Raw genomic sequence first — 115,343 nt, 5'->3', positions numbered from 1 at the left:
CAACGCGGCCGACGGATTGAAGCCGCGGCCCGGAATGATGGTTGCCGCTCCGAAGCTCAGGGCATTCACATTGCCGATTACCATGCCGAAGCAGTGATAGAACGGCACCGGAATCACCACGCGATCGCGCTCGGTGTACTTCAGGAGCCTGCCGATCGAGTTCCCGTTGTTCAGGATGTTGTGGTGGGTCAGGGTTGCACCCTTGGGGAAACCTGTGGTTCCGGACGTGTACTGCAGGTTGATGGGATCGTGCGGGTCCAGTTCCGCCATGCGGTCACGGACTGCGGATGGCCCGACGCCGTCAGCCCGGGTCAGGAGCTCTCCATAGCTCAGTTCGTGGCCGGCTTCCGGAACCCCTGCCGTGAGTCCAATGACCGGTTCGCCGGGGAGGAAGACCAATTCCCTGAGCTCGGGACACGTGCCCGCAGCTTCCCTGGCCATGCCAACGTAGTCGCTGTTCTTGTCAGACGGCGCGGTGACCAGCATCCGCATCCCGTTCTGTTTGACCACGAACTCCAGCTCGTGGCTGCGGTACGCCGGGTTCACGTTGACCAGCACCGCCCCGATCTTGGCTGTGGCGTATTGCAGGATGGTCCATTCGGCGCAGTTGGGGCTCCAGATGCCGATCCGCTCACCCTTGGCCACCCCTTGTGCCAGCAATGCGCGGGCCAGGCGATTGACGTCGTCGTTCAGTTTTTCGTAGCTCCAGCGGCGGGCGTCTCCGCCAGGAACGGCAGCCGCTTCAATCAGTGCGTCCCGCAAGGGAAACCGGGCGGCGATGCGCTCGAAATGAGCGCCGATGGTCTCTTCGAGCAGCGGGACGTCAGTGTCTCCGGCAGTGTAGGACAACATGACGGAACGCTACCAAGGGACTGCCCGCAACAGAACCGTAACCACCTCCAGCAGCTCCGTGTCCTGCCGGTAGGGTTGAAGCCATGAGTGCACCCATTGACCTGCAGGCCACGTTCATCCCCAACGAAGGCGAGTTCTTCCGCGTGAAGCTCGCTTTGGAAATCGCCATCGATGAGGTTGTGAACGAGCCCGGCTGCATCCGCTACGAACTGACCGAAGCCACGGAGGAGAAGCTCGTCCTCACGGAGCGCTGGGAATCCGAGGAACTCCTTGAGAAACACTCCAAAGGCATCGCCGTCCAGGACCTGAACGAGTCCCTCAGCGCATTGCTCGCCGAGCCTGTGAAGCTCGAGCGCCTCTAAGCGCCGCAACGGGGCGCCGCCAGAACGGGACGCCGCAACACCGCCAGAACGCCTTAAAGCAGCGAGGTCGCCGGAAATTTCCGACGACCTCGCTGCTTTCCGGCGAATTCGCCGGGTTGGTCTAGTTTTCCTGCGCCTCGGCACGGGCCTTGGCAACGTGGGCGTGGACCTCTTCCATGTCCAAACCCTTCACGGCCTCGATGACTTGCTCAAGCTGCGGGCCGTTGAGGGCGCCAGGCTGCGAGAAGACGAGGACCTTTTCGCGGAAGGCCATGAGCGTGGGGATGGACGTGATCCCGGCTTCGGCAGCGAGCTGCTGCTCGGCCTCGGTGTCCACCTTCGCGAACACCACGTCAGTGTGCTTCTCCGAAGCGGCCCCATAGGTGGGCGCGAACTGGCGGCACGGGCTGCACCAGGCAGCCCAGAAATCCACCAGGACAATATCGTTGTCCTCGATGGTCGATGCGAACTGTTCTCCAGTGATGTCAACTGTAGCCATGCTTCCACGGTACGCGACCCCGCCTGCTAAGTCCCGTGGAGGGTTAGCCTGTTCGCTCCCCGCGTTACCGGGAATAAACGGGATGGCTGGCTACTTGCCCAGCACGTACCGCAGCGCGGACGCATAGAGCGGCGCAACCTTGTTGTGGCCGGTCTGATTCATGTGGGCTCCATCGAGGTAATCCCCGGCCGCACCTGCGATGGTTGCGGTGCCGGACATCGAGATGCGCGGCCAGCCTCGGAGCGCAGCTTCGCGGGTCACCAGCCCGTCCACCCAGCGGCGTTGGGCATGGCTGGCGTCGTAGCGGGACAGGACTCCGTTGACCAGGATGGTGCTGCGGGGATACTTACGGCGCAGTTCGTCCCAGAGGCGGTTTGCTTGCGAGAGGATGGCTGCATCAGTAGCACCGATCCGGGCGTCGTTGCCGCCCAAGGTCACCACCACAAGGCCGGGATTTCCCTGCGGCAGGAGGATGCGGTCCTGCAAGACGGCATCAGTTGCGGAGCCTCCGCCTACGGCCGGGCTGCCGGAGACATAGCCGATTCCGCCGATGCTGCGGACAACCTGGCGAGGGTAGCCGGCTGCTCTGGCCCCCTGCTCGCCCCACGAGTCCATGTCCAGCTGCGAGTCGCCAAGGAAGACCACTGTGGATGCGTCCACAGCCTCCGCCGAATAGAGCTCCTGCGTGACGTCATTCCAGATGGTTTCCACCTTCTGGAACGCCACATGGTCTCCCCTGCCGTCTGACCAGGTGTCACGCACGGGCCAGCCGAACTCCCCGGGATTGACTGACCACACCTTGTAGGTTGGGTGTCCCACAATCCGTGCTCCCGTGGCCGGACCCCATACCAGCCAGCCGTTGGCGAACTGCTGCACCAGTCCGCCCGCGCGTGGAAGTTTATCCGTGAGCGGCAGCCCCAGTGACCCTGCCGCTCCGCCCAGTGAAACATAGCGGTTATGGACGTCACCATGGGTGGTTGAGTGCGCACCCGTTGCCGCGGACCAGTAGACCGTGCCGCCTTGGAAGAGTTGGTAGACGAAGGAGCTTTGCCGGACTTCCTCACTGACTGGATACCCCAGAGCGCCGTTTTGGCCTCCCGTGGAAGACCAGTAGCTGCGGATGGCGCCCGTGATGGCGCGTGCTCCGGTGGCCGGTGACCAGATAATGGTGCCCCGTTGGTACTGCTGTGACGAGCCGCCGTTCCGCAGTCCCGTGGTTTCGTCCGTGGATGGGTAACCAAATTCGCCTTCCTCCAACCCGGATTCACGCCAGCGTTCACGGATGGCGCCCATGGAGGGGTGCGCTCCAGTGGCCGGCGACCACACCACAAAGCCGCGCTCGAAGGCCTGCCAGGCACCGCCGTCGCGCAGTCCGGTGCTTTCCCCGGTGACCGGGTATCCAAGGAACCCGCTTTCGAATCCGGCACGACCCCAGGCCAGATGGATGGATCCGCTGGTTCGTTGCGCGCCAGTGGCCGGTGAGTAGGCAATGACCCCGCGTTCAAACGACTGCTTGGTACCTCCGTTCCGGAGCCCGCTCACCGTGTCGCTGGTGGGATATCCGTGGAAACCGGCAGGCCCATCGTTCTGCCACCAGGACGTGCGGACAGGTCCGTTGACAACCACACGGGCCCCGGTGCGCGCGGACCATGCGATGTCGCCGCCGGCGAACCGCTGCACGCAGCCATTGCCGCTGCCACTGCTGGTGCATTCTTCTGCGCTTGTTGGCAGCTGCAACACGCTGCGCGCCCACGGACTGGTGTTGTACAGCTGGCCGATGGCGCCCGTGACGGGCGGGGGCGTTTCAAGGGTCATGCGTGCCGCCGGAGGAGCCGCCTGGACCGCCGTCGCCAGGGATCCTGGAACCAGCAGCACCGTTGCCACTACGCCCAGGAACCAGCGCGTTACGGCCGACTTTGCACTTCTCACTTCACTAACCCCTCAAGCTACGGGCATGCCCCCACCTGCTCCCCCACATGAAAACAGTGAGGCAAGTATGTTGGACGCCGGCCCTCACCACAGCGGCGACGCAGCGAATGGTGCCACATCGTTATGTGCCGCCCTCTTGATCCCGGCTGAACAGCTGTTTAGTCTTTGAAACATGCGTTCAAACGCAGAGGATTTGACCACCCGGGCCCGCATCCGCGACGCCGCAATCGGACTTTTCGGCCGCGATGGATTTACCCGCGCCACCGTCCGGGCCGTCGCCTCGGCTGCCGGAGTAAGCCCTGGTTTGGTCATCCATCATTTCGGCAGCAAGGCAGGGCTCCGCGAGGCCTGTGACCGCCATGTGCTGGCCCAGACCGCTACCCAGGGCCGAGAGAAAACCGACCCCGGGTCCACGCGTCAGCTGATTCAGGATTATCTGAACCACCCGGACCAATACGCCAACGAGATCTCGTACATACGGCAATCCCTGGGGGATGAATCCGCGGCCGGTGACGCCTTCTTCGATGCCGTCGTGAGGCAGACGCAGGACATCATCCAGGACGGGATCGACGCCGGCACCATCCGGAAGGTTGATGACGTCCGGTCAACCGCCGTGGTGATCGCCTCCAACAGCCTGTCGATCCTCATGCTGGGCAGGCACCTCTCAAGGACACTGGGCGCCGTCACGCCCGAGCCCCACGGAATCGGGCCGGAGTTGCTGCGTCACCTCACACTTCCGGCCCTGGACATCTATACACACGGCTTCTACACGGACTCGCGGTTCCTGGATGCAGCCCGCGACGCACTCCGGCAAGACACACCAACCAAGGAAGGGAGCATGCCCCGTGACCCAGGCAATCGTCGTCGAGGGGTTGCGTAAGAAGTTCGGACACCGGGAGGTGCTGCACGGACTTGATTTCGCCGTGGAGCGCGGGACGGTGTTCGGCGTCATCGGACCGAATGGTGCGGGCAAGACCACCACCATGCGCTGCCTGCTGGACATCATCCGGCCCAGCGCGGGTTCCATTGCCGTGCTTGGGGAGGACCCCCGCAGGGCAGGCACCGGTCTCCGCCGAAGGATCGGTTATCTTCCGGGCGAACTGCACTTGGAGAACCGCACTACGGGCCGCCGCATGCTGGAACACTTCGAAGCGATCAGTGGACCCGTGCAGCCCGGATACATCGATCAGCTTGCCGAGCGGCTGGACCTGGACCTTGACCGGCAGAGCCGCAAGCTTTCCAAGGGCAACAAGCAGAAACTGGGACTCCTGCAGGCCTTCATGCATCAGCCTGAACTCCTGGTTCTTGACGAGCCGACCAGCGGCCTTGATCCCCTGGTCCAGCAGGTCTTCCATGCCATGGTCCGCGAGGCCGTGGACGGCGGCGCCACTGTCTTCCTCAGTTCGCACGTCCTCAGCGAAGTCCAGCAAGCGGCCGACGCCGTGGCTATCCTCCGCGACGGCGAAATCGTCACCGTGTCCACCGTGGAAGCTCTCAGGACGGCCGCAGTCCGGCAGCTTCGCTTCACCAGCACTGGAACAGAAGCGCCCGACGTCGGGGCGTTGCTGGGCAGGGTGCCTGGCGTCGCCAACATAGCGGTGCGGGAGCTTCCCGCTGATGGCCATGCTGCCGGGACCGTTGAAGCCACGGCGACGCTGTCAGGTCACGTCCAGCCCCTTGTCCAGGAACTCGCCCGCCTGAATCTGACGGACCTGGTCCTTGAGGAACCTGATCTGGAAGAAGCCGTGCTGACCCTCTACACCGGAACATCCCCTGCGCCGGGACACGGAGAGGGCCCCGGCTCCAACAACGCGTCCGGTTCCGGCTCCAGACCGGCCGCCCGAAAGGAAGGAGCCCACCGTGCCTAAGATCCTGCCATTGTTCACCAAGGCGCTCACAGATTCGTGGCGGTCCACCCTGGCCTGGGCCCTGGGTCTGACGGCGGCGATCATGCTCTACCTGCCGCTGTATCCCTCCATTGGCGGAAATTCGCAAATGCAGGACCTCATCAATGCCCTTCCCCCTGAAATGACCAAAGCACTGAACTACGACCAAATTGCAACCGGTCCCGGCTATACCCAAGCCACACTTTTCGGGCTGATCGGTTTCCTGTTGATGTCCATGGCGTCCGTTGGCTGGGGGGCCGCAGCGGTAGGCGGAGACGAGGAATCGGGACTGTTGGAACTGACCCTCGCGCACAGCGTTACCCGTGTCCAGGTGGTCCTCGAAAGGGCTTTCGCGTTGATAGTCCGGACCGTGGTTCTCTCCGCACTGGTCTTCCTGTTGGTGCTGGTACTGAACCGGCCCTCGGAACTGGGCATCGACGTCGGGCATCTGTTCGGAGCGGTGGTCCTGTTTGCCGCGCTGGCTTTGCTGAGCGGCACGGCAGCCCTGTGCGCAGGCGCGCTGACGGGCCGGAAGGTCTACGGGATTGCCGCGGGTGCCGCGGTGGCCGTCCTGGGCTACGTGTTCAATGCGGTCGGGAGGCAGAGTCCCGACGTCGATTGGCTGCTGAACCTTTCGCCGTACCACTGGGCGTACGGCAATTCACCCGTAACAAACGGGGCCGATTGGGGTGCCGCCTGGGGCTTGCTCGGAATTTCGGCCGCGCTCATCGCGGTGGGTGCTGCCGCCCTGCAGCGACGTGATGTAGGAGTTTAGGCCCAGACGTGGGGTGCGGGGCGGCTCGCTCCGGGAAGTGCGTTGTTCCCGCGCCACTCGTGAATCCATTCGGGCAGCTCGAGGTCAGCCGGCGGGGCACCGAACTCTGCGATGATTTCTTCCTGCGTGACGGGCTTGCCCTTGTGCACCAAACGGGTGGCGATATGGGCGCGGGCGTAAATTTCGCCGTCCACCACCATGCGCTGCTCAAAGTAGATGGCCTTGGTGTCCAGCCCAATGATGCGGGTTTCGATGGTGTACCGCTGCCACAGCTGCAGGGACTTCCGGAAGGCAATGGTTTCCCCGGCTGCTACCGGGTTCCAACCCCGTTTGCGCATCTTTGTCCAGATTCCGCTGCGAACCATGAGATCGAACCGGCCCAGGTCCATCAGCGAGAAGTACATTCCGTTGTTAACGTGCATGGCGATGTCGATGTCCGTCGGCAACACCCGCAGAGGCAGTGAGGATTCTTCCCAAACGCCCAGTGGCGAGCGCTTGGAGGACGTGAACAGCAACATGAGGGTGCGAAGAAGCAGATGCATGCCTGCAATGTTACTCGTCGGTAACTTTGCTGTGAATATGCGGACCACATGCTGGAACAACACCGGCTGCGAGGCTCCATTTATGTCCAACGATTGCACTAACGTTTACCGCTGGTTCATGAAAGCCGTGCACAATATCTGAAACTCGTATTGACCAGGAAACACCAGGGGGACTCCTCATGAGCACGCTGCAAACCACCAGGCCGCACGGCGAAGTCTGGCCGGAACTCTCCCGCCACCAGGACGTTGTGCTCCAGGATGCCCGTGGCAACCGGATCGAGGGCACCATCGATGGCATGACCAACGACCGCAGCACACTCTGGATCCAACTCAAGGGTGGCCTTGGCCGCCAGTTGATCCACCACCTGGATGGTTACTGGTTGGAGACGCCCGCCGCCTGAACCGGCCCATCCCAGGCAGGGCGCCTGCGGTGACTAGTATTCCCCTATGACGCAAGCTCGATATCGGGACCTCGTGGAATGGCCCCTCATGGCCACCGCATTGATCTTCCTCACCGCCTACGGGTGGCAGGTCATCGGCCGCGTGGACGGCGCTGCTGCCGTGCCCTTCGAGATCGTTCTCTGGATCACGTGGGGAATTTTCGCGGTGGACTACTTCGTGAATTTGTGGCTCGCCGAGGACCGCGGGCGGTGGTTCCTCTGGAACCTGCATGAGCTCCTGATCGTGGTTCTCCCCTTCTTCAGGCCCCTTCGCTTGCTGCGCCTGGTCACCCTCTTGTCCGTCCTCCAACGCACCGTGGGTGAGACCCTGCGCGGACGCGTGGCCACCTACGTTGCCGGCGCGGCTGCGATGCTCATCCTCATCGGCGCGTTGGCCGTGCTCGACGTGGAGCAGAACGCCCCGGACGCAAAGATCCTCACCTTTGGGGACGCGGCTTGGTGGGCTGTCACCACCATCACCACGGTGGGCTACGGAGACCTCTATCCGGTCACTCCGATCGGCAGGATTGTCGCAGCGGCGCTCATGATGAGCGGCATCGCTGTCCTCGGTATTGTGACGGCTTCCATCGCCTCCTGGCTCGTCCAGCGGATCGAAGAGAACGCCGAGGGCGTGGCGGCGGCAGCGGGCCAGAAGGCAGCCGAGGCCGAGGAGCCTGTTCGTGCGGAGATGGCTGACCTGGTGATGGAGATCGCGGCCCTGCGCCGCGAGATCGCGGAGCTCAGGGAGATCGCGGAACCCGGGCAAAAGCCCGGGTCATAGTTTCGGGCTGAGGACACCACCTCCCGGCGGCGCCAGGCGGCGCCCCAAAATGACGCAGCCCCAAAACGAGCAATCCCCAAAAAATGAGGCAACCCGGGATACGAAAAAATCCCCGGAACCAGTGGTTCCGGGGATTTTCCTTGGGTGGCAGATGAGGGATTCGAACCCCCGTAGGCGTTGCCAGCTGATTTACAGTCAGCCCCCTTTGGCCGCTCGGGTAATCTGCCGAACTTCAAAAGAAGATCACTTCCGGAGACCGTTTCTTTTCGATCCGGTAACCGAAGGCAGAGACAACCTTACAGAATTTCCTGCGAAGAATCTAATCGGGGGCAGATACCCCGGAATTCCGCGTATTTCAGGCTTCGCCGAGGATCCGTCCAGCCAGTTTGGCCTCAAACTTCTCGGCTTGCTCGGCGGTGATTTGGTTGAGCTGCACGGCGCGGAGCAAATCCGCGTGCACTCCGTCCATACGTGACGCAGCGTCGGGTACCGGGCTCAGGACGATCGATGCTGCCACAGCCGCTGCCGCCACTGCACTCGCCGCCGCAACGGCAGCCGTTCCGATGGAACCCGCTGCTGCGGACGCGGATTTGGTAATGGACTGGACGGCCTTGCTGCTCATGCTGATCCTCCGACGATGCGTTCTTCCAACTGTTACAACTCTCAACCCGCACGCTCGGTTCCAGCCCTGCATGTGCTGTGAGCGAACTGTGAAAGTCCTCCACCGTCCCAAGCGGCGGCTTCCGTACTAGGCTGGATGCCAGACCAACCCGCCCTCACAGGGCCCCCAACCTAAGGAGAGTCATGGCAGGCGAATCCACATTCGACGTCGTCAGCAAGGTAGACAAGCAAGAGGTCGCCAACGCCCTCAACCAGTCCCAGAAGGAAATCGCGCAGCGATACGACTTCAAGGGTGTGGGCGCAGAGATCGACTTCAGCGGCGAGAAGATCCTCATGAAGGCCAACTCCGAGGACCGCGTCCTCGCTGTCCTGGACGTCTTCCAGTCCAAGCTCATCAAGCGCGGCATCTCCCTGAAGTCCCTGGACCAGGGCGAACCCTTCCCTTCCGGCAAGGAGTTCCGCCTTGAGTGCACCATCAAGGAGGGCATCGCCCAGGACATCGCCAAGAAGATCAACAAGATCATCCGCGATGAAGCTCCCAAGTCCGTCAAGTCCCAGATCCAAGGTGACGAGCTCCGCGTGACGTCCAAGTCCCGTGACGACCTCCAGGAGACGATGAACATCCTGAAGAAGTTCGAAGAGGCCGATCTCCAGTTCGTGAACTTCCGCAGCTAACACCCTCACCAAAAAGCACCGAGGCAACCACCGGCCTCAAAGCCGGGACGCACGCTCATCAGGGCGCCGTGTCCCGGCTTTTTGCTGCCCAAAAACTACACCGACTGTCGTAATGAGCCAGCGCATTAGCACACGATTAGTTTGCGTAATAGTCAAGTCACAGTATCCTTCTTCCTTAGGCGAACCTAAGTACGGTTCCCCTTAGTGAAAGAACTTCCATGACCGCCAATTACCTGATCGGCCTGCGCGAAGGCCTTGAGGCCTCACTCATCGTGGTCCTCCTGATGGCATACCTCATCAAGACCGGCCGGCGGCATCTGATCTCCCGTGTCTGGATGGGCGTAGGCCTCGCAATCGCCATTTCTCTTGGCTTCGGCGCTCTGCTGACCTTCGGCCCACGCGGCCTCACGTTCGAGGCCCAGGAAGCGATCGGCGGAGGCCTGTCCATCGTGGCGGTCGCGCTGGTGACCTGGATGGTCTTCTGGATGGCCCGCACGGCGCGCAGCCTCGGCGGCGAACTCCGATCGCAGGTGGATAAAGCAGCTGACGGCGCCGCGTGGGGCCTCGTGGTGGTTGCGGCACTGGCAGTGGGACGCGAAGGCCTCGAAACTGCCCTCTTCATCTGGGCCGCGGCCCAGGCAACCGGCGAAACCACCCTGCCGCTGCTCGGGGCATTGCTCGGTCTGCTGACAGCTGCCGGCCTGGGTTATCTGCTCCACCGGGGTGTGCTGAAGGTGAACCTCGGCCGCTTCTTCACGTGGACCGGGGTGGGGCTCATCATCATTGCCGGTGGCGTCCTGGCCTACGGAATCCACGATCTCCAGGAGGCGGGCATCCTGCCGGGCCTGAACAACCTGGCCTTCGACGTCTCAGCTGCCATCCCGCCGTCGTCCTGGTACGGAACCCTGCTGAAGGGCACGCTGAACTTCTCCCCCGCCACCACCTGGCTCGAAGCCGCTGCATGGCTGTTGTACGTGATTCCGGTGCTGTTCCTTTACATCCGGGCCAACCGTTCGGCTCCACCCCAGGCTTCCAGCAAGACTTCCACCCCCGCCGTCACGGCCCACCCGTAGTCCCCGCCCTGACGCCCGCCCCCAACACAAAGGACACACCCATGTTCCTGCCCGCCTCCTCTTCCCCGAAACTTCGCAGGACGCTCGCCGTCATCGGGGCAGCCGCAGCCGTACCGCTGGTGCTTTCCGGTTGCACTGACAACACCAAGACCACGGGCGCAACGGATGGTCCCATCCAGGTCAGCAGCACCGCCAACGAGTGCAAGGTCTCCACCAGCACTGCCCCCAGCGGCAACCTGACCTTCAACGTGAAGAACGAAGGTACCGAGGTCACCGAGTTCTACCTGCTGGCCGACGACGGCTTGCGGATCATTGGCGAAGTAGAGAACATCGGCCCCGGAATCACCCGCAACCTGGTGGTTACTGCGCCTGCGGGCAAGTACAACACCGCATGCAAGCCTGGCATGCAGGGCGAAGGCATCCGCGCCTCCTTCGAGGTCACTGAGTCCGGAAACAAGCCCAGCGTGGACGCCGGCTTCCAGGAACTCCTTGACACCGGATCCGCGCAGTACATGGCCTACGTCAAGGACCAGACCGAACAGCTCATTGTGGGCACCAAGGCCTTTGCCGAGGCTTTCGCCGCAGGTGACGCCGCCAAGGCCAAGGACCTCTACGCGTCCACCCGCATGCACTGGGAGCGGATCGAACCCGTGGCCGAGTCATTCGGCGACCTCGATCCCAAGCTCGATGCCCGTGAGGCCGACCTTGAGCCGGGACAGGAATGGACCGGCTGGCACCGCGCTGAGAAGGACCTCTTCCCGCCGGCAGACTACACAGCCATGACTGCCGCGGAGCGTACGGCGATTTCCACACAATTGGTGGCTGACACCGAGGACCTCGTCACCCGCACCCGCACCGTCCAGCTCACCCCGGACAAGCTCGGCAACGGCGCCAAGGAACTTCTTGATGAAGTGGCCACCGGCAAGGTCACCGGCGAAGAGGAGATCTGGTCCCACACCGACCTTTGGGATTTCCAAGCCAACGTGGACGGTGCGCGCATCGCCTTCGAAAGCCTGAAGCCTGCTCTTGAGCAGAAGGATGCGGAGCTGGCAAAGTCCTTGGACGAGAAATTCGCCGCCCTGCAGGCCGAACTCAAGAAGCACGCCAAGGGCGATGGCTTCGCGTACTACAACGAGCTGAGCCAGGACCAGGTCCAGCAGCTCGCCGCCTTGGTCGATTCGCTGGGTGAGCCCCTCTCCAAGCTCACCGCAGCTGTGGTGTTGTGACCGGCTGCCCCTTCGGGCACACTGGCGAAAGCCCCGACGCCAACCGCACCGGTGAGGGATCCGTCGTCGGACACTCCGGCGCGTCAGCCGGCGTCGAGACTTCCGCCGGGCTGACGTCCCAGGAAGCGTCCGACGCCGGTTCAGCAGCTACCGCTGCGGCCAGTACCTCACGTATGTCCCGACGCGGCCTGCTCTCTCTCGCGGGGGTGGGCGGCGCCGGGGCCGTTGCCGGCTTGGCCGCCGGGTTCCTGGGGCACGATGCTTTGACGGCTGCCAACGCTTCAGCCTCGGACACCAAGGCCGGAGAGGCTGTGGTCCCGTTCTTCGGCGACCACCAGGCGGGTATCACCACGCCCGCCCAGGACCGCCTGCACATGGCCGCGTTCGACGTCACCACCGAGGACCGCAAGGACCTCATCAAGCTCCTCAAAGACTGGACTGCCGCGGCCGAGGCCATGACAACCGGTATTCCCACGGGCAAGACGGGCGCCGTCGATGGGCCCTACGATGCACCGCCGGAAGACACCGGCGAAGCACTGGACCTGCCGGCCGCCAAGCTCACCCTGACCTTCGGTTTCGGTGCCGGGCTGTTTGAGGAGGATGGCAAGGCGCGTTTTGGGCTGGACGGACGCCGGCCTGAGGCCTTGATCGATCTCCCCCATTTCCCCGGGGATGACCTTCAGCCGGGCCGCACGGGTGGTGACATTGTGATCCAGGCCTGCGCCGATGACCCCCAGGTTGCCGTCCATGCCATCCGCAACCTCGCCAGGATCGGTTTTGGGAAAGTCCGTGTGCGTTGGTCGCAATTGGGCTTTGGCCGTACTTCCTCCACGTCCAGGGCACAGGTGACACCGCGGAACCTCTTTGGTTTCAAGGACGGCACCAACAACCTCAAGGTCGAAGACAACACGCTGCTGGATGAGCACGTGTGGGTGCCGTCCAGCTCGCGGCCAGGTGAGCAGTGGATGAGCGGGGGCAGCTACCTGGTGGCCCGCCGGATCCAAATGCACATCGAAATCTGGGACCGGACTTCCCTGCGTGAACAGGAAGGGCTGATCGGCCGCACCAAGGGCGTGGGCGCTCCCCTGTCAGGCGGAGATGAGTTCACCGCTCCGGACTTCGGGATCAAGGGACGTGACGACGAGCCCCTCATTCCCCTCGATTCGCATGTCCGCCTTGCACACCCGGACCAGAACGCCGGCGTGAGAATGCTGCGCCGCGGCTACAACTTCACCGACGGTTCGGACGGCCTGGGTCACCTCGACGCCGGACTGTTCTTCATCGCGTTCGTCAAGGATCCCCGGACCCACTACGTGCCTATGCAGCTGGCCTTGGCCAAGGGCGACACCCTGTCCGTGGAGTACCTGAAGCACACAGGCTCCGGTCTATTCGCTGTGCCTCCCGGCGTCAAAGCGGGCGGATATATCGGCGAGGGCCTGTTCTCCTAATCCCGCAGCGGGTTCACAACGCGTTTCTGTCTCTATGAAAGTGGGCGTCCGGCCATTCGTTCCAGCCGGCTGATCCGTTCCTTCATGGGCGGGTGCGTGGAGAACATGCGCCGCATACCGCCGCCTCGGAACGGGTTGGCAATCATCAGATGTGAGGCGTTGACCAGCTTTTGGTCCTGGGGAAGGGGCAACTGGCTGACGCCGGACTCAATCTTGCGCAGGGCTGAGGCGAGTGCCAGAGGATCGCCAGTGAGCTCGGCGCCGTCTTCATCGGCGTCGTACTCACGTGTGCGGGAGATGGCCATTTGGATCAGTGAGGCTGCGAAGGGCGCGAGCAGGGCCATGGCAATGGTAGCCAGCGGGTTGGCGTTGCGCCGGTCGCCGCTGCCAAAAATCAGCAGCATCTGACCCACCGAGGTAATAACACCGGCCACGGCAGCGGCTACGGATGAGGTCAGGATGTCTCGGTTGTACACGTGCATTAATTCATGCCCCAGCACGCCTCTGAGTTCGCGTGCGTCCAGAAGGTGCAGGATACCTTCAGTGCAGCACACAGCGGCGTTCTTGGGATTGCGTCCGGTGGCAAAGGCATTGGGAGTCATGGTGGGCGAAAGGTAGATCCGCGGCATGGGCTTGTTGGCACGGACTGACAGTTCCCTCACGATCTGGTACAGCTGCGGAGCCTGTGCCTCAGTGACTGGGTATGCGGCCATGGAACGAATGGCGATCTTGTCGCTGTTCCAGTATCCGTAGGCAGTGGTACCAACGCCGATAAGAGCCATGATCCAGATGGGCGTCGTGCTGCGCGTCCCTGCCGCGATAATGGCACCCAAACCCAACAACACCGCCCACAGCACACCGAAGAGCGCGGCAGTCTTGAGTCCATTGTTGTGTTTATGCACGGTTTCTCTGGTCACTTTCGTCAGCACTTGCAGGGGTTCTCTCAGGATTAACGCCGACGCCGGTCGCCGTGTTCCGTTGTCAGCCTACGTCGCCCGGGTGGCTGGCGGCAGGGTGACTGGCTGTGGTCATCGTCTGGCCAGCGGAGCTAGGGCACCGGATGCTTGGCGTCGTAAGCGACGAAACCAGGCTGAATGCGCGAGGCCAGCCATGCCAGGACAATGCACAGGAGACCGCCGAGGAGCAGTACACCGCCTTCGCTGAGGAACTGCGTGACACCGCCGGCCAGCATGTCACCCACACGGGGCCCTCCCGCCACCACCACGATGAACACGCCCTGCAGCCTCCCACGCAGGTGATCGGGTGTGGCCGCCTGGAGGATGGTGGTCCGGAAGACGGCGCTGACAGAGTCGGAAATGCCCGCGAGCGCACAGCAGACGGCTGCAGGAATGAGCCAGGCCGTGACGCCATCGCGACCGGCATCGCCGGCCAGCAGCACCACCAGTCCGAACCCGGCGATCGAGGCACCCCAGCCAACGACGGACCACACCACGGCGCTGCCCTGTTTGCGTACGCGCCCCAGCGGTCCAGAGAACAGGCCTGCGAGGAAAGCACCCACGGCCGTGGACGCGAGCAGAACACCCACCGTAGTTTCGCCGCCGCCGATCATGACCGCCCCAATGGCAGGCATGAGCGCACGGGGTTGCGCGCAGATCATGGCGATGAGGTCGATGATGAAGGTCATCCGGACGTTGGGCCGGGTGCCCAGGAACCGGAAACCTTCAACCACGGAACGCAGTCCGGGCCGCACAGCATCCTTGGAAGGTGGCAATGGCGGAAGCCTGAAGAGGCCCCAGAGTGCGAACGTAAAACTGATGACGTCAATGGTGTAGGTCCAGCCAAAGCCAATGGTGGCTACCAGCACACCGGCCAACAGCGGTCCGGCAGTCATGGACAGGCCGAAGGTCAGCATGCTCAGGGCGTTGGCCGCCGGCAGCAGGTCCTTTCGAACAAGAAGCGGGATGATGGCGCTGCGGGCTGGTCCGTTGATGCCTTGGGCGCCGCTCTGGATGGCCACCAGTGCGTACAGGATCCAGATGTTTCCGATCTCCAACCACGCCTGCAGTGCCAGTCCCGCAGTGGTTGCCCAGAGGACCAATGAGGCGATGAGGGCCACTTTGCGGCGGTCGTAAGCATCGGAAATGGAACCACCGTAAAGGCCCGCGATGACCAGCGGAACCAACGCGAAGATCCCCAGAAGACCCACGTAGAAGCTCTCCTGCGTGAGCCTGTAAACCTCCAGGCTCACGGCCACCAGCGTCAGTTGGGTACCTATGGCGGCCACCGATGCCCCCATCCAGAGCCGCCGGAAAGCGGGACTCTCCTTCAGCGGGGTGATGTCTGCCAGTAGTTTCGCCACCGTCCTACCTTAACGACCATTGCAGCAGCCTCCCGCCACACGTGCCGGCTTGGTAGGCTCACCCGGGGGAAGGAGTTGACATGGTACTGTCGCGACGATTGCTGTACCGTTCGGGCTTTTGGGAGATCGCCCGTCCACGCCATCCGCTGACTGCCGGGCACGTCCTGATCAGGCTCTCGGATCCCTCTACAGAGTTCGCACACCCCTCGGCCGCCGACTGGCTTTTCTGTCACAACCTGGTCCGCACTGCCCTCCGTGAGGTTCTGGATGCCACCCGCTGCGCCGTCATGTTCGCCCACCAATGGCACCCGTTGGGCTCGGCCATGGGCGAACCCGTCGCTGAGTCATCAACCCCCACGTTCCACCTGTTTGGACGGTGGGACGGAGAAACCACGACGCCGGGACTCCAGCTGTCGCTTCCGGCCCACCGTCGGACCGGGGTGCCGGACGACGAGCTGGACGGTACCGATGCCGCGCTCCGTGAAGCGCTGCGGGGAGGTGGACACCGCTCCCCGGTGACTTCTGCCGATCAGGTGCGTGCCGTCGTCGGGCCTGTCAGTGGATCCGATCCGCTGGTGCGGACGATCGATGCAGGCCCCCGTCACACCGTCATGGAGCCGGCCCGGCACACTGCGTCCATCGAGGATCTTCAGCCGGCGGAGCTCTTGGCCATGGCATCGGCCTTGGGGGCGCTTCCGCTGTCCGGCGGACTCAGTGGATTCAGCTGTGTTGTGTTGGAATCCGAGTCACTTGGTGTCCCCTTAAAGGTCCATGCGCTGGGACGATCCGTGGCAGAAGAAGTCAATCCGCTGGAGGCACTGCTCCGTTCACCCGAAGTTAGCCTTGCCTTATTGTGAACTCCTCAAAATAAGTGTTTCAATGAATGCATGACAGATCACACAGCCGAGCAAGCAGAATGGGCCGCCGCCCTGCATGCCCACGGCAGGCGTGTGACCAAGCAGCGGCTGGCTGTGCTGGCCGCGGTCCAGCACCATCCGCATTCCCCGGCGGAAGGCATTCTTGCCGCCGCCCGCAAAGAGCTTCCTGAACTGACGGCGCAGTCCGTTTACGTAGTGCTCAGCGACCTCACGGATCTGCAGATGCTGCGCCGCTTTGAACCCCCGCACTCCCCGGCGCTTTACGAAACCCGGGTAGGCGATAACCACCACCACGCCGTCTGTATCAGCTGCGGCAAGGTGGAGGACGTGGATTGCGCCGTGGGCCACGCACCGTGCCTTACTCCGCATTGGGATGAGAATTCAAAGCCCATGACCATCCAGATCGCCGATGTCCTTTACCAGGGCATCTGCCAGGACTGCCAGTCCAAACAACAGCTTCCCGTAACTTCCGTAACTCAGAAATAAGAAAAAGGAGAACAATGACTGCCATTTCAACAACCCAGTCAGGTGCCCCCGTTACGTCCGACGCGCACTCGAAGTCCGTCGGCGCTGACGGTGCCATCATCCTCACCGACCACTACCTGGTGGAAAAGCTTGCGCAGTTCAACCGCGAGCGGGTCCCGGAGCGTGTAGTGCACGCCAAGGGTGGCGGCGCATTCGGTACGTTCAAGACCACCTCGGACGTTTCGGCCTACACCAAGGCTGCTTTCCTCCAGCCGGGTACCGAGACGGACATGCTGATCCGTTTCTCCTCCGTTGCAGGCGAGAACGGCTCTCCCGACACTTGGCGTGACCCCCGCGGTTTCGCCGTGAAGTTCTACACCTCCGAGGGCAACTACGACCTCGTTGGCAACAACACCCCCGTCTTCTTCATCCGCGACGGCATCAAGTTCCCGGACTTCATCCACTCCCAGAAGCGCCTCCCGGGCAGCCACCTGCGTGACGCTGACATGCAGTGGGACTTCTGGACCCTCTCCCCCGAGTCCGCCCACCAGGTCACCTGGCTCATGGGCGACCGTGGCCTCCCGGCTTCCTGGCGTGAAATGCAGGGCTACGGCTCGCACACCTACCAGTGGATCAACGCCGCCGGCGAGCGTTTCTGGGTCAAGTACCACTTCAAGTCCAACCAGGGCGTCAAGACCATCACCGGTGACGAAGCTGCCGAACTGGCTGGCTCGGACGCGGACTTCTACATCCGCGACCTCCAGGAGAACATTGCCGATGGCAACTTCCCCTCCTGGGAACTGCACGTCCAGGTCATGCCGTACGAGGACGCCAAGACGTACCGCTTCAACCCGTTCGACCTCACCAAGGTGTGGCCGCACTCTGACTACCCGCTGATCCACGTGGGCACCATGGAGCTGAACAAGAACCCGGAGAACTACTTCGCGCAGATCGAGCAGGCCACCTTCGCGCCGTCGAACTTCGTACCGGGCATTGCCGCTTCCCCGGACAAGATGCTACAGGCCCGCATCTTCTCCTACGCAGATGCACACCGTTACCGCGTGGGCACCAACCACGCTCAGATCCCGGTGAACCAGCCCAAGAACCAGGTCAACAACTACAGCCAGGACGGCCAGGGTCGTTTCCTGTTCAACTCCCCCTCCACCCCGGTGTACGCACCGAACTCGGTAGGTGGCCCGGCTGCTGTTGAGCCCACCTCACCGGCCGGCGGCTGGGAGAACGACGGCGAGCTCACCCTCTCCGCCCACACCCTTCACGCTGAGGACGACGACTTCGGCCAGGCTGGCACGTTGTACCGCGAGGTCTACGACGACGCCGCAAAGGCCCGCCTCCTTGACACCATCACCGGTGCTGTGGGCGGCGTAAAGCACGCCGACATCAAGGAACGCGCTATCCAGTACTGGACCAACGTTGATGCCGACCTCGGCGCCAAGCTCCGCGCCAACCTCGGCGCCGGCCAGACCGAGTCCGACGCCGAAGCAGCCAACAAGCTCTAAGCGTCATTGCTCCACTGCATTTCCAGGAACACCCCGTTGCGGATCTCCGCGGCGGGGTGTTCTTTTTGTTTTTCCACATAGCGGTCCCGGGCTATGGCTGCGGATGTGCCGCCGTCCATAGGATCCCTTTATGAGCACATTCGAAGGCATCCCTGCTGCCGCATTCCGTTTCTATGCCGAGCTTGAAGAGAACAACAACCGTGAGTGGTGGCTGGAACATAAAACAACCTACGACGCCGAGGTCAGAGAGCCGCTGACCGCTCTCCTTTTAGAGTTGGAGCCGCAGTTCGGGCCAGCCAAGATCTTTCGTCCCAACAGGGACATCCGGTTCTCCCAGGACAAGTCACCGTACAAGACCGCGCAGGGCGCCTTCGCTGCCACTCAAGAGGGTGTGGGCTTCTATCTCCAGATCAGCGCAGATGGGCTGCTGATCGGCGGCGGCTACCACTCGCACACTCCGGCGCAGCTGGCGCGTTTCCGTGCCGCTGTGGATGCTCCTGCCAGTGGGGAGGAACTCCAGAAGATCGTTGACGCGGTGGCGGCGGCGGGCTTCGCCATTGAGGGCGAGAAGCTCAAGACCGTTCCGAGGGGCTACGACAAGGACCATCCGCGCGGGGAATTGCTCAAGCACAAGTCCCTCTCAGCGGGCAGTGAGGTGGGGCAGCCGGAGTGGTTGTCCAATCCCTCGGCCAGGGATGAGATCGCTTCCCGTTGGGAGGTGCTGAGGCCCCTGGTGGAGTGGGTCCGGGGGCATGCGGCACCCTGACTGGACTGGGGCTGGGGCGGGCGGAACATGCAAAAAGCGCCCGGAAACCGATGGTGGTTCCCGGGCGCCTCACATCTATTTAGCCGCAGCTGTCAGACAAGCAGTTGTTGCGGGGGCTAAACCTTGGTGTAGGTGTCTTCGTCCTCGTCACCCTTGGGCTGCTTGCTGTGGGCATCACCGGTGACGGCATTCTTCGCCGCAGCGAACTTCTCGTTGAGCCGTGAATGGCGCTGGCCGTAGGAGACGTAAATGATCATGCCGATGACCAGCCAGATCGCGAAGAAGATCCAGGTCTCCACGGCCAGGTTCGTCATGAGGTAGAGGCAGAGGACCGCGGAGACCCATGGCAGGACCTTGCCGAACGGAACGCGGAAGGCAGGCTTGAGGTCCGGGCGCTTCTTACGCAGCACCAGGATGCCCAGGCTCACCATCACGAACGCGGACAGCGTGCCGATGTTGATCATTTCCTCAAGGAGATCCACGTTGGTCAGGCCGGCCACCAGGGCAACCGCAGCACCACAAATGATCTGGAGCCGGGCAGGCGTGGAGCGCTTTTCGCTGGTCTTGGACAGCGAGCGCGGCAGGAGTCCGTCGCGGCTCATGGCCAGAACCACGCGGGACAAGCCCATAAGCAGCACCATGATCACGGTAGTCAGGCCCACCAGCGAGCCAAAGGCAATGACCTTGGCTGCGTCAGTGTTGCCCACGGCCTCGAAGGCTGTGGTCAGGGTGGGGTTCTTGACCTCGGCCAACTGCGTGTAGGAGACCATACCGGTCAACGCCAGGGAAACCAGGATGTAGAGCAGCGTAACTACTGCAAGGCCACCGAAGATACCGCGGGGAAGTGTCTTCTGCGGGTTCTTCACCTCTTCTGCGGAGGTCGCCACCACGTCAAAGCCGATGAACGCGAAGAACACCAGTGCTGCACCTGCGAAGACACCCAGGGTCCCGTACTGGGCCGGAGCGGCGCCGGTCAGGAAGCCGAAGAAGGACTGCTTCATGACGTCGGCCGCACCGGAGTCTGTGGGCTCGGAAGCAGGAACGAAGGGTGTGTAGTTGGAGAACTTCACGTAGCTGAAGCCAACAACGATCACGAACAGCACCACTGCGATCTTGATCAGCGTGAAGACGTTGCCGACGCGGGCGGACAACTTTGTCCCCAGCACCAGCAGCACGGTAAAGATCGCGACAATGAGGAAGGCGCCCCAGTAAAGGTCAACCCCGCCCACGTTGATGGACGGCGGCATGTCCACGCCCATCAGGCCAAAGACCGTACTGAGGTAGATGCCCCAGTACTTGGCGATCACGGCAGCGGCGGTGAAAAGTTCAAGGATGAGGTTCCAGCCAATGATCCACGCGAGGACCTCGCCCATGGTGGCGTAGGTGAACACGTAGGCGGAGCCTGCGACAGGAATTGCCGTGGCGAATTCTGCGTAACACATGATGGCCAGCGCGCATGTGATGGCGGCGATGGCAAAGGAGATGGTGACGGCGGGGCCGGCAAAGTTTGCAGCAGCCTTGGCGCCCACCGAGAAGATCCCGGCGCCGACAGCAACGGCGACGCCCATGATCATGAGGTCCCAGGTGCTCAGGCTGCGCTTGAGCTTGCGACCGGGTTCGTCGGCATCGGCGATCGACTGCTCGATCGACTTGGTCCTGAAAATGTTCATAAAAATGCCACATTCTGGATGGGGGTGGTATAGGACTCATCAAGAATAGTGTCCGACCAATGGACGGCCATATTTATCCCAGATAGTGAGACGAACCCAAAAACGCCGTGACTGGTGTTGCTGGTGTGACGGGGACAGGTAGCCCCCGTCACACCTCTCAGACGCTGGGAACGTCCCAGTCCATCAGTGTTGAGCGGATCAGGAACCGCTTGCCTTCTGGCGATTCCACCGAGAAGCCACTGCCCCTGCCCGGGACCACGTCCACAGTGAGATGGGTGTGTGACCAGTAGTTGAACTGCTCCTTGGACATCCAGAACTCCAGTGGCTGCGGCCCTGCGCTGGATCCAATATCGAATCGGCCGAGCAACACATCGGAGTCACCTGTCAGGAACTCCCCCGCCGGATAGCACATGGGAGCGGAGCCATCGCAGCAGCCACCTGACTGATGGAACATGAGAGGCCCGTGCTGGTCCCAGAGCTTGCGGAGCAGTTCCACGGACACCGCGGTGAGCGCCACCCGGGAGAAGTCCTCTCCGGGCAGCGTCACTGCGGCTTCCAAGCCGTTGGGATTCATCAGAACTTCAGAACCACTCGGCCGTCGATCTTGGCGTGCTTCATCTCGTCAAACACCGCATTGACCTCCGAGAGCTCCCGGGTAGAGACCGTTGGCTTGATCTTTCCCTGCGCATAGAACTCCAGTGCCTCTTCAAGGTCCTGCCTGGTGCCCACGATCGACCCCCTGACCGTGAGACCTTTGAGCACGATCTCGAAGATGGGCGCCGGGAAGTCTCCCGGAGGCAGCCCGTTGAAGACGATCGTTCCCCCGCGCCGTGCCATGCCGATCGCCTGGCCGAATGCTGAGGGATGCACTGCCGTGACCAGAACACCATGGCAGCCACCCGTTTCGCGCTGGATGACCTCGGCCGGATCCTCGTGCAGGGCGTTCACAGTCAGCTCGGCACCGTGTTCGCGGGCAAGGGCCAACTTGTCATCGGCAATGTCCACCGCAGCCACGCGAAGACCCATGGCCACCGCATACTGCACTGCTATGTGTCCCAGACCGCCGATTCCGGAGATGGTGACCCACTGCCCCGGCCTGGCCTCAGTCATCTTCAGGCCCTTGTAGACGGTGACCCCTGCACACAGCACGGGCGCAACTTCCACCGGGTCCGAGCCTTCCGGGATACGCGCGGCGAAGCGGGTATCCACCAGCATGTACTCGCCGAACGAGCCGTCAACGCTGTAGCCACCGTTTTGTTGGGACTCGCACAGCGTTTCCCAGCCGGTTCGGCAGTACTGGCAATCACCACAGGCCGACCATAGCCAGGCGTTTCCCACGAGGTCGCCCACGGCCACATCCGTGACACCGTCACCAAGGGCCACCACTTCACCGACTCCCTCGTGACCGGGGATGAACGGCGGCGTCGGCTTGACCGGCCAGTCGCCTTCGGCGGCGTGCAGATCGGTATGGCATACCCCCGACGTGATGAGGCGGACCAGCGCCTGGCCGGGACCCGGCGTCGGCCGTTCCACTTCCTGGATCTTGAGGTCGGTTCCGAATTCCGTAACTACTGCTGCTTGCATGGTGGTCATTGACGATCTCCTTTGATCGATGAACAGGACGGGTTTAGAAGAAGCCGAGCTTGTTCTCGTTGTAGCTGACCAGGAGGTTCTTGGTCTGCTGGTAGTGGTCCAGCATCATGGCGTGGTTCTCACGGCCAATACCTGAGGACTTGTAGCCACCGAAGGCGGCACCTGCCGGGTAGGCGTGGTAATTGTTCACCCACACGCGGCCAGCCTGGATCTCCCGGCCTGCGCGGTAGGCGACATTTCCGTTGCGCGACCAGACGCCGGCGCCAAGCCCGTAAAGGGTGTCGTTGGCGATCCCGATTGCGTCGTTGTAGTCGCTGAACTTGGTCACGGACACCACCGGGCCGAAGATCTCCTCCTGGAAGATGCGCATCCGGTTGTGGCCTTCGAAAATGGTGGGTTGGACGTAGTAGCCGCCAGCCAAGTCGCCGGAAAGTTCCGCGCGAGCACCGCCTGTGAGGATTTTGGCACCTTCCTGCTTCCCGATGTCGATGTAGGACAGGATCTTCTCCAGCTGGTCGTTGGATGCTTGGGCACCGATCTGGGTGTCAGTGTCCAGCGGATTGCCCTGGATGATCTTGTTGGTCCTAGCCGTGACGTCGGTCATGAAGGAGTCGTAGATGCCCTCCTGGACCAGGGCACGGGACGGGCAGGTGCAGACCTCGCCTTGGTTGAAGGCAAAGAGCGTGAACCCTTCCTGGGCCTTGTCGTAGAAGGCGTCATTCTGGTCAGCGACGTCATCGAAGAAGATGTTCGGGCTCTTGCCGCCCAGTTCCAGCGTGACGGGAATGAGGTTGTTCGACGCGTACTGGCTGATCAAACGGCCAGTGGTGGTTTCTCCCGTGAAGGCGATCTTGCGGATCCGGGAGCTGGAAGCGAGCGGCTTGCCGGCTTCCACACCAAAGCCGTTGACGACGTTCACCACGCCGGCCGGGAGGAGGTCACCGATGAGTTCCATGAGGACCAGGATGGACGTGGGCGTCTGCTCGGCGGGCTTGAGGACTACGGCGTTGCCTGCTGCGAGCGCCGGGGCAAGCTTCCAGACGGCCATGAGGATGGGGAAGTTCCAAGGAATGATCTGGCCAACAACGCCCAACGGCTCCTTGAAGTGGTAGGCGGTGGTGTCCTCATCCAGCTGCGAGAGGTGGCCTTCCTGTGCGCGGACTGCCGAAGCGAAGTAGCGGAAGTGATCTGCTGCCAGCGGGATGTCTGCGTTGAGCGTTTCGCGGACGGGTTTGCCGTTGTCCCAGGTCTCCGCTACCGCCAGGAGCTCCACATTGTCGTCAATGCGGTCTGCGATCTTGTTCAGGATGGCTGCGCGTTCGGTGGCTGAGGTCTTCCCCCAGGACGGTGCAACCTTGTGGGCGGCGTCGAGGGCAAGCTCAATGTCCTCGGACGTGCCACGGGCAACTTCGCAGAAAGCCTTGCCCGTCACTGGTGTGATGTTCTCAAAGTAGGCGCCCTTCACCGGGGCCACCCACTCGCCGCCGATCCAATTCTCGTAGCGGTCCTTGAACGTGACCTTCGAACCCTCGGCACCCGGCTGTGCGTAAACAGTCATTGCTAGCTCCTTTGCTGCGAATCACGGTGGCTGTCGCCATTGATTCGAGCCTAGGAGCGGGGAGGTTGCAACTACGTTGCACCCTTGTGATTCAGCTCACGCAGTGAGGTCGGTTTCGATCCGTTCAAGATCAGCCACGACGGCGGCCCGCTTCGGTGAGCGCGGCGGCAGCAGCCTCAGAACAGCGAGGCGGAGGTCGACGTCGTACTTCGCCTCGGGCAGCTCAGCGTACTTGAGCAGCGAATCGACGCTGCCGTCAGTGAGCAGCGCCTCGCGCAGCAAGTGCCCGACCCGTTCACGCAACTGCACGACGCCGGGCGCTTCCGAACGTGGAAGAACGGCACCTTTGTAAATTTCCAGGGCGATGCGATGTGCTCCACGCTGCAGGCAATTGAGCACCTGGCCGGAATCCGGGAGCAACTCGACAGGCAAACGGTACGGACGGGATTCGGGAACAGCATCGGGGCTGAGTTCCTGGAGGACCTTACGGAGCCGCACCATTTCCGCGCGGAGAGTCACTGAGGAACCGTCGCCGGGATAGAGCTGGGCGCAGAGGTCATCGGCGCTCAGCCCTTCGGGCTGGCTGCTGAGAATCGCCAGGATTTCGCTGTGCCGTGCGGAAAGCGAGACAGTCCGGCCTTCGATACTGAGCAGAGCTTGGTCCCGGCCCAACAATTGGAGGCTGTTCCGGTACAGGGCCTGCCCGGAGGTGGTGGCGGCGCTCCGGCGTCGAGGTTTCTCCCTGACCGCGGCCGCCATCGTCAGGCGTTCAATACGTAGCTGTGCCTGGGCCGCAGCGACGGTGGCCTCCACCAACGAAAGGGTGTGCGGGGCAACCGCGGTTTCCGTGCCCGTGATGTCTACGACGCCCAGCACGGCACCGGAATCGGGATCGTGGAAGGGAACGGCAGTACAGCTCCACGGGTGAACTGAGCGCTTGAAGTGCTCCGCACCGGAGATCTGGATGCTTCGGTCAAGGGCCAGCGCCGTACCCGGTGCACTGGTGCCCACGGATGCTTCGGACCAATCAGCTCCCGCAACGAACATCATGCCTTCAGCGCGGCGCTGCATCACGGGATCGCCGTCCACCCACAAGAGCCGCCCGACGTCGTCGCCCACGGCCACCAACAGTCCGCTGTCATGGCTGGGCTGAACCAGGAGCTTCTTGATGACCGGCATGATGGCAGCCAACGGGTGTTGCCTGCGATACTCCTCCAGCTCGTCCCGGTCCAAGGCAAGCGGCGCCTCGGCGACGTCTGGGTTTGCGTGCAGATTTGCCGAACGCTGCCAGGACTCACGCACCAGGCGGCGGAGGCCAACAATGCCTTCACCTTCGGGCATCCCCAGCCGCAGAGTCTCCAAACGCTCGTGCCCAGCCAAGGCACGCCTTTGAACCAGTTCCGCGGCATCGCTGCCCGGAACCGGTGGATGGATTGGATTCCTCATCGAACTCCCCTGATGCGCTGCGCGTGCGGTGGGCGGCACAGTACCGTGAAGTCTAGTTCGAGGACGGGAGTTTTTGTACAGGTGAAGCCCTCATGACCCCGTCTAAGGGGCATTACCTGCGCAAAAACCCACCAGTCAGCCGCGGGAGATCTGGATCATTTCTTCACGCGGAACAACCTTAATGCGCTCGCGGACCACGCCGTTCCCTTCGGCGTTGGAACCTTCGCCGGAAGTCCAAGCTGCACCCAGGGCGGCCTCGTGGGCATCGAGCCGGTTCCAGCCCTCCCACGTGGTGTATTCGACGCCCCGTTCCTCCAGGAGATCGATGATGGCCTGCGGATCCGGATTCCGGGCGGGAGGCAGGGTGAGCCGGTCTTCGAGGAGGAATCCGATGGTCTCCAGGGCATCGCCTTTGGTGTGGCCGATCAGGCCAACGGGTCCGCGCTTGATCCAGCCAGTGGCGTAGATACCTGGCACGTGGTTTCCGTCCGCATCCAGGACGCGGCCGCCGTCGTTCGGGATGACGCCGCGGCGGGCATCGAACTCAAGCTCCTCCAACGGCGAACCGTGGTAGCCGATTGCGCGGTACACGGACTGGACGGGGTACTCCACGAATTCCCCGGTGCCTTTGGCGTTGCCTGTTCCGTCCAACTCCATACGCTCGAACTTGATCCCGGAAACTTTCCCGGGCGTCTCCGGCGAGTCGAGGATTTCCACGGGGCTGTGCAGAAAATGCAGGTGCAGGCGCCGCGAGGACGGTTGCTCCGACTCGGCGTGCTCCTCCACCAACCAGTTGGTCATGGTGTTGACCATGGTCTTGATCTGGTTGTTGGTTTTGATGGCCTCATCCGAGGCTTCGTCGAACTCGAAGTCCTCCGGGTAGAGCACGATGTCCACGTCCTTGCAGTGGGACAGTTCGCGCAGTTCCAGCGGGGTGAACTTCACCTGGGCGGGGCCGCGTCGGCCGAAAACGTGGACGTCGGTGACCGGGGACTTCTTGAGCCCGGCATAGACGTTGTCCGGAATCTCGGTGACCAGCAGTTCTTCTGGGTGTTTGACCAGCATGCGGGCGACGTCCAGGGCCACGTTTCCGTTGCCAATGACGGCGATCTCCTTGGCGTCCAAGGGCCATTCGCGGGGAACGTCCGGGTGTCCGTCGTACCAGGACACAAAATCGGCACCGCCGAACGAGCCGGCCAGTTCGATTCCGGGGATGTTCAGGGCGGCGTCTTTGATGGCACCGGTGGAGAAGATCACGGCGTCGTAGAACGCGCGGAAATCGTGGAGCGTCAGGTCGCGGCCATAGGTCACGTTTCCCAGGAAGCGGATGTCGCCGCGGTCCAGCACCTTGTGCAGCGCGTTCACGATGCCCTTGATCCGTGGGTGATCGGGGGCCACTCCATAGCGGATCAGGCCATAAGGCGCCGGGTATGCCTCGAAGAGATCGATGCTGACCTCCACGTCACCGGCCTTGACCTCATTGGATTTGGTCAGGATGTCCGCGGCGTACACGCCTGCAGGACCTGCGCCAATGATCGCAACGCGAAGTGGACGTTTGGGGGTGGTTGCGGCTGAGTTGGACACCGTAAGCCCTTCCGAAGCAGTGAGCCACGCCATTGTTGGGGCGCGCAGATTCCAATTCTAGATGTCGACCCTACGCCAGACCGCTTATATGGCAGGAGTCACAGAAATTCCCAAACATTGCGGAATATTGCGCCCACGGATGGTGTTGCCGACAATGTGTCGACACCGGAACAGATCATCTCAGGCCCCCCTTCAAAGCAACCCACGACGACGGTAGCCGGGGGCGGGAGGAAAGGCACCGGCGGTTCCGCCAAGCCGGTGCGGAGCGAGTCGACCGCGGGGATCCTGTTCGGCATTGGTGCTTACGGCCTGTGGGGCCTGCTTCCGCTGTACTTCTTCGTCCTGATGCCGGCCAGTGCCATCGAGATCGTGGCCAACCGGATCGTGTGGTCCCTGCTGTTCTGCGCGCTGCTGATCACCATCACCAGGGCCTGGAAAACGTTCTGGACCGCAGTGAAGGATCGTTCCGTGTTCGGTCCCCTTGCCCTGGCTGCGGGGCTGATCGCCATCAATTGGCTCACCTACACATTCGGTGTCACTACTGGCCATGCTGTTGAGACGTCCTTGGGTTACTTCATCAACCCTCTGGTTTCTGTTCTCCTGGGCGTTTTTGTTCTCAAGGAAAAGCTGCGCCCCCTGCAGTGGGCCGCTGTGGGTATCGGCTTTGTCGCAGTGGGCGTGCTGACCTTCTCTTACGGCCAACTCCCCTGGATCGCCCTTATCCTGGCCTTCAGCTTTGGCCTGTACGGTTTCGTGAAGAAGCGCGTGGGACCCAAGGTCGATGCCCTCACCAGCCTCAGCGTGGAGACCGTGGTGTTGGCTCCCTTCGCAGCGATCACCATGGTTGTGCTGGGTGTGACCGGCGCGGAGACCCTCACCACGTTGGGAGCCGGGCATTTCTGGCTGCTGGTGGCTTCCGGCGTCATCACGGCTGTTCCCCTGCTGTTCTTCGGAGCCTCGGCACGACGCTTGCCCATGACCACCATCGGCCTGCTCCAGTACTTCGCCCCGGTCCTTCAGTTCATCGTGGCGCTGACAGTGTTCAACGAGACCATGACCACAGCCCGCTGGATCGGCTTCTGCGTAGTGTGGTTGGCTCTGGTGTTGCTCACCATTGACATGCTCCGCACAACCCGGAAGAACTCGGTCCTGAAGAAGAAGGCCCGGCTGGCCGCTGCGTAGGCGCGAGGAAAGCCCGCCAAATCGCGGGAAGCCTGCCAACTCGCCGGAAGTTTCCCGGCGAACTGGCATGGTTCCCGCGAACTCGTCGATAAGCCCTAGTCCAGCACGTCCGGATTGGGTTCCCTTGGGGACGCGACCGCGGTCCGGACACCCGTTGTCACCGCGAAAACGAGCGGCCCGGAGCCCGAGGCAGCTCCAAGATCCACCTCGAACAAGGAGTCGGCCAGCCTCTTGGACGGATACTCACCGGAGGCGAAGCCCAGCAACCGCAGCCCCACGAGTTCCAGTCCCGCGGGCAGTTGCAGCCGGATCCGCCCGGATGCCGGCGCCCGGGTCACAATGGCATGCACCTCGCCGGTGCCAGACCGGGTGAAGTACCCCCACCCCGGGTAGTCCCAGCCTTCAGCGAAGCCACAGCCATGGATCGCTTCCCCGTTGATGGCGAGCCACTCCCCCACCCTGCTGGCAATCTCTACCTCTGCCGGAGCCATGGAGCCGTCGCCCCGGGGTCCGAAGTTCAACAGGAAATTACCGCCAAGGGACGTGCAGTGGGCGATCATATCCACCACATCCCATGGGTGCTTCAGTGTCGACTGCGCCCAGGGCCCCTGATGGTACCCCCAGCTTGCCTGCGGAATGGTCATACACGCTTCCCAGTCGCGGGTAACCACGGCGTGGTCCCATGGCTCAGGCAACCTCCGCTCGTAGCCACTTTCGTAATCACCCATCAGGAAGCCATTCGTATCCACATGCCTGGCTCCCATGTCGTCGGCACGCAATCGGCTGTTAACCACCACGCCGGGAATCCGGTCCTTCAGCATCCGTTCAACTTCCCAGGTCCACCGGCCGTTGGCCTTGACGGATTCGTCCCACGTGCCATCGAACCAGAAGCCCTTGACACTCGGATAACGTTCCGCGAGTTCCTCCAACTGCTTCATCGCGAAGTCCAGGTAGCGGGCAAAAGCCGCGTGGTCGTCGTCGTTCTCCAGCGTGAAGCGCCAGTCAGGGTGCCGCCAGTCGAGCACTGAGTAGTAAAAGTTGACGTCGATGCCCCGGGCTTCGTAGGCCTGAATGAGCTCGGCCAAGACATCCCGGCCCGACGGCGTGTTGCCCATGTGGAAGTCCGTGTGGGCACTCGGCCAGAGGCAAAAGCCATCGTGGTGCTTGGTGGTGATGGTCATGTAGCGCGCACCCAAAGCCACGGCCGTGTCTGCCCATTGCCCGGCGTCGAAATCGGCCAGCGTGAAATCGTTGGCAAGGGCTTCCCACCGCTGCTGCGGAATCTTGGCGACGCGTGGCAGGAACTCCGCCGCGAACTCCACGTCCTTGCCTTCCCACCGGCCCGCCGGGAGCGAGTACAGGCCCCAGTGGATGAACTGCCCCACCCGATGGCCGCGGAAACGCTGCATTGCGGCGTCCTGGCGTGGTTCCAGCCGGGATGCACCGTACTTGAGCTCCATCATTTCCCCACCTGCCCGTCCCACGGCACGAACGTCCGCAGGTCAAAAGTTTGCGAAGTGCCGCTTGCCCACCTGACGGAGACTTCCGTACCGGAGACCACGACGGCGGCAGCTGATTTGAGTTCTGCGGGCGCCGGAGCCGGTCCCCTGGTCAGCGCGTGGAGGGCAACATGCACCGTTTCCTCACCGCGGCGCTGCGCGCTCAGGCTCGGGACCGTCGAGTGCTTGCCCATGGCGTTGGCATCCGTGTATCGGGTGGTCCCTGGTACCTCCCAGCCGTGCACGGCGGTGACGGCAGCGAACACGTCACCATTGTTGACCCACGATGTGTCCCCGGTCAGCCCCGCTTCCCCGGGGTGGTTCCCAGCCACAGCATGGCCACCCTCCCGGACTGAGTACTCCACGGGGCCGCGGACCAAGTGGCAGCGAAGCTCGTAGATCCCATCCACTGCAGAGACGGTGGTCACCGCCGTGCCGGGCAAGGTCTTCCCATATAACTGCGGAATGTGTACCGATCCGCTGACGAGCCCGTCCGTGCGGGTGCCTCGGAGGGCACAGCGGCGGCTGGCCACGCCGTCGGACCCCAACAGCGCCAAGTGACCGTCAATGTTGTCCTCCCACGCAGCTCCCGTACCTGGTGCCGTGTGCGTCGAATAGGAGAACTTGGCGTAATGCGGATCGTCGGGGTCCGTCCCGCCGCCCACGGGCAGGCCGCAGTGATCGCTGCCGTGGTTGGTCAGGCGGACCAGGCCGCCATCGGTGCTCATGGTCCAACCGGCATCGGGTAGTGGCTGCACCACGCCCGGACCATCGGTGGGCTGGGCCTCTTCGGCGTCCTGCCACACCCTGTGCTCCGGCGGCAGCGCCAAACCAAGGAATCCAATGCCCGCCAGATACGGCGAACCAAAACCGCTGTACGCCTGGCAGGAACCCATGTGCTCGTCATACCAGCCAAGGTTCGGCGGCCCCTCCACACCAACGCCCCTGGCTGTGAAGTTCGCCAACACCCCTGACGCCAGCCGCCGCGTGGCACCCGGTGTCAACGGATTCACCCCGGAGATCTCAGCACACCACAGGGCCGCCAAGACCGCAGTGCGGTACGCCAGGGATCGCCCAACGTGCAGCGCTGCGCCATCGCTGGCGAACATCAGGCTCTGCGTGCCCACGAACTCACGCAAGCGCTCCAGATGACGGCGGCCATCAGGGGTGCCCTCCCGGCCGGTCATCTTGTACCAAGCCCACAAATAAGGGTGGATGGCCCACGCATTGTAGTAATCGATGGAATGCTCCGGCCCATCCGTATACCACCCGTCCCCCAGGTACCAGGACTCCACCCGGGCCACGTTCCGCGCACCCGTGCAGCCGGACACGTCCTCGCCCACCGAACGCAGGAAACCCTCTGCCATCGCCGGAAAGAGCTGCCAGTTATTGCCCCACACCTCAAGCCGGGCATGGTGCCGCAACCAGCCTGCAACTTGCTTCTTCTCAGGCGCAGTCAACGGCTCCCACAGCCACTCACGCCCAACGAAAAGCGAGAAAGCAATGTTCGCGGCCTCCACGATCGAGTTGGTTACCCCCAACAGCGGAGACTTGCAGGTGACACCCAACGGCCAGCGCTCCGCGCCTTCAGGATCAGTCCCTGCCAGCAGCGCCTCCCGGTACCAGGCCGCCAGCCCAAGCCGGTCCTCGCCACGCGCCCCGGCAATCCGCGGCGCGGCCATCAGCAGACTCCGGCCAATGGTCTCCATGCCTTCCCGGCGCTCGCCGTCACGCGTCACAGGGCCCGGCAGGCGTGGACTGGCCTTGAGCGGGCTGGAATAGCCGCGGATGTGTTCCAGCCAGTGGTCAGCTGTTGCTTCCCAATGGCCGCGCGTCCATCCGGTGAACGGGGACTGGACGGGATCTGGAGTGGGCAGCCACGGCAGGCGTGGGTAGCTGGGCAGGTTGGGCACGGTCTGTGTCACGGTATTCGGATCCTTGGGTCTCTGCGGACCGGCTACTTGGCCAGCGCTGATTCGTATTCGCCACGAATGGTGTCTCCACCATTCTTCTTCCAGTCCGCCACTGCGCTTTTGAGTGCGTCCATGGTGCCACGGCCTGCGATCACTGCCGTGGCGGCATCGGAGACTGGCTGGCCCAGCTTGGCGCCCTTGCTGGCGTTGGTGGGGCTGAACAGGGTGCCGCATGGATCTTCGACACCCAGCGGAATGAGCTTGGAGTAGGCATTGTGCATGACGTCCACAATGTCCTTGTTGCTGGGGTCGTACACCACTTGCTGCGGAGCGGCGAGGTACTTCCACGGCACAGCGTTGTCCAGCAGCGCACGCTCGGTGACTACCGGGTTCCCGTTGGAATCCAAGGTGTAGTCCGCTCCCTCTGCACCATAGTTCAGCAGCAGGTACTCCTCACTGCCAAACGGGGCAGCCAGGAAGTTTGCCACGGCCAGGACTTCCTTGAGCTTGGCTTCATCTGCCTTCTTAAGCATGACGGTGGCGAAGGTGATGTTGTCCAGCCATGTCTGTGCCTTCCCGCCGTCGTGGCCCACGGGAATGAACGGCACAGCTTTGTTGGCCTTGTTCGCTGCAGGGATGCTGCGGCCGTACCCGGTGGGTCCGATGTACGCGGGAAGCCCGTCGTAAATCATGGCAACCTTGCCGGAGATGAAGGAGTTCACCATCTGCGATTTGGTCCAGCCCTCGGAACCCGGCACATACAGTCCGTCCTTGTAGAGCTTGGCTGCGAACTCGATCGCGGCCATGTATTCGTCCGTCTCGAACGCCCTGGTGAGTTTGCCGCCGTCGTTCTTCCAGACGTTCGGTGTGCGGAACATGTGGTGCAGCATGGTGAGTCCAAACTTGGTGCTGCCCAAGGCCCATTGGTTCTTGGACGGGTTGGTGAGCTCCTTGGCCACCCGGTAAAAATCGTCCTTGTCCTTGATGTCCTCGGTGGATGTGATGCCCACGTTTTCCAGCAAGGTCTGGTTCACAAAACCCGAGCCGCCCGTGAGGTTGCGTGGGATAGGCAGCGAGTAGAGCTTGCCGGCCTGGACTGTCTGCTTCCAGAACACCTCCGGAATGGCCGCCAGGTTGGGGTACTCCTTGATCTTGTCCCCGCCCAGCAACGGCGTGAGGTCAGCACATTTGGCCTGCAGGAATTCCACGATGTTGGGCACCGCCGCGCCGTCGTTGAGCATGAGGTCCGGCAGCTCGCCACCGGCAATGATCGTGTTGAACTTGGTGGCATAGTCATCCGAGGAAACCGAGGTGATCTCCACCTGGCCGCCCAGACGGGCTTCGATGGCTTGCCACGCCGGGTTGTCCGCACGGGCGTTGGGGGCAGTTCCGAACAGGTTGGTGATGGCGGTGACCTTGCCGCCCTTGAGCGGTGCGTTCTCCACACTCCGGAACGGAGCCGGGTACTTGTAGAACGCCGACGGCACACCCTCTGCCGTTCCTGGAATGTCCGCCGCGGCTGCTTTGAGGGGCATGTGCGTTGGGAGCAGTGCTTCGCTGGCATTGGAGGCAACACTGGTGGTGCGCTGGCCGCAGCCAACCAAGGCTCCGCCACTGAACAAAGCCAGGGCGCCGATGCCCGTGACGGAAAGGAAGTTCCGGCGGCTGGGGCCGGTGGTGGGGACTGCTTTCATGGGATTCCCTTTCAAAAGTGGATAGTTGAGTCGACTAGCCTTTGATGGCGCCGGTGAGGACGCCTTTAGTGAAGTACCGCTGAAGGAACGGGAAGACGATCACGATGGGGATCAGTGAAATCACGACGACGGCCATCTGGATCGCTTGTGACGGCACCGCGATCTCGGCTACTGCGGAATCGCCCATGGGCTGGCCGAGCAGAACGTACTGGCGCAGGATCATGGACAGCGGCCACTTGTCGTCATTCAGGTAGAGCATGGCGTTGAAGAACGCGTTCCAGTACCCCACTGCGTAGAAAAGCCCGACGACGGCCAGCACTCCCCGCGACAAAGGGAGCACCATCTGGACCAGGATTCGGAAGTCTCCCGCGCCGTCGATCTTCGCAGCCTCGAACAATTCCTGCGGCAGGTTCATGAAGAAGGACCGCACCACCACCAGGTTGAAGGCGCTCATCAGGGTGGGCAGGACCAAAGCCGCGTAATTGTCCAGCAGCCCGAGCTCCTTGACCATGAGGAAGCTGGGGATGATGCCAGGGCTGAAGAGCATGGTGAACAACGCCGTCATCAGGAAGAACCGTCCGCCCACGAGGTCCCGGCGGGTCAGGCCGTACGCCATCGCCACAGTGACCACCAGGGACAGGGCCGTGCCCACGGTGGTGATGACCAAGGACCGGATCAGCGCATCAGTGACTACACCGCCGGCAAAGATGGTCTGGTACGCGGCGAAGGTTGGTTCTTTGGGGAAGAGCACCAGGCCGTTGTTGTTGGCGATCTCGCTCTGGCTGGAGAGGCTTGTGGCGAGGACCGCCAGCAAGGGGTACAGCGCCAGGAAACAGATGACCACCAAAGCGATGGCTTTGGAAATCTGCATGGCCGGCTTGGGCTTCTCCATCCAGACGGGACGGGAGTCCTTGGCCTTGGGCCGGTTCTTTGGCCCGTTCTTCGGCCCGTTCCTGGGCCCGTTCTTCGGGCGGCGGCCCAAGCCGGCCACCAGCGTGCTACTTGGATTTGCCACTGGAATAGACACCTTCCTGTCCGAAGAAATGCGCGAGCTTGTTGGCGCCAAGTACCAGGAACAGTCCGACGATTCCCTTGACGAGGCCCACGGCGGCCGCGGGTCCCCACTGGCCGTCCTGGATGCCGTGGAAGTAGACGTACGTGTCCAGGACTTCGCCGGCACCGGGTCCCACGTTGTCGCGTTGGAGGACGATTTGTTCGAATCCGACGGACAGGATGCTGCCCAGGTTGAGGATGAGCAACAGGACGATCACCGGCATGATCCCGGGGAGCGTAATGTGCCAGAGCCGATGCCGGGCATTTGCTCCATCCACCGCCGCGGCCTCGTAGAGCTCCTGGTCCACGTTCATGAGCGCTGCCAGGAAGATGATGGTTCCCCAGCCGGCGTCCTTCCAGATGGACTGGATGGTGACCAGGAACGGGAAGAACTCCGGCGTGGTCATGGCATCGAAGCGGGGCAGGCCCAGGTTTTCGAGCAGGTGCGGAACCGCTCCTGTGGCACCGAGGACCTCGGAGAAGACCGCCACGATGATGACCCACCCGATGAAGTGCGGCAGGTAGACAACGCTCTGCACGAACTTCCGGATCTTATTGGACACGATGCTGTTGAGCAGCAGCGCCAGGCAGATGGGAACGGGGAAGAAAAGGGCCAACTGGAGGCCCGTGATCACCAGCGTGTTCCGGAGGGCCTCCCAGAAGGCACCGTCCTGGAACATGGCCGCGAAGTTATCCAGGCCCACCCAGACGCTGTCCATAAAGCCGAGGTACGGCTTGTAGTCCAGGAACGCGATGACGTTTCCTGCAAGGGGGACGTAGTGGAACACCACAAAGTACAGGAAGCCGGGGGCGATCAGCAGCAGCATCACTTTGTCGCGCCGAATCCTTGCCATGAGACCCTTCTTGCGGGCCTGCCCTGCACCATTGGCCGGTGGTCGACCCCGACGGCGACCTTCCGCCACCGTCGCCGGCCCGCCGACGTCGGGCGTCGCTTGGGGCGTGAGTGTCTGACTGTTGCTGCTCATGTATTTCCTCTGTCTGCGCCGTCAGGGCGGATGTGGAGTGGCCCGGCGCCTGGGGAGCGCTCAATGGCTAGAAATAGTAAGCGTTTACTATGGAGAAGAAGCTACCCATGGTCGAGGTGTGATGTCAATAACATGCACAAAACCATACATTCATTGCTTCTGCCGGGATTGACAGGATTTCAACCGGCCACCTAGTGTGGCTGCAAATAGCAAGCGCTTACTATAAATTTCCCTCGACGAACCGAACGGAACCGCAGTGACCACCAACCTCCACCAAGCCGGCGCCATCAAGGCTGCGTTCGCGATGGGCCGCAACAACCTGCGCACCCTGTTCAGCTCCGAGGACCTCGCGCGACTCCACGGAATGGTCACGCTCCTGGACTCCGAGCCCATCGCCGACTTCGCCGCCCGTGGAGCGTTGGAAAAACTCAGGGGCGTCCAGCTCCTCATCACGGGGTGGGGCGCGCCCGCCATCGATGGGTTCGTGCTGGATCAGCTGCCTGAGTTGCGCTGCATCGTCCACGCAGCCGGTACCGTCAAAACCTTCCTGTCCCCGGAGGTCTACGCCCGCGGAATAGAGGTTTCGTCCTCGGCCGCTGCCAATGCGGTGCCGGTGGCGGAGTACACCTTCGCCGCGATTGTCATGGGCCTCAAAAGGGCCCGGCGGTTCAGCGAACAACTGCGCATCACAGGCGCTTCCCGCAACGCGTCCGGCTTCCCCACCATAGGAACCAACGGCGTGACCATCGGACTGGTGGGCGCCTCCCGCGTCGGGCGCCTGGTGATCGGCTTGCTCAAGAACCTCGATGCCCGGGTGCTGGTCTACGATCCCTATCTCACCGCCGTCGAAGCCTCGGCGCTCGGCGTGGAAACCGTGGGCTTGGACCAGCTGTGTGCTTTGTCGGACGTCGTGAGCGTCCACGCACCGGACATCGCAGAAACCAAGGGGATCATCGGTGCGCAGCAACTCGGTCTCATGAAGGACGGAACCCTGGTGATCAACACTGCCCGGGGTGCTTTGATCGATGCCGTGGCCCTGACTGCCGAGCTTGTTTCAGGACGGCTGGACGCGTATCTTGACGTCACAGAACCGGAGCCGCTTCCGATCGGCTCCGTGCTGCACACGCTGCCCAATGTGGTGCTGACGCCCCACATTGCGGGGGCCATGGGCAACGAAATCCACCGATTGGGCAGCCACGCCGTGATGGAAATCCGGCGATTGACCGAGGGCTTGCCCTTGGCTTATCCGGTATTGGCCGCGGATCTTGCGAGAATCGCTTAGTGACTGAGAAAAGCTCCCCTACAGATCCGATCCATGCCCGCGGTGGCAGCGGCGCCACCATTGCTGATGTCGCCCAGGCGGCAGGCGTATCGGTGGCCACTGTTTCTAGGGCCCTGAGCGGCAACTACCCGGTAGCAAAAGCCACGCGCGAGCGAATCTTCCGGTCCGTGACGGACCTCGGCTATGTGGCCAATGCACACGCCCGGGCCCTCGCCGGCGCTACCACCAGGACCGTGGGCATCATCATCAACGATGTGGCCGATCCCTTCTTCGCCTACATCGCCCGCGGAGTCGAACGCCAGGCGAGCGCAGAAGGGCGCATGTGCCTCATCACCGCCACCCATGGGGACAAGGAACGCGAACTCGCGTTGGTGGACCTCATGCGTGAACAACGCACTGATGCCGTAATTCTGGTGGGGGGCGCTTCGGACGACCCGCGATACAGGAAGCAGATGGCGGACCGGGCACGCGCGTTGGACGCGGCCGGCTCCTCACTGGTCCTCTGCGGCAGGCCGTCCTTGGGGGCGGGAGTGCCCACCAAGATGGTCACCTACGACAATGAAGGAGGCGCCTTCGCCATCACCGACTATCTGATCTCGCAGGGGCACCGCAGGATCCTTTATGTCGGAGGGCCTCGGGACTTTTCCACGACGGCGTCCCGGCTGTCCGGTTTTTACCGCGCCTTGGATGCGCGCGGAATTGAGCGGGACCCGGCCCTGGTTCATGAGGGCGCCTTTGGCCGCGGCTTCGGGTATAGCCGCATGCGCGAGCTCCTGGACCAAGAGGTGGATTTCACCGCCGTTTTCGGTGCCAATGACCTGGTAGCCGCCGGCATCCTCGAAGCCTTGGAGGAGCGTGGCATCCGCGTTCCACAGGACGTCTCGGTGGTTGGCTACGACGACGTTCCGGTGGCCAGCGAGCTGCGCCCCCGACTCACCACGGTCCGGGTTCCGCTGGAGGAACTGGGGCGCGAGGCCGTGCGTTTGGCGCTCTCCCAGTCACCTCACGACGCCGGGGCCTCCTCTGACAACACCCTTACCGTCGGCACACACATCGTCATCCGGGACTCGGTTTCGCCACCCAACAAGCCCTGAGCAGTTTTGTTCATTTCTGTTGAGGTGCCCGGGAACCGGACATAAAGTTGCGGAAACTTTCACCGCAATGTCCACCCCCATCACACCTGGAACAGTTTTGAACGGAGCAGTTTTGAACTTCAATGGACCCGCAATGAGCCGCAGGACCCTCTTCCGCGCAGGAGGTGCAGCAGCCCTCGCCGGGGCGCTGCTCTCCCAAACCGGCCCCGCTTTTGCCGCCTCCGATGCCGGAGTGCAGGAACTCATCGAGCGACGCCGGCTGGTCCTGACCGGAGGCCGGAGCGCGGCAGACATCCCCGAGCTCGCGTCGCAGCTTGAAGGAATGGGTGAAACCACCGGGAAATGGTGGACTTCCATGGACAAGGCACCGGTGCGAACCTCGCTGTGGAGTGACATCCCGTTGACGGGCATCGGACAGTCCACTGCTGCTACCGGCAACATGGGCCTGCACTTCAACCGCCTGTACGACATGGCTTTGGGATACGCAGTCCCCGGCAATCCTTACGCTGGAGACCCGGACTTGGCCGCCGACATCGTGGCGGGCCTGCAGCTCCTGAATGACACTGCGTACAAACCGTCCATCAAAGCAGCAGGCAACTGGTGGTTCTGGGAGATCGGGGTCCCCCGGAAGACCGTGGATATCCTGACCCTCCTTCATGCTGAAGTTCCCGCGGCCCTGCGGACGTCGCTGTTGGCAGCCGTCCGATGGTTCGCCCCCAACCCGAATTGGCGCGGCCGTGCTACATCCCTGGCAGAGACGGGCGCCAACCGCGTGGACAAGTCATTGGCCTGCTGCATGCGGGGCATCCTGGACAACAATCCCAGTGAGATCGCCTTGGGCCGCGATGCCCTCAGCGATACTGTCCGCGGTGGAACCAACAGTGTCTTCACATACGTCACCAGCGGCGACGGCTTCTACGCCGACGGGTCCTATGTGCAGCACTCCTATCTGCCCTACGCCGGTACGTACGGGGTGGTGGCTTTGGCCGGCATCGCCGAGATCATCGCGATGCTGGGAGGAAGCACCTGGGCGGTCAACGACCCCAAGAGATCCGTACTCCTCGACGCCGTGGAAGAGACGTACGCCCCGTTCGTCTGGGACGGCCGGATCATGGACACCATCCGTGGACGCGCGGTTTCCCGGCAGCGGGAACCGGACTACGTCAGCGGCTTTGGGCTGATCTCCGCTGTCCTTCTGTTGGCACCGGGTTGTGAGGAGCCGTACCGTTCCCGTTTCCTGGCACTGGCCAAGGGGTGGTTGGAACGCTGCGCGGACCAGAAGCTGGTGGGGCATCCAACGCAGAGCCTGGCGAAGTCCTTGCTCTCCCTGGGCGTGCTCTCCGATTCCAGCGTGGTCGCTGTTCCGGCGCCTGTGTACAGCCGCATGTTTGCCGATCAGGACCGGCTGGTCCATCACCGTCCCGAATGGGGCTGCACCGTGAACCTGTCCTCCAAGAGGATAGGCCGTTACGAGTGGGGCAACAGTGAGAACAACCTCGGCTGGTACCAGGGCGACGGCATGACGTTTCTCTACACCCGTCAGGATCCGTCCCAATTCAGCGCCGACTTCTGGCCCACTGTTGACCCCTATTCCCTTCCTGGCACCACCGTCAATGACCAGGTTCGGGCAAGCGGAGCTGGAGGCGCAGGGACCGGTATCCCCCGCGCATTCCAGGCGTTCGCCGGCGGACTCACCGTGGACGGTCGCTGGGGTGTGATCGGCATGGACCACCTGAACCATAACAAGACCCTGTCCGGCCGGAAGTCATGGTTCTTCCTGGACGACGCCGTGGTCTGCCTCGGCGCAGGCATCACAGGAACCGGCGGCGCCGCGGTCCGGACGACGGTGGAAAACAGGTCCTTCGCCGTGGGTTCAGTGCCTGCTGTGCGCACGGATTCCCGGAATCGTCATATGGCACCAGGTGATGCACCAGTTGCCGTGAAGCGGTCCGTGCACCTTGAAGGTCACGGCGGCTACGTCTTCCTGGACTCACCCGGAGTTTCGGGCACCCCGGAAGTGGCTGTGGTCCGGCGGACCGGCAACTGGTTCGACGTCAACTCAGGGGCGGACACTGGCGGCACTACGGATCCTGTCACGCGGGACTATGTGACCTTTACCCACCGCCACGGCGTGGACCCCGTGGCGTCGGGCTACGCCTACATGATGCTGCCTGCCGCAGCCGCTTCGGACACGTTCTCCCAGTCGGCCAACCCCGCTGTGAAGGTCTTGGCCAACTCGGCGGATGCCCAGATCGTGGAAGTGGGCAAAGACAAGCTGGTCCTGGCCAACTTCTTCGCCGCAGCATCTGCCGGCGGCTACGCAGCGTCCGGGCCCTGCACCGTGGCTGCCCACCAGCCCGGGGACAAGCTCACCCTGTCTGTGGCGGATCCGTCCCGGACGCAGTCCGTTGTCCGGCTAACGCTGGCTGGCTCACAGTGGCGCACGCTGCTGCAGGCCGATCCCGGCGTCATCCTGGTCAGCGCCAATCCCCTGGTCGTCGAGGTCCAACTCGACGGCCATGGGCACCAGAAAAACCTGACGCTGGGCAGCTAGGCGCGTCCCGCCGTCGAGCGCTTTCGCGGGCCCCCGCCGAGTTCGCGGGAGGTGTGCCAGATCGCCGGAGAGTTCCAGCGACCTCGCCGCCTTCCCGCGAACTCGGCGCCCAAACAAAAGGAGGGCCGGGAAATTTCCCGGCCCTCCTCGTTTTGTAGCGTGGAGTGTTACGCGTGAGCCTTGATGGCTGCGGCGAGGACCTCAAGGCCGTCGATCAGCAGTTCGTCGCTGATGACCAGCGGCGGGAGCAGGCGGATCACGTTGCCGTAGGTGCCACAGGTCAGGATGATGACACCTTCCTTGAGGCAAGCGGCAGCAACGGCTTTGGTGAGCTCAGCATTCGGTTCCTTGGAACCGGACTGGACCAGCTCGATGGCCAGCATGGCGCCACGGCCACGGATGTCGCCAACGACGGAAACTTCAGCAGCCAGTTCGCGGAGCTTGCCCAGGGCGAGCTCTTCGATGTGACGGGCACGGCCGTTGAGGTCGTGCTGTTCCATGGTGTCGATGGCTGCGAGAGCTGCAGCACAAGCAACCGGGTTGCCACCGTACGTACCGCCGAGGCCGCCCGGGTGAACGGCGTCGAGGAGGTCGGCGCGGCCGGTGATCGCGGACAGCGGGAGGCCGCCGGCGATGCCCTTGGCCATGGTGATGATGTCCGGGACAACACCCTCGTGGTCAACGGCGAACCATTCGCCCGTGCGGCAGAAGCCGGACTGGACCTCGTCAGCGATGAAGACGATGCCCTTTTCCTTGGCCCACGCGGACAGTGCCGGGAGGAAGCCTTCGGCCGGAACAATGAAGCCGCCCTCGCCCTGGATGGGTTCGATGATGATCGCGGCAACCTGGTCGCCACCGATCTGCTTCTCGATCATGGTGATGGCGCGCTTGGCAGCCTCGGCACCTGTGATCTCCGGGTTCTCTTCACGGAACGGGTAGCTCATGGGCATGCGGTAGACCTCGGGCGCGAACGGGCCGAAGTTGGTCTTGTACGGCATGGCCTTGGCGGTGAGTGCCATGGTCAGGTTGGTGCGGCCGTGGTAAGCGTGGTCGAAAGCAACCACGGCGTCGCGGCCGGTAGCCAGACGTGCAACCTTGACGGCGTTCTCCACGGCTTCAGCGCCGGAGTTGAACAGTACGGTGCGCTTGGCGTGATCGCCCGGGGTAAGGCGGTTCAGCTGCTCAGCAACTGCAACGTAGCCCTCGTACGGGGTGACCATGAAGCAGGTGTGCGTGAAGTGCGCGGCAGCTTCCTGGACAGCGGCGACGACGGCGGGGTCGGACGCGCCGACGCTGGTCACGGCGATGCCGGAGCCGAGGTCGATGAAGGAGTTGCCGTCGACGTCGCGGATGATGCCGCCGTCGGCGTCTTCAACGTAGACGGGGACGCCCGAGGCGACACCGGCAGCAACGACGGCGGAGCGGCGCTCGGCCAGTGCCTGCGACTTGGGGCCGGGGAAGGCGCCGTTGATGTTGCGCTTCTGCTCGATGCGGTACGAGAGTTCGTTCGCGGTGGTGGTCATGAGGTGGTTGCCTTTCTGGGAAATTCGTACGGGTTACGCGACGGCGCTATGCGTCCAGCGCAGACATCACGTGCTTGATGCGCGTGTAGTCCTCGACGCCGTACATGGAGAGGTCCTTGCCGTAGCCGGACTGCTTGAAGCCGCCGTGAGGCATCTCTGCCGTCAGGAGGATGTGGGTGTTGATCCAGACCGCACCGAAGTCCAGGTCGCGGCTCATGCGCATGGCCGTGCCGTGGTCGGTGGTCCAGACGCTGGATGCCAGGGCGTATTCGACGTCGTTGGCCAACTCGAGCGCTTCTTCTTCCGTGCTGAACTTCTGCACGGTGATGACCGGGCCGAAGGTTTCCTTCTGCACGATGTCGTCGCTCTGCTTGGCACCGGTGATGATGGTGGGCTCGAAGAAGAAGCCCTTCTCGCCTGCGCGGTGGCCGCCGGTTTCGATCTTGCAGTTCTCCGGGAGGTGCTCTACCACGGAGGTCACGGCGTTGAAGTGGTTCACGTTGTTGAGCGGGCCGAAGTAATTGTCTTCGTCGTTCTGCGAACCCGTGTGCAGGGTCTTGGTGTGCTCCACCATGGCTGCCACAACGTCATCGTGGACCGAATCCTCGATGAGTACGCGGGTGATGGCCGTGCAGTCCTGGCCGGCGTTGAAGAAGGCGAACTCGGCGATGGCCGCTGCGCTCTTCTTGATGTCGGCATCCTTGAAGACGATTGCCGGAGCCTTGCCGCCAAGTTCCAGGTGGGCACGCTTGAGGCCCTTGGCTGCACCGCTGGCGACGGCAATGCCGGCGCGGACGGAGCCTGTGATGGAGACCAGGCCGGGGACCTTGTGGTCAACCATCATGGCGCCGGTTTCGCCCGTGCCAAGAACAACGTTGAGGACACCGGCCGGGAAGATCTCGCCAGCGAGGCGTGCCAGCACCAGGGTGGATTCCGGGGTAGTGTCCGAGGGCTTCAGGACAATGGTGTTGCCGGCGGCCAGGGCGGGGCCGATCTTCCAGATGGCCATGAGGAACGGGTAGTTCCACGGAGCAACCTGGGCCACGACGCCGATAGGCTCGCGGCGCACGTAGGAGGTGTGGCCTTCGAAGTATTCGCCTGCGGACTTGCCTTCCATGATGCGTGCAGCACCCGCGAAGAAGCGGAGCTGGTCGGCGCCTGCGGCAACTTCCTCGGAAGCAATCAGGGAGCGGACCTGCCCGGTGTTGCGGTGCTGGGCTTCCACGAGTTCATCGCTGTTGGCCTCTACGGCATCGGCGAGCTTGAGCAGCATCAGCTGGCGCTGGCCCGGGGTGGCCTTCTTCCAGGACTTGAACGCCTGGTTGGCAGCGGTCATGGCGGCATCCACATCGGCCTGCACCGAGATGGGCGACTTGGCAACGATCTCCCCGGTGGCCGGGTTAACGATGTCCAAAAGACCCGTACCTGCCGGCGTAACGAATTCGCCGTTGATGAAGTTCTGCAAGGTTTGAACCACGGTGTGCAACCCTCTTTCGGAGTCTGGGCATGGGTTTAGCTGATCAGAGCCTATGCCAGGGAGGGGGTCCAAGGAATAGCCAGCTGCACACACAAGAACCCCCCGCTTAGTGCGCTTGACCAGTACCGGGTTACGCTTTAAAGCATGGCAATGTCCCTCGCTTCGCTCGTCGCTGTCCCCTCCCTGAAACTCCGTCAGGCCGGCCTCGCTGAAACCACGTTGAACCAGGACATCAGCTGGGTTGCTGTCACGGAGTTGGAAGACCCGCAGCGTTTTCTGAGCGGCGGAGAACTGGTCCTCACCACAGGGCTGCGCCTCAAGAGCGCCGCCGATCAGCGCCGGTTTGTCCGCCAAGCACAGCGCGCCGGCGCCGTGGGCATCGGCTTCGGCATCGGCCTCACCCACGAGTCGGTTCCGGATGCCCTCATTGCCGAGGCCAACCGCTGGGGACTGCCCCTCGTGGAAGTGCCGTACGAGATCCCCTTCATCGCCATCGGAAAGCTCGTGGCCGAGTCACACTCCGCGGACCACTACTCAAACCTGGAGCGCTTGCTCGCCGGACATCAGATCCTGGCCCGCTCGCTCCTCACCGGAGGTGGCCTGAACGAGCTCCTCAAGCAATTGGGCAGCATGCTCCGCACCGACGTTGTACTCACCCAGTTCAGCGCGCAGCTCTACAACAGCGTGGCGGGGAAACCGGCCCCGACGGCGGATGGCTGGGCTTCGTACCCGATTCCCACCGGCCGCAGGGATGCTTGCACGCTCTGGTTGCGGCAGCCCTTTGTGGACTCCGGAATCGTGAGTTACGCGCAGAACCTTATCAGCGTGGAACTCAACAACATGGTTAAGCAACGTCAGTCCCAGCGGGCGATGGCCGGCCAAGTGCTGGACGACGTCATCCACGGCACCCTGGAGACCATTGAGGCTGCCAGGCGCTTGGCGGGTGTTGGAGTCAACAGCACACGGAAAAACGTAGTGCTCGTGGCGGAATCAACGGCACACCATAAGCAACTGATCAGCATCTCCCTGCCTCAGTCGCTGGAAGCCGGCGTCAGCGCCGTCGTCGGGAAGGATTTGGTGACGGTCATCAGCGACGACGGCAGCTCAGCTACCGCGTTGGCCAAAAGCCTCAGCGATCACTTGCAGGAGGCTGGAATCCACGCCGTCATTGGCATCGGGGGCGCCTACACGAAGCCGAACGGCTTGCGGTGGAGCTACTTTGAAGCGCGCGACGCCGTGGCACACGGCTTGCCGGTCAACGAGCCTGAGCGGTTGAGCCTGACGTCCCTGCTGCTGGCCAGCGAGGATGTTCCGCTGGCGGACATGGCCAGCGAATCCCTCACCCCGTTGCGGAAGTTTGATGCTGCCCATGGCGCCGAATTGGTGGCCACGTTGGAAAGCTACCTCAACCACAATGGGTCAGTGGCCGCCGTCGCCGAAGCTCTGACCTTGCACAGGAACACTGTTCGCTACCGCTTGGCGCAAATAACGGAACTGACCGGCTACGACCCCTCGCAAACGCAGGATCGTGTGCAGCTGTGGTTGGCATTGGCCGTCCAGCGCCTGGGTTCCCGCAACCCTCGATAGCCGCCTCGTAAACAACCAGCGCGGAGAGGTTCACCACAAAACTCTAGACATTAGACGTCAAACGTCTAACCTTTAGATATGGCCGCGACGACTCCTCTTACCCCCAGCACCGGAAACATCCCTACTGTCAGCCCAGCTCAGGCCGCCCCTGCGCTTTCGGCAACTTCAGCAGTCCCCAAGACGCGCGTCGTCGCCGTCGTCGGCATTATTGCCGTGGTGCTCATCGGCCTGAACCTTCGGGCCGGCATTACCAGTGCCGCGGCCCTGTTCCACGAACTGCAGCAGGTGCTGGGCTATGGCGCCCTGGTGGCGTCGATCCTGCCGTCCATTCCCTTGCTGTGCTTTGCTGTTGCGGGCATGGGAACGTCCTGGTTGACGCGCCGGGTGGGTGTGGAGAAGGCCATCGCCATCGCTCTTGGACTGCTGGCCGGCGGCCTGCTGTTGCGCGGTGTGCCGGTAACTGGCGCTCTCCTGGGCGGTACAGTCCTGGCTATGTCCGGCCTGGCCGTATGCAACGTTGCCATGCCGTCCTTCATCCGCGAACACTACTCCGAGCGCACCTCCATGATGACCGGCCTCTACACGTTCACCATGTCCGGCGGAGCCACGTTCGCGGCAGTTGTCAGCGTTCCCCTGGCACAGGAGCTCGGCTCGCCATCCATGGGACTGGCTGCTTGGGGCTTGCTGGGCGTCGCAGCCCTCATCGGATTCCTTCCGGTGGTTCTGCACACGCACCGGAACGCCACCAAGACTGATCGTCCGCGGGTTTCCATGTGGCCCCTGCTGCGCACCCGTTTGGGCATCCTGATCACCGCAATCTTCACCTTCCAGGCCTTCCTGGCCTACGCCGTGATGAGCTGGTTCGCCTACATCCTGACCTCGCAAGGCCTCAGCGCTTCCGAAAGCGGCCTGCAGTTCGGGGTAATGCAGCTGGTCTCCGTTGCCGCCGGCATGATCCTGCTGGCCTTCGGTTCCCGGCCCGGCATGCTGCGTCCCGCACTGTACCTCGCCAGCAGCTCCACGTTGGTGGCCATCGCCGCCATGATCTGGCTGCCGACGTCGTTGGCTGTTGTCCCCGCCGTGCTCTTCGGGTTCGGTTTGGGCATCTTCCCGCTGGTTCTGGTGATTATCAGCCGCAGCGGACGCTCGACGGCGGAAACCACCGCGCTCTCCACCATCGCCCAATCGCTGGGATACTTGATTGCGGCAATTGGCCCCTTTGGCATGGGACTCCTCCACAGCGCCACCGGCGGCTGGGTGTTGCCCCTGAGCCTGCTGTCGGTTGTTGCGGTGGCGCTCATGGTTACTTGCCACATGCTCACCAGCAAGCGCACTGCCACCAAGACCGGACCGAGGACAGTATGACCCTTACCCCTTCGCATCGCCCGGCTTTGGCCGAGGAGATCACCGCCAAGCTGCGGGACATGATCAAGTCCGGGGAGTGGCCGCTTCAGGAGCGCATCCCAGCCGAGCCGGAACTCATGGCGACACTCGGCGTGTCCAGGGGGACGCTGCGCGAAGCCATTAAGGCGCTGGCACACTCGGGCATGTTGGAGGTCCGCCGGGGTGACGGCACCTATGTGCGGGCCAACAGTGAGATGTCCGGCGCGGCCCAGCGCATGTATTTGGAGCACACGCAGGAACACATCGTGGAGGTCCGCCTCGGTCTGGACACCCAGGCTGCCCGGCTCGCCACCAAGCACGCCACCACCGAGGATCTGGCCGAGATGCGCCGCCTCCTCGCACTCCGGCATGATGCCTGGCAGGCCGAGGACTACCCAACGTGGGCCAGCGCCGACTGGGAATTCCACGAGCGCGTTGCCTTGGCGTCCGGCAATCCGCTGTTGCACCAGCTATACGTCTCCTTCGGCGGTGTCTTCCACAACGACCTCCTCCGCCAGCAGCGCAAGGGCGGCTTCAACGGCATCCCCCGCGAAGGCCACGACGAACTGGTTGATGCCTTGGAAGCCCACGATCCCGATGCCGCCGTCCGCAGCGTCTACCGGAACCTTGACTACTGTTCGGATCAGGCGCCGCGGTAACTACTGCCGGGCTATGACGTCGTCTCAACCCCGGCCCCGGCCGCATCCTTGAACCTGGCGTCGATCAGCACCACGTCGCGTCCGGCCCGGTCCAGCAGGCTGGCCGCGACACTCGCCCTGTATCCCGTGGCGCAGTGAACCCAAATCTTCGCATCCGGCAGTTCCGTGATCTTGCCGGGAAGCTCGTAGACGGGAATGTTGAGGGCTCCCTTGATGTGCGATGCCTCGAACTCCTCCGGGCGACGAACGTCCAGCACCACGTCCCCCGGTTCACGGCCTTTGAGGAGCGCAGACCAGTCCCCGTGCGGATAGCTGGCTTGAGGCGCATCTGAGGCCAGAGCTCCCGGATAAGGCCCGACGGCGGCGTCCGGACTGTCGATGCCGATTCTCGCCAGGTCGCGGATCGCCTTTTCCACCTCTCCCCTGGGCCCCAGGAGCGTGAGTGGTTGATTCCAGGGGATCACCCAGCCGAGGTAGCTGGTGAAGTTATCGCCCTTCCCGTACTCGAAGCTCACGCTGCCCTTGAGGTGGCTGTCCGCGAAAGCCACCCTGTGCCGAAGATCCACCACCCACTCCCCTGCGTCCAGGCGTCGGGTCAACACTTCAGCATTGACGGAGTCCGGGACGGCAAGGGCTGCGGGTCCCACTCCTGCCGCATTGAGCGGGCTCATGTGGGCGTAGTACGCGGGATAAGCGGTGATGTTTGCCAGCAACTCTGACACGAAGTGGTCCTCGTCGGGATCCGTTAGGGCATGGTTGCTCTTGAATTGCTCACCCATCGTGGATGCTTCCTGGTGGCTCGCGGGACCGCTGGAACAAAACGATCCGAAGCCGTGGGTTGGGTAGAGCGAGGCTTCCGGATGCGACGAGCCCACCAAGCGCCGGACCGAGGAGTACTGGTGATGAGCCAACGTCGCAGTGTCATCGGGAGAGACCAGGTCCGTCCGGCCCACCGAACCGTAGAGCAGGCTGCCGCCGGAAAAGACGGCCTCAGCGCCGTCGTCGTGCGTGTCATCCCGGACCACATACGAAAGGTGCGTGTGAGTGTGGCCTGGCGTGGCAACCACTCGCACCACGAGCTGGCCAACGCGGATAACCTGCCCGTCCGTGACGGGCACCCGGGTAAATGCGAGGTGATCCTCGGCATTCACCAGGTACGCAGCACCGTGCTTCTCTGCCAAGACCAACCCACCGGTGACGTAGTCGTTGTGGAGGTGCGTTTCGGCCACGTGGGTGATCCGAACTCCGGCTTCGCGGGCGGCAGCTTCAACCCGGTCAATATCGCGTTGAGGATCAATCACCAGCGCCACATTGCCGTCGTGCACCAAGTAGCTCCGGTCCCCCAACTGGGGCGTTTCAATGACAACGACGTCCATGACTCAGGGTACCGCCGGCGGTTGTCCCATAAGCAGCAGCGGGGCCACTCGAAAGGAGTGACCCCGCTGCCAGGAAACGCGGGAACTAGACCTGTGCGGCTACACCGTCACGGGAGATGTTGACCATGTCCTCGCGGGGAACAACCTTGATGCGCTCACGCTTGACCTCAACACCGTGGGAGGTGCCTGCTTCGGTCGCGGCTGCACCGAGTGCGAGCTCGTGGGCGTCCAGCGCCAGCCAGCCTTCCCAGCTGGTGAACTTCACGCCGCGGGCGTCCAGGAGTTCCACTACGGCGTCGGCTGCGGGAACCTCGGCGAGCGGCAGGTTTTCGCGGTCTTCCAAGAGGTACGTCACGGTCTCCAGGGCGTCACCCTTGGTGTGGCCGATGAGGCCAACCGGACCACGCTTGATCCAGCCCGTTGCGTAGAGGCCCGGCACGTGCTGGCCGTCGGCGTCCAGGACGCGGCCGCCGTCGTTGGTCACCACGCCCTTCTTGTGGTCGAACTCGACGTCCGGCAGGGCCGAACCGAAGTAGCCGATTGCTCGGTATACGGCCTGGACCGGGTAGTCGATGAACTCGCCGGTGCCGCGGGCGTTGCCCGTGCCGTCCAGTTCGGTGCGCTCGAACTTGATGCCGGCAACCTTGCCGGGCGTCTCTGCGGAATCAACAATTTCAACCGGGCTGTGCAGGAAGTGAAGGTGCAGGCGACGGGAAGCCTTGAGTTCGGAAAGGTCCTCGGGCTGCTCGGCGATCCAGTTGGTGAGCGTGCCAACCATGGTCTTGATCTGGTTGTTCGTCTGGACCTGGCGATCGGACTCTTCGTCGAATTCGAAGTCCTCGGCGTAGAGGATGATGTCAACGTCCTTGGAGTGCGAGAGTTCGCGCAGTTCCAGCGGGGTGAACTTCACCTGTGCCGGGCCACGACGACCGAAGACGTGCACGTCCGTGACGGGCGAGGCCTTCAGACCGGCGTACACGTTGTCCGGGATCTCGGTGACCAGCAGGTCATCGGCGTGCTTGGACAGGACACGGGCCACGTCCAAGGCCACGTTGCCGTTGCCGAGAACAGCAATTTCGGTGGCTTCCAGCGGCCATTCGCGGGGAACGTCCGGGTGACCGTCGAACCAGGAAACGAAGTCGGCGCCGCCGAACGAACCCTCAAGCTCGATGCCCGGGATGTTCAGGTCGGCGTCCTTGATGGCGCCAGTGGCGAAGATGATGGCGTCGTAGTGCTTGCGGAGGTCCTCAATGGAGATGTCCGTGCCGTAGTCCACGTTGCCGAAGAAGCGGATATCGCCGCGGTCCAGCACCTTGTGCAGGGCATTGACGATGCCCTTGATGCGGGGGTGGTCCGGGGCTACGCCGTAACGGATGAGGCCATACGGTGCCGGGTAGCGGTCAAAGAGGTCGATGCTGACGGTGAGCTCGCCACTCTTGACGGCCTCGCTCTTGGTCAGGATGTCCGCTGCGTACACGCCGGCCGGGCCGGAGCCGATGACGGCGACGCGAAGCGGACGGTCCGCAGAACCTACGGGGGTGCTAATTGACACGGCTGTGTTCCTTCTTCTTCTCAGTTACTGCGGACGCGGGGACGATTGGGGGTAATAGTGCTGTAATCAGCGGTCTTGAAATGCTGCGGTGCAAAGGGGCTGACACGGACCACATCGCCGATCACGATGACCGCCGGGTTGGCCACGCCGACGGCTTCCGCCTGGTCCGCGATGGTACCCAGAGTGCCGATGGTGACGCGCTGATCCGGCAAATACCCGTTCTCTACGATACCTACTGGCGTGTCCAAAGGCAGACCCGAGCCTGCCAGCGCAGCCGCGGAATCCCGCAATTGCGCTACTCCCATGAGCAACACCACAGTGTGATCGGGGCGTGCGGGGACCTCGGACAGCTCTTCATGGCCGGTCACTACGCTGAAGCCCTTGGCCAGGCCGCGGTGTGTCACGGGAATACCGGCAGCGGCCGGAACCGAGATTGCCGACGTCACGCCGGACACCACTTCAACCTCGACGCCGTTCTGCCGGCAGAATTCTGCTTCCTCGCCGCCGCGCCCCAGGACGTAGGGGTCGCCGCCTTTGAGGCGGACCACGCGGTTGCCCTTCAAGGCTTCGTCCACCAAGATGCGGTTGATCTCCAGCTGAGGAACCGGGTGGTGGCCGGGCGTCTTGCCAACCTCGATCACGCGAACGTCCGGGGCAAGCTCCTTCAGCAGCTCACGCGGACCAAGACGGTCGGCAACCACGACGTCGGCCTGGCCCAGCAGGCGCCGGCCGCGGACGGTGATGAGTCCCGAGTCGCCAGGACCGCCGCCGACGAGTGCCACCGAGCCTGCATTCACGGCGGCATCCGGCTTGCGGTGGCGGCGGAGCGGCAGGTCACCTGTTTCCAGGGCGGTTGCCACTGCGTTGCGAAGGGCCATGGCACGGCGCGGGTCTCCCCCTGCGTTAATGGCGATCTTGACGTCGTCCACCACGGCAACGGCGGGTGTCCAGGCGGCTGATGCTTCGTGATCGGAGGCGTTGACGCACCAGATGCGCTGCGCTTCGGCGTCGGCTGCTACCTGGGTGTCCACGGCGGAAGTGCCCGTGGCGGTCTGAGCGAACCAGACGCCGTCGAGGTCTGCCGTGCGGTACTCGCGCTGCTCCAAGGTGAGCAGCCCGGAAGCGGCGAGTGCGTGAAGGTTTTGGGTGGCAACGGGCGCCACGACAGTGACTTTCGCACCGGCGTCGAGCAGTCCCTTGGCGCGGCGCTCCGCAACGGGTCCGCCGCCCACCACCAGCACCGGGCGGCCGAGCAGCCGCAGCGCGGTGGGGTAAATGTCCTGTATTGCCATGAAAAAACTGTAGGGCGGCTCCGTAACATGCTTCAAAGACTCGGAAACACCCGGTAACGCTGGGTAATCCAGCGTCACATATGGAATGGACTCACGTGGGAAAAACCCTGTCTTTCAGGGTCAGGTAGTAGGCCCGCTGCTCCTTGCCCAGATGCTCGATCGCGTAACGAAGCGTGGTCCTCGGCATGGTGGCTGCGTGTTCGTCGAGGAAAGCCAGCAGGCGTTCGCGGCTGCTCCGCCCGGCGTCACGGACCCACCCACCCACGGCTTTTTGGATGAGGTCCTCCTTGTCGTGGAGCAGGATCTCTGCGATGGCGAAGGTGTCGTCCAGCTGGCCTTCACGGATGAACGCCGAGGTGGCGACGATGGCGGTCCGGCGTTCCCACATGTTCTCCGAGTGGGCGAGTTCGTAGAGTGGGTCCCGCGGTTTGTCCATGAGCCAGCCACCCACCACCCGTCCCGCGCCCAGGTCCACGAGGTCCCAGTTGTTGATCCGGTCGTGCCTTCGCAGGTAGAGCTCGTAAAGTTGGCGACGCCGCTCTTCGGTGGTCTTTTTCTTCTGGGCTTGGAGCGACATGATCTTTACGGCGCCCGCGCGGGCCTCATGGATGTCCTGCTCCAGAAGCTTTTCGATGTCCTCCATTGACATGGCAGCGAACTCTTTGCTGAGCGTGAAAACTTCGCCCATGCGCACGCCCATGAAGAAGTCGCCTTCGGCGTAGTCACCTTTGCCGGTCTTGAAATAGCGCTGGTATTTGGCTTGCTCGATGTCTGACTGACGGATTTTCAAACGCTGCAAAAAGCCGACGGCGGTGGGTTGGGTTCCCGGTGCCGGCGCAGCAGGCTTGCGGACCTTGACTGGTTTCGTGGCCTTTCCGTCCTTGGGGGTCATGACACCATCATGCGCTTAAAAGACCGACCAGCCAGTACGGGTGGTGAATTCGTCCAGTGCGGCAACACCTGCCACGGAATTCCCGGACCTTCCAAGGCCCGGACTCCACACGCTGATGGAGCACTTGTTGGGAACCACGGCCACGATTCCACCGCCTACTCCACTCTTTCCCGGAAGGCCCACGCGGTAGGCGAATTCGCCCGCGGCATCGTATGTTCCGCAGGTGAGCATGACGGCGTTGATTCTCTTGGTCTGGGCTGGAGACAGCAGCAGGGTTCCGTCCGCGCCCAGACCATTCGAGGCAAGGAAACGGGTGGCGAGCGCCAGGTCTTCACAGGTCATGGCGAGCGCGCATTGCTTTGCGTACGAGTCCAGGACATCCTCGACAGGATTCTCCAGATTGCCGCAGCTTGCCAGGAAGTGGGCCAGCGAGGCATTGCGGTGTCCCTTGCCCAGTTCGGATGAGGCCACAACGTGATCGGTGTCGATGCTCTCCTTGCTGGTCTCCTGGCGCATCAGTTCCCGCACGGCCTTGGATGCGTCGCCTGTGAGGCTTAGTAGCCGATCCGTCACCACGATTGCGCCGGCGTTGATGAAGGGGTTACGCGGGATGCCCTCTTCGCTTTCCAACTGAACCAAGGAGTTGAAGGGGTTGCCTGAGGGTTCGCGGAAGACGCGCTTCCAAATGTGGTCGCCGTCCGCAGCCAGAACCAATGCAAGGGCGAAGACCTTGGAGATGCTTTGAATGGAGAACTCCACATGGGCGTCCCCTGCCGAGAACACTTCCCCCTCCCGGGTCACCAGCGATATCCCAAACTGGTGAGGATCCACGGCCCCGAGTTGCGGGATGTAGTCGGCTACTTTTCCCTGACCGACGTGGGGTTGAACTGCTCCAACGATGTCCTCGAGGAGGTTCTGGATGTCCATGGGCAACCTTTGCTCTCTGGGTGATTCCTGTCCTCATTGACGGGACTCACAAGTGCTCGCGCGCTCTTGACGCGAGAGCGCACAGCCAGCAACAATACCTGCCTTTCCTCGGCCGTGGGGTCCGTTACTTGGTCGGGGAGGCACTCCAGCCAAAGGCCGGTGCAATGTGCTTGGCCACGTTCCCAAGCAGCTTGGCGTTGTAGTCCACTCCCAGTTGGTTAGGCACTGTGAGCAGGACAGTGTCGGCTGCTTGCACGGCTGCGTCCATCGCCAGCTCATCCGCTAGTGAATCCGGCTCGCCAATGTAGCTCTTCCCGAAACGGGACAACGCGCCGTCGAGAATTCCCACCTGGTCCTGGCTGTCCGCTTGGGCGCGGAGCCCGAAGTAGTGGTTGTCGACGTCGTCCACGATGGGGATCACGCTGCGGCTCACGGAGATCCGTGGCTCAAAGTCGTGCCCGGCGGCAGCCCAGGCTTCGCGGAACATCCGGATCTGCTCTGCCTGTAGCTCATCGAACGGCACCCCCGTGTCCTCGGTGAGGAGGGTGGAACTCATGAGGTTCATCCCCTGCTCAGCCGCCCACACGGCCGTTTTGCGGGTTCCTGCACCCCACCAGATTCTTTGTGCGAGGCCAGGTGATTGAGGCTGTATGGGCAGCAGACCTGTGGCCCCACCGGCGTAGTGCGGGTCCGCTTCGGCCACCCCGTGCCCGGCGATTGCTTTCCGGAACAGGGCAGTGTGGCGGCGGGCCATGTCGCCGCCGTCCTCGCCGTCTCCGGGAACGTAGCCGAAGTTCGCTGCTCCGTTGCGTGCGGGCTCGGGTGAACCACGGCTCACGCCGAGTTGCAGCCTGCCGTCACTGATGAGGTCCGTGGCTGCTGCTTCCTCAGCCATGTAGAGCGGGTTTTCGTAGCGCATGTCGATGACGCCGGTGCCCATCTCGATACGGCTGGTCCTGGCTGCAATAGCGCTCAGCAGTGGAAAGGGCGATGCTTGCTGCCGGGCGAAGTGATGCACCCGGAAGAAGGCTCCGTCGATTCCCAGTTCCTCAGCGGCTACCGCGAGTTCTATGCCCTGTTTCAAGGCCTCCCCAGCCGTTGGCACAAGGGAACCCGGGACACGGGCCCAGTGACCGAAGGAGAGGAAACCGATCCGTTTGTTGTGCATGTTCGGGACAACTCTTCACGGTCCGGGGAAATTCCACTGGCACCGTGTACGCACCCTCAGGGTCCCGAGACCGTCACTTCCCGTTACCTGTGCAAATAGATCCGCGGGATTAGATAAAGTAGGCCTCGGGGATGCTTTATCTATTCGATGGAGTTCTTATGGAATTCGACGCTCATGCTGCTGATCGCCTGGTCGCCGCATGTCGAGACGCAGCGCGTACGTTGCAGGATCAACGAGGCGAACGGGAATTCGCCTCGACTGCTGCTCTCACGGAATTCCGGGGCGTGTTCGCGGACTGTTTCCGTGAGAATGTTGCCTCTGAACGGGCGGCCCGGTCCGAGCTGGTCCATACGTTGGAAGATGTTGCCCGTCAGGTCCACGAAGCGAAGGGCGCGGCGGAGGTTGAGCAACGTCGCTTGGACGATGTGACGGAGTGGGCGCTTGCCTCCGGTTGGGCCCGTGCTGGCGGAGGTTTTGCAGTGGATGTGGGGCCGCGCCCGTCGATGAAGGAGACTGACCGTCCGGTGGTGAGCGTGAAGACTGCGCGGCAGGGATTCCGCGTCTGGGCGAGCGGAAGCACTGGTGGGGCGAGTTCCGCTGATCCGGACACCTTGGACTCCCGCAGTGTCAACCTTCAGGATCCAGGACGAATCAGACCGAGGCGCGGCCAACAGAGTCAGTGCAGCTGTGTCCGAGTTCGAGGACAAGTGCTCCTGGGTGCACTCTGATCTCGACGCTGTCCGTGGCGGGCTGCGACGGTTCCTGGAAGACAACCATCAGGACGCAGCCCGGCTTTCCGACATCGCGTCGACGTTCCGTGCTGCCGGTGGGAGCGGTGTCCTCGGGCAGATAACGGTATCGAACGGCGTTCTTGTGCTTGCAACGGCGCCGATGACCTTATCGGGCTCGGCGCTGCTGGGCTACTTGTCCACTGCCTCCGAGGCTGACGTGAAGGCATTGGCCACCATACCCGGATGGCAGAAGACCCTGCGAGGCATGGACCCATCGAAAATTGGGGCTTGGTGGGCGGGCATGAACACGGGAGCCCACCTTGCAGCGAACGAGTCCGGGTTCACGCAGGTGCAGGAGCTGCTGCTGGCTGCGGCTCCAGCCATGTTCGGCGCTTTGGACGGGATGCCCGCACTGGCCCGGGTCCGGGCTAACCAGTTGAACGCGCCAAGATTGCTCCGTGCGGCGGAGAACGACCTGGAAACAGCCCGGAAGTTGTCGGGGATCGGGCAAGCCCACCACGACCCGAACCGAACAAAGATGCTGGAAAATGAGGTGGCCTACCTGAAGCAGGTGGAAGCCGGGGACGTGCAGCTTTACCTTTATGACCGGGACCAGTCCCGGATTGTGCAAATGATCGGCACCCCGGGCCCCGACACACGGCATGTGATCACCTACGTCCCGGGAACGTTCACCGGACTGAACATCTTCTACGAAGGCGGCGTACAGCAGGTCTCGTCATACCTCAATAACAACGTGCCGGGGACGGTGGCTTTCGTCTATAAGGATGGGCGGTTCCCCGGGGAGGAGAACACTGCCGGCGGTCCGAACCTAGCGAGAATCGGTGAGGCGAACGATGAAAAACTCGCACGCACGTCAGGGCAGCAACTGGCATCCTTCGAAGCCGGGATGCGCACTGATCCCTACCTGAACGGTGCCGAACAAATCGGCATCGGGCACAGCTGGGGCCTGGCAAACGTCGCCAGCTCCGAAGTCGCCGGGGCCCGATACGACAAGGTGGTCTCTCTCGCTGGGGCAGGCATGCTCCCGGACTGGAAACCACAGCCAACCACGCAATATTCGAACCTGTACTACTATGATCTGCTCATCCATGGCCAGGGAGTTACCAACCCCGTCACGAAAAAAGGGGTGGTGTGGGAGGGAAACAATCCGATTCATCACGAAGAGTTCGAACAGCACTACTACCGCGGCCCTCACGACGACCAACTTAGGGCGATCAACACCGTCGAAGAAGGGAACATCCTCATGGAAAACCACAACCTCATTGCCTCCAACATTAAGGACAACCGGGAGGCGCTTCGGGACATGCAAAGCCTGATTAACCGATGAAAATGTCACGCTACACGGCTATCGCCCTATTTTTGGTGACCATCATAAGTCTTTCCGGCTGTACTGGTACGGATATTTCAAGGGAGGAAAATGACTTGGAAACAAACGTGACATGGCAAAGCGCGAAAGTAGATACGCAGAAGACCGCACTCGAGATCGCCGGTCTAATCCCGAAAGACAAAGTCACTTCCGTCCTTCAGAAGGAGACCGGCGTACTCCTGTCGTGCAACAAGACCGCTCACAACTGGAACGGTTGGACAGATATCACGCTGACGGCCGACGCGAATGTGGAAGAAGTTATTAAAGGCCTTGAACTGCACTACAGAGGTGGCAGCTTCGAGGTGACAACTCGAAGGGGAATTGATGGTGACTATCAAGTGCATTTGCTTGGGCCCGCTCCCGGTGAAGGATATCTTATCGGTAGAGGCCTAACCCCAAATGTGATTCGCATTGATTCCGGTTCGCCGTGCTTCACATTGCCCGAGGGCACCTACCCCGGTGGAGATTTTTAGGTCCACATGAACAACCACAACCTCATCGCCTCAATCAACGAGGACAACCTGCAAGTACTCAGAGTCATGCCTGGAATTCTGCCTTGATGAGGGCGCGACACGGCGCCATGGCGTTGTTGTTGGCGGGTGCGCTGGTTCTGGCCGGTTGCGCCGGAAGCCCCGGAGGGACACACATCGAACCACCAGTGACCACCGCAACAAAGACACAGGGTGAACCGACGAAAGCTGAACTGACGTGGCAGGAAGCGAAGGCCAAAGCCCAAGCCATGGAATTGGAGATCGCCGCCCTGATCCCGAAAGGCACGGTTGTCTCGATCGATCAAAAGAAGAAGGGCGTGCTGCTGTCCTGCAACAAGACACAGCACAAGTGGAAGGGCTCCACGACCATCACGGTAGCCGACGGAACCAAAATCAATTCAATCGTGAAGGACATCGAAGCCCACTACCGGGCGAATGGACTCAAGGTGTCAGCCGATAAGGATATAGACGGAAAGATACTGGTCCAAATCGATCCACCTGCTCCTGGGGAGAATTACCTCGTCGGTGGAGGCGTAAAACCTGATGAGATTTGGATCGATTCGGGTTCTCCATGCTTCACACTGCCCGAGGGCATCTACCCAGGCGGGGATTTCTAGATCCCATGAACAATTACAACCTCATCGCCTCAAACAACGAGGACAACCTGCAAGTACTCAGAGTCATGCCTGGAATTGTGTCTCAATGAGGGCGCGACAAGGAGCCATGGCGTTGTTGCTGTTGGCGGGTTCGATCGGGCTCGCAGGTTGCGCCGGAAACCCAAGCGTGAGTTCGACCGAGTCAACCGTGCCAACTGCCGCTGATACACAAGAGGAACCGATGACCACGGAACTCACTAGGCAGGAAGCTAAAGCAAACACGGAAAAGGAAGCGCTGGAGATAGCGGCTTTGATCCCAAAGGACAAGGTTACTTCCATAGTCCAGAAAGAGACGGGCGTTCTCCTGTCCTGCAGCAAGACAGAACACAACTGGAACGGTTCGACTTCGATCACGCTGGCTGAGGGAAGCGAAGCTGAATCTGTCGTGAAAGAACTTGAGACGGCTGCACGGACACACTTCACGGATCATCGTTTTGAGGTCTCAAGCGACCGGACCATACAAGGCACCTTTCGTGTTGAGATAAGCGATCCGGCCACCTCGGAAATGTATCTCATCAGGGAGGACGATCCCCGCGTCATTCGCATTGCGTCAGGTTCGCCTTGCTTCACAATGCCCGAGGGTACCTATCCTGTTGGGGATTTCTAGATGCTTTTGAGCAACCGTGATGTCGTAGCCTCTAACAGTGAAGACAACGACCATGCGCTCAATGACGTGCCGGGAGTTGTGGCTCGATGAGGGCGCGTCGCGGTGCCATGGCGTCGTTGCTGCTGGTGGGTGCGATGGTTCTGGCAGGCTGTTCCGGAAGCCCCGGAGGGACACATATCGAACCAGCAGCACCCACCGCAGCAGAGACACAGGGTGAACCGATGAATGCTGAACTGACCTGGCAGGAAGCCAAAGCCCACACCCAAGCGATGGAACTGGACCTCGCCGCCCTGATCCCAAAAGATGCTGTTGTCTCAATTGATCAGAAGAAGAAGGGCATGCTTCTGTCGTGCAACAAGACCCAGCACAACTGGAAGGGCTTCACGGCCATCACCGTTGCCGAAGGAACCAAAATCGAGCCCATCGTGAGAGCCATCGAGGCCCACCACCGGGCGAAAGGAACCAAAGTATCCGCCGATTGGAATCCAAGCGGAAACTACCGAATCCAGATCGACCTGCCTGCGCCTGGGGAGAACTACATCGCCGCCGAAGGATTGGCCCCAAACCAGATTGACATCGATTCGGGCTCGCCGTGCTTCACCTTGCCCGACGGCATCTACCCAGGTGGGGATTTCTAAACCAGAGCTCATGAGGATGGTTCGGCGTTTTCACGTTGCCTCCACAATCGTCAAACAGCCCGGCGATAATGCATCGCCACCGCTCCGTTACTGAGCGGCTCGGCCGAGATCAGCTCAAGGCGCCGGGTGCTGGGCAGTCCACCTTGGTACAGGGTGGGTCCGTGCCCTGTGATCATGGGGTGGATGAGGAATTTGTACTCGTCGATCAGACCCAATCGGTCCAGCTCTGTTGCTAATTTCCCGCTGCCGACAAGCACCCCCTTGGGAGTCCTGTCCTTGAGTTCCTGAACCGCCGCACCCAGTTCGCCGACCAGCTGATGACTATTGGTCCAGGGGAAGTCGCTCCGCGTTGTGGAAACGACGTATTTGGGCATGGTTTCCAGTTCAAGGGCAAACTCAAGCAGCGACGGCGGGGCTTCAACCTCACCATTAGCCACCAAAGGCCAGTAGACCTCCATCATTTCGTAGGTAGTCCGGCCCCAGAGCATGGCGCCGCTCTTATCCAGAAGGCGGGTGAAGTGGGCGTGCGTCTCGTCGTCGGCGATGCCCTCCTGGTGGTCCACGCAACCATCGAGCGTGACGTTGATGCTGAACGTTAAGAGGCCCATTCGACGATTCTAGGCCGCGAGGCGCAAAGGCGCAGCGTAAAGCGGAGGATTGCCCAGGATAAGGAGTGCTGCCAGAAAAAGAATCGCTCATGTATACCCTACCGGGGTATGCTGGAGGCCCTGGAAGTGGACGAAGGTGGTGAAGCATCATGAGCAAGCAGCTGTCCCCTCAAGCTCTTGCCGCCGTCGTCGGGCGGGCGTTGCTTCTACTTCTGGTAACGGCCGTCATTGCGGGCATATTCGGAATGCACATCATCAGCGGTCCGCATGGGGCAGGGGGAACGCATGGGTCTCATGCGGCATCACCCCTAGTGAGCACCTCCTCATCCCACCACGCGCACGGCCCTTCTCATGAGGTGAGCGCTGCCTCGGCTGCCGACGATCGCGGCACGGAGTTTGGAAGCTGCTCCTGCACTCAGGCTGCCAGTTGCATTCCATCCCTCACAACAGCTTCCCTGAGCGCTCCCCCGCCCGGCACGACAGGCGAAGTCACCCCTGCATCGTGGGAACTGCCCACCATTTTTCCGTCCTGGTCCTACCAACCCCACGGTCCTACACCCGGGCAACTCTGCATCAGCCGTACGTGAGCACTGGATGGTCCGGTAACAGCCGGGACCGTACATCCATTCACCATCTGCTGACTACCGGGCGGCTGACTATCACCGCCGCCCGAAATGCAAAGGACTTTTACTCATGAACAGAACTCACTTCACTGTGACCGGAGCGGCTCTCGCAGGTCTGCTTGCCCTGGCTGGTTGTGCTTCCAACTCCGGCTCCGGTTCCATGCCGGGCATGAACCATGGAAGTTCCGGCACTTCCATCAGCCCCTCTGCGAACAGCAGCGACGCCGGGCACAACGCCGCAGACACCATGTTCGCCCAATTGATGATCCCCCATCACTCCCAAGCAGTGGAGATGTCCGACGTCATGCTGGCAAAGGCTGACATCCCGCCCGCAATCACTGCCTTGGCAGTGAAGATCAAAAACGCGCAGGCACCCGAAATCGAGAAGATGACCGGTTGGCTGAACAGCTGGAATGTGCCTGTCATGGGATCTTCCGGGCATGGCGGCCACGGCATGGAGGGCATGCTGAGCGAGGCGGACCTGCAGAAGCTCAGGGAAGCCCAAGGCGTGGAAGCGGCCAAGCTCTTCCTGACGCAGATGATCGCGCATCACGAAGGTGCCGTGACCATGGCCAAAGCCGAAGTAGCCCAGGGCAAGAACCTTGAGGCTGTCCAGCTAGGCAAGGACATCGTCACGGCGCAGGAAGCAGAGATTCGGGAAATGCGGGATCTGCTGACGGGACTCTAACCTCACCGTCTGGTGACGCAAAGGCTCGACGGCGGGAGGTCGCCGTCGAGCCCTTGCGCGCCGTCCGGAAGTCGACGTTATGCAACGGTCGACGCTTAGTGCCGAGGGCCTAAATCGTGTCTGGATCAACAACTGTCGTCGGGTATGGCTTGCCCGGATTTTCAGGGGCGATACTGCTGATCTTCCACGCGTCGCCGGTCCTCTCAAGCTCAACGGTTTGGTCGTATACGTACCACTCGCCGGGGCCTTGCACGCCGTTCACCGGACCGTGTTCCAGCTGTGTCTGCTCCGAGATCTCAACCTTGGCGCCGGTTTGGGTGATGGTGAATTTCTTGATGGTGATCTCCGAGCCGGTGTCCGTCAAAAGGACGCCATAGGGAGCAATCGCGTCCCTGCGTTGGTGGAGTTTTCGGTACTCAAGCTCGATACCCTCAATTGCCGCCGGGACGAAATCCATACTGATCTCATCCTTGGTGGAGGAGAACCCTGTGACAACTTGATGATTTCTACGGTCGATGGCCCGCTCGATAAGAGACTGAACAGCGCCCTTCGCTTCCGCGTCGGGCTGCGGTGCCGGCGCTGCACACGACGTGACGGCAAGCAGTGCAGCTACAGCAACCGACACCAGCATTCTTTGCTGCCTGGTCATGACCTGCCACCCTTAACACGATTCCCGGAATCGCCTCCCCCATATGCAAAGGCTGGTCGAAACGTAGCATCTCGTCCGGTGTGAAACCAGATCCGGTTAGCGCGAGCTGCCCGCCAGCAAACCCCGGCGCTGCAGCAGACGCTTCTCGATCGGCCCGAACACCAGCAGCTCAATCAGGATGCCCACCGCAAGGATCAGCAGGATCGCGGCCATCACGATTGCCATGTCGGACAAGACGCGGCCCTGATCAAGAAGCGAACCGAGCCCGAACCCGATGGTGCCGCCCACGGCAATGATTTCGGCGGCCATGAGCGAGCGCCAGGAGAACGCCCAGCCCTGCTTCAGGCCCCCGATGTAGCCGGGAAGCGCCGCTGGGAGGACAATCTGCAACGCCATTTGGAGCCTGTTCGCACCAAGGACGGTGCCCACGCTGCGATACTGCGGCGGGATCTGGTCCACGCCGGAGATGAGCCCGTTGATGATCGACGGAATGGCGCCCATGAACACCACAAAGTAAACGGTGGCATCGGTGAGGCCGAACCAGATGATGGCTGCGGGAACCCATGCCACGGACGGAAGAACCTGCAGCCCGGAAATGAGCGGACCAAACGCACGGCGCAAGGGTGCTACCTGGGCCAGGATCAAGCCAACCGGCGTTGCGATGACCACCGAGATCAGGAAGCCGATCACACCACGCTGCAGCGAGGTCCACACTGATTCCTGGACCTTGCCTTCACTCCAGAGCAGAACCAGCTGGTTCAGCACATCCAACGGCCCCGGTACTTGGTCGCGACGCTTGAGGCCCAGCGAAACATAGAACTGCCACGCAAGGATGAGAATCACCAATGCGGCGATTGGAAGCAGCACACGCTTCCACTCAATACCGTGCTTGCGGCCCGTGTCAGATTGGAGGTTGTCCAGGCCGGCTTCAAGATCGCGGAGTTCGGAGGCGTTGCCCTTCAGCGACGGCGAGGTGATGTGCTCTTTGGATTCGGTCACGGGAAGCGTCCGCTCTTCGGTGGTGATGGGGTTACTTGGCATGGCGGCGGATCTCCTCGCGAAGACGGCGGGTAATGACGCCGGTCAGCTCCCCGGCTCGACCAGCATCGGTACGGTGTTCCTCGGTGACGTTCCATTCAGCCACCACGCGGCCGGGACGCGAGGACAGGAGCAGCACCCGCTGGCCGAGGCGGACAGCTTCGCGGACGTTGTGGGTCACGAACACGATGGTCCGGCCGGTTTCCTTCCAAATCCGTTCAAGCTCATCATGGAGAAGGTCGCGGGTGATCGCATCTAGCGCAGCAAACGGCTCATCCATCAACAGCAGCTGCCGATCCTGAGCCAAAGAACGAGCCAGGGCAACGCGCTGCCGCATGCCGCCCGAGAGTTCATGCGGACGCTTGTCCCCTGCGCCACCGAGGTGGACAAGCTCCAACAGTTCGGTGGCGCGTTCACGCCGGCTCGCCTTGGTGCTGGTCTTGTCCGCCAACTGCAAAGCCAGCTCGATGTTGCCACGCGCGGTCAGCCACGGGAACAGCGATGCGTCCTGGAACATGAAGGCGGCACCGTCGCTGGGGACTTCAAGGGCGCCCGACGTCGGCTTTTCCAGTCCTGCCATGATGTTCAGCAGGGTGGACTTGCCGCAGCCTGACGCACCGAGGAGGGCAACGAACTCGCCCTGCGCGATGGTGGCGTTGACGTCGTCCAGCACCGGGGCGCCGTCGCCGAAGCGCTTGCCCAGGTTCTCGAGTACGACTGGCATGGTCCCGTCCTTCGTGTTGATTTGTAGAGCTGATATGGCTAAAGGCCGGTCCGCTCCCCCGGTCAATAGGAGGGGAAGCGGACCAGCCTGTTACTGCTTAGTCCTGGCCGAGACCGGCAGCGGAGGTCTTCTTGCCCTCCACCTCGTTCAAGGTGCGGAGGTCGAAGATGCCATTGATGTCAGCCTGCTTGGTGGTGCCGGCCTTGACGCCGTCATCCAGCAGCTTCTTGTACGTTCCGGCGAGCGGATCAGTGGTGAACTTGATGTTCTGGAGTGCACGTTCGATCACATTTGCGGGAAGCGGCTTGCCGGCCGTGTCCTTGAGGACAGCGTTGATGGTGGTTGCCTTCTCCTCAGCGGATGCCGAGTTGAGCCAGTTCACGGACTCCACGTGGCCCTTGAGGAGCGCCTTCACGGTCTCCGGGTGTTCGGCAGCGAACTTCTTGTTCACGATCAGGATGGTGGTGGTGAAGTCACCGTTTTCCCACAGGTCCTTCTCATCCACCAGCACCTTCGCTCCGGCTTCGAGCACCAGGCGGGAGGCCCACGGCTCAGGCAACCACGCGCCGTCGAGCTTTCCGTCCTGGAAGAGCTTCAGCGACTGGGCGTTTTCGGTGGGGTTGATGTTGACGTCGCCGCTGCCATCGGTGTTGGTCTTGAAGCCCTGATCGCCCAACCAGGCACGGAGTGCCACGTCCTGCGTGCCACCGAGCTGAGGTGAGCTGAGGACCTTGCCCTTGAGGTCGGCTGCGGAGTTGATCTCCGGCTTGACCACCAGTTGGGCGCCGCCCGAAGCAGCACCGGCGATGATGCTGATGGACTCACCGTTGCTCTTGACGAACGAGTTGATGGCGGGGTTGGGGCCGATGTAGGTGGCGTCGATGGCGCCGGCGTTCAAAGCTTCGATCGCGGCGGGGCCCGCGTTGAAGATCTGCGTGCTGAGCTTGGTCTCGCCCAGTTCCTTGGCGATGATGCCCTTGCTGGTACCTACCAGCGCCGGTCCGTGGGTGACGTTGCTGAAGTAGCCCAGCTTGAGTTCCGCTGCGGGAGTCGTGGCAGGAGCCGGTGCGGCCTGGTTGTTTTGCGAGACAGCGGAGGCCACTGCTGCGCCTGCTCCGATCAGCAGCACGAGGCCGACGGCCAGGCCGATCTCCAGGGTGCGGCGGCGCTTGGGCTTGGGTGCGGTCTCACCGGCGACGATGCGGGTGGTACCGGAATCGGGTTTCTGTGACTCGGGTGTGTTTGCCATGGGGGGGTCCTTATGAAATGTGGGATGCGAGGTGGGGCGAAGATTAGGCCCCGTAACATCGCCCGTGGTGGGCAAGGAAGGACCATTCCGGAGAGGTCATGTGTTCACAGTAGGGACTGTCATATTTCCGCTTCAATCCCGTAGAAACCAAGGTTCATGCAGGGTCACCTGACGTCATATTCGCTGCCAGGCCTTCAATGTCGCGCGGAGTTGTGCGGCAGCACCCACCTATGAGACGGGCTCCAATACCCCGCCAAACACCGGCGTTGCCGGCCAGGGTCCCGCTCCCCTGAACCCCTTCTGCCGGGCTCCACGTCTTGCTCGCAGCATCGTAGATTTCCCCTGAATTCGGGTACGCCACCAGCGGCTTGTTCGAGGACCTCTGCAGGGTGTCCAGCGCTTCGGTGACCAGTTCCAGTGGCACGCAATTAACCCCGACGGCGGCCACTCGCGGTTCCGTGCTGAGCAGCGCAGCCACGTCCGCAATAGGGGTTCCGTCACTGATGTGGCCGCTGTCGCGCAGCGTGAACGTAAACCAGGATTCGACGTCGAACTCCGCCACGAGCGCCAACAGCGCCTCCGCTTCGGCGTACGACGGCAGGGTCTCGCACGCCAGGAAATCCGCACCGGCCTCCACCAGCGCGGCTATGCGTGGCCGGTGGAAATCCCGGAATTCCGCTGCTGAAAGCGTGTAATCACCCCGGTATTCGGAGCCATCGGCGAGGTAGGCGCCGTAGGGACCAACTGATCCGGCCACCAGCAGGGGGCCATTCGCAGTGCCCTCCGCCAAGGCTTCCTGCCGTGCTTCGTCCGCCAACCGGGCGCTCAAAGCCACCAGCTCCAACGACTCATCAACGGACAATCCGCGCTGCGCAAAACCCTGCGGTGTCGCCTGGTAACTGGCCGTGATGGCCACAGAGGCACCGGCGTCGAAGTAGTCGCGGTGGACCTGTTTGATCAGGTGTGGCTGCTCCAGCAGGACCTTGGCCGACCACAACGGATCCTCAAGATCGCAGCCGTGGGCCTCCAGTTCGGTGGCCAAGGCGCCGTCCAGGACCAGGTCCGTGCCGGCGTTGAGGAGCGTGCTGAGGGTGGTGTTCTGTGGCATGCGGCCTTCCAAAAAGAAAACCGCAGCTTGTTCGAATCCCGCCGTACAACGTGAGGAGTCGCGAACAAGCTGCGGTTTTGTGACTACGTGTGACCCTAGATGACGTAACGTTCGTCTTCGTGGTCGCCCGGGTGGTCCTTCACAAGTCCGGCGGCAAGGGTATTGCCGTCGATGGGGTCGATCACCAGGAAGGCACCGGTGCGGCGGTGGTGCAGGTAGTTCTCCAACGGCAACGGAGCGGACAGGCGTAATTGTGCGTGGCCGATGTCGTTGAGTTCCAGGTTGGACGCAGGCTCCACGTTGAACGTGGCCAGGTCCAGCTTGCCGGTGACGTTGCGGACCAGTGCCTGGACCGTGCGCGTGCCGTGCTTCACCAGGACCTTCTGACCTTCACGGAGCGGCTTCGGTGAAAGCCATGCGAGCGACGCATACAGGTCAGCAGTGCTTTCGCGGACCGTTCCGGCGGCGGCGATGGTGTCTCCGCGGGCGATGTCGATCTCATCAGCCAGCCGAACAGCCACCGACTGCGGAGCAGCTGCCTCGTCCAGCGATTGGCCGGCGAAGTCGATGCCGATCACCGTGGTGGTGCGCGGCTCATGGCCCGGGCTGATCACGGAAACTTCGTCGCCAACCTTCACCGAGCCCTCAGTGATTTGGCCTGCGTATGCGCGGTAATCGCGGTACGCCTCCACATCGAGCCCGCCAGCAACAGCATCGGGAGCCAGGGCGCCCTGCGGGCGGATCACCAGCTGCACTGGGAAGCGGAAGCTCTCCAGTTCAGCCTCAAGCTCGTCAGCAGCAGGGAGGGTTTCGAGGACCTCCAGCAGTGCCGGGCCCGTGTACCAAGGGGTGCGCTCAGAGCGGTCCACCACGTTGTCGCCATCAAGGGCCGACACCGGCACCACCAGCAGGTCAGCGACTCCGTCGGATCCCAGGCCAAGCTCGCGGGCAACCTTCTGCACGTCCGCTTCGATGTCGCGGAACACCTGCTCGCTGAAGTCCACCAGGTCGATCTTGTTGACCGCCACAATGACGTGAGCAACGCGAAGCAGTTGCAGCACGGACAGGTGCCGGCGGGTCTGCTCCAGCACACCCTTGCGGGCGTCAATGAGTACGACGACGGCATCCGCAGTGGACGCGCCGGTCACCGTGTTCTTGGTGTACTGAACGTGGCCGGGGCAGTCCGCCAGGATGAAGCTGCGGCGGTCCGTGGCGAAGTAGCGGTAAGCGACATCGATGGTGATGCCCTGTTCACGCTCGGCACGCAGGCCGTCAGTCAGGAGGGCGAGGTCGATGCCGCCCTTTTCTCCACCGAAGCCGCGGTCCGCAGAGGTGCGGGCAACGGCGTCGAGCGTGTCAGCAAGAATCGCCTTGGAGTCGTGAAGGAGACGGCCCACCAAAGTGGACTTGCCGTCGTCCACCGAACCGGCGGTTGCAAAGCGAAAGAGTGTGGTGGGCAGGGCTGTTTCCAGCCCGGCAGCCAAAGTTTCGGTGCTCATTTAGAAGTAGCCGTCCTTCTTGCGGTCTTCCATGGCTGCCTCGGAGATGCGGTCATCTGCTCGGGTGGCGCCACGTTCGGTCAGGGTGGAGGCAGCGACTTCAACAACGACGTCGGCCACAGTGCGTGCGTCGGACTCGACTGCACCGGTGCAGGACATGTCTCCCACCGTGCGGTAACGGACCAGCTTGGTGATGACGTCCTCGTTGGGCAGCGGCTGGGAAACCTCACCCACGGCGCGCCACATACCGTCGCGGGCGAAGACTTCACGCTCGTGGGCGTAGTACAGGCTGGGAAGCTCGATGTTCTCGCGCTCGATGTAGCGCCAGATGTCCAACTCGGTCCAGTTGCTGATGGGGAACGCACGGACGTGCTGGCCCACGGTGTGGCGGCCGTTGTACAGGTTCCACAGCTCGGGGCGCTGGTTGCGCGGGTCCCACTGGCCGAACTCGTCACGGAGGCTAAGGATGCGCTCCTTGGCGCGGGCCTTGTCCTCGTCGCGACGGCCGCCGCCGAACACGGCGTCGAACTTGTTCTTCTGGATCGCGTCCAGCAGCGGAACGGTCTGCAACGGGTTGCGTGTGCCATCGGCGCGCTCAGCCAACTCGCCGCGGTCGATGAATTCCTGGACTGAGCCAACAACCAGCTTCAGCCCCAGGCGCTCAACAGTGCGGTCACGGAAGTCGATGACCTCAGGGAAGTTGTGGCCGGTGTCCACGTGGAGGACCGGAAACGGAACCTTGCCCGGCCAGAACGCCTTGGTGGCCAGGTGCAGCATGACCACGGAATCCTTGCCGCCGGAGAACAGCAGCGCAGGCTTCTCGAACTCAGCAACAACCTCGCGGATGATGTGGATGGCTTCGGACTCGAGGGTGTCCAATGAGCTCAGGCGCTCGACCGAGGGGGCGTCGACTGCCGCTGCAACTTTCACCGTGGACTCCTCTGTTGTGTACGTGCTCATGTGTGTAGTCCGCATTCTGTCTTGTCGGATCCTGCCCAGCGGCCGGCGCGGGGATCTTCACCCGGGGCAACCTTGCGGGTGCAGGGCTGGCAGCCGATGGACGGGTAGCCCTGGCTCAGGAGGGGGTTGACGGGAAGGATGTTGTCCTCGGAATACTCGATCAGCTGATCGAAGGTCCAGTCCACCATGGGGTTGACCTTGACCAAGCCGAAGCCTTCATCCCAGGTGACGATCGGAGTGTTGGTGCGGGTGGGGCCCTCGTCGCGTCGGACGCCGGTGAACCAGACTTCGTAGCCGGTCAGCGAGCGGCGCAGCGGCTGGACCTTACGCAGTGCACAGCACTGGGCGGGGTCGCGGGCGAACAAGTCCTTGCCTAGCAGGCGGTCCTGTTGTTCCACAGTAGTTTCGGGAAGGACGTCCACCACGTTGACGCGGAGGTTCGCGGCGACTTCGTCGCGCGTCTCGTACGTTTCCTTGAAGTGGTAGCCGGTTTCCAGGAACAAGACGTCGACGCCGGGAAGCTGGTCTGCGACCAAAGCCGGCAGTACGGCGTCGGCCATGGAGCAAGCCACGGTTACGGTGGGCAGCTCAAAGTTGCGGGCAACCCAAGCGATAACTTCCCGGGCAGGAGCGTTCCAGCCAAGTTCCGCAGCACCTTGTTCAGCGAGGGCCTTCAGTTCTTCCTTGGACCGCAACGCCGGCCGGGCTGCCGCGCTGGCAAGGTTGGTGATAGTGACGGGATCTGTCATTGGAGATCTCCTTCATCTGCGGAGTGCGCCCACTCGGCGAAGGTCTGGCCCTCGGCGCCTTCGGCGACGAACTTACGGACCACGCGCTCCACGTAATCGGGCAGGTCTTCCACCGTGACCTTGAGGCCGCGGACGGTACGCCCCAAACCGGCCTCCTCGCGCTCGTTGTTGGCCAGCCCGCCACCGAGGTGAACTTGGAAACCCGGGGTGGGGTCGCCGTCGGGCGTTGGCAGCATCATGCCCTTCAGGCCGATATCGGCCGTCTGGATACGTGCGCAGGAGTTCGGGCAACCGTTGATGTGGAGGGACAGTGCCGACGGCAGCTGCTTGGATTCCACGAGGTCGGCCAAGCGGCGCTCCAGCTCAGCGATGGCCGTAGCTGCCGTGACCTTGGTTTCCACGATGGCCAACTTGCAGAACTCGATGCCCGTGCAAGCGATGGTGCCGCGGCGGAACACGGACGGACGGGCGGAAAGGCCCAGGGTGTCCAGTTCGGCGATGAGCGGCTCCACCTGCTCCTTGGCCACGTCCAGGATGACCAGCTTCTGGTGAGGAGTAGTGCGGAGGCGGTAGCTGCCGTGCTTCTCCAACGTGTCAGCCAGCGTCACGAGTGCTTCGCCGGACGTGCGTCCGACAGTGGGGGTGACGCCGATGAAGAACTTGCCGTCCTTCTGCTCGTGAACACCGATGTGGTCGCCGGGAGATGTGGGCTTGGGTGCGGCGGGGCCGTCCGGGAGCTTGAAGCCGAGGTACTCGTCCTCAAGGATCTGGCGGAACTTGGCCGGGCCCCAGTCGTTCATGAGGAACTTCAGGCGGGCCTTGGTGCGCATGCGGCGGTAGCCGTAGTCACGGAAGATGCTGGTAACGCCGAGCCATACTTCAGCTGCCACATCCGCGGAGACGAACACGCCAAGGCGCTCGGCCAGGCGCGGGTTGGTGGACAAGCCGCCGCCAACCCAGAGGTCGTAGCCGGCACCGAGCTCAGGGTGAGCCACGCCCACCAGGGCGAAGTCGTTGATCTCGTGCACCACGTCCTGGGACGGGTGGCCTGTGATGGCCGTCTTGTATTTGCGCGGCAGGTTGGCCAGCTCGGGATCGCCGATGAAACGCTCCGCAAGCTCGTGGATGAGCGGCGTGGGATCGATGATCTCGTCCTTGGCGATGCCCGCAACCGGCGAACCGAGGATGACGCGGGGAACGTCACCGCAAGCTTCTGTGGTGGACAGTCCAATGCCTTCAAGGCGGCGCCAGATCTCCGGCACGTCCTCTACGCGGATCCAGTGCAGCTGGATGTTCTGACGGTCCGTCAGGTCAGCCGAGCCGCGGGCGAAGTCCACGGAAATCTGGCCGATGACCCGGAGTTGCTCTGTGGTCAGTGCCCCGCCGTCGATGCGCACGCGCAGCATGAAGTACTTGTCTTCGAGCTCGTGCGGTTCAAGCGTTGCGGTCTTGCCGCCGTCGATCCCGGGCTTGCGCTGGGTGTAGAGGCCCCACCAACGGAAGCGGCCGTGAAGGTCCGTGCCGTCGATCGAATCAAAGCCTTCTTTGGAGTAGACAGACTCAATGCGCTCACGGACATTCAGCCCGTTGTCTTCCTGCTTCCAGGTTTCGTTGGCATTGAGGGGCTCAGTGCCGTCAACCTTCCACTGGCCGTGGGGCTTGGCGGCAGGGCGCGTGCGTGCCGGACGCTTGGCGGTATCAGCCGACGCACCGGCTACAGCTGTATCTGTCATATCTCGACTGTAGGTCTGGCCAGATTTCGCCAGCAAAGGTCCGGAAATGCTAAGTCACCTAGGGAAACATTTCGTCACGAACACGCCATTGGCCTTGTCCGAAGGGCCTGTTTAATGCAGGCCCCTTTGGGCATTTTTCCGCGTGGATAAAGGTTAGGAGAGCCTTTCCAACACTGCGTCGTACCGTTCCAGCGCGATCTCAGCGAGTACCTTCGACGGCAGCAAGGGCGCCGACACAATGTCCGCCCCCGCTTTGGCCAATTGATCATGGAAGTAGCCGGTTGCCAGGAGGTAGGAGGAAATGAACACCCTGCCTGCCTCGCCCTCAGCGGCGAGTTCCGCCCGCAAGGAGGCGACGCCGTCGGGCACTGTCGGCTGGGCACTGGCGCCATAGGCGACGCGCACCTTGTTCGGCAGCAGCTCGGCGAGGAGTCGCGCCTGCTCTTCCGAGTCCACCGAACCGTCCGGAAGGGACGATCCCGCGGCAGCCAGCAGCACGCCGTCGTTCTCCTGCAACCCAGCCGCACGCAGGTGGGTGGCCAACAGCTCAGCCAGCCGCGCGTCCGGACCCAACGGACGGGCAGCAACTACCTCAGAACGGTTCTTTATCGCCTTGGGCACGTCCACCTTGATGTGGAAGCCCGTGGACAGCAACAGCGGTACGACGACGGCGTCCGTCCCCTCAGGCAGGCCCTCCACCACACCGCCCAACTCGGGTTCCTGCACGTCAACATAGGCCTCAACAACGCGCAAACCCGGGCGCAGGGCTTCAATGTCGGCCATGACCTGTCGGATGGCAGCCTGGCCTTCGGCATTGCGGGTTCCGTGGGCGCAGGCAATCAAAACGGGGCTGTTCATGGGAGCTAGCGTAACGTTGAGCCAGCACCCGTTGTTAAGCACCTTAAGAAAGAACCCGTCCACTTGATTTCCTTTGACATTGTTCTTCTTTGGCTTGACCTCATTGGTGTGTTCTTTTTTGCTGTATCAGGCTCGTTGTTGGCAGCCCGGAAGCAGTTCGACGTCGTGGGCTCCATACTCCTCGCGTCCATCGCGGCGCTGGGCGGTGGCGTAATCCGTGACATCGTGATCAACGCCGGTCCCCCTATCGCTTTCACCAACCCCGCGTACCTGGCCCCGCCGTTGCTGGCTGCGCTGCTGGTTTACTACTTGTTCTCCTCAGTGCAGCGCTTCACTTCCCTTTTGACCCTGTTCGACGCCGGCGGGCTGGCCTTGTTCTGCATCACGGGCACGTTGAAGGCAATCGGCGCGGGCATGAATCCGGTGGCCGCGATCCTGCTGGGAGTCACCACAGCCGTGGGCGGAGGCCTGCTCCGTGACATCACCGCCAACGAAATCCCCACCTTGTTCAACAACCGCGACATCTATGCGCTGCCGGCGTTCGCTGGTGCCGGCTTGACCACGTTGTTGTGGAACCTTGGCCTGTTCAACGGGGTTACCGCTTGTGTCATTGCGGGGGTTGTTTTCGCTTTCCGGGTAACCGCGTGGCGGCGCAGTTGGTATGTGCCGTTGGCTGTGCGCGGATGGCATCGCGCAGGTACCGGTGGAGGCGCAATTTCAGGTCTCCGGGATTAGCTAGGATAAGAGCATGACTGACATGTTCCTCGAGAAGTTCCGCGCGCTGGTCCCAAAGTATCTCGAGGATGAATGGCAGGAAGAAGACGGCCTCACGCCGGACGAGCTGGACGACGCGCTGGCCGATCACTCCTTCACCATCCCGCTGGTTTTGCGCGAGTTTTACCTCGCCATCGGCGGCTGCGAGGACCTCATGGAGGCCTACCACTACTTCTGGGATCCCGAGGAACTCGAAGTCGATGACGATGGCTTCCTCATGTTCCTCGAGGACGAAGAGGAACAGTTCACCTGGGGCTTCCGCACCGCCGATCTCGGCATCCCGGACCCCATCGTCTGGCGCCGCAACAACGCACGCGGCCAATGGAAGAGCGAAGAAGGCACGTTCTCCGAGTTCGTGTTCGACATGTTCGAGTGGGCATTCAACGACGACGAAGATTAAGTTTCACTTTTCCGCAGCCCCTTCCCGGCCTTCTTGGTCTGGGAGGGGCTGTTGTGTTTGTGGCCTGCGTACGGCCACCACCCACATTGATTCCGGAACAACTCTGACACGCCGCACGCGGGGCGTGTCGCCTGACTTTTTCGTTCAAAGTTGGTGGTGGCGGTACCACCGTGAGGGGGCTCACGACGGCGGAACCCACCCTGGCGCGTATCGTGCCGGAGCGTAGCGGCCAACTTCCCTATTGAGCAGGACTGTCAGGACTTCGGCGACCATTCTCTCCGGATGATGCACGACGTCCACGTAGTAATAGCGGAGAGTCAAAAGGCCTCCCCGCATGCCCGCGTTGTTCCTGTACTGGTCCTTCTTGACCTGCTTTCCCTCAAGGTGAGTCCCGCCGTCGAGTTCAACGATCAGGCATTCATTGACCAGACAGTCCACCTCTCCCACACCGGGCACGTCTACGTGCATACGGACTCGAAGACCTGCCCTGGTGAAGTGGGTGTGTGCCAGCACCTCCAAGAGCGAATCGGCACGAGGTAGAACCAAAAGCAAGGTCTCCCGGACCTTACCGTTCCGGTTGCCGGGGAGCTTCGATCTCAGGAAATCTGTTGACAGGAGGGCTTGGCTAACTGCGCTCTGCACCATGACCAGTGCTTCAAGTTCCGGTAGGCATCTGAGGGCGTGGATCACCACATCGGCTACCCCTGCAACTGGTAGATACGGGTGAGCCGGGTGTAGGCAGCCTCCGTGGTGGACTACGCCCCGTCTCCCTAGTCCAGTACTGCAACTGAGATGCAGCGGCTCAGCTGCCTCGAGGGTCCACAGGCTATAGAAGCGCGCAGCCGAGATGCAGGTAAGTAGTCCGTCGGATCGAAAGGCGGCCACGACGTCGGGATCTGAGTCCTTGGACGTATAGACGCCACGATGAAGGCGGGTTACGCGGCCGTCCCTCACCGCATGTGCGAGTATGCGGCGAGTAAAGCCAGCAGTCAGCAGGGTCCGAGTGGTGGCTGCTCCGCTCCGGCCTCGGAGGAAATCTTCGATGTTCATACAGCCATGCTGGCTTCGGCGGGAGCCTGCGGTCGCTGAGAAGTCCCGTATATGGATAACTCCGTGTACCTCCACCGCCCTCTTTGAACAACGGGAAGGCTGCAACACACCCCGAAATCGGTGTGTCCGTCGCTTCCGAAATTCAAAGCTGATGGCGAGGGACGGCGATTGGCTGTAAATCGTGCTGCACCATCACTAAAACCGTTGACCCAGAGAGTTGCATATGTGACAGGATTGTCATAAGCTTTTCACGGATCCACTAAATGCCTCCGGTGGGTCTGATGCGAACGGAGATTGTGGTCCCGGTTCGGTGCAGCGTATGACTCGTAACGTTGCAGCGAGCCGGGGCCATTCCGTTTTTCCCGGAGGTTGTGCGTCGAGCCGCATGCGCCCACCACCCACTTTGATTCCACAAACCGCCCAACACGCCGCATCTACCAGTGTGTCGCCACACTCGGACCCGCAAAGTGGGTGCTGACGGTACCAGGCACAAGACCGCCTGCGCCCAAGTCGCAGCAACAAAAAGCAGGCGCCCGGACTACGAGAGTCCGGACGCCTGCGAAAACAGGGAAAACTTAGCTGCTGCGGTCCACCACTGCGTGGGCGAAGTTGGTCAGGGAGTCTTTTACAACACCTTCGGGCAGCGGCGCCAGTGCGGCGATGGCCTCCGAGGACCACTGGCGGGCAATCTTCCAGGACTCATTGGTGACGGGGTGTTCGCGCAGGCCTGCCACGGCCTCAGCCAGAGCCGAGTCGGAGGACAGGTCGCCGTCGATCAATTCAAGGAGGGCAGCAGCGGAGGTATCCCCCGCAGCGGCGTCGCGACGAAGCAACAGGACGGGCAGCGTGGGAACACCTTCGCGGAGGTCGGTGCCCGGTGACTTGCCGGACTTGACCTTAACGCCGGTGACATCAATGACGTCGTCGGCAAGCTGGAAGGCCACGCCAACCTTCTCGCCGTATTCAACCAGCAAATCCTCAAAAGCTTCGTCGGCACCGGCGAAGATCGCACCCAGCTGGCCGGATGCTGCCACCAGCGAGCCGGTCTTGTCAGCAATCACGGAAAGGTAGTGCTCCACGGGGTCTTCGTCTTCACGCGGTCCCACGGTTTCGTGGAGCTGGCCCAGGCACAGGCGCTCGAAGGTGCGGGCCTGGATGCCAAGGGCGCGGGAGCCCAGTTCCGAGACCAGGATGGAGGCGCGGGCAAAGATGAGGTCGCCGGTAAGGATGGCTACCGAGTTGCCCCACACTTCGTGGGCGGTGGGAGCACCGCGGCGGAAGGGTGCGGAGTCCATCACATCATCGTGGTAGAGCGTGGCAAGGTGCGTAAGCTCCACAACCACGGCAGCCTGGACAACCTCGGGGCGCGAAGCATCGCCGAGGTGCGCACACAGCAACGTGAGGAGGGGACGGATGCGCTTGCCGCCGGCTTCCACCAGGTGACGGGACGTCGCGTCAGCCAGGGGATCCGAGTTGGAGATTGCTTCGCGGAGCTTTTTCTCCACCCGGGCAAGGTTGGTGGTGATGGCAGGACCGAGTTCGGCGTCGCCGGCGATGGCGGCAAAACCGGCGGGCAGCTGAAGCCCCGTAGCGATCGCTGTGGTGTTGGGAGCAGGCTCAACAGTCTGCGGCAAGCCGTGCCCGGCATGCGTCCAGCTGTGTTCGGCAGAGTTCGTCACGGGTTAACCCTAACTAGTTGGTGCGGAAACCGCGGTGTCGGAGGCTGCCGCCGTAAAAGCACGGGCAGAGGAAGTGTTGGACGTGGCCGGAACCAGCATCTCGAGGACCCGGATCACGCGGTCTTCGAAGCCCTTCGCCGACGGGTCGGTGAGGTTGGCCAGCATACGGACCACAAAGCGCATCAGCACCGGAATCGGCATGCCCGTGCGCAGCGCAAGTTTCATCACGGCCGGCTTTCCAATGAGGGCGGCGAAGAGACGTCCCAGTGTGAAGTGTGATCCCCACTGGTCCCTTACATAGTCCGCGTACCGCGCGAGGTGAGCATCGGCGTCGTGCGTGGACCAACCGGCGGAAGCCGAACGCGAAGAAGCGTCAATGAGGAACTCAGCCGCGAACCGGGCCGATTCCATGGCATAAGAGATGCCTTCACCGTTGAACGGGGACACCATTCCACCGGCGTCGCCCAGCAGGAGGAGCCCCGGCGAGTAATGCGGCGTACGGTTAAAGCCCATGGGCAGAGCAGCACCGCGGATCTCCCCCACCTGGTTTTCAGGCGTGAAGCCCCATTCTGGGGGCAGGCCGGCGGTCCATTCGCGGAGGACCTGCTTGTAGTCCAGCTTGCCGAATTCCTTGGAAGAGTTCAGGATGCCGAGGCCCACGTTGGACGTGCCATCGCCGACGCCAAACACCCAGCCGTAGCCCGGAAGTGGCTTCCCGGACTTGCCGGGCAGTTCCAGCCAGCCTTCCATCCAGTCGTCCTCGTGCCGCGGCGACGTAAAGTAGGTGCGCACCGCGACACCCAGCGGCCGGTCGTCACGCTTGTGCATGCCCAGCGACACGGCGGTTCGCGTTGAGTTGCCGTCCGCGGCGAGTACGACGTCGGCATGGAAGTCGCGCGTTTCGCCCGTCTTGCGTCCGGACTCGTCAAGGATGGCGGCGCGGGCGCCGATGACGCGACCGTCGTCTGCAGTCAGTGCGGAGGTGACGCTGTGGCGTTCAAGCACGACAGCGCCCGCGGACTCAGCGTGGCGGGCCAGGTCCTCATCGAAACCGAGTCGGGTCCGGATCAGGCCGTACGTGGGGAAGTCGGCAACCTCGGGCCAGGGCAACTCGATGGTGCGTCCGCTGGCAATGAGGCGCAGCCCCTTGTTCCGGCGCCACCCCTCCTCAACAGCGTGCGGAAGGCCAAGCTTTTGGATTTCGCGGACAGCGCGGGGGGTCAGTCCGTCGCCACACACCTTCTCACGGGGAAAGGAAGTCTTTTCGAGCACCGTGACGTCAATGCCCGCCTGGGCGAGATAATACGCGGCGGTGGACCCGGCTGGGCCCGCGCCAACAATCAGTACTTTCACGTCGTCCTAAATCAGCAGGCAGTACGAGGTCAGCCGGCCTGGTGGCGCGGCTTGATCTGGCGGCGAAGCTTGGCAACGGGAACACTTTCGCGGTGCTCAGCGGGCTTTTGTGCCCGGTGCACGGCTACGATGCCGCCGCTGAGGTTGCGGTAGGTGATGTCGGTCCAGCCAGCGTCGCTGAGCCATTGGGCCAAGTGGTCCTGGTCCGGCCAGGCGCGGATGGACTCGGCGAGGTACACGTAGGCGTCCGGGTTGGAGGAAACCTTGGTGGCGATGGCCGGGAGCGCGCGCATCAGGTATTCGGTATAGAGGTTGCGCCACAGCGGCACCACAGGGTGGGAGAACTCGGCGATGACCAGCCGGCCGCCGGGCTTGGTGACGCGCAGCATCTCTTCAAGGGCCTTGCGCGGCTCCACAACGTTGCGCAGGCCAAAGGAAATGGTGGAGGCGTCAAAGCTGTTGTCCGCGAACGGCAGGTTGGTGGCGTCACCCGCGATGAAGTCGATATCCGGGCGGCGGCGTTTGCCTACCTTGAGCATGCCCAGGGAGAAATCGCAGGCTACGACGTCAACGCCTGCGTCTGCATAGGGTTCGCTGGAGGTTCCCGTTCCGGCGGCGAGGTCCAGGACCTTCTGCCCCACCTTCACATCCATGGCATCAACCACGATCCGGCGCCAACGACGCGTCTGTCCCATGGACAGGACATCATTCACGACGTCGTATTTGGGGGCGACATCATCAAACATCGTCGCAACTTCGTCCGGACGCTTTTCCAAGGATGCTCGGTTCACCCTGTAATTGTCTCAGACATTCACGCGACTTTGCTGCGCTGTAGAAGTCGGCACAGAATCTGGTTGTCCGCGGGAGTACTGTTGTTCCATCATGACGAGCACGCTCCGCACCTTGACAGTCCCCCTCGATGTCGAATCATCCTCCGGGGGGCTGCCGTCGTTTCTGGTGCGGGATGACGTCCTCTGCTGGTCCCGCCGTGAAGCGGGCCTGGTGGGATTCGGCGAGCTGACCCGGTTCAACGCCACGGGCCCTGAGCGTTTCCTCGAGGCCGATATTTGGTGGCGGCACCTCATTCTTGAGGCAGAGATCACTGATTATGTGGAGCTTCCCGGCACAGGACCGGTGGCTTTCGGCTCGTTCGCCTTCTCCAAAACATCACCCCACATCTCTCGCCTGATCCTCCCGGAGTTGGTGGTCGGCATCCGCGATGGCCGCGCCTGGGCCACACAGTTAACGTTCGACGACGCACCCCTCACCGAGGCCGGCGTCCTCGCTGCCGTTGACCACTGGCTGACTGGCGGCGAGCCGAACGGTGAGGATTCAGCGGCAGGAGGGTCCGGCGTCGGGCCGTTACCTGAAACTGTCGCCGCAGACGGAGCCGGTCACCTCAGCCACGGTTCCCTGAGCGAAGCCGCCTGGATGCAGGCTGTTGCCGATGGCGTGGAAGAGATCCGCGCCGGCAAGCTGGAAAAGCTGGTGCTGGCGCGCGACGTCGTTGCCACCCTGCCTGAGGGCGTGAACGCTGCGGAGGTACTTCGCCAGCTGGCAGCACGGTATCGCGAGTGCTGGACGTATGGCGTTGACGGTTTGGTGGGTGCCACGCCGGAAATGCTGATCCAGGTGGAGGGCCGTACGGCGCAGGCCCGGGTTCTCGCCGGAACTTTGGACCGCAGGGATGCAGAGGGCGTTGATGGATCCCCCATGGCGTACGCCGAACGGGTATTGGCCGGATCCGATAAGCAGCGCCATGAGCACGAAATCGCGATTGACTCCCTGACGCGCCAGCTGGCTCCGTTCTCCGAAGCGATGAATTCGCACAGCGAACCGTTCATTCTGGAACTGCCCAATGTGTGGCACCTGGCCTCGGACGTGAAGGCTGAACTGGCTGATATCGAGGGCCACGTGCCCACGTGCCTTGCCCTCATTAATGCACTGCATCCGACTGCGGCAGTGTGCGGGACACCGACGTTGGTGGCCGGCGCTTTGATTCGAAAACTGGAGCATCTGGACCGCGGCCCCTACGCCGGGCCAGTGGGTTGGCTGGACGCCGCGGGCAACGGTGAGTGGGGCATCGCCCTCCGCGGAGCCGTGATTGAGGATGCCAACACTGTGCGCTTGTTCGCTGGATGCGGCATTGTTGAGGGCTCACAGCCTGAAGCCGAACTGGCCGAAACCTGGGCCAAATTCCGCCCGATGCTTGAGGCGCTGGGCATTCGGCGCTGATTCTGGGATTCCAGACAGCACTTCCTTTTCGGTGGTTGATAGGTGCGTAAACTAGTTATCTACTAGTGAAACTTCGTTTCCTGTGATGCACATCTCATGTTCGGCGCTACACTAAAACCGACTCAGTTCAGCATCCACCGCAACAAAAGGTAAACAACATGCAGATCTCCCGTTCGGTTATGTCCGGCACCAAGATTGCCGCCGTGCTCGCCGCCGGCGCACTGGCCCTCACCGCTTGCGGTGGTTCGTCCACTCCGGCCGCCTCGGATGCCTCCGGCCTCAAGCTCATCAACGCAGGCAAGCTCACGGTGTGCTCGGACGTTCCTTACGAACCCTTCGAGTTCCAGAAGGACGGCAAGATTGTCGGCTTCGACATGGACATCGCCGCTGAAGTCGCCAAGGACGTCAAGGCCGAACTCAATGTGGTGGACAGCTCCTTCGAGGCAATCGAGACCGGAACCGCACTGACCGGTTGCGATGTCTCCATCTCCTCCATCTCCATCACGGATGTCCGCAAGAGCGTCATGGACTTCTCCACCCCGTACTTGGACGACGACCTCACCCTCGTGGCCACCTCGTCCTCTGGTATCAGCAACATTGACGGTGCCAAGGGCAAGAAGGTGGGCGTCCAGCAGGCCACCACCGGCGCCCAGTATGCCAAGGACAAGGGCATCGACGCACAGCAGTTCGAAGACTCCGGCCTCCTGGTCCAGGCCCTCAAGGCCGGCACCATCGACGCCGCAATCGGCAACCAGTCCGTCCTGGGCTACGCCATCAAGGACGACTCCAACCTGAAGCGTGTTGAGGACTACGCAACGGGCGAGAAGCTGGGTATCTCCATCAAGAAGGGCAACACCGCCATGGCCGATGCCGTGAACGCCACGCTGAAGCGCATCACCGACGACGGCTCCCTGAAGAAGTTCGAGACCACCTGGTTCGGCGAAGCCACCAAGTAGTCCGAGCCCCGGCTCCCGAGAACCACGCAGGCGGGCCCCGAAACGATACGTTGTTTCGGGGCCCCACCTGCGCAACACGAATGTGAGAACACCATGGCAATGACTGCACGTCAACGAGCCAAAGTCAGTTTGTACGTCCAGGCCGGAATCTTTGTTGTGGTCCTGGCCGCAGTGATCCTTGCTGTGGACTGGAAGACCATCGGCACCAGCGTCTTCAACTTCGCCAAGATCGGCCCGATGTTCCCGGACATCTTCCTGGTGGGCCTCAAGAACACCCTCATCTACACGGCATTGGCCTTCGTGGTGGGCTTGTCCGGCGGCCTCCTGCTTGCCCTGATGAAGCTTTCCTCCTTCCCGCTGTACCGCTGGCTGGCCACGGGCTACATCGAATTCTTCCGCGGTGTCCCCGCCCTGTTGGTCTTCATCGCCTTTGGCTACGGCGTCCCGCTCGCGTTTGGTGTCCAGTGGGACGTCAACATCGTGGTCATGGTTTCGCTGGGTATGGTGGCCTCCGCCTACATCGCTGAAACCCTCCGCGCAGGCCTCCAGGCTGTGCCCAAGGGCCAGATGGAAGCTGCACGTTCGCTGGGCATGCCGCACTGGCGGGCCATGGTTTCGATCGTCATCCCCCAGGCTTTCAAGATCGTGCTGCCGCCGCTGACCAACGAAATCATCCTGCTCACCAAGGACTCCTCGCTGATCTACGTCCTGGGCCTCACCGCGTCCCAGTACGAGCTCACCAAGTTCGGCCGCGACGGAATCTCCAGCCTCGGCGCGGGCCTGACCCCGTTGCTGGTGGCCGGTGCCTTCTACCTGGTCATCACCATCCCCTTGAGCCTCCTGGCACGGAAGTTCGAAAGCCGCTCCGCGCGGACCAAGCGATAGGCAGGACAGTCATGAACGACGTCGTAAACAGCACAGTTCGCGCTGCAGGCGTGGACATCAAGGACCTTCGCAAGTCCTACGGCAGCAATGAGGTCCTCAAGGGCATCTCCTTGACCGTCGAACCGGGCCAGGTAGTTTGCCTGATCGGCCCGTCGGGTTCGGGTAAGTCCACGCTGCTGCGCTGCGTCAACCTGCTGGAGCAGCCCAACGCCGGCACCATCAATGTGGGCAAGTTCGAAGCCACCGATCCCGATGTTGATCTCAACAAGATGCGCCAAAGCGTTGGAATGGTGTTCCAGCACTTCAATCTGTTCCCGCACCTGAGCGTGTTGGACAACTGCACCATTTCACAGATGAAGGTCCTCAAGCGTTCCAAGTCCGAGGCTTCCGGAGTGGCGCGCCACAACCTGGAACGCGTGGGCCTGGGTCACTTGGCCGATCGCTTCCCGGACCAGCTCTCCGGTGGCCAGCAGCAGCGTGTGGCCATCGCCCGCGCGCTGTCCATGGATCCCCAGCTCATGCTTTTTGATGAGCCCACCTCGGCGCTGGACCCCGAAACAGTTGGCGATGTCCTGGCTGTCATGCGCAAGCTGGCCCAGGAGGGCATGACCATGCTGGTTGTTACCCACGAGATGGGCTTCGCCCGTGAAGTGGCCGACCGCGTGGTCTTCATGGACGCCGGTGTTGTGGTGGAAGAAGGCCCGGCGGAGAACGTCATCAGCGCCCCCACCCAGCCGCGTACCAAGGAATTCCTGCGCCGCGTCCTGGACCCGACGCACATCGGTGTCGAGGAAGCCTAAAGCCATGCACCGCCGTTAGCGCTACCGAGACGGGAGGGCTGCACTCACATGTGGGTGCAGCCCTCCCTTTTCTGCGTCACTGGCGACTTTTGCGTCTCCCGCGAGCCAGGTCTTTAGCCGCCGGTGAGAACCTGGCCCACCGCGGCGTTGATGGCCTCTTTGATCCGTGCATGGAGCGCCCGCAAGCCGGTCCGGTCCACGCGCACCTCCACAATGGTGCGCCCCTTCAGCGGTGACTTGAGTGCGTCGGCGAGTTCCGCCGTCGTACTCACCGCCCGGTGCCCGACGCCGTATGCCGCCGCGAGTGCCGCGATGTCCACTGAGTGCGGGGTACCAAAGAGGCGTTCGACGGCGGTGCCGTAGGCGCCTGAGTCGTCCACGGCACCGTGTTCCAGCAGCGCGAAGATGGCTCCGCCTGAGTCGTTGAGCACCACGATGCGGAGATCCGGGACGGGTTCACCATGGCCGAGGAGGAGCCCGCCGGCGTCGTGCAGGAACGTAACGTCGCCCAGGAGGACCGTTGTTTCACGTCCGCTGCCCAGCGCGATACCGGTTGCCGTAGCGATGGTGCCGTCGATCCCCGCCAGGCCGCGGTTGGCATAGACAGTGGCAAGAGGTTCCGTGTGCGGCTGACCTGCGAGGTCGACGTCGCGGATTCCATTGGAGGACCCGAGCACCAGCTGTCCGCGGGAGTGTTCCCAGACCGTTGCCCCCACGGAAGGCCCGTTGGCAAGGTCCTCCGCGTCCAAGGTGCTGTCCAGGGCATGCTGGGCCGCAGCACCTGCCAGAAGCCAGGAGTCCAGCCAATCTGAAGACCCGCGGCCGGCGAATGCTGCCAGTTCGGGAAGGGTCTCGATGGGTTTCTCACGACGTCGACCGGCCTCGTACCAGGCCACGGGCACTGGCTGGTAAATGGCGGATTCGACCGATTCCCGGGCAAGGAGAGCCGAAACGGGACGGGAAAGGGTTGCCCTGCCGAACAGCACCACCCGTTCGACCGGGGCGGGCGATCCGGGCCCAAAGTGTTCCAGCAACACCCGGTACGGGCCCACGGCATTGGGGCCGAAGCGGGCGTTGGACGAAGGTTCTGCGAGCAACGGCAAGCCGTGGGCACGTGCAAAGGCTTCGGCCACGGGACCTGCGTCGTGACCCGCGAGGACCACGGTGCGTCGCACGGGGAGGTCCGTCAAGGCCGCCGGAAGATCCAGAGCCTGGGGACCGGCGTCGTAATGGAACACGCCGTGTCCCGCGGTCTCCGGGAGAGCGTCACCCACCCCCGGAACCAGAGGATCCCGGAACGCGAGATTTACCTGGACGGGGCCGGGCGGAGTGTCTTCCAGGGCGCCCGTGGCAGCGTAAAGGGCCGTGGCAATGGCCTTCTGAGGATGGTCACCCGCAGGAACGTCGACGGCGAAGCGCACATGCTCGCCAAAAAGGTCCAGCTGGACGGTGGTCTGGCTGGCCCCCGTTCCGTGGAGTTCCTCAGGCCGGTCCGCGGAGACAACCACCACTGGAACGGCTGAATGGTTGGCTTCCATGACGGCCGGCAGGAGGTTGCCCACCGCGGTGCCGGATGTTGTCACCACTGCGACGGGAGCCTCGGTGGAGAGGGCCAGGCCCAAAGCAGTGAATCCTGCGTCGCGTTCGTCGATCCGCACGTGGAGGCGAACACGCCCCGACGCCTCGGCTTCAGCCAGCGCATAAGCCAGGGGCGCCGACCGCGAGCCCGGCGCCACCACCGCGTGCCGCACACCGCCGTCCAGCAGTGTTGTCACGGCGATCCGGGCGGCGGCGATGGAAGTCAGAGAGTCCTGGGAAGTCACCGTTCCAGTCTATTGGCGTCCAAGAGGCCCCAACGCTCTCTCACCTACCGGCCCCCAACGGGCATCCCTCTCTCACCTACCGGCGTGCACGGCACGAAAGGTGAGAGAGGGTCCGCCCAAACGGCACGAAAGGTGAGAGAGGGTCCACCCCAACAACACGAAAGGTGTGAGAGCATCCACCCCAACCGCACGAAAGGTGAGAGAGCATCCACCCCAACCGCACGAAAGGTGAGAGAGGGTCCACCCCAACAACACGAAAGGTGAGAGAGCATCCACCCCAACCGCACGAAAGGTGAGAGAGGGTTACTTGCGGAACACCTGCACGATGGACGGGCGCGGGGCCCGCACAGCACCAGCCACGGGGGTGCTTCCGGCCGGAACGTAGTCCGGGAAGAAGGAGTGCTGGTCCGCGAAGGTGCCTTCCTCGCCCGGGTGCTGTACCGCGACGAAGACGGTGCGCTCTTCGTCATGAACGATCGGCCCACAGGTCTCGGCGTCACGGGGCACGGCCAGGAACTGCTCCACCTTGCCGCGTTCCCGGCCCTCAAGGGTCACCTTGAACAGGCCGTCTGCGTAGCCGATGGTGGACGGCGCGCCGTCTGTTGAGATCCAGAGGTTGCCCACGGAGTCGAAGGCAACGTTGTCCGGGCAGGAAATCGGGGAGACCTTGTCCGCCGGGAAGCCGGAGAAGTAGGTGGACGTGTTCTTGGCGGGATCCCCCGCCACCAGCAAGAGCGTCCAGTTGAACTTGGTCCCCGTCTGCTCGCGTCCTTCGGTGATCTCCACGATGTGCCCGTCGCGGTTCAACGCACGCGGGTTGACTTCCGTGGCACCTTCCTTGCCGGGCTTGCCGCGGTCCGAGTTGTTGGTGCAGGCGACGTAGACCTTGCCAGTGAGCGGGTTCGGCTGGACGTCTTCGCAGCGGTCCATCTTGGTGGGGCCAACCTTATCTGCCGCGAGGCGCGTGTAGACCAGCACCTCCGGAACAGACATGCCCGGAACAGCAGACTTGCCGTCCACCACCAGGGGCAGCCACTCGCCGGCGCCATCGAAAGCTCCGTCCGCGGGAACCTTGCCGGAGCCATCGATCTCAGCAACCGGTGAATCGCCGGTGAACTTGGCGACGTACAGGTCACCCTCGGAGAGCAGGCCCATATTGTTCCGGCGGGCAGCGGCGGAGTCGCCGGCTTGGTACTTGCCCTTGGAGACGAACTTGTACAGGTAGTCAAAGCGCTCGTCGTCGCCCATGTAAGCCACTACGCGGCCGGAAGGAGCAACAATGACGTTGGCGCCCTCATGCTTGAAGCGGCCCATTGCGGAGTGCTTCTTGGGGGTGGATGTGGGGTCGAACGGGTCCACTTCCACGATCCACCCGAAGCGGTTGGTTTCATTGGCGTAGCCGGAATTGCGGGTATCGAAGCGCGGCTCATCGAGTTCCCACTGGCGGGTGGTGGCCTTGGCGGAAATGCCATAGCGCCTGTCGCCATCACTGGTGCCAGGGGCGGCGAAGTAGCCGTTGAAGTTTTCTTCGCCGGAGAGGATGGTGCCCCACGGGGTGGTTCCGCCGGAGCAGTTGCCCAGTGTGCCCTTGATCCACCGGCCGGCGGGGTCATCGATGGTCTTGACCAAGTTGGTCCCGGCGGCAGGGCCAGTCAGTTCGTAGACGGTGTCTGTGAGGAAGCGTCGGTTCAGCGGTGCGCCCTGGACGTAGTTCCACGGCTTGTTCGTGTTCTTGCGTTCCAGTTCAACGACGGCCAACCCATGCCCTGCGCGACCGATCGCGCGCGCCTCGGCGGGGTCGAAGCCCTCCGGGAGCATGATGTTCTCGTTGGTGTACTCATGGTTGGTGAACAGCACTGCGCGGCGGTCCTTGGAACCCGGGATGGGCAGGATATCCGTGTAGTCGTTGTTGTAGCCGAATTGGCGTGCCTGCGCCGCAGCGGTCTGCGCGTTGAGGTCAAAGGCCGGTGAGTCGGCGAAGAGGGGGTCGCCCCAGCGGATGACCGGCTTCCAGTCGAACCCTTCAGGCACGGTGAAGGCATCCACCGCAGCGTCAACGGGCTTGATGGCGGTGAACTTCAGCTTGGACTTGTCGTAGCCCTTCTTAGCGGCATCGGAGAGCCCGTTGCCCGAGTCAGCCACTGCAGCGTCACCACCAGTAACAGCACCACCAAGCACGATCGCGAGCGCTCCTGCGGCGCCAAGCCCAAGGGCGGCGCGACGGGACATGGCCGTTGAAGCGATGTCCCGGAAGTAACCGTTGGCGCTGGTATTGCAGACATCGCCCGAGCAGGCGTTGTCGCATTTCAGTGCGCACGTCACGGGACTGCGCTTGCCTTTGGTGTGGCCAAGCATGGGGAGCAGCGCAAACGTGCGTCCGGTGGTTTCAGACATGGGGGTAGACCTTCCAGAGGATGTACGAGGTTCCCGCTGAGCCTGTCAGCGGAATCCAAAGCTGAGAGGTCTCTCTGGTTAATCCCCGGTGAACAAACCATGCTGGTTTCGAGCCAACGCGGAGTGCACGCGGCGGAGCCGGTCCAGCCACCAGTCCCGGCGGTCCCCCGGTGCCGCATACTGCTCCAGCAGGCCAGGGTCGGCAACGGTATCGCGCAACTGGATGGCGCCGTCGTCGGCCACCAGCGGGTCCAGTGTGATGTCCGAAGCGAACAGCGAAACGGTGCCAAGGCCGCAGGCATAAGGGAGTGACGGCAGCGCGGCTGCGAGCGCCAGGCCGGCACGGATGCCCACGGAGGTGTCCAAGGCAGAACTTACGACGGCGGGCAGCCCGGCTTGCTCCACAATGTCCAGTGCACGCGCAACTCCCCCGAGTGGGGCGACCTTAACTACGATCAGGTCAGCCGCACCGGCCCGGGCAACGCGAAGTGGGTCCTCTTCCTTGCGGACACTCTCGTCCGCGGCGATGAGGACAGGCGTACCTGCAGACGTCAGCCGACGCCGGACCTCAGCTAGGCCCTCGATGGTGGGAACGGGTTGTTCGGCATACTCAAGCCCAGCCGCGGAGAGTTTGCTCAGCGCTTCCACGGCTTGGACTACGTCCCATCCTCCGTTGGCATCCACCCGGATGGCAGCGTCAGGAAGGGTCTCGCGTACTGCATTCACCCTGGCGACGTCGTCCGCCAGTTCCTGCCCCCGCTCTGCAACTTTGATCTTGACGGCGTCAACCCTCCCGAAGCGCGCCAGCACCTCAGGCACCCGCTCCGCAGCGACGGCGGGAACTGTGGCGTTGACGGGGATCCTGTCCCGCAATGGTGAGGGGAAACCCAGCCAGCCCGCTTCCAGCGCTGCGGCCAGCCAGCGGGAGGATTCGTCGTCGTCGTATTCGGGGAAAGGACAGAACTCACCCCAGCCGAGCGGTCCACGCAAAAGGAGGGTCTCGCGCTCCATGATGCCGCGGAATTTCACGCGCATGGGCAGCGAGACTACGTGGGCGGAATCGAGGAGGTCTTCGAGAGAGGGAAGTGCAGGCATATTGCCACTGTACCGGCGGCCTCCCACCCAACAAGGAGCCCGTTTCGGCTATGTGGAAAAGCTACTCGCTCCAGTACTTTTGCACCCGGCCCAGGGCGTCAGCCAGCTGCTGTGCGGACAGGACGAGCAAGCTTTCCGGCATTCCCAGGGCATCCCATTTGGCCACCAACGCCGTATCCCCCTCAACCGGCAACGGCCACAACCAGTACCGACCGGTGAACTGGGCAAACTCGGAGTTGTTGCTTCCTCCACCGCCTCCCAAAGTTGTTAGCACGGGGCCAGTGACGTCGTCGGCGTCTTCGAAGGCCGACGGTCCGTGAATGGCCGCCACAGCTTTGCGTCCGTCTGCCAAAGCAACACCGATTTCCAAGCCCGTCCTGGTGTCTATGCTGGACCGCGAATTGTTATAGCTCTCCTCCACGATCTCCCGCCATTCCTGGTCCGATTCGCTGCCCCGCCGCACGGACCAGACCAGGTCCAACAAGCAACCAGTGGAGAAAACCTCCACCAGTTTCAGCACCAGGACCATCCGCTGGCTCTTGAAAACAAACCCACCAACGCGTGCGATGCCAGGCATCTCGTCCGAAGGCGGGCCGAACCACCCGGGCTGGGGAGGCTGCGGTTCACGCGGACGCGATGGCTGTTGAGGGAGGTCATCGAAAAAGCTCATGCTCCATCCATACACCGCCACGTGGCGTCTGGGGAGGGGCTCTTTGCAAGCGAGAGGCCGCAATCGCGATATTCTCAGAACCACGACTTAACGCGGGGGAATAATGACTCAATCAATGCCCGGTTCCACAACACCTCCCGGCTGGTACCCGGACCCTTCGGACTCACGTTTCGTCCGGTGGTGGGACGGACGCGCCTGGACAGCCAACCAAGCGCCCGCCCAATTCCAAGCACCGGGCCAGTTCCAGCCGCCCGTCCAGCCACCACGTCCTCAGCTCAGCCCGGACACGCCGGTGTACAACCCGTTCATCTGGGCAATAACCTTGCTGCCGCTGCTCTCCGTCCTGCTCCTGCTCACCTGGCAGCCGGAGTTCAGGATGATGACCACGCGGCAGGGCGTTACCACCATGGACCCCTTCTCCATGTACACCCCCGGCTATTTCCTGCTGATGGGCGCAAGCTTCCTGTCCTACGGGCTTTCAGTGCTTTTCGCTTTCCTGGACCGTCAACGCCTGCTCAAGTCCGGCGTCGTCCGTCCCTTCCACTGGGCTTGGGCGTTCCTCAGCTCACTGGTGTACGTGATCGGCCGCTCTGTGATCGTCAACAAAGTGGCGCCCAAGCGGGGGCTGTGGCCGGTGTGGGCCAGCATCGCCGTGATTGTTATCAGCCTGGTGGTTACCGGCATTTGGATGTCCAACTTCATGCAGTCGATGTACTCGCAGTTTGGGTACTCGGTCAACGCATGACAGCAGCGCCCGGCTGGTATCCCCCACCGGACACACCACGCCCTTTGCTGGCCACAGATCAGGCAGTTGGCAACCCCTTCATCTGGCTACTCGCATGCCTGCCCTTTGGCGTGGGTACCCTGATGCTCTCCTGGAACCCAGAGGTTCATAAGGTGGCACCACGAAGAGGGCTGTGGCCAATTGCAGTCATCGTTGCCGCGTGGGGCCCCTACATCGTCGCTGGGGTCGCCAAGGCGCTGCCCTTCATGCAGTCAGTGTTCTACGAACTGGGGTACTGAAAGCCCGGTTCCCTCACACGCGTTAGGTAGACTGCTGACAATAAAGGACGAAAGGACTGTCAATGAACCGCAAGGCCACCGCGCTGGATGTCGCCAAGAAGGCGGGTGTCTCCAGGAGTGCGGTCTCGCTGGTTTTGAACGGTCGTGGCGACGGGAACGTGGCCAAGGAGAGCCAGGACCGAATCCGGCAGGCGGCTGAGGAGCTCAATTACTCCCCCAATGCCATCGCCTTGAGCCTCCGAAATCAGCGGTCGCGCGTGATCGGCATCCTGTCCGACGAGGTGGTGGTCAGCCCCTTTGACGGCAACATCATCGGTGGCGCCGACGACGTTGCCCGCGCCCGCGGATTCGTCACCGTGGTCATGGACACTGAACGCGATACCGCCAGGGATGCGAGCGCCATCGAAACCCTCCTGGACCGGCAGGTTGATGGGCTCATGTACGTGACCGTGGGCCTGAAACCGATCGAGGTTCCGCACGGGATGCTGCGCGTCCCCTCGGTCCTGGCCAATTGCTACGACGAGCACCCCCAGCCGCAGTTGCGCCATGTGATTCCGGACGAGATCACCGGCGGCAGGGAGGCCACTGAGCACCTGCTGGAACTTGGCCACCAGGACATCGCGCTGCTTGCCGGGTTAGAGGATTCGCCCGCGGCCCCTCTGCGCGTTCAGGGTTACCGTGACGCGCACGCCGCGGCCGGGCTACCGGTCCTTGAGGACCGGATCTTCATGGCCGGCTGGGACATCGACGCCGGCTTCCGCGGCGCCATGAAAGTGCTCGACGGCGTGTCCCCCGCCGATCGGCCCACAGCCATCATGTGCGCGAACGATCGCCTGGCGGTGGGCGTAATCCTCGCCGCCGCGCGTCTTGGACTGAGAGTTCCTGAGGACCTGTCCATCATGGGCTACGACGACGAAACCCGGATCGCCGACACCATGGTTCCCTCCCTCACCACCATGGCGTTGCCCCTACGGGAAATCGGCCGTGCCGCAATGACCACGCTGCTGGACGCGATCGAGGGCACGGGCGAACCAAGACAAGAGACGCCGATCGAAACCATGGTCCCCTGCCGTCTCGTGGTGCGTGAGTCCACCGGCCCCGTGCCCACCCGCTGACACACGCCTTCGTTGTGAGGCCCGCTCTGCGCCCCAAAACAACCCGGAAAGACGCACAGCAGGCCCCACAACACACCCCACCCACGTTGTGAGGCCCACTCTGCGCCCGAAAACAACCCGGAAACACGCACAGCAGGCCCCGCAACGAAAGCACGACGCCGGCCTGCCGCCTAGGCCGGCAGGGTCAACTCCCACACGTCGGCAGTCGCGCCCGTGGGCAGGGTGAGCTGCCATTCCTCCCCCGGAGCAGGGTAGGCACGGAGCGTCGTGGCCACGGAGCCGGATCGGTACACCTCCACGAGGGATGCATCCAGGAAGATCCTCAGCTCCTCCCCGGCAGCCACTGACCCGGAGTAGACCACTTGAGCGTCGGCCCCCGATCCGAGTACCAGCTCCACGAGGCCTGACGTGGCGGCAGAACCCCGAACCAACACCTCGGCGAACCCCGGAACAATAATCGAACCGGCAACGCCCGAGGCCACAGCGGCACCCCGGTAGGCGTCAATTTCCGGCGCCGGAGAAACAGCGAGCGCCCCCTCAACCACGGTTAGAACGCGCGGATGCGTCAACACGCCCGCCCAGCCGGCCTGGTCGATTTCTTCCTGGGTGCGGCCACGGCGACCGTCCCGGCCGGGGCCCTCGTTTGCCCAACCCCACAGCAACGCCGCGGGCTCAGACCCCATCTCAGAATCGGAAACGAGGGCAGGAAGCTGCACGATCTGCGGGGCGTAAAAGTCACGGCCCAGATCGGACTTCCCGCCGGAGGAAGGCACAAATACCGGCAACCCTGAGACGGGATCCCCGGTCAAAGAACCGATCAGATGCCCCACACCGTTGGCGTGCTCGTGATCGTCACCGGAGAGCCACAGGGAGAACATCATCACCCATTCGCCCGAAGGCACCTGAACCAGCTGCGGGCACTCCCAGATCTCAGCCGGGGTGTGGGAAGCCGCCACAGGGTTGGCCGTGGTCAGCCAGATCCCTTCGTATTTCCAGTCGTTCATGTCCTCCACGGTGTACAGCAGCAGTGCAGCGCGCCCGTCGGCGAGGCCGGCGCCTTGCATGGCGTACCGACCACCGTTGAAGCGGAAGATGAAGGGGTCTCGCACGGCGGTCACCAAGGGGTCGTTAGGCATCGAGGCCGCAACATGCCCGTCTTGCTCCCATGTCACCAAGTCAGAGGAACCCCGGGCAATCACCACCTGCGAATGGCCGCCATGATCCTTGACTCCGGAGTACGCCGCCGTCGGCACCCCGTCATCAGTGGTCACCACTCCCGTCCAGCACCCGGCGGAATCGGGCCCGCCGTGCTGGGGCGAAAGCGCCACAGGGTGCTCTTCCCACCCCACCAGGTCCGGGGAGCTCACGTGGCCCCACATGATCTGCGAGTGCCGCGCGGAGAGGGGGTTGTACTGGAAGAACACGTGGTAGCGGCCGTTGATGAAGCTGACGCCGTTGGGATCGTTGATCCAGCCCTGCGCCGGACGCGGGTGGAAGCGCGGGAACGCGGGATCCGGGTGCGTCGCTGCCATAGCCAGCGAGTCAACAAGTGCAAGGTCCGTCATGGAAGCCCTTTCAGGGAGAAGAGAAGATTACTTACCCGTGCCTGCGGTGAGTCCGTCCTGCAGCGCACGCTGGCCGAACATGAACACCACCAGCGCGGGAATCATGGAGAGGACAACACCGGCCAGGACCACGGAGATACTTCCGGTGCCGAGGTTGCCTTGGAGCGAGACCAAGCCCAGGGGCAGGGTGAAGTTCTGCTCCGAGATGGTCATGATGAGTGGCCGGAAGAACTCGTTCCAGTGGAAGTTGAACGCCAGGATGCCCACGATCGCCAGGCCGGGCATGGCCAGCGGGGCGTACACGGAACGGAAAGTCCGCCACGGCGAGGCTCCGTCGATGGCAGCCGCTTCAGCGAGCTCGCCCGGCAACCCCATGAAGTACTGGCGCATCAGGAAGGTGCCGAACGCCGTCGGGATGGCCGGGATGATCAGTGCCAGCAGGGTGTCGGAGAGTCCCACGCCGCGGATCAACATGAAGACGGGCACAATCGTCACCTGAGCCGGGACCATCATGGTGGCCAGCACAATCGAGAACAGTGCACCGCGCCCCTTGAAGCGAAGATGCGCGAAAGCGTAGCCGGCCAGTGCTGCAGTGAGCATCTGCCCGACGGCGATCAGTCCGGTCACCAACGCACTGTTCACCACCAGGGCCACAATGTTGAGCTGCTTGAAGACCTGCGTGTAGGAGGTCAGGTCCGGGTTCAGCGGCAGGAACGCAGGCGGCAGTTTGAAGGATTCCGACGGCGGCCGCAAGGAGGTGGACAACGTCCACAAAACCGGCCCCAGGACAAAGACGGACGCGATCAGCAGGACGGCGACGCGCACGGCCACTGACCAATCGCGCTTCTTCCGCGTGACGATCGGCGCCGTGGTGGTGACACGTTCTTGAATGGTGGTCATGGCGGGCCTCACTGGTAGAAGACGAATCGTTTGCTGAGCCGGAACTGCGCGGCGGTGATGGCCATGATGATGAGCGTCAGGATCACGCCGATCGCCGAGGCCTGGCCGAACTCGAGGCGTTGGAACGCGGACTCGAAGATCACCATCACCGCTGTGCGCGTTGAGTCGCCGGGTCCGCCACGAGTGAGGACGTAGGGCTGGTCAAACACTTGAAGCGCGTTGATGATCGCCATCACCGAGGCCACCAGGGTGGTGGGGCTCAGGAGCGGCAGCGTGACGTAGAAGTGCTTGCGGAAACCGGTAGCGCCATCAATGGACGCGGCCTCGTAGGTCTCCACTGGGATCGAGGCCAGGCCGCCGATGAACAGCAGGAACGAGAACCCGAAGTTCTGCCACACGTACACAAGGATCACGACGGCGGCAGACCCACCTGGCGTCGTCAGCCACGGCACCGCGGGGATCCCCACCAGGGAGAGCATCCAATTCACGACGCCGAACTGCTCGTTGAAGAGGTAGCGCATGAAGATCGATACCGATGCTGCGGAGAGGATCAGCGGAAAGAAGAAGGCCGAGCGGAAGAACACCCGCAGCCAGGCGGGGAGCTTTTCCTGCACCATGATCGCCAAGCCCAGGGCCAAGCCCAGTTGCAGTGCCACGGCCACCACCACGAACACGATGGTGTTCAGGAACGAGACCCGCACCGTGGGGTCCTGGACTACCTCAGCAAAGTTGTCGAAGCCCACGAACGTCGGCGCGGAGATGATGTCCCACCGGAAGAACGCGAGCGCGATTGAAGCGACAATCGGCAGCAGGGTGAAGATGCCCATGCCCACGATGGTGGGTGCCAGGAAGGCCCAGGGCAGCCAGCGCTGCTGCACGCGCCCACGCTTGGAGGTTGTACCGCCTTTGTGGGCGGGTTTACGGCCCGGCTCGCTGCCCGTTCCAGTGGGCGTACTGGTTGCGGTGCTCATGGCTGCCTCCTCAGGGCAAGTTCAAGGTCACGCTGCATGGCAGTGAGCGCGTCCTTGAGTTGGCGCTCGTCGCCGCTCACAGCCAGGCTGACGTTTTTCATCAGGGCGGTCTCGACGGCGGCCTGCTGGGGTGGCGCCGGAATGGGACCTGTGGAGGGGAAACGGTCCAGGGTGTCGTAGAAGACCTTCCAGTTCCGCGGACCGGTTCCCGCGTAAAGCTGTTCGTTGACCATGGACCGCCGGGCAGGAGTCGTGTTCGGGGTAGGGAACACAATCTGCATGGCTTCAAGGCTGGAGCTGAACTTCACCCATTCCCAGGCGGCGTCCTTGTCCTTGGCGGTTTTCATGATCGCGTAGCCGGCTGTGCCGAACTGGTGCCGCTGGGTCCGCCATTTCGGGAAGAACTGGACGTCGAAGTCGTTCTCCGTCATGCCCGCCTCGTGGAGGCCTTGCACCCAATAGCCGCCCGCCGGCGTCGTACCTATCCTGCTGGAGGCGAAGAGGCCGATCAGCGCGCTTCCGCCTCCTTCCTCGGGCCGCACACCCAGCCCGTCCTTGACCAGTCCGCGGAGGTAGTCGAATGATTCGAAAACGCGGGGATCGTCGGCGTTGGGTTCGAGCCATTGGTAGCCGCCGGAGCGGAGGCTTCGCGAGGGATCGTTGGCGTAGAAGCCATCCCACAACCATTCGCCGCCCGGGGACTTGGTTTCCTTGAGGAAGCTGGTCTCGTTGGCGTACAGCCACGGCACCACTCCGCCGAAGAGGCGGTTGGTCCAGTAGTACGGAGTGAAATCGGCCGGTTTGGCCTTCTTCATGGCGGCGAGGGTGCTCCGGAAGTCGGTGTGCGTCCAGTCATCTGCAGGGCGTTCAAGCCCTGCCGCACGGAGGGAAGCGGTGTTGTAATACATGTTGGCCGCGTTCCAGTCGATGGGGAGCTGGAACAGGCTGCCTTTGTACATGAACGCTTCTACCAGGCTTGGATGAACGTCCTCGAAGTACTCCTTCATGTCCGCAGCATCGCGGCGCAGGTACTCATCCAGCGGGTGGGCAAGCTTTTCGGCGAACAGCTGGGCGCCTTCCGTGGCCACATACACCACGTCCGGCGGAGTGCCCGCGGCCACCATGGTGAGGATCTTGGTGAAGAAATCCTTCCAGTCCACGGCTTGGATGGCCTGAACCTTGACCTTGATTTCAGGGTGGACTTTGGCGAAGGCGTCAATGACCTTCTGGCGGGCGGCAGCGTCCGCGGCAGTGCCCATGATCGCGATGCTGAGGCTGTTGTCTCCCCGGCCCGGAATGTCTGCTCCGGTCAAGCGCGGCCACGACGCCGCGGTTACTCCAACAATCCCGGCGCCGAGGGCTGTGAGGGCACTTCTGCGTGTGAATTGACGCAAAGCCCCATTGGTTCCCGACATGTAGATTTCCTTCCCTAACACGTGTTAGGAAGCCTAATCCCGCCACCTAACACGTGTCAAGCGTCACAGGAATGTTGCACACGTCTCACCGGACCCCGCCACGCGAAGGCGATGCTCACACCAGCCATCCAGAGAACTGTGGCACCCTAGACAGAATGAGTTCCCAGCAATTCCGCACCAGCGGGAGGTCGAGCAAGCGGCCGCTTCAACGACGCGACGCAGGCGCCGGCACAGGTCTTTTGTTCGTCCTGGCCACCATCGCCAGCATCGTTGGCCTGGCCGCGACGTACTACTTCTTTGTGCGCACCACCATGGGGCAGTTCATCGACGAGTCAGCTCTCGTCGAAGCCACAGTGCTGAGCGGAACGGCCGGCAGGGCCTCCACCGAATTCCTGGACATGCTCCCCATGCTCTCGCTGGCGATCGCCACGGTGATGGTGCTCTTCGTGACCGTTGCACGGCGTCGCTGGAGGGCGGCGGGAATCGCCGTGGCCGCGTGCATCGCCGCCAACGCAGCCACCCAGATCCTCAAGTTCCTCATCCCGGACAGGCCCGATCGCGGCGTGCAGACCCTGGAATTGAACTCACTGCCGTCCGGGCACACCACGCTTGCCGCCTCCGCCGCAGCCGCCGTGTTCCTCATGGTGTCGCCGCGCTGGCGCCCCTTGGCAGGATTCCTCGGCAGCTCCTTTGCTGTGGCAACAGGCGTTTCCACGCTCATCAACCAATGGCACCGCCCGGCAGATGTTGTGGCGGCCTTCCTGGTAGTGGGTGCCGTCATGCTCCCTGCAGGCTGGCTCATCCTGCGCACCGGCAGCAGTTGGAACGTCTGGAAGGGATACGGCGAACACTGGGCCGCGTCCCGCATCTGGGTATGGCTCACAGTAGCCGCGCTGGTAATTGCGATCGCGGTGGCGGGCTACTCACTGATGCAGGTCATGCCTGGCTTGAGCACCGACAGCACCATCGATTACTTCTGGGCAGGGACCGCATTCATCGCCATCGCAGGCTATCTTTCAGCCCTTGGCGGGACATGGCTGTTCGGCTTGGCGGCGCGGAAGGCCTAGTGCCGCCAGAAGTCGACGGCGGTCCACCCTTAGTCTTCGGGGCCCACTGAGTCGAAGAACCGGGGAGCCTCCCCGGCGGTATCCCGACTCCCCCGGGCCTGCTCCTGAATGAAGAGGCGATCATCGGCGGTAAGCGACGTGCCGCCATGGATGTCCACGGCGCCGTCCTCACCCGTTTCTCCGTTGAAGATTGCCGTCATGGTCCGGGGCACAATCATGCTTCCCGGATTATCCATGAGCCACCGCTGAGTGTCCGGAGAAAGCTGAGTCCAAAATTCCCTGATGTGCATGATGATCAGCGCTGCCGTTCATTGATTGAGGGACTTGGAGGACTCCCACAATGCGCTGCAACAAACACTCGGGGCTTGGTACGGGGTCCTCTTTCTTCAGGCTACGCCCGACAGACCGATCGCGAGCCATAAAGAGCAACTTTTTCCAGGATGACGTCGACGATATGCCACGCATGCATTACAGTTAGTCCATTCGATGGACAAATAATGGCAAATCCCAGGAGTACCCATGTCTTCCACCCTTCGGCCCGATTCCACCAGCCGCACTGCGCTCACTGACGCCGTTCCCGCATCCCGCGACTTGGTGGTGGACTTCATTCGCGTCGCCTGCATGTTTGCTGTGGTGGCCGTCCACTTACTCATGATGGGCATCAGCGTGGACCAATCCGGCATCGGAGTGGGTAACCCGTTGACCTCCTTGAGCTGGTTCGCACAGGGAACCTGGTTTGGGCAGGTCATGCCGCTCTTCTTTGTGGTGGGTGGCTTCGCGTCGCTGACCTCGTGGCGCAGCTTGCAGCGCAAGGGCGGCGATGCCGGGGATTACCTACGGAACAGGGTTCTGCGACTGGTTCGTCCTACGGTGGCCCTGTACGTGTTCCTCGCCATAGCGTTGTGGTGCGCGACGGCGGCTGGTGTCCCGGGCGATCTGCTCGCAGTGATCGCTGCGGGCGCCGGAGTGCAGTTGTGGTTCCTCGCCGCCTACCTGATCTGTCAGGCCATGGTGCCCACTTTGGCCAAGCTCCACGGCCTGGCACCGTACCGGACCGTCGCAGCGCTGGCTGCGGGCGCCGTCGTCGTTGACGTTGTTCGCTTGGGTTTGGAGCGCAACCCCTGGGGCTTCGATTCAAACCCGATCGGGCTGCTGAACATGGTGTTCGTCTGGGGCTTGCTGCAGCAGCTCGGGTTCTTCTACGCTGACGGCTTCTTCGATCGGATTGCCCGGTGGAAGCTGATCCTGGCCGCGGTTGCTTGCTACATGACGCTGATTCCGCTCACCCACATGGGGCCCTACCCCGTGGATATGTTGACCAGCCAGAACCCACCCATGTTCCCGCTCATCCTGGTGGGTGTGGCCCACGTACTGCTGGTGAAGGCCGTGTACCCGGTCCTGCAGCGGTGTGTGCACGTTGGCTGGGTGCAGAAGGTGATGTTCGTGGTGGGCAGCAGGGCGATGACCATTTACCTGTGGCACCTGCCGTTGATCATCGCAATGTTCGGGATCGCGCTGGTCCTTCGGCTGCCGTTCCCTGAGCCGGCCAGCACCGAGTGGTGGCTCAGCAGGCCCCTGTTCTATGGTGCGGCCTGGGCCTTGGTGCTCCTGGTTTCAACCCCGCTGGTCCGCTTGGAACTGGCCAGTACTGCGTTGGCGCCAGGAGCTGCCCGGCCTGCCATGTGGCGCATCCTGATGGGGACAGCGTTGGCGATCATCCCGCCGTTCGTGGTGATGAGGCAGGCCCTGGACGTCGCCAATGCAACGTGGGGCTTGGTTCTTCTGGTCATTGCTGTAGCCCTGGTGACCGGCAAGGTTCCGGATCGCGCGTGGAAGACTCCAGTACCGGTGGGGCCTCGAGCGTCCTGATCTTCTTTGATGCCAAACGGCCGCGGAGCAACCTGATGAGGTTGCTCCGCGGCCGTTGCTGTGTCAAACAGGATCGTGGCGCTCCGGCCCTATCACCTAGGGCATGCGGTAGAGGAAGGCTGCCATCGCGTCACGGTTGATCGGAGACAACGCCCGGTAGGTGTAGGCGCCGTCTGACTCCAGCCAACCCGACGAGATCTTCTTGTCGGCCATCCACGCCATCTCCTTGTAGAACTGCTGAGTGGTGTACACATCCTGGAACGGCGAGGTTGTGGGAGCCTCGAAGTCCGGGCTGTTGGCCAAACGGTAGAGGAACGCTGCCATAGCGTCACGGTTGATCGGCGTCAGCGGCTTGTACGTGCGTGAGCCGTCACTTTCCGTCCAACCGGATGAGATGCCCGTTTCAGCCAGCCAGGACATCTCCTTATAGAACTGCTGCGTGGTCAGCACGTCCTTGAACGGGGACTTTACCGGCGGTGTGTACTCCGGCGAGCCAGCCATGCGATAGAGGAATGCGGCCATGGCGTCACGGTTGATGGGCGTCACCGGACGGTAGGTGACCGACTTATCTGTTTCAAGCCATCCCGTTGAGATCTTCCTGTCGGCAAGCCAGGACATTTCCTTATAGAACTGCTGGGTAGTGAGGACATCCTTGAACGGCGACGTGGCGGGGGCGGTGAAATCGGGACCCTTGGTGCTGAAGTATGCCGACCACCCCGAAGTGGCGCCGGCCTTCAGGAGGTACCCAGGCTTGGCCGTGGCTGTGACCGTCATCTGTCCCCTGGCGGGGTAGGTACCAGCCGCGACCGCCTTGCCGCTCACCTGATACTCCACACCGTTGGACTCGGGAATGGTGTACTTGTCGTCGCCCATGTAGGAATGATCCTCGAAAACGACCTGTGCGGGTGTAGCCGCTTTGTCGGCGCCAAGCACGTTGATGGTCGGGGCGCTCGTGGTCGACGTCGGTGCGTAAGCAGTCTTACTTCCGGACACTGTGACCCGCAGAGGCTTGCCCGCGTCTGCTTCCGTAACCTCGTACTCGGGGGCAGTGGCCCCTTCGATCGGGCTTTCGGCACGGCTCCATTGGTAGGTCAACTCGACCGGAGCCGGCTCCCACGTCCCTGTCTCTGCTTTCAGCACGCTTCCCACGTATGCGGGCCCGTCGATGACGGGAACACTGGCGTTGATGGTTCCCGGCCCCACTTTGGCCGTTGGCACCGAGGTCGCTGTGACTTCGTCAAAGTGAACTTTGTTAGCCGTGACTTTCACCGTCATTGCGGCGTTCAGGTCTCCCGGGACCACATTGTAGGAGGAACTCGTAGCGTCCGGGACGGGTACGCCATCCCGAAACCACTGGTACCCCCATCGAACAACATCATTACCTGCAGGTCCCCAGTTGCCTGGGAGCGCATACAAGACCGAGCCCACACTCAGATCACCACTGATGGTGGGAGGGACAGCCACCAAAGGGGTTGCATCCCACTCGGTTTCCCTCAGAGCCAACCTGGCGTCAACCACGTTCACCCGGCAGCTGAAGTAGGTGCATCCGAGGTCTTGGGCGGTCGTGATGAGTCGTCGTTCAATATCTGCGGGAGTGGAGGCCGGCATCCGCGCCAGCATGAGGGCAGCGACGCCCGCCACATGCGGAGCCGCCATGGATGTGCCTTCTTTGAGGTAGTAATCCTCGACGCCGGGTCGGTCCGTTCCGTTGTTCAGCGTGGACACGATGCCATCTACCGCTGCCTTGCTCATCTCGCCACCGGGAGCATAGAGATCCACGGATCCGAAGTTCGAGTAATCGGCTTTGGCATGTGTTCGTGTGCTGGCGGCTACGGTAATCACGTTTTGGCAGTTTGCCGGGCTGACCTGGGCGGCGTCCACGTTCTCGTTGCCAGCAGCAGCAACCACTACAGCTCCCTTGCTGCGTGCAAAGTTAATAGCGTTTTGGTACGTCGTGGAACATGTGGCCTTTCCGCCCAAACTCAAGTTGACCACCCGGGCGGGATTTGCGTTCGCGGGCACCCCGGTCACGGTTCCACCGACGGCCCATCGGATGCCGTCCGCGATGTCAGAGGTGTATCCCCCGCACGTTCCGATAGCCCGGATCGGGACAACTTTCGATTTCGGAGCGACGCCCGCAACACCCTTCCCGTTGTCAGCAACAGCGGCGATGATGCCTGCGACGTGCGTTCCGTGCCATGAGGACTTTGTCCCGGCCTCCCCAGCAGCGCACTGGCCATCAAAGGTTGTGTCACCCTCGTCCTGGGGGTTGGAGTCCCGGCCATCGCCGTCACGGGAAGTGTCGAGGTCCGCGATCATGTCATAACCCGGAAGGATGTTGGCATCGAGATCGGTGTGCTTGAGGATGCCGCTATCAATGACAGCAACCACGCTGCCTACACCTTCGCTGTAGTCCCAGGCACCAAGGATGTCGATTCCCGCGCTCCCGTCGCCAAGCGCCCACTGCATGTCGTAGTACGTGTCGTCCGGTGCGCTGGCGAATGACCTCATGATGACGTCCGGTTCGGCGTACTCCACGCTGGGGTCGGACTCCAGGGTTTCAATGACGTCACCGACCTCGTCCGCGGTAAGCTTCCGGTCCGTTTTGACCACCTGTTCGCCTGCGGCCGTGGTTCGAACGCTTTCAACCTGTCCGCCGAGATTATCGGCGATACGGTCCAGGGAACTACGGCGATCAGCAGACTGAATACCTGCACGCTCGTTGAACTTCACGATGAACTGATCGGTCGGTGCTGGCGCCGCAGAGACAGTTTCCGACAGCGGTGCAGCACTGGGCACGGGCTCATCGTCGGCAGCAGCAGCAGGAAGAGCCGGCAGCACGGCGCCGGCCATCGCGATTACGACCATCAGCAATACTCGAGAGCACACGCTGGCTCTCCGTCGGTTCTGCATAAACAGCGCCCTCTGCTCAAACGCCCCCAAGAGCGCGAAAAAATGGCCGCGAGTCTGCAGCCAGATTGAGTTTAGCCAGAGAGTCAAGATTCCTGCGAATTACCTGTGAGTCGTGTATCACATGCCCGGTAACGCCGAGGGCCGGCTGCAGAAAAGTCTGCAACCGGCCCCGGTTGATTTGTACTTTGGCGTCGCTACGGCATCCGGTAGAGGAAGGCTGCCATGGCATCGCGGTTGATGGGAGACAGCGGGCGGTAGGTGTACTGTCCGTCAGCCTCAAGCCAGCCCTTGGAGATCCCTTGTTCGTACATCCACGCCATTTCCTTATAGAACTGCGTTCCATAGGGCACGTCATAGAATGGCAGCCAATTCGGTGGCAAATAATCGGGCTTGTTCGCCAAGCGGTACAGGAAGGCAGCCATGGCGTCACGGTTGATGGGAGTCAAAGGTCGGTAGGTCCGTGACCCATCAGATTCCGTCCACCCCGATGAGATGCCTGTTTCGGCCAACCACGCCATTTCCTTGTAGAACTGCTGGGAGGTCAGCACATCCTTGAACGGGGACTTGGCCGGTGGCGTGTAGGCGGGCGAGCCCGCCATACGGTACAGGAACGCAGCCATCGCGTCACGATTGATCGGTGTCACGGGGCGGTAAGTCACGGACTTGTCCGTTTCTACCCAACCCGTGGAGATTTTCCGATCTGCCATCCACGCCATTTCCTTGTAGAACTGCTGGGAGGTCAGCACATCCTTGAACGGCGACTTGGCCGGAGGGGTGAAGGCTGGGCCTTTGGAGCTGAAGTACGCCAGCCATTCCGATGCTGCACCGTTAGCCAGTGCAAAGCCGTCCTTGATTTTGGCCGTGACCTTGATTTGGCCTCGGGCTGCATAAGTCCCGGCCACGACCGTTGTCCCCGAAATTTGATAATCAGTGCCCTCGGATTCCGGGATGGTGTATTTGTCGTCCGCCATATATGGGGCTTCTGCGAAGCCAACTGCCTTCGGTGTGACTGCCTTGTCTGCCGTCACCACGGTCTGCGTAGCAGCGCTGGTCTTCACCACGGTGCCGTAGGCCGGTTTTACGCCAGTTACCTTGACGGTCACTGTCTTACCGGCGTCTGCATCGGTAAGGGTGTAACCCGTCCCCGTGGCGCCAGGGATAGTGGCCCCGGCCCGATACCACTGGTACGAAAGTTCGACGGGTTCAGGTCCCCATGCTCCCGCGTCCATCGTCAGTGCATTGCCCACGTAGGCCGATCCGCTGATAGTGGGAACGTTTGAAGACAACGTGCCCGGCTTCACCGTGGCCGTCGGAGCTGAGGTGCCTGAGACCGTGGGGGTGAAATCCTTTTTGGCTGTAACAGTAAACGTGAGTGTCGAGCCCAAGTCTTCCGGCAAGAGCGTGTACGAGTAGTCGCTGGCGCCAGGAATAGCAACACCGTTACGGTTCCACTGATGGGTCCACTGCGTGAGGTGGTTGAAGGTCCAGTTGCCGATGTCGGTAGAGGTCAAGGTTTTCCCTACGAAGGGCTCACCCGTGATCACCGGGGTTCCACCAATAATCGGTTCAGCTTCCAGCTGTACGTCGCGAAGGGCACCTGTAGCGTTAATGAGCCCCGCACCACAACCGGTGCAGGTAGGCATTTTGGCTGTTGCCTTGAGCTTCGCTTCTACGTCCTCGGGCTTCAGGGCAGGCAGGACCGACAACATCATTGCAGCCACTCCCGCAACATGCGGTGCGGCCATGGACGTTCCAGCCTTGAGGTAGTAATCCTCCGTTGTAGCGCGGTCGGTGCCGTTGTTGAGCGTGGACACGATGCCGCCCAGAACGTCCACGCTCATGTCGCCGCCAGGCGCCATGACGTCGATGGCCGGCCCGTAGTTGGAGTAATAAGCCTTGAGCTCGTCTTTCGTGGTGGCGCCGATGTTAATGACGTTCCGGCAGTTGCCGGGGCTTACCAGGGACGCGTCGATGTTTTCATTGCCGGCAGATACCACCACCACCGCACCCTTGCCATGAGCGAAGTCCACGGCGTTCTGCATGGCGGTGGGACACGTGGATCGCCCACCAAGGCTGAGGTTGATGACCCGGGCAGGGTTTGCGTTCGCGGGGACACCGGTCACGGTTCCACCCGCGGCCCATATGATCGAGTCGACAATATCGGAGGTGTAGCCACCGCACGTGCCAATGGTTCGGATCGGCACAACCTTGGCTTTTGGCGCCACACCGGTGACGCCCTTTCCGTTGCCACCTACGGCCGCAACAATGCCGGCTACGTGGGTCCCGTGCCAAGAGGAAATATTGGCAGGCTCGCCCGGCGCGCACTGACCAGCGCCGGCGGCGTCTCCTTCGTCACGTGGGTTGGAGTCACGCCCGTTCCCATCGCGGGCGACCGCGGCGTCGTTGATCATGTCGTAGCCAGGGAGGACGTTTGCGTTCAGGTCGGAGTGGCTGAGAATCCCGCTGTCGATGACAGCGACTACGCTGCCCTCACCCTGATTGATGTCCCAAGCCATTGGCATGCGAATGCCGCCCCGTGTGTTGTCGCCCACACCCCACTGAAAATCAAAATAGGTATCGTTGGGCCGGACATCGTGGAGCCGCATGATCATGTCCGGTTCTGCGTATTCCACATTAGTATCCGCCGCCAGCGTGGCAGCCAACTCACCGGCTTCTTCGGCCCCAAGCTTTCGGTCGGTTTTGACTACTTCCTCGCCGGTGGCGGTGGTCCGTACGGCTTGGACAGGGACGCCAGCGGCACCGGCAGCCTGCCGAAGAGAAGATTGCCGGTCAACTGATTGGATGCCCGCTCGCTCTTTGAACTTCACGATGAACTGATCGGTGGGTATCACTGACGATTGCGTGGACGTCGACAACGGTGCCGCACTCGGCGCCGGTACTGGAACGTCATCCGCCGTCGCCGGCAACGCTGGCAGGCCAGCTCCGACCAACGCGATAACGCCTACAAGTAGTATTTGAGAGCGCACGCTGGCTCTCCGTCGGTTCTGCATAGACAGCGCCCTCTGCTCAAACGCCCCCAAGAGCGCGGAAAAATGGCCGCGAGTCTACGGCCAGCATGAGTTTAGCCACTCTCTGGAGTTTCCTGCGAATTTCCTGTGAGTCGTCTCTGGCGCCGGCCGGGGGTTCTTCATCGGGTTTGCCCGTCACAGGAGCCGATCCCAACCTATCGAGGTTTCAGAACGCCCTCAGTGGAATAAACAGGGTCAGAAACCTACGCAAAACAACTCAATAATTGCGCCGGTGCTTCAGCCTGGGAATCGCGACGGCGAACACCACCGCCGCTGCGAAGCCAAGTACGCCTGTGGCCCAGATGCCTGCGGACAGTGAAATGGCGGCCGTCAGTCCGGACAGGAGCACAGGCCCCCCGGTAGCGCCCGAGTCGGCGATGAAGCGCCAAATACCCAGGAAGTGGCTCCGCCCGTTGTCAGGCGAGAAGTCGGCGCCGAGAGTCATGATGAGCCCGGAGCTGATGCCGTTGCCGAAGCCGATCAGCAGGGCGACCAGCAGCAACGGCACGAACCCGCCAGTGAATGGGATCAGGATCAGTGCGCTCCCCATAATCACAGTGGACGGGATGGCCACCCACTGCCGCCCCTTCCTGTCCATGAGCTTTCCGGCAGGGTAGAACACCAGCATGTCGATCGCTCCGGAGAGACCGAAGAGTAGGGAAGCATGCGTCGCATCGAGGCCCAGGTGATCCGCCCACAACGGGATGACCACCTGACGCGAGGCTCGCAAAGCACTGAGCAGAAGGATGCCGAAACCTACAGACAGGAACACCCCCGCGTGGGATGACGCGACGCTCCGCAACGTGGACGCCGGAGGGCGCGGACCGCCGTCGGACGTGTCAGGGGCCACCAGGTCCGGGATGGTGAGCGACAAGGCCGCTGCCGCCATCATCCCCGCAAATCCAACCCAGTATGCCCCGCTGATTCCCGCGAACTGCATGACGCCGGCACCAACGAAGGGCCCAATGAAGATACCGATCCTGGTGACGCCGCCCAGCGTGGACAGTGCCCGGGCCCGGTAAAGAACAGGGACAGCTTCGGTGAGGAACTTTTGCCGTGCAAGGTTAAAGACGCTGGCCGACATCCCCACCAGGGTCATGGACGCCGCAAGCAACCAGAGCCCGTGCTCCATTTGAGGTGCGAAAGCTGCCGCACCTAACGCCATAGCGCCCAGGGCGCCCGCCCCGACGATCGACCATCGTTCGCCGAACTTCTCGGTGATGATTGACGCCGGAATGTTGAAGATCCAGGACCCCAGCCCGATCAGCGTCACGATCAAGGCGGAAACTGCCACGGACGCTCCGAGGTCACGTGCCGAGAGTGCGATGACCGGAAGGACCGCCCCTTCACCTATACAGAACAACAGTGCGGGCCCGAAGGCCGGCAATGCAACGCTGCGAAGGCTGAAGGCTTGATTCGTCTGGGTCTTGGTCATCCCTTTCATCCTAGGACTGCGGTAGCTGCAGTCGGGGCCAGCATTACGTTGTGCAATGCGCACCAGCGCACCAGTGGGTTCCGCAGTTGTTGCGGCTCCGGGATCCGAAGCCGCAACAGCTACATGCGAAGCGGGATTGCCTGCAGCCGACTACCGGCGGTTGGCTGCCGCCTTCCGTCGGCTACCTGCGGCCAGGAGCAGGCCCATCAGAACCATGGCGCCTGCCCAGACAACGAAGGTGCCGTTCAGCCCCGTATTGGCCAGTGAGCTTGAGCTCCCGACGGCGGTGGAGGCTGCCGCGGTCTTCGCACCCTGGGTGGAACTAAGGGTCACAACGGTGCCAGCTTGGGTGCCGACCCCTGCAGTGGTGCCGGTAACGGGAGCGTTGCCCCCAGCGTTAGGACCGCCGCCAGCAGGCGGGTTGACGGTCGGCGGATTCACCACGGGAGGCGTAACCACAGGCGGGTTCACCACCGGAGGCGTAACCACAGGCGGGTTCACTACCGGAGGCGTAACCACAGGCGGGTTCACTACCGGAGGCGTAACCACAGGCGGATTCACAACCGGTGGTGTAACGGTGCCGGCTGAGCCGCCTCCGACGCCCACTGACGTGGAACCGACAGTTACGGGAGCCGAAATCGGTATGACCAGCTGGGTTCCCGAGAGGAGTCCGTCGTTGCCGGAAGTGGTACTGCCACCCGTGGTGCCAGCAGGAGCAGCCCCACCGGAAGAACCAGTGCTCGTTGCGGAGGAATCACCCAACACACCTGCGGAAGTAGAACCCAGGTTCACTGGAGCCGTAATCGGAGCTACAACCTGCGTCCCGGAAGCTATGCCATCGGATCCACTCGTTGTAGCACCGGGCGTGGTACCAACAGGAGCCGCCGGAGCAGCACTACCGGACGTGGCTGCAGAATCTCCAGCCACACCCACAGCAGTGGCTCCGACATTAACAGGGACCACTATCGGAGCCACTACCTGAGCGCCGGATGCGATTGACTCTCCCCCCGACGTTGTTGCCTGCGCCGGCGCTTGAGCCGGTGCGGGAGCTGATGTTGCCGGCGTTGAGGTGGCAGATGAGTCACCCAGGACGCCCGCCGACGTCGACCCCACCGTGATGGGAACCGTCACGGGAGCGACCACTTGGGTTCCCGAGGCGATGCCGCCGGAACCGCTGGTCCCGGCTGCCGGCGTCGAACTTGTTGCCGCTGCTGGTGCGGCAGGTGTGGCTGGGCTCGCCACAGTGGAGCCCCCCAGCAGACCCACTGACGACGAGCCCAGGTTTATGGGCACCGAAACCGGGGCGACTACTTGCGTACCGGAAACGATGCTGTCGGAGCCGCTGGTGGTGGCAGCAGGTGCTTGGCCCGAACCTCCAGCAGTTGCCGGCGCGGACGTCGTAGCTGCTGAATCCCCCAACAGTCCCAGTGATGTGGCGCCGGTGGTGATAGGCGCCGATACAGGCGCAACCACCTGCGTTCCGGAAAGGAGCCCGTCCTTGCCGCTGGTAGTATCCGCGGCATTTGCCGCGGTTGCGCTGAGGACAATCATGCCCCCGGCAAAGCATGTGCCGATCAGGCACTTGCGAATGGTCGTGTTCATTGTGATCTTCTCCTGAAGGTCTTGTTCCCCGAGGCGTCCGTTGTCGGATCGCCTGAATTACCGTCTGCTGCGGGCTAAAGCGCAGCTGGGCTGGGGAACTAGTCAGGAGAGGAGCCGGGATCAAAACAGACCGGCTTTGGATGGTGTTCATCGCTGACCGTCACAAGGTCAGAAAGGGAATCCGCGGGAATTATGAGTCCGCCGTGCAGGAAAGCTGCCGCAGGGGTCGGTGGACCGTTTTGGGAGTTACCGGACCCGGCCCCAGCCAGGCCAGCCGGTACAGCTTTGGGGTCCGCAGGCAACTCCGCCGGCGCCCTCGGGTTGCTCGTCGCGGCTGCTCCAACGGCCGGTACCGTGCCTGAATAGCCGAGCACGCGGGTGTTGGGAAGCACCGGCGCAGCAGTCGCGAGTGCTAGCTGCTCGACTTGTGCGGGAGATGACTCCCGGGGTGGAGTTCCGGCCACGGCCTCACCTTCCGGTGAACTTACGACGCCGGAACCTGGGAGCGTGCCGACGCCCGGGGCTGTGTCTCCAGCCGGGATTTCGGGAGGCTCGGAGCCCCCACCAGCCAGCGGCGGAAGGCCCGGTACAACCGGTGGAACAACCGTGGCGACTGGCAGGAGGACGGTGTCAACCACATCCACGATCGGCTGAACAATGGGGTTCGTTACGTCGGTGACGGGCTCCAAGCCAAGGGGTGCCAGGCCATCGTTGACGGGAGGAACCACTGCCTCCACGGTCTGGTCAACGCTTCCAGTTACCGGAGCCACCACCGTGTCCACGACGTTTTCGACTGTTTCAGCCGGAACAACGTGGTTGACGACTGGGACGGTCCCCACGATGGTGCCGACCGATCCCCCGACGTGCTCCACGATGGGCGTCACCACCGGAACATGAATGGTCATCGGTTTAGTGGGCACTACCGCCTTAGGTGCGGGCAGCGGCACGTTCGGGACAGGAATGCTGATGATTTGAGCCTTCGCAGGTGGATCAGCAGCTTTTGCAACGGACCCGACGGCGTCTGTTGCCGAGGAAACAGCAGCGGAGACGTTGGACGATGCTTCACCCAGAAGTGTGTGGTTATCTGCAGATCCACTGTCGGCATTCGCAGCTGTTGCGGAGAGTGCCATCCAGATTGCCGTACCGGCTCCAGCGATCATGACAGAGCGGAGAATGTTGGTAGCACGCGGGAATACGCGTGTGCCCTTCATCTCGACACCCCCAGGTAGTCGCGAACCGAATGGTCGCCTTCATCCTAGGACTGGAGTTACCCATTAGTCCATGGCTGGGAGTAAACAAGATTTCACAACGTGATTCCGGGGGGGGCACTCATCTCACAGAATCCCTGCAGCCTGCACCGCGCGGACAATTCTTGGTTAGTCCTGCCTAGGGCGTCGGACGAGGGAATAGAAAAGAAACTCTTTACCCGATTCGTTGGATCTATTGTTTTAGCCTATTTCCGGACTGTACCGTGAGCACCACCGTAAGCACTCTTACGAGATCGTGTACGACATTCTGGGGAGAACTACATGAAACGTTCGCATGTTGCTTTAGTGGGGGCACTAACTCTTGCGCTTGCCGGGTCGGCTACACCGGCCCTTGCTGCAACCACACCAGCGCAGGTAACCACCGGATTCTCTGGTACCGCGTATGGTTCCTACATTTTCAATACGGATAAGACACTAACTTCCGGTCCGACCGCCAGTTCAAGCATCAGTTGCACCGGTGCCACAGGAAAGACTTCCTCTAACACCGCGGCGGCACTAACCGTTCCCGCCGTCGGCAACGTCGGCGCAGCAACGACCAGTGTCAAAACCCTGCTCACCACCACGGGTAAACGGATCGAAAGCAAATCAACGATCAACGGAACCAGCCTCTTGGGTGGGCTTATCACTGCAGGCGCCATCACCTCCGAAAGTTCTGCGGATAAGAACACTGCGGGTGCCTTTTCTGGCACAAACAAGACGACCATTGCTGATCTAAAGGTTTTGGGCATCGCGGTTGGGGCCAACCCGGGCGCAAACACGGTGCTCGATCTGGCTGTACCGTTGGTGGGTTCCGTTGGCAAGATCACCTTGAACGGGCAGGAAAAGCGCCTGGTTAACGGGACTTATCAGGTATCCACCACGGCGCTACGTGTAGAAGTTCTGAAGGCCGGGCTGCCTGGGCTCAAGATCGGAACGGATATCCGCTTGGGTGTCAGCACGGCCAACCTGACCCCTGCACAGTCGGGCTTCCTGGCCGGTTCAGGTTTCAGCACCAGGGCTGTGCTGGCTTCAGGACTGCTCAATTCGGGTCCAACCGCAGTTGCCTACCTCGGGTGCAGCGGCGGAACAGGGTCGGCAAACGTGGCTGGAACGACCATCCCGGGCCTGTTGACAGTCGGAGCGTCTTCAACGAAGACCAGCGGCGTACTGACCCCGCAACCGAAGAGCGTAGTAACCAACTCTCTTGCAGGACTCAACGTGCTCAACGGCCTGATTCAGGCAGACGCCATCAAGGCTGAGACGAGCGCAACCCGGGCCGCGGGCGCCACAACAGCCACGCTGACGGACACCTCCACGTTCACCAACCTGAGGATTGCAGGGCTTCCAGCTATCAATGCTTCTGTCGCTCCCAACACCGTAGTGCAGGTGGCAGGCCTCGGCCAGGTCACCCTGCATAAGGTCAGCAAGTCATCCAGTTCAATCATCGTCACGATGATCGATGTTGTACTGAACCAGCCACTCGGCGCGCTGCCCACAGGATCAAGAATCCAGATCGGCTACTCCAGCACCGGAGTCACACCCTAGCGGGCAGTTGGTAGGCCAGGGGGTTCGCATCACTGGTAAAAACCTGAACGGTCCGTCACCAACAATTTGATGACGGACCGTTCTTCTGCTTCGTTGACTGGATTTCAGCAGCTCTGGTTTAAGAAGGGTAGGAACCTGTCTTTCCCGGTCCGAAGTCCGGCGTAGCCAGCGAGGCACGTCCTTGGGCGTTGGTTTCTTGAAGCCTCTTGATGAACCAGCGGGACTGCTCCGGGCCGTACGGCAGCACGGGAATCGCTTTGGTTGCGTCGGAAGGCATGTCCCGAATGCTCTGGGTGGCCTGGCGTACAGCCGTGCTCATGGTGTCGGCCATGGTTTTGACGAACTCGTCGCTGGCAGGTTTGCCGTGCCCGGGGACCAGGAACTCGTAACGGTGTCGGAGGGCGGAGATGTGCCGCAGGGCATCGGCCCACTCCTCGGGGTACGAATCCTCGAACGACGGATGCGCACCCTGCTCCACCAAATCGCCCACGTACAACGTGGAGCTGGTGCCTACCAAGAGGTCACCGTCAGTGTGCGCGCGGCCCAGATAGAAGAGTGTGGCGGTGATTCCGCCGAGGTCCACGAGGACCGGCTGATCGTGGACCAGCGCGTTGGGAACGACGATGTCGACGGCGTCGCCTTCCGCCGCTGCCATCTCCGGTTCGTTGGTGGCCACGAAGCGGCGCTGGTTGTCGGCGTCGCGCTCGATGGCCGCAGCACAGTTGGCGTGCGCCCAAAACTCCGTGACGCCGTCGTCGGCAAAAACTGCATTGCCGAAGAAGTGGTCATAGTGCGCATGCGTGTTCACCACTACCAGCGGCAGCCGGGTCTTTTCGCGGACCGCAGCGAGGATCTCCCGGCCTTGGCGGGGGCCACAGCCGGTGTCGATGACCATGGCAAGCTCAGAGCCCACCACGAGCCCGGTGTTCAGTAACGATCCCTCGGTTTCCAAGACGTAGTTGTCTGGTCCGAGTTCTAGCCAAGCTGACAATTCGTGCTCCGTATCCACTGCAATCCGGCGATGTTCAGGCCTCTACTCTACCCACCAAATCCGAAGGGAAGCTGGAAGACTGGCGGGTCAGGCCCGGAGCAACTTCAGGCGTCGTGCCACCCGTACAACAAGGGACGTCTCGAGCGCCCGGAGCTGATTCTGGAGCTCGTTGGATTCGGTCTCTACGGCTGACAGTTTCCCGGCCGAGTCCTCCAAGGCAACCCGCAGCTTCTCGTGTTCAGCTTCCACCGCCGCGAGAGTGCCGGTGGTGTCCTCCAAGGCATGGGTCAGCCGGTAAAGCTCCACGGACTGGTGACCAATGTGCGATTCGTTGTTGGCCGTTAGTTTGGCAGCGGCAGGGTGCTCGCCCGAGTGCAGTTCGGGGAAGACCGGTTCCGGAGTGCTGAGGACCGGGGCGTCCAGGGTGGCGCCCTTGAGGGTCTCGACGACGGCGTCCCACCAGGTGCTTTGGAACGAGCTTTGCGCGGCGCTGAGGTCCTGCAGATAAGCCCGGATGTCATTCCGGCGGTTCCAGAGAAGGTCCACATAGTCGTCAAACCCTGGGGTTACCACGTGCCTCAATGACCGCAGGGTGTGTCCCAAGCCCCAGTTGGCAAGGGCGCCACCCAGCCGGACTTCTCCGTAGTAGTCCACCGCAATACCAAGGCAAGGCACCCCTGCTGCCAATGCGAAGACGATGGGGTGGTATCTGCTGGCGACTACGAATTCGGCCCGCATCGTCAGGGATGCAGCGTCTTCCGCAGTGAACTGCCCGCAGACGGTGACGTTCTTGGACCGCATCCGGCGGCGGATATCCTCGTGCGTCTCCATGTCCATGTCACGGTTCCCCGGTCGGGACATGTGCGGAACCATCACGACGTCCACCTGGCCGGCGTCGGCGATCCTGTCCAGCAGGTCTGCCACGCCCTGGTTGAAGTCGTCCCTGTCCATCGCTCCCGTTCCAGGCGCGAAGCTGGCCACTATGTACGGCCGATCCGGGCTGGGCTGGTACGTCGGAACGGCCGACGAATAGGCTGCGTCAACAGGGCCCGCTTTGAGGAAGCTGGCGTCATCCAAGGTCAATCCGGCCGGGACGCCAGCTTCACGCATCAGTTCGAAGGACGTTTGCTCCCGGACACTGGAGAGCGCTGCCGAGCGGAAGAGTTCCACAGCGGCGTCGTAGTCGGGTCCTGTGAGGACGGGTCCCACGGTCTGGCCAGAGATGACCAGCGGCTTGTCGAGTGCGTTCGCAATTGCGCCCACTGCGGCCCGTTCGTACAGCAACCAGCCATACGGGGAGTTCATGTTGCCGCCGCCTGCAATAACCACACCATCAGAAGACTTAATTGTCTCGATGAGCGTATGGACCTGATCTGCGGCAGGAAGGGCATCCATATCACCCGTCAGGACAGCCTGGATTTCCTTCAGGTACGTCTCTCGACGGTTGGGAGGCCACGGGAACTTCAAGGTCTTCACTGCGGCCGTGCCATACAGCTTGCTGCTCTGTTCCGGGTTCCGGGACAGGAGCACAATGTCCGTGATTCCGCGGGCCTGGAGTTCGTCCACTACGGCATGAGTCATCGCTTCGTCACCCACGTGATAAATGGATTGACCAATGTCTCCAAGAACTACAACTCGCACGGTACCTCGGTTTTAGAGCGTCAAAAAGCAGCTTCCAGCCTACCGGGTCGGGCTGTGGGAACCGGACGGTGGCTTTTTGGTTGCGGAAAAGTACGACGCCGATGGTCAGGTTCGAGGGGAACCTGACCATCGGCGTCGTGACTACTTTTCCCCGCGCGGCGGACAGTTTGTGCCTTACGCCTGAACTGACAACTCGACTCTTTCGAAGCCCATGGCGGCGAGCCCCGACTGCCAGTCTCGGCTTGCGGCTACTGTCAGCGCTTCCACGTGGATTGGCTTGGGTGGAGCCACATGACCCTCACCCCACTGGCCGAGCAAAAGATGAATCTCGTTGTCCGGGTGTGCCGCGGCCAGAAGTGGATTCATGTGATTCTCAACATGGGAGACGTCCGTGCTGTTTTGCATATACGCCACAACGTTTCCCCTCGGTTCTCGGTAGAGCCCGAGAAGGTCGGTTGTGACGTCCTCAGGAAGCTGATCCATTGGATCCTCTCCACGGACGCCGTAGCAAACGTCAGCAAAACGTTCCACTGCTGCTAGTTCGTATTTAGCTATGTTCGTCTGCGGGTTGGAAACGATTGCCAACGAGCCGGGGAAGTGTGCCGAGAAGAACAACGATGCAAAGCCACCACCGGATGCACCGTAGAAGACAATCTGCTGCTCCCCCCATGTTTCCGTTATGTGACTGATAATGGCCAACAAGTTCTTCTGGATGTTCATCCGCGAGTTGCCAACGAACCATCCCAAGTTCAGTCGGTCGGTAAGGACCAGGCTCGGGTCCGATATGAAGATTCGATTCACGGCTATATCGGATGAGACACCCATGCCGGCGAAGGCGGGTAATGTCCACCTCGGGTCGATGGCTCCTTGGAAGAAGACAACGGTCGTGTCGAAACCCCTGTTTTGAACGTTGACGTCAATGGGGAGGCCGTTCTCGACGACAATCTGATAGCCCTGCGGGATGGCTGACGCTCGCAGGAACGACTCCATACCCTTGTAGTTGGTGACCATATGTACCGAAGGGTCGATGATCCGGGGCCGCGTGGGACAGGGGTGGTCCGGGCCCTCATTCTGACCGTTCAGGAAGTACGCCTCAGCACACAGCTCACAAAAACCAAAGCCCATATCGAACGCATAAGTACGACGTTCAGCGAAGTGTTCTATATTCCCCACCAAGATAAGATACCGGACCCGTCCTCCGGCCGACGAACTCGCCGGTCGGCCAGGCACTGAAGCTGGCATGTCATCAGGACTCCACTCGTCTTGCTACGCTGGGGGAATTCTCTTCCGACAATGTGGGAGTTCATTTTGCCCGGCTTGTTCATTTACGGCAGTTGCGTGTCCCGCGACACGTACCCCTTCCTCGACAAAGACTGGACCATCGTCGAATACGTCGCCCGTCAAGGGATGATCAGTGCCGCCTCCCCCAGGGGCGTTCTCCGTGGAGAGAGCGCACTCACATCCAAGTTCCAGAATCAGTGCGTCCGAAATGACATCCGGTCGTCCCTCTTTGCCACGATCGATAAGGCGGCGAGCGAAACTGACCTCTTTGTTCTGGACCTCGTGGACGAACGGCTGGGAGTGTACGAGCTCGGAGGTGGTTCATACATCACGCAGAGCTGGGAACTGGGAGAAAGCAAACTTCTACAACAGCAGGACATCGAGCCTCGCCTCATCGCCTTTGGGTCCGAGGAACACTTCAAGCTCTGGTCGCAGTCGGCAAGTGTAGTGATCCGTAAGATCAAAGACACAGGCCGTCCAATTCTTGTCCTGGCCCCGGAATGGTCGGAGAGCTCTGACAGCGGACACGCGGACCTCATATACCGGGGCCTCTACGCTGCAACGTACAACAAGGTTTATCAGCGCTATTTTGACCACCTTCGGGCCGAGGGTTGTACCGTGCTATCCATCGGGCAAGACACAGTCAAGGCCGCCGCAGGCCACCAATGGGGCCTGGCGCCCTATCACTATGTAGATGCGGTTTACCACAAGATGCGGGATGCGATAACAGCCGCCGTAAAGTAGCGGCCCCGATACCGCGCAGCCCTCATTTCTGATCCAGATTCAACAGCAGGGACCACGATACAGAAATCGTGGTCCCTGCTGTCGTTGACCTACTTTGCGGCCTTACATATCCGCGAGCGCTCCACCCGGGTTCTCGATCGCGTCAGCCACGTACCGCAGGAAGCCCGCAGCCGTTTCGCCGTCGCACACCCGGTGGTCGAAGGCGAGGGTCAGTTCGGTGACCTTGCGGACGGCCAGCTCACCGTTGACCACCCAGGGCTTGTCGATGATGCGGCCCACGCCCAGCATCGCTACCTCGGGGTAGTTGATGATCGCTGCGGATCCGTCCACGCCGAACACGCCGTAGTTGTTGAGCGTGAAGGTGCCCGAGCCCAGCTCGGTTGGAGTCGCTTTACCCTCACGGGCGACGGCGGTAAGGCGGCGGATCTCCGCGTCCAGCTCACGGGCGCTCAGCCCATGCGCGTTGCGGACCGAAGGAACAACGAGACCGCGGTCCGTCTGGGCCGCGAAGCCGAGGTTGATGCCATCGAAGCCGACGATCTCCTGCGAGCCGTCCACAGCAGTTTCAAAGCGGGTGTTCAGGGCCGGGTACTTTTTTAACCCAGCCGTGACAAAACGGGCGATGAAGGCCAGCAGACCGGGGGTATCGTGCGGTGCGCGCTTCTTGAGCTCAGCCCGCATCTCAAGCAAAGCCGTTGCGTCGACATCCACCCAGACCGTTGCCTCGGGTATCTCGGAGCGACTGCGGGTCATATTCGCCGCAACAGCCTTGCGGACCCCACGCACAGGCATCCGGGCGGAAACGCTCAAGCCGGTCCGGCTGTCAACGGAACCTTCGGCAGCGGCCGTCACCTCTGCCTTGGACGGAGCAACGGCAGGAGCCTCCGGCGCTGAGATAGCAGCCTCCACATCCCGGCGCATGATCAGACCGCTTGCACCCGAACCCGCAATCGCGTCGAGGGAGACTCCATGATCGCGGGCCATCTTGCGCACGAGCGGCGAGATGACAGCACTCAACCTGCCGGGGATACGGGTCCCGGCAACCGCCGGTTCCATCATCGGTTCAGCAGCGGGCTCAGCCACGGCACCAAGATCGACGACGGCGACACTCGCCTTGCGCGGCCGGGTGCGACCACCGGTCGCGCCACCAGGGGTGCCATAGCCGATCAGCACGTTGCCGGAACCGGCCTTCTCCTCCGTGCGATACGTCTCCGCGGCAGCCTCAACTGCAGGCGAGGCATCAATACCGGAGGAGACGGCAGTGGGCGCCACAGACACGGCTGCGGCAGCGGGCGCCGCGGCCGCAGCGCCAGCCCGGGCGATCGAGATCAGCGGTTTGCCGACGTCGAGCGTTTCCCCGGCCTGACCGTGAAGCTCGGCAACCGTACCGGCGTAAGGCGAAGGCACCTCCACCATTGACTTGGCGGTCTCTACCTCGGCAATCGGCTGGTCAACCTTGACCTCGTCACCAACGGCGACAAGCCAGTTCACCAGTTCAGCTTCGGTGAGGCCTTCCCCCAAGTCGGGCAGTTTGAAGACCTGCATATCTGAGCTCATGGTCAGTCCTCCCATTGAAGGTCGTCAACGGCGTCGAGGATGCGATCGACGCTTGGCAGGTAATAGTGCTCCAGCTTGGGAGACGGGAACGGTACGTCGAAGCCGGTCACACGGAGGATCGGCGCCGCGAGGTAGTGGAACGCGCGTTCCTGGACGCGGGCCACGATCTCGGAGGACACGGACGCGAAGCCATGCGCTTCAGCGATCACGACGGCGCGTCCCGTCTTGCGTACGGACGCGCAGACGGTCTCGTCGTCGAAGGGGACCAGCGTGCGGACGTCGATGACTTCCAGGGAGCGGCCTTCTTCAGCGGCGGCAGCGGCA

General features: G+C 62.5%; 102 protein-coding genes and 1 tRNA gene (2 of these 103 cut by a window edge). 40 read left to right on the top strand and 63 right to left on the bottom strand.

Features of this window, described 5'->3' with window-relative positions:
* Window positions 1-852: the 5' portion of an AMP-binding protein gene (locus BLW08_RS16955; protein ID WP_091326562.1), read on the bottom strand. The gene continues 825 nt to the left of window position 1, outside the view; the window shows 852 of its 1,677 coding nt (coding positions 1-852); it begins with the start codon at window positions 850-852; its stop codon lies off the left edge, out of view.
* Window positions 853-935: 83 nt separating this feature from the next.
* Between BLW08_RS16955 and BLW08_RS16950 the strand changes: the two genes are divergently transcribed.
* Window positions 936-1,214 (top strand): putative quinol monooxygenase, encoded by a 279-nt coding sequence (locus tag BLW08_RS16950; RefSeq protein ID WP_011775682.1) that lies wholly within the window; start codon window positions 936-938, stop codon window positions 1,212-1,214.
* Window positions 1,215-1,335: 121 nt separating this feature from the next.
* Here the strand turns inward: BLW08_RS16950 and BLW08_RS16945 are convergent, their stop codons facing one another.
* A complete protein-coding gene (locus BLW08_RS16945; RefSeq protein WP_011775683.1) occupies window positions 1,336-1,713 on the bottom strand; it encodes a thioredoxin family protein in 378 nt (125 codons plus the stop codon).
* 90 nt (window positions 1,714-1,803) lie between these two features.
* On the bottom strand, window positions 1,804-3,642 hold the full coding sequence (locus BLW08_RS16940) for an SGNH/GDSL hydrolase family protein (protein ID WP_091326560.1): 1,839 nt from the start codon (window positions 3,640-3,642) through the stop codon (window positions 1,804-1,806).
* Between the two features lie 172 nt (window positions 3,643-3,814).
* Between BLW08_RS16940 and BLW08_RS16935 the strand changes: the two genes are divergently transcribed.
* Genes BLW08_RS16935 through BLW08_RS16925 form a run of 3 tightly spaced genes read left to right on the top strand, consistent with a single transcriptional unit; the run spans window position 3,815 to window position 6,303 of the window.
* Window positions 3,815-4,522: a TetR/AcrR family transcriptional regulator gene (locus BLW08_RS16935; RefSeq protein WP_254779936.1), complete on the top strand. Its 708-nt coding sequence runs from the start codon at window positions 3,815-3,817 to the stop codon at window positions 4,520-4,522.
* Complete coding sequence (locus BLW08_RS16930; RefSeq protein ID WP_091326558.1) at window positions 4,488-5,510, top strand: ABC transporter ATP-binding protein; 1,023 nt, start codon at window positions 4,488-4,490, stop codon at window positions 5,508-5,510. The genes BLW08_RS16935 and BLW08_RS16930 overlap by 35 nt, the downstream gene beginning before the upstream one ends.
* Window positions 5,503-6,303, top strand: coding sequence for an ABC transporter permease subunit (locus tag BLW08_RS16925; protein ID WP_091326556.1), 801 nt, complete (start codon window positions 5,503-5,505; stop codon window positions 6,301-6,303). Before BLW08_RS16930 ends, BLW08_RS16925 begins: the two co-directional genes overlap by 8 nt.
* Here the strand turns inward: BLW08_RS16925 and BLW08_RS16920 are convergent.
* Window positions 6,300-6,845 (bottom strand): acyl-CoA thioesterase, encoded by a 546-nt coding sequence (locus BLW08_RS16920; protein ID WP_091326648.1) that lies wholly within the window; start codon window positions 6,843-6,845, stop codon window positions 6,300-6,302. The genes BLW08_RS16925 and BLW08_RS16920 overlap by 4 nt on opposite strands.
* 179 nt (window positions 6,846-7,024) lie before the next feature.
* Here BLW08_RS16920 and BLW08_RS16915 point away from each other — a divergent pair, with 179 nt between their 5' ends.
* Entirely contained in the window at window positions 7,025-7,246 is a 222-nt protein-coding gene (locus BLW08_RS16915) for a hypothetical protein (protein WP_091326555.1), read from the top strand.
* A gap of 46 nt (window positions 7,247-7,292) precedes the next feature.
* The gene (locus BLW08_RS16910) at window positions 7,293-8,066 is read left to right on the top strand and encodes a potassium channel family protein (RefSeq protein WP_090817310.1); all 774 of its coding nucleotides are present in this window, start codon (window positions 7,293-7,295) and stop codon (window positions 8,064-8,066) included.
* Between the two features lie 145 nt (window positions 8,067-8,211).
* On the opposite strand, the gene BLW08_RS16905 is transcribed toward BLW08_RS16910, so the two are convergent.
* Together BLW08_RS16905 and BLW08_RS16900 are read right to left on the bottom strand one after the other, a co-directional pair.
* Window positions 8,212-8,293 (bottom strand) — tRNA-Tyr (locus tag BLW08_RS16905).
* A 128-nt stretch (window positions 8,294-8,421) separates the two neighbouring features.
* Window positions 8,422-8,688 (bottom strand): hypothetical protein, encoded by a 267-nt coding sequence (locus BLW08_RS16900; RefSeq protein ID WP_090817308.1) that lies wholly within the window; start codon window positions 8,686-8,688, stop codon window positions 8,422-8,424.
* Between the two features lie 182 nt (window positions 8,689-8,870).
* On the opposite strand from BLW08_RS16900, the gene BLW08_RS16895 reads away from it, so the two are divergent.
* From BLW08_RS16895 to efeB, 4 genes are all read left to right on the top strand, one after another.
* The gene (locus BLW08_RS16895; RefSeq protein WP_017200185.1) at window positions 8,871-9,362 is read left to right on the top strand and encodes a YajQ family cyclic di-GMP-binding protein; all 492 of its coding nucleotides are present in this window, start codon (window positions 8,871-8,873) and stop codon (window positions 9,360-9,362) included.
* Between the two features lie 218 nt (window positions 9,363-9,580).
* Window positions 9,581-10,435: an iron uptake transporter permease EfeU gene (gene efeU / locus BLW08_RS16890; RefSeq protein ID WP_091326553.1), complete on the top strand. Its 855-nt coding sequence runs from the start codon at window positions 9,581-9,583 to the stop codon at window positions 10,433-10,435.
* Window positions 10,436-10,482: 47 nt separating this feature from the next.
* Window positions 10,483-11,661 carry an iron uptake system protein EfeO gene (gene efeO / locus BLW08_RS16885; RefSeq protein ID WP_091326646.1) on the top strand — a complete coding sequence of 393 codons (1,179 nt, stop codon included), beginning with the start codon at window positions 10,483-10,485 and terminating at the stop codon, window positions 11,659-11,661.
* Complete coding sequence (efeB, locus tag BLW08_RS16880) at window positions 11,658-13,109, top strand: iron uptake transporter deferrochelatase/peroxidase subunit (protein WP_090817303.1); 1,452 nt, start codon at window positions 11,658-11,660, stop codon at window positions 13,107-13,109. The genes efeO and efeB overlap by 4 nt, the downstream gene beginning before the upstream one ends.
* Window positions 13,110-13,141: 32 nt before the next feature.
* Here the strand turns inward: efeB and htpX are convergent, their stop codons facing one another.
* The gene (gene htpX, locus BLW08_RS16875) at window positions 13,142-14,011 is read right to left on the bottom strand and encodes a zinc metalloprotease HtpX (protein WP_090819055.1); all 870 of its coding nucleotides are present in this window, start codon (window positions 14,009-14,011) and stop codon (window positions 13,142-13,144) included.
* Window positions 14,012-14,157: 146 nt separating this feature from the next.
* On the bottom strand, window positions 14,158-15,429 hold the full coding sequence (locus tag BLW08_RS16870) for an MFS transporter (RefSeq protein ID WP_090817300.1): 1,272 nt from the start codon (window positions 15,427-15,429) through the stop codon (window positions 14,158-14,160).
* A gap of 80 nt (window positions 15,430-15,509) precedes the next feature.
* On the opposite strand from BLW08_RS16870, the gene BLW08_RS16865 reads away from it, so the two are divergent.
* Genes BLW08_RS16865 through BLW08_RS16855 form a run of 3 tightly spaced genes read left to right on the top strand, consistent with a single transcriptional unit; the run spans window position 15,510 to window position 18,289 of the window.
* Entirely contained in the window at window positions 15,510-16,286 is a 777-nt protein-coding gene (locus tag BLW08_RS16865) for a hypothetical protein (RefSeq protein WP_091326551.1), read from the top strand.
* A 30-nt stretch (window positions 16,287-16,316) separates the two neighbouring features.
* Window positions 16,317-16,793, top strand: a complete 477-nt coding sequence (locus BLW08_RS16860) for a Fur family transcriptional regulator (RefSeq protein ID WP_017199873.1) — start codon at window positions 16,317-16,319, stop codon at window positions 16,791-16,793.
* 14 nt (window positions 16,794-16,807) lie between these two features.
* Window positions 16,808-18,289 (top strand): catalase, encoded by a 1,482-nt coding sequence (locus BLW08_RS16855; protein ID WP_090817294.1) that lies wholly within the window; start codon window positions 16,808-16,810, stop codon window positions 18,287-18,289.
* Here the strand turns inward: BLW08_RS16855 and BLW08_RS24290 are convergent.
* Window positions 18,286-18,408: a hypothetical protein gene (locus BLW08_RS24290; protein WP_256212521.1), complete on the bottom strand. Its 123-nt coding sequence runs from the start codon at window positions 18,406-18,408 to the stop codon at window positions 18,286-18,288. The two genes, BLW08_RS16855 and BLW08_RS24290, sit on opposite strands and share 4 nt — an antisense overlap.
* An 11-nt stretch (window positions 18,409-18,419) precedes the next feature.
* Here BLW08_RS24290 and BLW08_RS16850 point away from each other — a divergent pair, with 11 nt between their 5' ends.
* On the top strand, window positions 18,420-19,055 hold the full coding sequence (locus BLW08_RS16850) for a DUF2461 domain-containing protein (protein ID WP_091326550.1): 636 nt from the start codon (window positions 18,420-18,422) through the stop codon (window positions 19,053-19,055).
* 116 nt (window positions 19,056-19,171) lie between these two features.
* On the opposite strand, the gene BLW08_RS16845 is transcribed toward BLW08_RS16850, so the two are convergent.
* From BLW08_RS16845 to BLW08_RS16820, 6 genes are all read right to left on the bottom strand, one after another.
* Window positions 19,172-20,725, bottom strand: coding sequence for an APC family permease (locus BLW08_RS16845; RefSeq protein WP_090817288.1), 1,554 nt, complete (start codon window positions 20,723-20,725; stop codon window positions 19,172-19,174).
* A 157-nt stretch (window positions 20,726-20,882) separates the two neighbouring features.
* Window positions 20,883-21,299 carry a DUF779 domain-containing protein gene (locus BLW08_RS16840; protein WP_090817285.1) on the bottom strand — a complete coding sequence of 139 codons (417 nt, stop codon included), beginning with the start codon at window positions 21,297-21,299 and terminating at the stop codon, window positions 20,883-20,885.
* A complete protein-coding gene (gene adhP, locus BLW08_RS16835) occupies window positions 21,299-22,309 on the bottom strand; it encodes an alcohol dehydrogenase AdhP (protein ID WP_090819052.1) in 1,011 nt (336 codons plus the stop codon). Before adhP ends, BLW08_RS16840 begins: the two co-directional genes overlap by 1 nt.
* A 43-nt stretch (window positions 22,310-22,352) precedes the next feature.
* Window positions 22,353-23,876: an acetaldehyde dehydrogenase ExaC gene (locus tag BLW08_RS16830; protein ID WP_091326548.1), complete on the bottom strand. Its 1,524-nt coding sequence runs from the start codon at window positions 23,874-23,876 to the stop codon at window positions 22,353-22,355.
* 96 nt (window positions 23,877-23,972) lie between these two features.
* On the bottom strand, window positions 23,973-25,322 hold the full coding sequence (locus BLW08_RS16825) for a GAF domain-containing protein (RefSeq protein ID WP_090817280.1): 1,350 nt from the start codon (window positions 25,320-25,322) through the stop codon (window positions 23,973-23,975).
* A 135-nt stretch (window positions 25,323-25,457) separates the two neighbouring features.
* Window positions 25,458-26,906: an FAD-dependent oxidoreductase gene (locus BLW08_RS16820; protein ID WP_091326643.1), complete on the bottom strand. Its 1,449-nt coding sequence runs from the start codon at window positions 26,904-26,906 to the stop codon at window positions 25,458-25,460.
* A 117-nt stretch (window positions 26,907-27,023) separates the two neighbouring features.
* On the opposite strand from BLW08_RS16820, the gene rarD reads away from it, so the two are divergent.
* The gene (gene rarD / locus BLW08_RS16815; protein WP_091326546.1) at window positions 27,024-28,088 is read left to right on the top strand and encodes an EamA family transporter RarD; all 1,065 of its coding nucleotides are present in this window, start codon (window positions 27,024-27,026) and stop codon (window positions 28,086-28,088) included.
* Between the two features lie 95 nt (window positions 28,089-28,183).
* On the opposite strand, the gene BLW08_RS16810 is transcribed toward rarD, so the two are convergent.
* From BLW08_RS16810 to BLW08_RS16790, 5 genes are read right to left on the bottom strand one after another with little or no spacing between them, the layout of a single operon-like run.
* Window positions 28,184-29,551, bottom strand: a complete 1,368-nt coding sequence (locus BLW08_RS16810) for an alpha-L-fucosidase (protein ID WP_254779935.1) — start codon at window positions 29,549-29,551, stop codon at window positions 28,184-28,186.
* Window positions 29,548-31,512 (bottom strand): DUF2264 domain-containing protein, encoded by a 1,965-nt coding sequence (locus BLW08_RS16805; protein ID WP_254779934.1) that lies wholly within the window; start codon window positions 31,510-31,512, stop codon window positions 29,548-29,550. The genes BLW08_RS16810 and BLW08_RS16805 overlap by 4 nt, the downstream gene beginning before the upstream one ends.
* A gap of 32 nt (window positions 31,513-31,544) precedes the next feature.
* Complete coding sequence (locus BLW08_RS16800; RefSeq protein WP_090817271.1) at window positions 31,545-33,194, bottom strand: extracellular solute-binding protein; 1,650 nt, start codon at window positions 33,192-33,194, stop codon at window positions 31,545-31,547.
* 34 nt (window positions 33,195-33,228) lie between these two features.
* Window positions 33,229-34,209 carry a carbohydrate ABC transporter permease gene (locus tag BLW08_RS16795; protein WP_090817269.1) on the bottom strand — a complete coding sequence of 327 codons (981 nt, stop codon included), beginning with the start codon at window positions 34,207-34,209 and terminating at the stop codon, window positions 33,229-33,231.
* Window positions 34,193-35,233 (bottom strand): ABC transporter permease, encoded by a 1,041-nt coding sequence (locus BLW08_RS16790; protein WP_090817266.1) that lies wholly within the window; start codon window positions 35,231-35,233, stop codon window positions 34,193-34,195. The genes BLW08_RS16795 and BLW08_RS16790 overlap by 17 nt, the downstream gene beginning before the upstream one ends.
* A gap of 256 nt (window positions 35,234-35,489) precedes the next feature.
* On the opposite strand from BLW08_RS16790, the gene BLW08_RS16785 reads away from it, so the two are divergent.
* The 3 genes from BLW08_RS16785 (at window position 35,490) to BLW08_RS16775 (ending at window position 40,163) form a co-directional block, all read left to right on the top strand.
* The gene (locus BLW08_RS16785) at window positions 35,490-36,515 is read left to right on the top strand and encodes a hydroxyacid dehydrogenase (RefSeq protein WP_090817264.1); all 1,026 of its coding nucleotides are present in this window, start codon (window positions 35,490-35,492) and stop codon (window positions 36,513-36,515) included.
* Window positions 36,515-37,609 carry a LacI family DNA-binding transcriptional regulator gene (locus tag BLW08_RS16780; RefSeq protein ID WP_090817261.1) on the top strand — a complete coding sequence of 365 codons (1,095 nt, stop codon included), beginning with the start codon at window positions 36,515-36,517 and terminating at the stop codon, window positions 37,607-37,609. Before BLW08_RS16785 ends, BLW08_RS16780 begins: the two co-directional genes overlap by 1 nt.
* A 133-nt stretch (window positions 37,610-37,742) precedes the next feature.
* On the top strand, window positions 37,743-40,163 hold the full coding sequence (locus BLW08_RS16775) for a polysaccharide lyase 8 family protein (protein WP_254779933.1): 2,421 nt from the start codon (window positions 37,743-37,745) through the stop codon (window positions 40,161-40,163).
* Window positions 40,164-40,330: 167 nt separating this feature from the next.
* On the opposite strand, the gene gabT is transcribed toward BLW08_RS16775, so the two are convergent.
* Entirely contained in the window at window positions 40,331-41,686 is a 1,356-nt protein-coding gene (gene gabT, locus BLW08_RS16770; protein WP_062073360.1) for a 4-aminobutyrate--2-oxoglutarate transaminase, read from the bottom strand.
* 46 nt (window positions 41,687-41,732) lie between these two features.
* Entirely contained in the window at window positions 41,733-43,163 is a 1,431-nt protein-coding gene (locus tag BLW08_RS16765) for a gamma-aminobutyraldehyde dehydrogenase (RefSeq protein ID WP_090819041.1), read from the bottom strand.
* A gap of 144 nt (window positions 43,164-43,307) precedes the next feature.
* Here BLW08_RS16765 and BLW08_RS16760 point away from each other — a divergent pair, with 144 nt between their 5' ends.
* From BLW08_RS16760 to BLW08_RS16750, 3 genes are all read left to right on the top strand, one after another.
* A complete protein-coding gene (locus BLW08_RS16760) occupies window positions 43,308-44,750 on the top strand; it encodes a PucR family transcriptional regulator (protein WP_091326544.1) in 1,443 nt (480 codons plus the stop codon).
* 78 nt (window positions 44,751-44,828) lie between these two features.
* A complete protein-coding gene (locus BLW08_RS16755; protein WP_091326543.1) occupies window positions 44,829-46,115 on the top strand; it encodes an MFS transporter in 1,287 nt (428 codons plus the stop codon).
* Window positions 46,112-46,792, top strand: coding sequence for a FadR/GntR family transcriptional regulator (locus BLW08_RS16750; protein WP_091326541.1), 681 nt, complete (start codon window positions 46,112-46,114; stop codon window positions 46,790-46,792). Before BLW08_RS16755 ends, BLW08_RS16750 begins: the two co-directional genes overlap by 4 nt.
* An 11-nt stretch (window positions 46,793-46,803) precedes the next feature.
* Here BLW08_RS16750 and BLW08_RS16745 read toward each other — a convergent pair whose 3' ends face one another.
* The 7 genes from BLW08_RS16745 to BLW08_RS16715 form a co-directional block, all read right to left on the bottom strand.
* Complete coding sequence (locus BLW08_RS16745) at window positions 46,804-48,168, bottom strand: MBL fold metallo-hydrolase (RefSeq protein WP_091326540.1); 1,365 nt, start codon at window positions 48,166-48,168, stop codon at window positions 46,804-46,806.
* Between the two features lie 85 nt (window positions 48,169-48,253).
* Entirely contained in the window at window positions 48,254-49,720 is a 1,467-nt protein-coding gene (locus BLW08_RS16740; RefSeq protein ID WP_062073368.1) for an FAD-dependent oxidoreductase, read from the bottom strand.
* A gap of 20 nt (window positions 49,721-49,740) precedes the next feature.
* Window positions 49,741-51,012: a uroporphyrinogen-III C-methyltransferase gene (gene cobA, locus BLW08_RS16735; protein WP_091326538.1), complete on the bottom strand. Its 1,272-nt coding sequence runs from the start codon at window positions 51,010-51,012 to the stop codon at window positions 49,741-49,743.
* Between the two features lie 91 nt (window positions 51,013-51,103).
* A complete protein-coding gene (locus BLW08_RS16730; RefSeq protein ID WP_217639253.1) occupies window positions 51,104-51,904 on the bottom strand; it encodes a DNA alkylation repair protein in 801 nt (266 codons plus the stop codon).
* Between the two features lie 15 nt (window positions 51,905-51,919).
* Window positions 51,920-52,831, bottom strand: a complete 912-nt coding sequence (locus BLW08_RS16725) for a glutaminase (RefSeq protein WP_091326537.1) — start codon at window positions 52,829-52,831, stop codon at window positions 51,920-51,922.
* A 124-nt stretch (window positions 52,832-52,955) separates the two neighbouring features.
* A complete protein-coding gene (locus BLW08_RS16720; protein ID WP_091326535.1) occupies window positions 52,956-53,999 on the bottom strand; it encodes an LLM class flavin-dependent oxidoreductase in 1,044 nt (347 codons plus the stop codon).
* 140 nt (window positions 54,000-54,139) lie between these two features.
* Entirely contained in the window at window positions 54,140-54,409 is a 270-nt protein-coding gene (locus tag BLW08_RS16715) for a hypothetical protein (protein ID WP_091326534.1), read from the bottom strand.
* A 214-nt stretch (window positions 54,410-54,623) separates the two neighbouring features.
* Here BLW08_RS16715 and BLW08_RS16710 point away from each other — a divergent pair, with 214 nt between their 5' ends.
* The 5 genes from BLW08_RS16710 (at window position 54,624) to BLW08_RS16690 (ending at window position 58,509) form a co-directional block, all read left to right on the top strand.
* A complete protein-coding gene (locus tag BLW08_RS16710; RefSeq protein ID WP_091326532.1) occupies window positions 54,624-56,078 on the top strand; it encodes a hypothetical protein in 1,455 nt (484 codons plus the stop codon).
* On the top strand, window positions 56,075-56,590 hold the full coding sequence (locus BLW08_RS16705; RefSeq protein ID WP_217639252.1) for a hypothetical protein: 516 nt from the start codon (window positions 56,075-56,077) through the stop codon (window positions 56,588-56,590). Before BLW08_RS16710 ends, BLW08_RS16705 begins: the two co-directional genes overlap by 4 nt.
* 185 nt (window positions 56,591-56,775) lie before the next feature.
* On the top strand, window positions 56,776-57,225 hold the full coding sequence (locus BLW08_RS16700; RefSeq protein WP_139244926.1) for a hypothetical protein: 450 nt from the start codon (window positions 56,776-56,778) through the stop codon (window positions 57,223-57,225).
* Between the two features lie 106 nt (window positions 57,226-57,331).
* Window positions 57,332-57,871 (top strand): hypothetical protein, encoded by a 540-nt coding sequence (locus tag BLW08_RS16695; protein WP_090817225.1) that lies wholly within the window; start codon window positions 57,332-57,334, stop codon window positions 57,869-57,871.
* An 86-nt stretch (window positions 57,872-57,957) separates the two neighbouring features.
* Window positions 57,958-58,509: a hypothetical protein gene (locus BLW08_RS16690; protein ID WP_139244925.1), complete on the top strand. Its 552-nt coding sequence runs from the start codon at window positions 57,958-57,960 to the stop codon at window positions 58,507-58,509.
* A 50-nt stretch (window positions 58,510-58,559) separates the two neighbouring features.
* Here the strand turns inward: BLW08_RS16690 and BLW08_RS16685 are convergent, their stop codons facing one another.
* Window positions 58,560-59,117 carry a dihydrofolate reductase family protein gene (locus tag BLW08_RS16685; RefSeq protein WP_091326526.1) on the bottom strand — a complete coding sequence of 186 codons (558 nt, stop codon included), beginning with the start codon at window positions 59,115-59,117 and terminating at the stop codon, window positions 58,560-58,562.
* A gap of 693 nt (window positions 59,118-59,810) precedes the next feature.
* On the opposite strand from BLW08_RS16685, the gene BLW08_RS16680 reads away from it, so the two are divergent.
* Window positions 59,811-60,428 carry a DUF305 domain-containing protein gene (locus BLW08_RS16680; protein ID WP_091326524.1) on the top strand — a complete coding sequence of 206 codons (618 nt, stop codon included), beginning with the start codon at window positions 59,811-59,813 and terminating at the stop codon, window positions 60,426-60,428.
* Between the two features lie 109 nt (window positions 60,429-60,537).
* Here the strand turns inward: BLW08_RS16680 and BLW08_RS16675 are convergent, their stop codons facing one another.
* The 10 genes from BLW08_RS16675 to BLW08_RS16630 all read right to left on the bottom strand — a co-directional run bounded on the left by BLW08_RS16675 (window position 60,538) and on the right by BLW08_RS16630 (window position 71,058).
* Window positions 60,538-61,077 (bottom strand): hypothetical protein, encoded by a 540-nt coding sequence (locus tag BLW08_RS16675; RefSeq protein WP_139244924.1) that lies wholly within the window; start codon window positions 61,075-61,077, stop codon window positions 60,538-60,540.
* Between the two features lie 96 nt (window positions 61,078-61,173).
* Window positions 61,174-62,118, bottom strand: a complete 945-nt coding sequence (locus BLW08_RS16670) for an ABC transporter permease (protein ID WP_090817209.1) — start codon at window positions 62,116-62,118, stop codon at window positions 61,174-61,176.
* The gene (locus BLW08_RS16665) at window positions 62,108-62,839 is read right to left on the bottom strand and encodes an ABC transporter ATP-binding protein (protein WP_090817206.1); all 732 of its coding nucleotides are present in this window, start codon (window positions 62,837-62,839) and stop codon (window positions 62,108-62,110) included. The genes BLW08_RS16670 and BLW08_RS16665 overlap by 11 nt, the downstream gene beginning before the upstream one ends.
* 97 nt (window positions 62,840-62,936) lie before the next feature.
* Window positions 62,937-64,088: an ABC transporter substrate-binding protein gene (locus BLW08_RS16660; protein WP_090817203.1), complete on the bottom strand. Its 1,152-nt coding sequence runs from the start codon at window positions 64,086-64,088 to the stop codon at window positions 62,937-62,939.
* Window positions 64,089-64,242: 154 nt separating this feature from the next.
* Entirely contained in the window at window positions 64,243-65,196 is a 954-nt protein-coding gene (gene mmuM / locus BLW08_RS16655) for a homocysteine S-methyltransferase (protein ID WP_091326519.1), read from the bottom strand.
* 95 nt (window positions 65,197-65,291) lie between these two features.
* Window positions 65,292-66,695: a sulfate adenylyltransferase subunit 1 gene (locus tag BLW08_RS16650; RefSeq protein ID WP_091326517.1), complete on the bottom strand. Its 1,404-nt coding sequence runs from the start codon at window positions 66,693-66,695 to the stop codon at window positions 65,292-65,294.
* Window positions 66,696-67,655, bottom strand: a complete 960-nt coding sequence (cysD, locus tag BLW08_RS16645) for a sulfate adenylyltransferase subunit CysD (RefSeq protein ID WP_091326515.1) — start codon at window positions 67,653-67,655, stop codon at window positions 66,696-66,698.
* Window positions 67,652-68,404, bottom strand: coding sequence for a phosphoadenylyl-sulfate reductase (locus BLW08_RS16640; RefSeq protein WP_091326513.1), 753 nt, complete (start codon window positions 68,402-68,404; stop codon window positions 67,652-67,654). Before BLW08_RS16640 ends, cysD begins: the two co-directional genes overlap by 4 nt.
* Entirely contained in the window at window positions 68,401-70,137 is a 1,737-nt protein-coding gene (locus BLW08_RS16635) for a nitrite/sulfite reductase (protein WP_091326511.1), read from the bottom strand. The genes BLW08_RS16640 and BLW08_RS16635 overlap by 4 nt, the downstream gene beginning before the upstream one ends.
* A 153-nt stretch (window positions 70,138-70,290) precedes the next feature.
* Window positions 70,291-71,058 carry a sirohydrochlorin chelatase gene (locus BLW08_RS16630; RefSeq protein ID WP_090817185.1) on the bottom strand — a complete coding sequence of 256 codons (768 nt, stop codon included), beginning with the start codon at window positions 71,056-71,058 and terminating at the stop codon, window positions 70,291-70,293.
* Between BLW08_RS16630 and BLW08_RS16625 the strand changes: the two genes are divergently transcribed.
* Both BLW08_RS16625 and BLW08_RS16620 read left to right on the top strand, forming a co-directional pair.
* Entirely contained in the window at window positions 71,059-71,730 is a 672-nt protein-coding gene (locus tag BLW08_RS16625) for a trimeric intracellular cation channel family protein (RefSeq protein WP_090817182.1), read from the top strand. It abuts the gene before it with no gap.
* A gap of 13 nt (window positions 71,731-71,743) precedes the next feature.
* Window positions 71,744-72,169: a hypothetical protein gene (locus BLW08_RS16620; protein ID WP_091326508.1), complete on the top strand. Its 426-nt coding sequence runs from the start codon at window positions 71,744-71,746 to the stop codon at window positions 72,167-72,169.
* A gap of 180 nt (window positions 72,170-72,349) precedes the next feature.
* On the opposite strand, the gene BLW08_RS16615 is transcribed toward BLW08_RS16620, so the two are convergent.
* The 4 genes from BLW08_RS16615 to BLW08_RS16600 form a co-directional block, all read right to left on the bottom strand.
* On the bottom strand, window positions 72,350-73,219 hold the full coding sequence (locus BLW08_RS16615; RefSeq protein WP_091326636.1) for a type IV toxin-antitoxin system AbiEi family antitoxin domain-containing protein: 870 nt from the start codon (window positions 73,217-73,219) through the stop codon (window positions 72,350-72,352).
* A gap of 575 nt (window positions 73,220-73,794) precedes the next feature.
* Window positions 73,795-74,898, bottom strand: coding sequence for a polyprenyl synthetase family protein (locus BLW08_RS16610; protein WP_090817176.1), 1,104 nt, complete (start codon window positions 74,896-74,898; stop codon window positions 73,795-73,797).
* Between the two features lie 9 nt (window positions 74,899-74,907).
* A complete protein-coding gene (locus BLW08_RS16605) occupies window positions 74,908-76,251 on the bottom strand; it encodes a geranylgeranyl reductase family protein (RefSeq protein ID WP_091326507.1) in 1,344 nt (447 codons plus the stop codon).
* Window positions 76,252-76,280: 29 nt separating this feature from the next.
* Window positions 76,281-77,042 (bottom strand): demethylmenaquinone methyltransferase, encoded by a 762-nt coding sequence (locus tag BLW08_RS16600; RefSeq protein WP_090817170.1) that lies wholly within the window; start codon window positions 77,040-77,042, stop codon window positions 76,281-76,283.
* A gap of 91 nt (window positions 77,043-77,133) precedes the next feature.
* Between BLW08_RS16600 and BLW08_RS16595 the strand changes: the two genes are divergently transcribed.
* The 4 genes from BLW08_RS16595 (at window position 77,134) to BLW08_RS16580 (ending at window position 81,127) form a co-directional block, all read left to right on the top strand.
* Complete coding sequence (locus BLW08_RS16595) at window positions 77,134-78,486, top strand: isochorismate synthase (RefSeq protein WP_091326505.1); 1,353 nt, start codon at window positions 77,134-77,136, stop codon at window positions 78,484-78,486.
* Window positions 78,487-78,644: 158 nt separating this feature from the next.
* A complete protein-coding gene (locus BLW08_RS16590) occupies window positions 78,645-79,442 on the top strand; it encodes an ABC transporter substrate-binding protein (RefSeq protein WP_090817164.1) in 798 nt (265 codons plus the stop codon).
* Between the two features lie 93 nt (window positions 79,443-79,535).
* Window positions 79,536-80,327 carry an amino acid ABC transporter permease gene (locus BLW08_RS16585; protein WP_090817160.1) on the top strand — a complete coding sequence of 264 codons (792 nt, stop codon included), beginning with the start codon at window positions 79,536-79,538 and terminating at the stop codon, window positions 80,325-80,327.
* Between the two features lie 11 nt (window positions 80,328-80,338).
* Window positions 80,339-81,127 (top strand): amino acid ABC transporter ATP-binding protein, encoded by a 789-nt coding sequence (locus BLW08_RS16580; RefSeq protein ID WP_091326503.1) that lies wholly within the window; start codon window positions 80,339-80,341, stop codon window positions 81,125-81,127.
* 113 nt (window positions 81,128-81,240) lie between these two features.
* Here BLW08_RS16580 and menD read toward each other — a convergent pair whose 3' ends face one another.
* The 4 genes from menD to BLW08_RS16560 all read right to left on the bottom strand — a co-directional run bounded on the left by menD (window position 81,241) and on the right by BLW08_RS16560 (window position 87,109).
* Entirely contained in the window at window positions 81,241-82,950 is a 1,710-nt protein-coding gene (gene menD, locus BLW08_RS16575) for a 2-succinyl-5-enolpyruvyl-6-hydroxy-3-cyclohexene-1-carboxylic-acid synthase (RefSeq protein ID WP_091326501.1), read from the bottom strand.
* Window positions 82,951-83,253: 303 nt separating this feature from the next.
* Window positions 83,254-85,344 carry a PhoX family protein gene (locus tag BLW08_RS16570; RefSeq protein ID WP_091326500.1) on the bottom strand — a complete coding sequence of 697 codons (2,091 nt, stop codon included), beginning with the start codon at window positions 85,342-85,344 and terminating at the stop codon, window positions 83,254-83,256.
* Window positions 85,345-85,422: 78 nt separating this feature from the next.
* Window positions 85,423-86,439, bottom strand: a complete 1,017-nt coding sequence (locus BLW08_RS16565; protein ID WP_091326498.1) for an o-succinylbenzoate synthase — start codon at window positions 86,437-86,439, stop codon at window positions 85,423-85,425.
* Between the two features lie 61 nt (window positions 86,440-86,500).
* On the bottom strand, window positions 86,501-87,109 hold the full coding sequence (locus BLW08_RS16560; RefSeq protein WP_254779931.1) for a hypothetical protein: 609 nt from the start codon (window positions 87,107-87,109) through the stop codon (window positions 86,501-86,503).
* A 115-nt stretch (window positions 87,110-87,224) separates the two neighbouring features.
* Between BLW08_RS16560 and BLW08_RS16555 the strand changes: the two genes are divergently transcribed.
* From BLW08_RS16555 to BLW08_RS16545, 3 genes are all read left to right on the top strand, one after another.
* Window positions 87,225-87,854, top strand: a complete 630-nt coding sequence (locus tag BLW08_RS16555; RefSeq protein ID WP_254779929.1) for a DUF2510 domain-containing protein — start codon at window positions 87,225-87,227, stop codon at window positions 87,852-87,854.
* Entirely contained in the window at window positions 87,851-88,132 is a 282-nt protein-coding gene (locus tag BLW08_RS16550) for a hypothetical protein (protein WP_091326495.1), read from the top strand. Before BLW08_RS16555 ends, BLW08_RS16550 begins: the two co-directional genes overlap by 4 nt.
* Window positions 88,133-88,194: 62 nt before the next feature.
* Complete coding sequence (locus BLW08_RS16545; protein WP_090817135.1) at window positions 88,195-89,247, top strand: LacI family DNA-binding transcriptional regulator; 1,053 nt, start codon at window positions 88,195-88,197, stop codon at window positions 89,245-89,247.
* Window positions 89,248-89,417: 170 nt separating this feature from the next.
* Here BLW08_RS16545 and BLW08_RS16540 read toward each other — a convergent pair whose 3' ends face one another.
* Genes BLW08_RS16540 through BLW08_RS16525 form a run of 4 tightly spaced genes read right to left on the bottom strand, consistent with a single transcriptional unit; the run spans window position 89,418 to window position 94,098 of the window.
* Window positions 89,418-90,812 (bottom strand): glycoside hydrolase family 32 protein, encoded by a 1,395-nt coding sequence (locus BLW08_RS16540; RefSeq protein WP_091326493.1) that lies wholly within the window; start codon window positions 90,810-90,812, stop codon window positions 89,418-89,420.
* A gap of 27 nt (window positions 90,813-90,839) precedes the next feature.
* Window positions 90,840-91,712: a carbohydrate ABC transporter permease gene (locus tag BLW08_RS16535; protein WP_091326491.1), complete on the bottom strand. Its 873-nt coding sequence runs from the start codon at window positions 91,710-91,712 to the stop codon at window positions 90,840-90,842.
* Window positions 91,713-91,720: 8 nt separating this feature from the next.
* The gene (locus tag BLW08_RS16530; RefSeq protein WP_091326489.1) at window positions 91,721-92,683 is read right to left on the bottom strand and encodes a carbohydrate ABC transporter permease; all 963 of its coding nucleotides are present in this window, start codon (window positions 92,681-92,683) and stop codon (window positions 91,721-91,723) included.
* On the bottom strand, window positions 92,680-94,098 hold the full coding sequence (locus BLW08_RS16525) for an extracellular solute-binding protein (RefSeq protein WP_091326487.1): 1,419 nt from the start codon (window positions 94,096-94,098) through the stop codon (window positions 92,680-92,682). Before BLW08_RS16525 ends, BLW08_RS16530 begins: the two co-directional genes overlap by 4 nt.
* A 53-nt stretch (window positions 94,099-94,151) precedes the next feature.
* On the opposite strand from BLW08_RS16525, the gene BLW08_RS16520 reads away from it, so the two are divergent.
* Window positions 94,152-95,165, top strand: a complete 1,014-nt coding sequence (locus tag BLW08_RS16520; protein WP_091326485.1) for a phosphatase PAP2 family protein — start codon at window positions 94,152-94,154, stop codon at window positions 95,163-95,165.
* Window positions 95,166-95,194: 29 nt separating this feature from the next.
* Here BLW08_RS16520 and BLW08_RS16515 read toward each other — a convergent pair whose 3' ends face one another.
* Window positions 95,195-95,383, bottom strand: a complete 189-nt coding sequence (locus tag BLW08_RS16515; RefSeq protein ID WP_254779927.1) for a hypothetical protein — start codon at window positions 95,381-95,383, stop codon at window positions 95,195-95,197.
* Between the two features lie 301 nt (window positions 95,384-95,684).
* On the opposite strand from BLW08_RS16515, the gene BLW08_RS16510 reads away from it, so the two are divergent.
* Window positions 95,685-97,034 (top strand): acyltransferase family protein, encoded by a 1,350-nt coding sequence (locus BLW08_RS16510; protein WP_091326482.1) that lies wholly within the window; start codon window positions 95,685-95,687, stop codon window positions 97,032-97,034.
* 96 nt (window positions 97,035-97,130) lie between these two features.
* On the opposite strand, the gene BLW08_RS16505 is transcribed toward BLW08_RS16510, so the two are convergent.
* The 5 genes from BLW08_RS16505 to BLW08_RS16480 all read right to left on the bottom strand — a co-directional run bounded on the left by BLW08_RS16505 (window position 97,131) and on the right by BLW08_RS16480 (window position 107,224).
* A complete protein-coding gene (locus BLW08_RS16505) occupies window positions 97,131-99,902 on the bottom strand; it encodes a S8 family serine peptidase (protein WP_254779925.1) in 2,772 nt (923 codons plus the stop codon).
* Window positions 99,903-100,141: 239 nt separating this feature from the next.
* The gene (locus tag BLW08_RS16500; protein WP_091326478.1) at window positions 100,142-102,958 is read right to left on the bottom strand and encodes a S8 family serine peptidase; all 2,817 of its coding nucleotides are present in this window, start codon (window positions 102,956-102,958) and stop codon (window positions 100,142-100,144) included.
* 235 nt (window positions 102,959-103,193) lie between these two features.
* Entirely contained in the window at window positions 103,194-104,411 is a 1,218-nt protein-coding gene (locus tag BLW08_RS16495) for an MFS transporter (RefSeq protein WP_091326477.1), read from the bottom strand.
* Window positions 104,412-104,561: 150 nt separating this feature from the next.
* A complete protein-coding gene (locus BLW08_RS23920; RefSeq protein ID WP_175538737.1) occupies window positions 104,562-106,013 on the bottom strand; it encodes a cell wall anchor protein in 1,452 nt (483 codons plus the stop codon).
* 98 nt (window positions 106,014-106,111) lie between these two features.
* Complete coding sequence (locus tag BLW08_RS16480) at window positions 106,112-107,224, bottom strand: hypothetical protein (protein WP_091326473.1); 1,113 nt, start codon at window positions 107,222-107,224, stop codon at window positions 106,112-106,114.
* A 318-nt stretch (window positions 107,225-107,542) separates the two neighbouring features.
* Between BLW08_RS16480 and BLW08_RS24285 the strand changes: the two genes are divergently transcribed.
* On the top strand, window positions 107,543-108,805 hold the full coding sequence (locus tag BLW08_RS24285) for a choice-of-anchor P family protein (RefSeq protein WP_302846910.1): 1,263 nt from the start codon (window positions 107,543-107,545) through the stop codon (window positions 108,803-108,805).
* Window positions 108,806-108,923: 118 nt separating this feature from the next.
* Here BLW08_RS24285 and BLW08_RS16470 read toward each other — a convergent pair whose 3' ends face one another.
* The 3 genes from BLW08_RS16470 to BLW08_RS16460 all read right to left on the bottom strand — a co-directional run bounded on the left by BLW08_RS16470 (window position 108,924) and on the right by BLW08_RS16460 (window position 112,448).
* On the bottom strand, window positions 108,924-109,796 hold the full coding sequence (locus BLW08_RS16470) for an MBL fold metallo-hydrolase (protein ID WP_254779924.1): 873 nt from the start codon (window positions 109,794-109,796) through the stop codon (window positions 108,924-108,926).
* A gap of 87 nt (window positions 109,797-109,883) precedes the next feature.
* The gene (locus BLW08_RS16465) at window positions 109,884-111,437 is read right to left on the bottom strand and encodes a polysaccharide pyruvyl transferase family protein (protein ID WP_254779923.1); all 1,554 of its coding nucleotides are present in this window, start codon (window positions 111,435-111,437) and stop codon (window positions 109,884-109,886) included.
* 174 nt (window positions 111,438-111,611) lie between these two features.
* Window positions 111,612-112,448 carry a hypothetical protein gene (locus BLW08_RS16460; protein ID WP_217639251.1) on the bottom strand — a complete coding sequence of 279 codons (837 nt, stop codon included), beginning with the start codon at window positions 112,446-112,448 and terminating at the stop codon, window positions 111,612-111,614.
* Window positions 112,449-112,730: 282 nt separating this feature from the next.
* Here BLW08_RS16460 and BLW08_RS16455 point away from each other — a divergent pair, with 282 nt between their 5' ends.
* Complete coding sequence (locus tag BLW08_RS16455) at window positions 112,731-113,462, top strand: DUF6270 domain-containing protein (RefSeq protein WP_091326466.1); 732 nt, start codon at window positions 112,731-112,733, stop codon at window positions 113,460-113,462.
* A 102-nt stretch (window positions 113,463-113,564) separates the two neighbouring features.
* Here BLW08_RS16455 and BLW08_RS16450 read toward each other — a convergent pair whose 3' ends face one another.
* Window positions 113,565-115,019, bottom strand: coding sequence for a dihydrolipoamide acetyltransferase family protein (locus BLW08_RS16450; RefSeq protein ID WP_254779921.1), 1,455 nt, complete (start codon window positions 115,017-115,019; stop codon window positions 113,565-113,567).
* A 2-nt stretch (window positions 115,020-115,021) separates the two neighbouring features.
* Window positions 115,022-115,343, bottom strand: partial view of an alpha-ketoacid dehydrogenase subunit beta gene (locus BLW08_RS16445; RefSeq protein WP_091326464.1) — the end only. Its footprint extends 767 nt past the window's final position; the window shows 322 of its 1,089 coding nt (coding positions 768-1,089); its start codon lies beyond the right edge, outside the window; its stop codon occupies window positions 115,022-115,024.

The organism is Arthrobacter sp. cf158 (genome assembly GCF_900106835.1).
Lineage (GTDB): Bacteria > Actinomycetota > Actinomycetes > Actinomycetales > Micrococcaceae > Arthrobacter.
This window is presented reverse-complemented; position numbering and strand designations above follow the sequence as displayed.

What these genes read in the sequence shown, in the direction of transcription:
- BLW08_RS16760 (WP_091326544.1), top strand. Translation starts at nt 43,308, where the DNA reads ATGGCAATGTCCCTCGCTTCGCTCGTCGCTGTCCCCTCCCTGAAACTC.
- BLW08_RS16670 (WP_090817209.1), bottom strand. Translation starts at nt 62,118, where the DNA reads ATGCCAAGTAACCCCATCACCACCGAAGAGCGGACGCTTCCCGTGACC.
- BLW08_RS16505 (WP_254779925.1), bottom strand. Translation starts at nt 99,902, where the DNA reads ATGGTCGTAATCGCGATGGCCGGCGCCGTGCTGCCGGCTCTTCCTGCT.
- BLW08_RS16530 (WP_091326489.1), bottom strand. Translation starts at nt 92,683, where the DNA reads ATGAGCACCGCAACCAGTACGCCCACTGGAACGGGCAGCGAGCCGGGC.
- BLW08_RS16545 (WP_090817135.1), top strand. Translation starts at nt 88,195, where the DNA reads ATGAACCGCAAGGCCACCGCGCTGGATGTCGCCAAGAAGGCGGGTGTC.
- BLW08_RS16695 (WP_090817225.1), top strand. Translation starts at nt 57,332, where the DNA reads ATGGCGTTGTTGCTGTTGGCGGGTTCGATCGGGCTCGCAGGTTGCGCC.
- BLW08_RS16690 (WP_139244925.1), top strand. Translation starts at nt 57,958, where the DNA reads ATGAGGGCGCGTCGCGGTGCCATGGCGTCGTTGCTGCTGGTGGGTGCG.
- BLW08_RS16750 (WP_091326541.1), top strand. Translation starts at nt 46,112, where the DNA reads ATGACCCTTACCCCTTCGCATCGCCCGGCTTTGGCCGAGGAGATCACC.
- BLW08_RS16675 (WP_139244924.1), bottom strand. Translation starts at nt 61,077, where the DNA reads ATGACCAGGCAGCAAAGAATGCTGGTGTCGGTTGCTGTAGCTGCACTG.
- BLW08_RS16565 (WP_091326498.1), bottom strand. Translation starts at nt 86,439, where the DNA reads ATGCCTGCACTTCCCTCTCTCGAAGACCTCCTCGATTCCGCCCACGTA.
- BLW08_RS16500 (WP_091326478.1), bottom strand. Translation starts at nt 102,958, where the DNA reads ATGCAGAACCGACGGAGAGCCAGCGTGCGCTCTCAAATACTACTTGTA.
- BLW08_RS16825 (WP_090817280.1), bottom strand. Translation starts at nt 25,322, where the DNA reads ATGAGGAATCCAATCCATCCACCGGTTCCGGGCAGCGATGCCGCGGAA.
- cobA (WP_091326538.1), bottom strand. Translation starts at nt 51,012, where the DNA reads ATGGCAATACAGGACATTTACCCCACCGCGCTGCGGCTGCTCGGCCGC.
- BLW08_RS16705 (WP_217639252.1), top strand. Translation starts at nt 56,075, where the DNA reads ATGAAAATGTCACGCTACACGGCTATCGCCCTATTTTTGGTGACCATC.
- BLW08_RS16895 (WP_017200185.1), top strand. Translation starts at nt 8,871, where the DNA reads ATGGCAGGCGAATCCACATTCGACGTCGTCAGCAAGGTAGACAAGCAA.
- BLW08_RS16495 (WP_091326477.1), bottom strand. Translation starts at nt 104,411, where the DNA reads ATGACCAAGACCCAGACGAATCAAGCCTTCAGCCTTCGCAGCGTTGCA.
- cysD (WP_091326515.1), bottom strand. Translation starts at nt 67,655, where the DNA reads ATGAGCACGTACACAACAGAGGAGTCCACGGTGAAAGTTGCAGCGGCA.
- BLW08_RS16685 (WP_091326526.1), bottom strand. Translation starts at nt 59,117, where the DNA reads ATGGGCCTCTTAACGTTCAGCATCAACGTCACGCTCGATGGTTGCGTG.
- BLW08_RS16850 (WP_091326550.1), top strand. Translation starts at nt 18,420, where the DNA reads ATGAGCACATTCGAAGGCATCCCTGCTGCCGCATTCCGTTTCTATGCC.
- BLW08_RS16945 (WP_011775683.1), bottom strand. Translation starts at nt 1,713, where the DNA reads ATGGCTACAGTTGACATCACTGGAGAACAGTTCGCATCGACCATCGAG.
- mmuM (WP_091326519.1), bottom strand. Translation starts at nt 65,196, where the DNA reads ATGCCACAGAACACCACCCTCAGCACGCTCCTCAACGCCGGCACGGAC.
- BLW08_RS16800 (WP_090817271.1), bottom strand. Translation starts at nt 33,194, where the DNA reads ATGAAAGCAGTCCCCACCACCGGCCCCAGCCGCCGGAACTTCCTTTCC.
- BLW08_RS16540 (WP_091326493.1), bottom strand. Translation starts at nt 90,812, where the DNA reads ATGACGGACCTTGCACTTGTTGACTCGCTGGCTATGGCAGCGACGCAC.
- BLW08_RS16950 (WP_011775682.1), top strand. Translation starts at nt 936, where the DNA reads ATGAGTGCACCCATTGACCTGCAGGCCACGTTCATCCCCAACGAAGGC.
- BLW08_RS16535 (WP_091326491.1), bottom strand. Translation starts at nt 91,712, where the DNA reads ATGACCACCATTCAAGAACGTGTCACCACCACGGCGCCGATCGTCACG.
- BLW08_RS16570 (WP_091326500.1), bottom strand. Translation starts at nt 85,344, where the DNA reads ATGTCTGAAACCACCGGACGCACGTTTGCGCTGCTCCCCATGCTTGGC.
- BLW08_RS16830 (WP_091326548.1), bottom strand. Translation starts at nt 23,876, where the DNA reads ATGACTGTTTACGCACAGCCGGGTGCCGAGGGTTCGAAGGTCACGTTC.
- BLW08_RS16615 (WP_091326636.1), bottom strand. Translation starts at nt 73,219, where the DNA reads ATGAACATCGAAGATTTCCTCCGAGGCCGGAGCGGAGCAGCCACCACT.
- BLW08_RS24285 (WP_302846910.1), top strand. Translation starts at nt 107,543, where the DNA reads ATGAAACGTTCGCATGTTGCTTTAGTGGGGGCACTAACTCTTGCGCTT.
- BLW08_RS16640 (WP_091326513.1), bottom strand. Translation starts at nt 68,404, where the DNA reads ATGACAGATCCCGTCACTATCACCAACCTTGCCAGCGCGGCAGCCCGG.
- BLW08_RS24290 (WP_256212521.1), bottom strand. Translation starts at nt 18,408, where the DNA reads ATGGACGGCGGCACATCCGCAGCCATAGCCCGGGACCGCTATGTGGAA.
- BLW08_RS16745 (WP_091326540.1), bottom strand. Translation starts at nt 48,168, where the DNA reads ATGGACGTCGTTGTCATTGAAACGCCCCAGTTGGGGGACCGGAGCTAC.
- BLW08_RS16730 (WP_217639253.1), bottom strand. Translation starts at nt 51,904, where the DNA reads ATGACCCCCAAGGACGGAAAGGCCACGAAACCAGTCAAGGTCCGCAAG.
- BLW08_RS16595 (WP_091326505.1), top strand. Translation starts at nt 77,134, where the DNA reads ATGACGAGCACGCTCCGCACCTTGACAGTCCCCCTCGATGTCGAATCA.
- BLW08_RS16680 (WP_091326524.1), top strand. Translation starts at nt 59,811, where the DNA reads ATGAACAGAACTCACTTCACTGTGACCGGAGCGGCTCTCGCAGGTCTG.
- efeU (WP_091326553.1), top strand. Translation starts at nt 9,581, where the DNA reads ATGACCGCCAATTACCTGATCGGCCTGCGCGAAGGCCTTGAGGCCTCA.
- BLW08_RS16810 (WP_254779935.1), bottom strand. Translation starts at nt 29,551, where the DNA reads ATGATGGAGCTCAAGTACGGTGCATCCCGGCTGGAACCACGCCAGGAC.
- BLW08_RS16935 (WP_254779936.1), top strand. Translation starts at nt 3,815, where the DNA reads ATGCGTTCAAACGCAGAGGATTTGACCACCCGGGCCCGCATCCGCGAC.
- gabT (WP_062073360.1), bottom strand. Translation starts at nt 41,686, where the DNA reads ATGACCACCACCGCGAACGAACTCTCGTACCGCATCGAGCAGAAGCGC.
- BLW08_RS16725 (WP_091326537.1), bottom strand. Translation starts at nt 52,831, where the DNA reads ATGGACATCCAGAACCTCCTCGAGGACATCGTTGGAGCAGTTCAACCC.
- BLW08_RS16450 (WP_254779921.1), bottom strand. Translation starts at nt 115,019, where the DNA reads ATGAGCTCAGATATGCAGGTCTTCAAACTGCCCGACTTGGGGGAAGGC.
- BLW08_RS16560 (WP_254779931.1), bottom strand. Translation starts at nt 87,109, where the DNA reads ATGAGCTTTTTCGATGACCTCCCTCAACAGCCATCGCGTCCGCGTGAA.
- BLW08_RS16635 (WP_091326511.1), bottom strand. Translation starts at nt 70,137, where the DNA reads ATGACAGATACAGCTGTAGCCGGTGCGTCGGCTGATACCGCCAAGCGT.
- BLW08_RS16915 (WP_091326555.1), top strand. Translation starts at nt 7,025, where the DNA reads ATGAGCACGCTGCAAACCACCAGGCCGCACGGCGAAGTCTGGCCGGAA.
- BLW08_RS16580 (WP_091326503.1), top strand. Translation starts at nt 80,339, where the DNA reads ATGAACGACGTCGTAAACAGCACAGTTCGCGCTGCAGGCGTGGACATC.
- BLW08_RS16515 (WP_254779927.1), bottom strand. Translation starts at nt 95,383, where the DNA reads ATGATTGTGCCCCGGACCATGACGGCAATCTTCAACGGAGAAACGGGT.
- adhP (WP_090819052.1), bottom strand. Translation starts at nt 22,309, where the DNA reads ATGCAAGCAGCAGTAGTTACGGAATTCGGAACCGACCTCAAGATCCAG.
- BLW08_RS16920 (WP_091326648.1), bottom strand. Translation starts at nt 6,845, where the DNA reads ATGCATCTGCTTCTTCGCACCCTCATGTTGCTGTTCACGTCCTCCAAG.
- BLW08_RS16840 (WP_090817285.1), bottom strand. Translation starts at nt 21,299, where the DNA reads ATGAATCCCAACGGCTTGGAAGCCGCAGTGACGCTGCCCGGAGAGGAC.
- BLW08_RS16845 (WP_090817288.1), bottom strand. Translation starts at nt 20,725, where the DNA reads ATGAACATTTTCAGGACCAAGTCGATCGAGCAGTCGATCGCCGATGCC.
- BLW08_RS16720 (WP_091326535.1), bottom strand. Translation starts at nt 53,999, where the DNA reads ATGCACAACAAACGGATCGGTTTCCTCTCCTTCGGTCACTGGGCCCGT.
- BLW08_RS16590 (WP_090817164.1), top strand. Translation starts at nt 78,645, where the DNA reads ATGCAGATCTCCCGTTCGGTTATGTCCGGCACCAAGATTGCCGCCGTG.
- BLW08_RS16585 (WP_090817160.1), top strand. Translation starts at nt 79,536, where the DNA reads ATGGCAATGACTGCACGTCAACGAGCCAAAGTCAGTTTGTACGTCCAG.
- BLW08_RS16660 (WP_090817203.1), bottom strand. Translation starts at nt 64,088, where the DNA reads ATGGCAAACACACCCGAGTCACAGAAACCCGATTCCGGTACCACCCGC.
- BLW08_RS16665 (WP_090817206.1), bottom strand. Translation starts at nt 62,839, where the DNA reads ATGCCAGTCGTACTCGAGAACCTGGGCAAGCGCTTCGGCGACGGCGCC.
- BLW08_RS16455 (WP_091326466.1), top strand. Translation starts at nt 112,731, where the DNA reads ATGTGGGAGTTCATTTTGCCCGGCTTGTTCATTTACGGCAGTTGCGTG.
- BLW08_RS16525 (WP_091326487.1), bottom strand. Translation starts at nt 94,098, where the DNA reads ATGTCGGGAACCAATGGGGCTTTGCGTCAATTCACACGCAGAAGTGCC.
- BLW08_RS16790 (WP_090817266.1), bottom strand. Translation starts at nt 35,233, where the DNA reads ATGAGCAGCAACAGTCAGACACTCACGCCCCAAGCGACGCCCGACGTC.
- BLW08_RS23920 (WP_175538737.1), bottom strand. Translation starts at nt 106,013, where the DNA reads ATGAACACGACCATTCGCAAGTGCCTGATCGGCACATGCTTTGCCGGG.
- BLW08_RS16555 (WP_254779929.1), top strand. Translation starts at nt 87,225, where the DNA reads ATGCCCGGTTCCACAACACCTCCCGGCTGGTACCCGGACCCTTCGGAC.
- BLW08_RS16860 (WP_017199873.1), top strand. Translation starts at nt 16,317, where the DNA reads ATGACAGATCACACAGCCGAGCAAGCAGAATGGGCCGCCGCCCTGCAT.
- BLW08_RS16620 (WP_091326508.1), top strand. Translation starts at nt 71,744, where the DNA reads ATGACTGACATGTTCCTCGAGAAGTTCCGCGCGCTGGTCCCAAAGTAT.
- BLW08_RS16900 (WP_090817308.1), bottom strand. Translation starts at nt 8,688, where the DNA reads ATGAGCAGCAAGGCCGTCCAGTCCATTACCAAATCCGCGTCCGCAGCA.
- BLW08_RS16755 (WP_091326543.1), top strand. Translation starts at nt 44,829, where the DNA reads ATGGCCGCGACGACTCCTCTTACCCCCAGCACCGGAAACATCCCTACT.
- BLW08_RS16550 (WP_091326495.1), top strand. Translation starts at nt 87,851, where the DNA reads ATGACAGCAGCGCCCGGCTGGTATCCCCCACCGGACACACCACGCCCT.
- BLW08_RS16480 (WP_091326473.1), bottom strand. Translation starts at nt 107,224, where the DNA reads ATGAAGGGCACACGCGTATTCCCGCGTGCTACCAACATTCTCCGCTCT.
- BLW08_RS16855 (WP_090817294.1), top strand. Translation starts at nt 16,808, where the DNA reads ATGACTGCCATTTCAACAACCCAGTCAGGTGCCCCCGTTACGTCCGAC.
- BLW08_RS16460 (WP_217639251.1), bottom strand. Translation starts at nt 112,448, where the DNA reads ATGGTCACCAACTACAAGGGTATGGAGTCGTTCCTGCGAGCGTCAGCC.
- BLW08_RS16910 (WP_090817310.1), top strand. Translation starts at nt 7,293, where the DNA reads ATGACGCAAGCTCGATATCGGGACCTCGTGGAATGGCCCCTCATGGCC.
- BLW08_RS16775 (WP_254779933.1), top strand. Translation starts at nt 37,743, where the DNA reads ATGAGCCGCAGGACCCTCTTCCGCGCAGGAGGTGCAGCAGCCCTCGCC.
- BLW08_RS16865 (WP_091326551.1), top strand. Translation starts at nt 15,510, where the DNA reads ATGGTACTGTCGCGACGATTGCTGTACCGTTCGGGCTTTTGGGAGATC.
- BLW08_RS16650 (WP_091326517.1), bottom strand. Translation starts at nt 66,695, where the DNA reads ATGAGCACCGAAACTTTGGCTGCCGGGCTGGAAACAGCCCTGCCCACC.
- BLW08_RS16510 (WP_091326482.1), top strand. Translation starts at nt 95,685, where the DNA reads ATGTCTTCCACCCTTCGGCCCGATTCCACCAGCCGCACTGCGCTCACT.